Origin of the sequence: Streptomyces sp. NPDC102462 (genome assembly GCF_044765425.1) — a bacterium.
Classification (GTDB): domain Bacteria; phylum Actinomycetota; class Actinomycetes; order Streptomycetales; family Streptomycetaceae; genus Streptomyces.
Genome location: NZ_JBIWKB010000011.1, coordinates 56701 through 172043, shown reverse-complemented (window position 1 = coordinate 172043; position 115343 = coordinate 56701). Strand labels below are relative to the sequence as shown.

The window sequence follows — 115343 nt, the reverse complement described above, 5'->3', positions numbered from 1 at the left end:
GCTGGGCGGAAGCCGTCCGCACCGCTCCGGCCGACCTCCCGCTGCCCGCGGCCCTGGAGCATGCCACCCGGTACGTGCTGACTCCGGGCAGCGGGGTCTCCGCCGCCTCCTGGGAGTGGGTCCGCACCCTCGTCCGCCTCGCCGACACCAGCCCGGCGCTGCGCCGGGTGTGGGCCGAGGTGTGCCAGACGGCGGAGCGGACACTGGCGGACGTCCTCGCGTCCCGCCTGCGCCCGCCGACCACCGCCGCGGGCCCCGACGGACCCGGTGCCGGACCCGCCTCCGGACCTGATGGCCCCGGTGCCGGACCCGCCTCCGGACCTGATGGCCCCGGTGCCGGACCCGACGCCTCCGGCGGCGTTGTCTCTCCGGAACTGCAGTTCGGTGCGGCGGTGGCGAGCGCGGCGGTGCGGGTGGCCGTCGAGTCGTGGGCCGCGGGCTCTGCGGCGGCCACGGGCGAGGAGGGCCCCGCGGCACTCGCCCTGCGCAACCTGGCCGCACTGCACGGCTTCCCGTGGCCGAGCACCTGAGCCGGGCGGACGGGAGCGCGGACCGGGTGCCCGACCGGGTGACCGCGGGGGTCAGCCCGCGGCGCGTGTCAGGCGGGCTGCCAACTTCCGTACGCACTCGATCAGTTGCGGCGGCTCCCGGACGGTGAACTCGTGGCCGACGAGGGCCAGCCGCAGCGCGAGCCAGTCCACGGGCTCGCCACTGGTGCCGCGTACGACACAGCCCCCTCCGTCGGCCGGCTCCGGCGTGCCGAGCCAGGCGGGCAGGCGCGGGGCGACGACGTCCGCCGGCGCGGCGAAGGCCACCACGACCCCGTACGTCTCCTGCCGCCGGTGGATCGACCGCCGCAGATACTCCGCCGCACCGCCCGTCGGCAGCTCCCGCGGAGCGAACCGCGTCCCGGTCGCGAACGGCTCGCCCACCCGGTCGACCCGGAACGTGCGCCAGTCGTCCCGGTCGAGGTCGTAGGCGACGAGGTACCACCGACGCCCGGTCGACACCAGCCGGTACGGCTCCGTCAACCGCCGCGACTCCCTGCTCCAAGCCGTGGGCGCCCGCCGAGTCCGGGGGCCTGCACCAGTCCGGTGTGCCTGCCGGATCTGGTGCGCACGCCGAGGCTGAGGCGTGCGCCACGTCCGGAGCGCCTGTCGAGTCTCGGGCCCGCGCCCAGCCCGGCGCAGCCCGCTGCGACGGGGCGAACTGGTGAACACCGTCCACAGGCATCCCTCCCGAACAGGGTCCGGCGCCATGATGCCCCGGGGCCTCCCCGCGCCAGAAACGCCCCGCCAAGGCCCCGGTCCGTCCACCAGGCCCGGGGCACGCACCACGCCCGGCGCTCGACCACCACCTCCGCGCCTGGAACCCACGCCGGTGCGTCCGCCAGCCCGGCGCGTGGGCTGAGCCCCGCGGGGTCTGGGGCCTGCGCCACGTCTGGTGTGCCTGTCGAGTCCGGGACGGCCGGCGACTCCGGATATCTGACCGGGGTCGGTGGGCCCGTCAAGCTCAGGCCCGTTCACCGAGCCTTGCGTGCGCGCCGGGGCCTGTGCCGGTGCAGAGCCTGTCGGGCCTGTGGGAGTCCGGTTGTGTCTGGTTGGTTTCTGGGTCTGTTTACTTCCCGGAAATTCGGGCGTAGCCTTCAGGAGAAACCACACGTTCGGGCAAGGTTCGGAGGCAAGCGGGCATGTACGCACCGGAGCGGCAGCAGGAGATCCTGCGGCTCGCCCGTGAGGGCGGCCGGGTCGACGTGGTGTCGCTGGCCGAGGAGTTCCAGGTCACCGCGGAGACCATCCGCCGCGACCTGAAGGCCCTCGACCGGGCCGGCCTGCTCCGCCGGGTGCACGGCGGCGCCATTCCGGCCGGGCGCCTCGACTTCGAGCCGGACCTCACCGAGCGCGAGTCCACGGCCGCCGACGAGAAGGACCGCATCGCCAAGGCGGCCCTCGCCGAACTGCCGGCCGAGGGCACGCTGATCCTCGACGCCGGCACCACGGTGGCCCGGCTCGCCGCGGCCATCCCGCTGGAGGCCCAGCTCACGGTCGTCACGCACAGCCTGCCGATCGCGGCGCGGCTCGCCGACCACCCGGGCATCCAGCTCCATCTGGTCGGCGGGCGGGTCCGGCACCGTACCCGGGCCGCCGTGGACGCCTGGGCGCTGCGCGCCTACGGCGAGATCCGCGCCGACCTGCTGTTCGTCGCCGCCAACGGCTTCTCCACCGAGCACGGTCTGACCACCCCCGACCTCGCCGAGGCGGCGGTCAAGCGCGCGGCGGTCACCGCGGCCCGCCGCGTGGTCCTGCTCGCCGACTCCGCCAAGCACGGCCAGGAGCACTTCGCCCGCTTCGGCGACCTGGGCGACGTGGACCTGCTGATCACCGACAGCGGGCTGAGCCCCGAAGACGCCGACGCCATCGAGCGCGGCGGCACGGAAGTGGTGCGCGCATGATCCTCACCGTCACCCCCAACCCGTCCCTCGACCGCACCTACGAGGTCCCCGCGCTGGAGCGCGGTGAGGTCATCCGCGCCACCGGCGAACGCATGGACCCCGGCGGCAAGGGCGTGAACGTCTCCCGCGCCGTGGCCGCCGCCGGCCGCCGCACGGTCGCCGTACTGCCCCTGGGCGGCGCGCCGGGCGCACTCGTCGCCGAACTGCTGGACGCGCAGGGCATCGAGGTCGCCCCGGTCCCGGTCGCCGGGGCCACTCGCTCGAACATCGCACTCGCGGAGGCCGACGGGGTGCTCACGAAGATCAACGCACCCGGTCCCGAGCTGTCCGCGGCCGAGCAGGAACTACTGCTGGAGACCGTGCGCGGGCAGTCCCGGCACGCGGACTGGATCGCCTGCTGCGGCAGCCTGCCGCGCGGACTGGCACCCGCCTGGTACGCCGACCTGGTCGCGCGGGCGCACGCCGTCGGCGCCCGCATCGCGTTGGACACCTCCGGCCCGGCCCTGCTGGCGGCGCTCCGGGAGCGCCCGGACGTCGTGAAGCCGAACGCCGAGGAACTGGCGGAGGCCGTGGGCCGCCCCCTGGCGACGGTCGGCGACGCGGTGAAGGCGGCCGAGGAACTGCGCGAGAGGGGCGCGCGGGCCGTGCTCGCGAGCCTCGGCGCCGACGGGCAGCTGCTCGTGGACGGTACGGGCGCCTGGTTCGGCAGCGCCCGCGTCGACGTCGTACGCAGTAATGTCGGCGCCGGTGACGCGTCCCTGGCCGGCTTCCTGATCGCGGGCGGCAGCGGGCCCGACGCGCTGGCCTCCGCCGTCGCGCACGGCGCGGCGGCCGTCCAACTGCCCGGCAGCGTGATGCCGACACCGGCCGACCTGGACCCGGCGGCGGTGACGGTCACGGAACGGCCCCCGACGGACCGCGAACTCACGGAGCCGGTGTCATGAGCGGCCGTACGACCCCGGCGCCGGCCCGCGCCCGCGAACCGGACCGGAGCCGGCACGGCGCCGCTTCACCGGCCGGCACCACCCTCACCGTCCCCCACACCACCCCCGCCACCACCACCCCTGTCCCCACCTCTCCCGTCCACCCGACTCCCCGGGCGATACGCGAGCGAAGGAGCCCGCGATGAGCGACATGATCACCGCGGACCTGGTCGATCTCGACCTGTCCGCCGACACCAAGGAAGCGGCGGCACGCGCCCTCGCCGAGCGCATGGTGGCCCTGGGCCGGGTGACCGACCTGGAGGGCTTCCTCGCCGACGTGGCCGCCCGTGAGGCGCAGATGCCGACCGGCCTGGACGGCGGCATCGGCATCCCGCACTGCCGCAGCGAGCACGTCACCGAGCCGACGCTGGCCTTCGGGCGCAGCGCCGCCGGGATCGACTTCGGTGCGGCGGACGGTCCGGCCGACCTGATCTTCCTGATCGCGGCCCCGGCCGGTGCCGACGACGCCCACCTCACGATCCTGTCGTCGCTGGCCCGCCATCTGATGAACGCCGAGTTCACGTCCGCGCTGCGGTCGGCGGCCGACCCGCGGGCGGCGGCGGCGCTGATCCGCGGTGACGAGCCGCCGACGGCCGAGCCGACACCGGCCGCGGAGGGTTCCGAGGGGGTTCCCGAGGCCGCTCGCGGCGCCGCCGCCGGTGGCGCGCACGGCTCCGAGGACACCGCCGTGGCGCCGGCGGCGGCCTCCGCCGGCGCCACGGCGGGCAGCGCCGCCGGCGCGGTCGACCAGGACGTTCCCGCGGCGGACGCGGCGGACCGGGCCGCCGCGGCGGAGCAACCGTTCCGCATCGTCGCCGTCACCTCCTGCCCGACCGGTATCGCCCACACCTACATGGCCGCCGAGTCGCTGGAGAACGCGGGCCGTGAGGCGGGCGTCGAGGTCGTCGTCGAGACCCAGGGCTCGGCCGGCTTCACCCGGCTCGACCCGGCCGTGATCGCGGCGGCCGACGCCGTGATCTTCGCGCACGACGTGCCCGTCCGCGACAAGGACCGCTTCGCCGGCAAGCCGACCGTCGACGTCGGTGTGAAGGCGGGCATCAACCGCCCCGGCGAGCTGATCGCCGAGGTCCGCGACAGAGCCGAACGCGGCGAGGTCACGGCCGCCGCCAAGCCGGGCGGCACCCCGGTCGAGCGCTCCGGCGACGCCACCGAGGGCTACGCCACCAGGCTGCGCAAGTGGCTGATGTCCGGCGTCAGTTACATGGTCCCCTTCGTCGCCGCGGGCGGCCTGCTCATCGCCCTCGGCTTCGCGATCGGCGGCTACAAGATCAACAAGGCGCCGTCGGTCATGGACCACTTCGTGTGGACCCAGGCCGACAGCTGGGGCGCGCTGCTGTTCCAGATCGGCGGTGTGGCCTTCGGTTTCCTGGTCCCGGTGCTGGCCGGCTACATCGCCTACGGCATGGCGGACCGCCCAGGGCTCGTCCCCGGCTTCGTCGGCGGCTCGATCTCGCTGACCATCAACGCCGGCTTCCTCGGCGGTCTGGCGGCCGGTCTGATCGCCGGTGGCGTGGTGCTGTCGATCCAGAAGGTCAAGATCCCGACGGCGCTGCGCGGCATCATGCCGGTGGTGGTGATCCCGCTGATCTCCTCGGCGATCGTCGGGTTCCTGATGTTCGTCGTGATCGGCAAGCCCATCGCCTCGGCGCAGAAGGGCATGACGGACTGGCTCAACGGCCTCAGCGGCGCCAACGCCGTCCTGCTGGGCGGCCTGCTCGGCCTGATGATGTGCTTCGACCTCGGCGGCCCGGTCAACAAGGTCGCCTACACCTTCGCCACGGCCGGCATCGCGGTCGCGAGCCCCAGCGACTCCGCGATGAAGATCATGGCCGCGGTGATGGCGGCCGGCATGGTGCCGCCGCTGGCGATGGCCCTGGCCACGACCGTGCGCGGCAGGCTCTTCACCCAGACCGAACGCGAGAACGGCAAGGCCGCCTGGGTGCTGGGCGCCTCCTTCATCTCGGAGGGCGCGATCCCGTTCGCGGCGGCGGACCCGCTGCGCGTCATCCCGTCCTCGATGGTCGGCGGTGCGATCACCGGCGCCCTGTCGATGGCCTTCGGCGCCACCCTGCGCGCCCCGCACGGCGGCATCTTCGTGGTCCCGCTGATCGGCAACCCGCTGCTCTACCTGGTCGCCATCGCGGCCGGCGTGTGCGTCACGACAGCGCTGGTCGTCCTCCTCAAGGGCCTGCGCAGGCCGGCCCCGGAGGGCACCGCGGAACCGGCGGCGAACCCGTCCACCGCACCGGCGCAGGCGAGGCAGGCGGTGGCGGCGTAGGCGCCGACGCGCCTGTCCGTTTGGGGTGTTGTGAGTGATTCACGGCACCTGCGAGATAGCTCACGGTCCGGGCCGTAAGGTCCGGACCGTGGTGTCTACTGGGGCGCATGCCTGATGACGTCTCGATCCTCGCGATGCTGGGCCTGACCCTGCTGGTCCTGGCGGCCGTCGCCTGGGCGGCCGTGCTGGTGCTCCTGCTGCGCCGGGCCCGCTCCGGGGGCGCCGCCGAGCGTTCGGGCCACGACCTGTCCGGGCTTCCGCGCCAGCGTCAGGCGGCGCCCCATCTGGAGGCCGTCGAACTCACCCCGGCGGAACAGGACGCGTTCGCCGGCCTGGTACGGCGGCTCGGCCGACGCTGACGAGCGCCGCGCGGCGCACCGGCCCGCCGGGCCCGGACGCCTCAGGACCGGCGGGCCGCCCGGCGCTCCATGGCGGCGCGGGCCGCGTCCTCCGTGATGTACACCTCGCACATGTGGCGTCCGTCGGGCGTCGCCGTGTGCTCGACCTCCCACAGGGACAGTTCACTGCCGTCATGCAGCAGGAACGCGTGCTCGTACAGCGCGAAGCCGAGCCTCGCCCGGCCGGCCCGCCCCGGGCGGCCGAACGCCTGGGAGATCTGGTGCGCGAACGCCGTCGCGAGCAGCGCCGCCGTCTCCCGGTCCGGCCGGTCCGCGTTCTCCGCGCGGCGCAGCAGCCGGCGCGCGTGGTCCGCGGAGTCGTCCGGTGCGTACGCGTGCCGCGGCGCGGGGACCGGCGGCAACTGCACCAGCACCGGCAGTTCGAAGTCCGGGTCGTGCGACGGCAGCGGCAGCCGGGCGGTGGCGGCCTGCAGTTCCTCTTCGTCCGCGTACACCTCGTGCTGGGGCTCGCTGCCGGGCGCGGTGTTGTGCACCAGCTCCCAGAGCGTGACCGCCGAGCCGTCCGTGAGCAGCCAGGTGTGCCGGTACGTCTCCCGGTGCAGGCCGGCGCTGTGGTGCGCGGAGTGCAGCGAACTGTCGTGCGCCAGCGCGCAGTCGAGCCGCTGTATCGCCTCGTCGGGCAGTTCGAAGGAGTTCAGGGCGCGGCCGAGGAGCCGCGCGAGGTGCTCCTCCGCAGACTCGGGCGACTCGGCGGCTTCGCACGCTGCCGTCTCGTACGGAACGCTCAAGGCTTCTCCCGGCGTTGCTGCATGTCACCTTGTGGGTGCATACCGTAGCCCCTCCATCGGACATCATGTCCGGGAACCGAGAAAACGTACGCCACGAAAACGCGGGGGCCGCCGGGAAAGTTCCCGTGCGGCCCGATGTCCCGTCAAAAACCGCCGGTCGGACCGCACTTCCCCGCGGCCGTGCCGTCTCGCCTACAGGGTGCCGTACAACTCCTCGTACGACGGCCATGTCCCGCCCGGTCCGGCCACCGGCTCCGCGGCCCGCAGGGCCTTCACGATCGCGCGCGTCACCACGTCGGCGCCCGCCGCGAGGATGTCGTTGAGCGCGAGCGGGTTCCCGGCGTCGAGCGGACGGTCTCCCGTGGCCAGCGCGAAGACCGTGTCGCCGTCGTTGAGCAGATGCACCGGTCGCACGGCCCGCGCGATGCCGTCGTGCGCGGTGCCCGCCACCTTCTGCGCCTGCGCCTTCGAGAGGTCCGCGTCGGTGGCGACCACGGCCAGCGTGGTGTTGAGCGGCGGCGCCTGGTTCCGCGCGGCGGCCTCGGAAAGGCGCCGGCCTGCGGCCTCGTGGATGTGCGCCTCCGGATACGTCACCCGTCCCTGGAACAGCTCCCCGTAGAGCACACCCGTCCGCGGATCCAGCGCCGACCCCGCCGCGTTGGCCACCACCAGCGCGGCCACCGTGATCCCCGAGCCGAGGACCGTGCTCGCGGTGCCGACCCCGCCCTTGAGCCGCCCCACCACGGCGCCCGTACCCGCGCCCACACACCCCTCGGCGACCGGCGTGCCCGGGGCGCTCGCCGCGGCGTCCTCGACCGCCGCACGCCCCGTGGCCGCGTCCGGGCGCGCCCGGAAGTCGCCGCCCCGCCCGAGGTCGAAGACACAGGCGGCGGGCACCACCGGCACGACATGCGCGGGGTCCGCCCCGACCCGCACCCCGCGCCCGCGCTCCTCAAGCCAGGCCATCACCCCGGAGGCAGCGTCCAGGCCGTACGCGCTGCCGCCGGTGAGCACGACCGCCTCGACCGTACGCACCAGGTTGCGCGGGTCCAGGGCGTCGGTCTCCTTGGTGCCGGGCCCGCCGCCCCGCACGTCCACGGCGGCCACGGCGCCGCCCTCCGGGGCGAGGACGACCGTGGTCCCGGTGAGCAGCCCACCGCCGGTCCGGGTCGCGTGACCCACCCGAAGCCCGGCGACGTCCGTCAATGCGTCAACTGTCATGCCGGCCAGTCTCCTCCCGGAGACGAGCCCCCGGGAGGCCGAGTTTGTGGACGGGCACGCTCGGCGGTGGTGGAAGGGGTGCGGCTACCGATGGGCGGCCGGGCAGGGGGTGCCGGGCCGGGAGGGGGCGGCTGGGGCTGGCCGACGGCCGTGCCCGGTGCGTGCTGGGCTGCTCGCCGGGCACGGCTGGCCGGCCGACGGGCGTGGCCTGGGCGGGTGCGGGGAGGGTCGGTCGGGGTGCCGGTGCTCGGGGCCGGGGCGGCCGGGCCGGGGAGCCTGGTCCGTGGGACGGGCGGTGGGCGTGGCCCGTGGGGTCGGGCAGTGGAGGTAACCCTGGCGTGGGGCGGTGGACGTGGCCCATGGCGTCGGGCGGTTGACGTACCCCCGGGCGCGGGGCGCGTAGCCCATGGCGTCGGGCAGTGGGCGTGCTCGTGGGGTCAGGTGGGGGAGGTGGCCCGTCTTGCCTTTCTTCCGGTTCCGTGGGGTGTGGCGCGGGCCGTCAGGGTGACCCCTGTCGTCACCGCCAGGGCGGCCACGATGCCCGCCGCGAGCACCGCCCAGTGGCCCAGGAAGGTGCAGCAGATCACCAGCAACGCCGCTGCCGGCAGCACCAGTTGCTGGGCGATGCCCGCCTTGAAGTGGCGCGCGTGCAGGGCCCATACCGTCAGCAGATAGAGCGCCGTGGGCAGGGTGACGGCCGCCGAGGCGGACAGGGTCGACAGGTGCGCCTTGCCCACCGCCTCCTCGACCGCCACTTCGAGTCCGGCACCGATCGCGGCCGCCGAGGCGAGGACCACATAGTGGCCGTAGCCCCACAGGAACGCCTCTCTGCTGGAGCGCAGATGCCCGTGGATGGGTACCGCGAAGTAGATCCACCAGGCCGAGAAGACGATCAGCAGGCCGCCGGCGGCGATCGGCAGGAGCGTGCCGAGAGCGCTGTGCTCGGCCCCGGCGGACTTCACGGCGACCGTGGCCGCGGCGATCGTCTCGCCGAGCACGATGATCGTGAACAGCCCGTACCGCTCGGCGATGTGGTGCGGATGCCAGGCGGTGCTGTGGTGCCGCTCCGCGCACAGCGGCACGCACAGTTCCACGATCACCATCACCAGGAACACCCAGGACCGCGCGGGAGCCGGCAGCACCACCAGGCCGAGCCAGCCGACCTGGCAGAGCAGCACACCGCCGGCGTATCTGAGGGCCGTGGTCCGCTCGGCGCCCTCCGCGGTGCTCGCGGCCCGCAGCCATTGCGCGACCATCGCCAACCGCATGATCGCGTAGCCCAGCCAGACCGCGAGGTAGTCATGGTGCTCGAACGCCCGTGGGATCCCCGAGGCCAGGACCAGGACACCGGCGATCTGGACGAGGGTGACGATGCGGTAGAGCGCGTCGTCGTTGTCGTACGCCGAGGCGAACCAGGAGAAGTTCATCCAGGCCCACCAGATGGCGAAGAACAGCATCGCGTAGTGGAGGATGCCGTTGCCCGCGTGGCCCTCCGCCACCGCGTGCACCAGCTCGACGCCCGCCTGCGCGACGGCCACGACGAAGCACAGGTCGAAGAAGAGTTCGAGCGGCGTGGCGACGCGGTGCGGCTCACCGCGTCCGCGGGCGGTGAGCCGGCGCAGTGGACGGGGTGTCTGGGGCACGCCCGCGGAGGCGGGCGGCGGGGCGGAACTGGGCGTCATGCCTCTCAGCACAGCAGAAAACCTCACTGAAATCTTGTGGGCCGGTTCACATACGGGCACGGATCCGGAGGCCGAAGAGCCGCGGCCGTACCCTTGAGGCATGAGCAGCGCCCCCGCCCCCGAGCCGCGCGACCCCAAGGCCGCGCTCGTCTTCGACGACCCGCTCAGCCAGCAGTCCTCGGACGACACGGACCGCGGCTGGGACGAGGCCGGTGAGGGCGACGGCGCCGCCGACCTGAAGCGCTTCCTCGACGAGAAGCCTCCGCACCACCTGTGACGCGGACCCCGCCGGGTCGCTAGCGCCGGTCGCCGTCCGAGGCGCGCTGCGCGACCAGCGCGTCGCGGATCTCCTTGAGTACCTCAAGCTCGGTCACCTCGATGACCTCCCGCGTGCCCTCCCGGGCCTTTCTGCGGACCTCGACCCGGGCCAGGTACCGCGCCATGGGCAGCACCATCAGGAAGTAGACCACCGCGGCGGTGATCACGAAGCTCAGCGTGGCGCCGAGGACCGAGCCCCACATCAGCTGGATGCCGTCGGTGCCGGTGCACGACGAGCTGAGGCACGAGCTGTAGTGGTCGAGGTTCTGGGTGCCGATCGCCCCGACCAGCGGGTTGATGATGCCCTTCACCACCGAGTTGACGATGTTCGTGAAGGCGGCGCCGATGACCACCGCGACCGCCAGGTCGACGACGTTGCCGCGCATCAAGAAGGCCTTGAAGCCCTGCCAGATGCTCGGTTCCTTCTTCTCGCTCACCTCGGGGACTCTCCTCGTGCGCACAGGGGGTGGAACAAAGCGCTCCGCAACCTACGGCACCATACGGCCATCCTGTCGATTTTCTTCCCTCGAACGAGGGACTTGACAGCGTGTCGTCAAGACAATGTGTGCGCCGGTTCAGCACAGCGTCACCGCCAGCCGTGCGGTCGCGCTCGCCGCCACGAGGCGGGCAGCCGTGTCACGTGGCACCAAGAGCACGACGAGCGCCCCGCTCTCCGTGGCGCCGTCCAGGGGCTCGGGCAGTCTCGTCACCCGCGCACCGCGCGCGAGCACGCGGGCCTCGCCGCCCGTGGTGGGATCCTGTGCGGCGACGACGTCGACCCGGTCGCCGGGCCGCAGCAGCCGGACGGTGGCGGCATCGGCGATCCGTACCGGCGCGGTCACCGCCTCGACCGCGTCGGGCCGCCGTACGGGCTCGGCCGCGGGGTGGCCGCGGGCCCCCTCGGCGCGGTGCGGATCCGTCGTGGCACGCGGTCCGGCCGCCACGAGCGCGGCGGCGGTGACCGCGAGACCGGCCGCGACGGCGCGCCTGCGGTGCCGGACCAGCCGTTGCAGTCCGTACCGCCCGCCGCGCACCCGCACCGGCGGGAACTGAGGGACCTCGCAGGTGGCCGGCGCATCGGTGCCCAGCGGGCGCGGGGCGGGAAGCGGGGGCGGAAAGGACGACGCGGGAAAGGAGGGAGAGGGGGGAGAGGGTGCGGAGGTCTGCGGGGGGAGGTGTGGGGGAGTGGGGGCGGGGGAGGGAGAGGCCGGCTGGGAGAAGTGCGGGGGACGGACGGACATGAGGACCACCACCTGCGGCGCGGAATCGGCTTGCGTGCCACGATGACGCCTCGCGCCGCCGCTCGCCGGAGCCGGTGGAAGACGGCCGCCCTGTGGACAACTCGCCCACCCGAACGTGAGGTTCCGGCTACGGCGACCCGAACCCGCACGCCCTACGGCAGCCCGCCTCCGCGGTCACTTACCGCAGCACGCCCCCGTCATCTACTGCGACCCGAACCCGCACGCCCTACGCCAGCCCGCCCCCGCCGTCACGTACCGCTGCCCGCCCCCGCCGTCACGTACAACGTCTCGCCGCCACCTACGGCAGCTCGAACCCCGGATCCATGCCGCCCAGCGCGCCGGCGCACAGGCAGTCGCGTGCCGCGGTGTCCGGCAGGGCCGCCACCGCGTCGAACAGCACGCCCCTCAGCCGGTCCACATTGGCCGCGAACACCCGCAGCACCTCGTCGTGCGAGACGCCCTCACCGGTCTCCGCGCCCGCGTCGAGATCGGTCACGAGCGTCAACGACGTGTAGCACAGCTCCAGTTCACGGGCGAGCGCCGCTTCGGGGTGGCCGGTCATGCCGACCACCGACCAGCCCTGCGCCTGGTGCCACAGCGACTCGGCGCGGGTGGAGAACCGCGGGCCCTCCACCACGACCAGCGTGCCGCCGTCCACCGGCTCCCAGTCCCGGCCGCGGGCGGCCTTCAGCGCGGCGGCCCGCCCGGTGGGGCAGTAGGGGTCGGCCAGGGAGACGTGCACCACGTTCGGCACGGTGCCGTCGGGCAGCGGCAGCCCGTCGAAGTACGTCTGCGCCCGCGACTTCGTGCGGTCCACGAACTGGTCAGGGACGAGCAGGGTGCCGGGCCCGTACTCGGGCCGCAGGCCGCCCACCGCGCACGGACCGAGGACCTGGCGCACGCCCACCGACCGCAGGGCCCAGAGGTTGGCCCGGTAGTTGATGCGGTGGGGCGGCAGGTGGTGGCCGCGGCCGTGCCGGGGCAGGAAGGCGACGCTCCGGCCGGCGATCTCGCCGAGGAAGAGGGAGTCACTGGGCGCGCCGTAGGGCGTGTCCACCTGGATCTCGGTCACGTCGTCGAGGAACGAGTAGAAGCCCGAGCCGCCTATTACGCCGATCTCTGCGTTCGCCATGACGAGAACACTAGCTGGCGGTGAAAACGCCGGGGAAACGGCGCCGACCGGGGACGCCGAAGACCCCACCGTCGGGTGACGGCGGGGTCTCGTGGCAGGAGTCTCAGGCGGCGGAGCTGCCGGTGGAGCTCGACGACGAGGAGGACGCCGCCGAGGAGGACGCCGACGAAGACGACGACTTCGAGGAAGACGACGCCTTGGTGTCGGACGAGGAGTCCGAGGAGCCGGACGCGGCGGGCTTGGCGGCCGGGCTGCTGCTCGAAGAGGAGCCGCGGCTGTCGTTCCGGTAGAACCCGGAGCCCTTGAAGACAATGCCGACCGCCGAGAAAACCTTCTTCAGGCGGCCACCGCAGTTGGGGCACTCGGTCAGGGCGTCGTCGGTGAACTTCTGCACCGCCTCAAGGCCCTCGCCGCACTCGGTGCACTGATACTGATAGGTCGGCACTGTCTTCCTCCTGGCACTCTCACTCGTTGAGTGCTAACGACGGTCCATAGTGACGTATTCCCGTCGATCAGTCCACCGCGACCGGCGAGCGGTGACCGACACCACGCGCGACGGTACGGCGCCGGGACGGCGGAACCAGCCGGGAACGCAGTGCCAGCAGGGTCACCAGGGCCAGCACTGTGCCGCCCAGCGGCACCAGGAATCCGGCGCCGTCCCACAGCCGGTCCTCCAGCTGACCGGCGACGGTGACCGCGGCCGCCTGGCCGAGCGCGACCGCGCCGGTCAGCCAGGTGAACGCCTCGGTGCGGGCGCCGGCCGCGACCAGGTCCTCCACCAGGGTGTAGCCGGTGATCAGAGCGGGCGCGATGCACATGCCGACCAGCAGGCCGAGCCCGGCGAGCGGGAGCGCCGAGTGGGCGGTCCACAGGGCGGACGCGGTCAGGGCGAGGGCCGTGTAGCCGACCACGAGGCGGCGCTGCGGGGCGGCCTTCCAGGCGATGGCGCCGCACACGACGCCGGAGAGCATGTTGCCCGCCGCGAAGGTGCCGTACAGGACGCCGTTCAGCCCGGGTTCGCCGATCGACTCGCTGAACGCGGCGAGCGAGACCTGCATGCCGCCGAAGACCGAGCCGATGCCCAGGAACGTCACGATCAGTACGCGCACCCCGGGGACGCGCAGTGCGGACGCCTGCCGCACGCGCGCGTGGCCGCCCTCGGACACCGACGGCTGGGTGCCGCGGCGCGCGGCGAACAGCAGACCGCCGAGGAGCGTCAGCGCGGCCTCCGTGACGAGGCCCGCGGCCGGGTCGACCGTCGTGCACAGGGCCGTGGCCAGCAGTGGGCCGACGATGAAGGTCAGCTCGTCCGTGACGGACTCGAAGGCCGCGGCGGTGGCCATCAGCGGGGAGCCCTGGAGCCTCGCGCCCCAGCGGGCGCGCACCATGGGGCCGATCTGCGGCACCGAGGCGCCGGTCGGCACGGCCGCCGCGAACAGGGCCCACAGGGGTGCGTGCGCCAGGGCGAGCGCCGTCAGGGCGAGGCCCGACAGCGCGTGCACGAGGACGCCGGGGATCAGCACGGCGCGCTGGCCGTAGCGGTCGGCGAGGCGCCCGCTGTAGGGGGCGAACAGCGCCATGGAGACGCCGGTGACGGCCGCGGCGGCGCCCGCGGCGCCGTACGAGCCGGTGGTGTGCCGCACGAGCAGCACGATGGAGAGGGTGAGCATCGCGAACGGCTGGCGCGCCGCGAAGCCGGGGAGCAGGAACGTCCATGCGCCGCGCGTGCGCAGCAGTTGTCCGTATCCCGGGCGGGACGGTGCCGCCGGGTCCTCCGACGGCTCGGTGGTGACCGTGGACGCCACGGCCCGTGCCTTTCTGCCGCCTGGTAGCGCGACCCTTGCCGGGCCGTTCACCTCCGGAGCGCGCTCCTTCGGTTCACGCGCCTCGCGGGGCGCCGAGAGCTGTCCTCTTGCGCGGAACTGCGGTAGATGCCGGCGCCCACACCTGAGGGCGTCCGGCCGCCATACGGTCGCGCCAGCTCTGCGTCAGACAGAGTTGGTTCGATCAGGGGTGCCTTCACCCTACAGGGGTCGAGGGCGCGCACACCTGTGAAAGCGGGCACTGCAAGGCGCGTTCGCCTGGGATTGCGGGAGGTGTGAACCGTACGAAACACGCCCTTAACCTCAGCAACCTCAGCGTCCCGCTCCCGCTCCGTCCGTGCCCAGCCACCCGGCCAGCTTGCCGCCCTGGGCGACCGCGCGCAGCCGGCGTTCCGCGGCGTCGCGGACGGGGTCGACGGTGACCACGAGCAGTTCGTCCCCGTGCCGCAGCACGGTCGTCGGCATCGGTACGAACGACTTGCCCTCGCGCACGACCAGGGTGACCCCGGCGCCGGCCGGCAGGCGCAGTTCGCCCACCTCGACGCCGTGCATCCGGGAGCCCTCGGGGATCTCGAAGGACAGCAGATGCCCGCGCAGCCGCTCCAGGGGCGCCGATTCGATGCCGAGGTCGGCCGCCTCCGTGCCGTCGCCGAGCTTCAGCATCCGCGCGAGCCAGGGCAGCGTCGGCCCCTGGACCAGGGTGAAGACGACGACCAGGACGAAGACGATGTTGAAGACGCGGCGGCTGCCCGCGACGCCGTTCACCATGGGGATCGTCGCCAGGATGATGGGCACGGCGCCGCGCAGCCCGGCCCAGGACATCAGGACCTGTTCCCGCCACGGCACCCGGAACGGCACCAGGCTGAGCACCACGCTCAGCGGACGCGCGACCATGGTCAGCGCCAGGCCGATGACCAGGGCCGGCAGGAAGTCGTCGCCCAGGTCGTGCGGTGTGACCAGCAGTCCGAGCAGGACGAACATGCCGATCTGGGCGATCCAGCCGAGCCCTTCGGCGAAGCCGCGCGTGGCGGGCCAGTGGGGCAGCTTGGCGTTGCCGAGCAGCATCGAGGCCAGGTAGACCGCGAGGAAGCCGCTGCCGTGGGCCAGGGCGCCGGCCGCGTAGGCGGTGACCGCGATCGCCATCACGGCGATCGGGTAGAGACCCGAGGCGGGCAGCGCCACATGCCTGAGGCCCCAGGCGCCGAGCCAGCCCACCGCGAGCCCTATGGCCGCGCCGATGGCCAACTCCAGCAGTATCTCGCCCAGCAGCACGTACCAGTGCTCGATCGGTCCCGCGGTGGAGAAGGCGATGACCAGGATGACCACCGGGGCGTCGTTGAAGCCCGACTCCGCCTCCAGGGTGCCCGTCACGCGCGCGGGGAGCGGGATTCTGCGCAGCACCGAGAAGACCGCCGCCGCGTCCGTCGAGGACACCACCGCCCCGATGATGAGGGCCTGCCGCCATTCCAGCCCGACAAGGAAGTGCGCGGCCGACGCCGTCACCCCGACGCTCACCGCGACGCCGCACAGGGCCAGCGTGGAGGCCGCGCTCAGCGAGGGTTTGATCTCCTTCCACTTGGTGCTGAGACCGCCCTCGGCCAGGATCACGACCAGGGCCGCGTACCCGATGACCTGGGTCAGTTCGGTGTCACTGAAGTGGATCTTCGCGATGCCGTCCTGGCCCATGAGGATGCCGATCCCCAGGTAGACGAGCAGGCTCGGCAGCCCGCTGCGCGAGGAGATCCGGACCGCCGCCACGGCGACGAGCAGGACGAGGGAGCAGACGAGCAGGAGCTGGTTGAGGTGGTCGACAGTCAGCAGCGCATCCCTTCACCGGCTCGCGCGCGAGGGGCGCGACGCTCATGTACACGATCGAGGCTGCGGTACACCGCTTGGACCGCACCCAACTACTTCATTACCTTACCTAACTCTTGACGCTTTCTTGACGCTGGACGAGGCAAGATCGAACGTCCGTCCGTGCTGGTTCCCGACTCCGGGTCAAGTGCCCCACGGCCCTGCGCCTATGGTTGCTCCAGCGCTCATTCGAAGTCACAGCCCGACCTGCCGCTCGCGTTAGGACAGCAAGGACAGCGATGCCCCCCAACACCACCGCCACAGCGGCTGCCCGGCCCGGCAAGTCCGGCAGGAAGAAGGGGCGCAGAGCCCGACTGATCGTGCTGGTGCTCGTCCTGGCCATCGTCGGCGGCGTCGCCTACGGGGCGTACTGGTCGATCAGCACCGTGCGCGCGTCCTTCCCGCAGACCACGGGGTCGATCAGGCTCGACGGCCTGTCCGGACAGGTCGATGTGAAGCGGGACGGTTACGGCATCCCGCAGGTCTACGCCTCCTCCGACGAGGACCTGTTCATGGCGCAGGGCTACGTCCAGGCGCAGGACCGGTTCTACGAGATGGACGTGCGCCGCCACATGACGTCCGGGCGGCTGTCCGAGATGTTCGGCAAGGGCCAGGTCAAGAACGACGAGTTCCTGCGCACCCTGGGCTGGGACCGGGTGGCCGAGAAGGAGTACGACACCAAGCTGTCGGACTCCACGAAGAAGTACCTCCAGGCGTACGCCAAGGGTGTCAACGCCTATCTGGAGGGCAGGGACGGCAAGGACATCTCCCTGGAGTACGCGGCGCTCGGGTTCACCAACGACTACAAGCCCGAGAAGTGGACTCCGGTCGACTCCGTCTCCTGGCTCAAGGCGATGGCCTGGGACCTGCGCGGCAACATGCAGGACGAGATCGACCGCGCCCTGATGACCAGCCGCCTCGGCCCGCAGCAGATCAAGGACCTCTACCCGGAGTACCCCTACAGCCGCAACAAGGCGATCGTCCAGGAAGGCCAGTACGACGAGCTGACCCAGGCGTTCCAGCAGAGCGGCGGCACGAGCGGCACACAGGGCTCCACGGGCACCGGAACAGGAACGGGCACGGGAACGGGCACGGGCACGGCGGGCTACACGGGCACGAACGGTTCGACCGGCACCTCCACGGCCGGATCGGGCCTCACGAGCCAGCTGTCGGGCCTCTACGACGTCCTGGACGACCTGCCCACGGCCGTCGGCGTGAACGGCCAGGGCATCGGCTCCAACTCCTGGGTCGTCTCCGGCAAGTACACGATCACCGGCAAGCCGCTGCTCGCCAACGACCCGCACCTGTCGGCCTCGCTGCCGTCGGTCTGGTACCAGATGGGCCTGCACTGCCGCACCGTCTCCGCCAAGTGCCAGTACGACGTGACCGGTTACACCTTCGCCGGCATGCCCGGTGTGATCATCGGCCACAACGGCGACATCGCCTGGGGCATGACGAACTCCGGTGTCGACGTCACCGACCTCTACCTGGAGAAGCTGACCGGCAGCGGCTACCTGTACGACGGCAAGGTCAAGCCCTTCACCACCCGCGAGGAGACCATCAAGGTCGCCGGCGGCGAGTCCAAGAAGATCGTCGTCCGCGAGACCAACAACGGTCCGCTGCTCTCGGACCGCGACGACGAACTGGTCAAGGTCGGCAAGAAGGCCACCGTCGACACCGCCGCCCCCGACCGCGGCGACGGCTATGGCATCGCCCTGAAGTGGACCGCCCTGGAGGCGGGCACCTCCATGGACGCCGTCTTCGCCATGGACCGGGCCGCGGACTGGGACGACTTCCGGGCCGCCGCCGCGCTGTTCGACGTGCCCTCGCAGAACCTGATCTACGCCGACACCCAGGGCCACATCGGCTACACGCTGCCCGGGAAGATCCCCACGCGCGCGGAGGGCGTCGACGGCTCCGTCCCGGCGCCGGGCTGGGACTCCAAGTACGCCTGGACCGGGTACCTCAAGCAGGACCAGCTGCCCTACGAGTTCGAGCCCGCGCGCGGCTACATCGTCACCGCCAACCAGGCGGTCGTCGACCAGGACAAGTACCACTACACGCTGACCGCCGACTGGGGCTACGGCACCCGCAGCCAGCGGATCACCGACCTGATCGAGTCCAAGATCAAGGGCGGCGGCAAGATCTCGACCGACGACATGCGCCAGATGCAGCTCGACAACAGCAGTGAGATCGCCAAGCTGCTCGTGCCCAAGCTGCTGAAGATCCATGTGAAGGACAAGGACGTCCGCGAGGCGCAGCGGCTGCTGGAGGGCTGGGACTACACCCAGGACGCCGATTCCGCGGCGGCGGCCTACTTCAACGCGGTCTGGCGCAACATCATCAAGCTCGCCTTCGGCAACAAGCTGCCCAAGGAACTGCGCGTCAAGGGCCAGTGCCTGTGGGTCGACAAGATCGACAGCACCGGTCCGGTGGACGACGACACCAAGGTGCGCGAGTGCGGCGAGCGGGACGCCGACCAGGCGCAGCCGGACGGCGGCGACCGCTGGTTCGAGGTGGTGCGCACCCTCATGGACAAGCCGGACAGCGACTGGTGGAAGACGCCGGCCTCCAGGACGGGCAACCGGCCCGAGGCGGACAACCGCGACGAGCTGTTCCGCCGCGCCATGATCGACGCGCGCTGGGAGCTGACCTCCAAGCTCGGCAAGGACATCGACAGCTGGAGCTGGGGCCGGCTGCACCGGCTGTTCCTGAAGAACCAGACCCTGGGCACCGAGGGTCCCGGCGTCCTCCAGTACGTCCTCAACCGCGGCCCCTGGAAGCTCAGCGGCGGCGAGGCGACGGTCAACGCGACCGGCTGGAACGCCGCCGGCGGCTACGGGGTGGTGTGGGTGCCGTCGATGCGGATGGTGGTCAACCTCGACGACCTCGACAAGTCGAAGTGGATCAACCTCACGGGCGCGTCGGGCCACGCCTACAGCGCCCACTACACCGACCAGACCGACAAGTGGGCCGACGGCGAGCTGCTGCCCTGGTCGTTCTCCGGGAAGGCGGTCGACAAGAGCACGAGCGACACCCTGGTGCTCAAGCCGTGACCCGCTGACAGCCCGCCGAAAGGGCCCTCCACGCGCGCGTGGAGGGCCCTTGCCCTTTCGGCCCCTGTCCTTCCGGTGTCCTTCCGGGCTGCCGCGGAGTCGTCTGCCCGCTGCCCGGAGGCCGCCGTCAGGCGGCCGTGAACCGGCGCACGCCCGACGGTGTCACGACGGCCTGCACGGGCCGGTCGTGCGGCTGTGCCGGAACGCGCTCGACGACCTCCGTGTCGTACAGGAGCACCACGAGGGCGGGGTGCGCGTCCGCGCGTTCCAGGCGGGCCAGCACGCGGTCGTACGAGCCTCCGCCGCGGCCCAGGCGCGTTCCGCGCGCGTCCACCGCGAGGCCGGGCAGCAGCACCACGTCGGCACGCGTCACGGCGTCCGGGCCCAGCCGGTCACCCGCGGGCTCGAACAGCTCCATCCGCCCGCCGTGCCGCACGCGCGCGAGGGAGCCCTCGCCGGCGTACGCGCCCCAGTCCAGGTCGTGGTCCGGCAGCAGCGCGGGCAGCAGGACGCGGACGCCCCGCGCCCGCAGCGCGTCCAGCAGCGCCGGGGTGCCCGGCTCGCCGCCGACGGAGACGTACGCCGCCACCGTGCGCGCCCGGGCCAGCTCGGGCAGTTCCAGCGCGCGCTCGGCCAGCGCGGCGCCGGCCACCCTGACGTCATCCGCCGTCAACCTGTTCCTTACCGCAAGGAGCTCTCGCCGCAACGTGCGCTTGTCAGGCTCGGCCGGACGTCCTGCGTCATCCACGGGTCGTTCTCGCATCCTTCTCAATACGCTCATATGAGAGCGAGTTAACCGGAGCCACAGTTTTCGCACAAAGGCACCGGATAGGGTTGCGGGCATGACTCAGTCGCACCCCAGGATCAGCAAGGCTGTCATCCCCGCAGCGGGCCTCGGCACCCGGTTCCTGCCGGCCACCAAGGCCACTCCCAAGGAGATGCTGCCGGTCGTGGACAAGCCGGCGATCCAGTACGTGGTCGAGGAGGCCGTGTCGGCGGGGCTCGATGACGTCCTCATGATCACGGGGCGCAACAAGCGCCCCCTGGAAGATCACTTCGACCGCAACTACGAGCTGGAGTCGGCCCTGCAGAAGAAGGGCGACGCCGAACGGCTCGCCAAGGTCCAGGAGTCCAGCGACCTCGCGACGATGCACTACGTGCGCCAGGGCGACCCCAGGGGCCTCGGCCACGCCGTGCTGTGCGCCGCCCCGCACGTCGGCCACGAGCCCTTCGCGGTGCTCCTCGGCGACGACCTGATCGACCCGCGCGACCCGCTGCTGCGGCGCATGATCGAGGTCCAGGAACGGCACGGCGGCAGCGTCATCGCGCTCATGGAGGTCGCGCCCGAGCAGATCCACCTCTACGGGTGCGCGGCCGTGGAGACCACCGTGGACGGCGACGTCGTCAAGGTCACCGGCCTGGTCGAGAAGCCGGACGCGGCGGACGCGCCGTCGCACTACGCGGTCATCGGCCGCTACGTCCTCGACCCGCACGTCTTCGACATACTGCGGAAGACCGAGCCGGGCCGCGGCGGCGAGATCCAGCTGACCGACGCCCTCCAGCAACTCGCCCAGGACGAGAAGGTCGGCGGCCCCGTGCACGGCGTCGTCTTCGAGGGCCGCCGCTACGACACCGGCGACCGTGGCGACTACCTGCGTGCCATTGTCAGACTCGCATGCGAACGTGAAGACCTGGGCCCGGACTTCCGGACCTGGCTTCGCAGTTACGTAGCCGAGGAGATGTAGCGAGTTGAGCAGCACCGCGACCCGCCCCGCCGACCCGGACCACCTGTGGACGGTGGACGAGCACCTGGAGGACGTCCTCACCACCGTCCGCCCCCTCGAGCCCATCGAGCTGCAACTCCTCGACGCCCTGGGCTGTGTCCTCGTCGACGACGTCACGGTGCCCGTCTCGCTGCCGCCGTTCGACAACAGTTCCATGGACGGGTACGCGGTGCGGGTCACGGACGTCGCGGGCGCGAGCGAGGAGTTCCCGGCCGTCCTGGAGGTCGTCGGGGATGTCGCGGCCGGCGCGGCCGATCCGGTCCGGATCGGCCCCGGCCAGGCCGCCCGCATCATGACCGGCGCCCCGCTGCCCCCCGGCGCGGAGGCCGTCGTCCCCGTGGAGTGGACCGACGGTGGCCTCGGCGAGGGCCCGGTGACCGGGATGCGCGCCCGCAGCCTGGCCCCGGAGGGCGCCAGCGGGCAGGTGCGCGTGCACCGCTCCGCCGAGCCACGCGCGCATGTGCGCGCCGAGGGCAGCGACGTACGGGCCGGTGACCGCGCCCTCGCGGCCGGCACGGTCCTCGGCCCGTCGCAGATCGCGCTGCTGGCCGCCATCGGCCGCGGCACCGTACGCGTCCACCCGCGCCCGCGCGTGGTCGTCCTGTCCACCGGCAGCGAACTCGTCCAGCCCGGCGAACCGCTCGGCGGCGGCCAGATCTACGACTCCAACAGCTTCGCCCTGACCGCCGCCGCCCGGGATGCCGGCGCCATCGCCTACCGGGTGGGTGCCGTCGCCGACGACGCCGAGACGCTGCGCTCCGCGATCGAGGACCAGCTGGTCCGCGCCGACCTGCTGGTCACCACGGGCGGCGTCAGCGTCGGGGCGTACGACGTCGTCAAGGAGGCGCTGTCGGACGTCGGCGACGCGGACGAGGCGGGCGGCGGCGTCGAGTTCCGCAAGCTGGCCATGCAGCCCGGCAAGCCCCAGGGCTTCGGCACCGTCGGCCCCGACCACACGCCGCTGCTGGCCCTGCCCGGCAACCCCGTCTCGTCGTACGTCTCCTTCGAGGTGTTCGTCCGCCCCGCCATCCGCACCCTCATGGGGCTGCCGGACGTCCACCGGCCCCGGATCCGGGCGACCCTCACGGCGGATGCGGCGCTCAGCTCCCCCAAGGGCCGCAGACAGTTCCTCCGGGGCACGTACGCCGACGGCAAGGTGACGCCGGTGGGCGGCGCCGGATCCCATCTGGTCGCGGCCCTGGCGCACGCCGACGCGCTGATCGTCGTCCCCGAGGACGCGGAGTCCGTCGAACCCGGCTCCGAGGTCGAGGTGATCCGGCTCGGCTGAGCCGCCCCGGCATCCCGGTACCGCTCGGCCCAGGCGGTCCCGTGACCGGCCCGTCACCGTCCGGCCGGGCGGCCCCGGGAGCCGGTCCTGCTCCGGTGCGCGCCCCGAGTTGGCGGTACCGTGTCGCGCACGACACACCCGTGCGCCGCACCGCGACGGGTCCCGACCGGGAGCGCCACACACCATGAGTACGCAGGACCGACTGACGCACATCGACGACGCGGGCGCGGCCCGCATGGTCGACGTATCCGGGAAGGACGTGACCGCGCGCACCGCCCGCGCCAGCGGCCGCGTCCTCGTCTCGCCCCGGGTGATCGAGCTGCTGCGCGGTGAAGGAGTCCCCAAGGGCGACGCCCTGGCCACCGCGCGCATCGCGGGCATCATGGGCGCCAAACGCACCCCGGACCTGATCCCGCTGTGCCATCCGCTGTCGGTGTCCGGTGTGAAACTGGACCTGTCGGTCGCGGACGACGCCGTCGAGATCGTGGCCACCGTGAAGACGACGGACCGCACGGGCGTCGAGATGGAAGCCCTCACCGCGGTGTCGGTGGCCGCGCTCACCGTGATCGACATGGTCAAGGCGGTCGACAAGGGAGCGGTCATCACGGACGTGCGGGTGGAGGAGAAGACGGGCGGCAAGTCGGGCGACTGGAGCAGGTCGTGACCGCCGGGGCCTATCGCGCGCTGGTCGTCACGGCCTCCAACCGCGCCGCGGCCGGCGTCTACGAGGACAAGAGCGGCCCGCTGCTCGCCGACGCACTGAAGGGCCTCGGCTTCACGGTCGAGGGCCCGCAGGTGGTCCCCGACGGGGACCCGGTGGCCGCCGCCCTGCGCGCCGCGGTCGACGCGGGCTACGACGTCGTCGTCACCACCGGGGGCACCGGCATCTCGCCCACCGACCGCACCCCGGAGGCCACCCGCGCGGTCATCGACTACGAGGTGCCGGGCATCGCGGAGGCCGTGCGGGCGTTCGGCCGCGCGAAGGTGCCGACCGCGGCGCTCTCCCGGGGGCTGGCCGGAGTGGCTGGCCGGACGCTGATCGTCAACCTGCCCGGGTCCAGCGGCGGGGTGAAGGACGGTCTGGCCGTCCTTGAGCCGCTGCTCGTGCACGCCGTCGACCAGATCCGCGGCGGCGACCACCCCCGCAAGGAGGCGGCGCCCCGGCAGGCCGGCCACGGCCGTTCCAGACACGGGGGTGCGAGCTGAACAGCCCATCCTGGCCCGCTGTGCTGGCGGACGGCGATGTCGTCCTCCGGCCGATAAGGCTGCGCGACCAGCGGACCTGGCGCGAGGTGAACCGGCGCAACCGGGACTGGCTGCGCCCCTGGGAGGCGACCATTCCGCCGCCCACGCCCAGCGGGCCGATCACCCACCGGCCGACCTACCGCCAGATGGTCCGGCATCTGCGCTCCGAGGCGAACGCGGGCCGGATGCTGCCCTTCGTCATCGAGTACCAGGGCCGTCTGGTGGGGCAGTTGACGGTCGCCGGGATCACCTGGGGGTCCATGTGCTCGGGACACATCGGTTACTGGGTGGACGAGGCGGTGGCCGGCCGCGGAGTCATGCCGACGGCCGTGGCGCTCGTGGTGGACCACTGTTTCCGCACCGTCGGCCTGCACCGCATCGAGGTCTGCATTCGCCCGGAGAACCGGCCCAGCCGCCGGGTCGTGGAGAAACTCGGATTCCGTGAGGAGGGGCTGCGGCCGCGTTATCTGCACATCGACGGCGCCTGGCGCGACCACCTCGTCTTCGCGCTCACGGCGGAAGAGGTGCCCGAAGGGCTGCTCGGCCGCTGGCAGCGGGCACGAGCCCGGCGCAGGACGGACGACGGGAGCGCGCCGAACGGCCCGGGCGCCCCGCGGAATCCGCAGAACACCCCGGGGAATCCCGGGTAGCCCGGAAATTGAATGCATGTTCGAAATTGATCGGCGGATGACCGACTCAAGGCATTGAATTGGCGGCAACGGCGGTCTGCTGATCGCATCGGTCGCAAAAAAAGCTCGAAATATCAGCTGGATCGTGCGACACACCGGCCCAATTGGCAGATGGCCTCACGCAAACCCCTCTACGGTGTGAGGCGTGAGCAGCAGCGGCCTCATCTACGCAGTCATCGTCGGGGCCTGGGCCGCCTACTTGGTGCCGATGTGGCTCCGTAGGCAGGACGAGCTGAACGAGGCCCGTCCGACGGAACGCTTCAGCACCGCCATCCGGCTGCTGTCCGGACGGGCGGGGATGGAGCGCCGATACGCCAAGGACCTGCGGTCGCGCTCCGCCGGCGAGGGGGAGCCCGACACCGACGCACCCGGCACCGCCACCGACTCGGTGGACGTCCGGGCCCTCGCCATGCCTCCGCTGCGCCGTCAGGCGCGCGCGCAGGCCGAACCGGAGGTGTCCGCCCCCGCGGCCAAGTCGCCGTCCGCACCGGCGGCCACGGCCCCGCCGTCCGCCCCCGCGGCCAACTCCCCTTCCGCACCGGCGGCCCCGCCCTCGTCGGCGCCCGCGCAGCAGGGTGTCCCGGCCGCGCGGCGCGCCCCCTCGGCGCAGGCCGCCGCGGCGCGCGCCCGGCGTTCGAAGGTGCTCGCGCGTCGTCGGCGCACCACGGTGATGCTCTTCCTCGCCTTCACGCTCGGCGCGATCGTCGCCGCCGTCGGCGGGCTCGCCTTCCTGTGGGCGCCCGGCGTGCCCGCCGTGCTGCTCAGCGTGTACATCGCGTATCTGCGCACCCAGGAACGCCGCCGGTTCGCCTATCAGATGGACCGGCGCCGGGCCGAGGCCGCGGCGCAGCGGCTCAGGGAGCGCCAGCCGCGCCGGCGCGCGCCCCTGGACCCGGGCGCCACCGCCGACGAACCGGACGAGGGACCAGAACCGGAGACCGACCCAGGGCTCTCCGCGCTCGCCGCCGACCGGCGTGCCCTCGTCGAGCAGACCGACCACGCCGAGTGGGTCGACCAGCAGCGCGAGCGGCAGCGCCGCCCCGGGCACGGCGACAGCTGGGACCCGGTGCCGGTGCCGCTGCCCACGTATGTGACCGCGCCGGTCGCGCCCCGGGCCACGTCCGATGTGGACCTGGCGGCGCCCGACGCCTGGAGCTCCGCGCGCTCCAGCCCCGTGGTACCCGAGCGGGAGCCGGAGCAGGCCGCGCCCGCGCCCGGCGGCACCGCGGAGGAGGAGGCGCACGCCGGGGAGGACAAGCCGGCGGCTGACGGACGCACGGACGCGCGCCGTGCCGCCTCCGCCCGCCGGGCGCGCGAGCGCGGACGCACCCCGCTGTTCGACCAGTACGAGGACGGCGACCGGCCGCGCGCGGCCAACGAGTGACGGCGGGCCCGCGACGGCCTGGGAAACCGTTCCCGGGCCGCCCGGGAACCCGGCCGCTGACCAGTCGGGGAACGGATTTCCAAGCACCCCGAGGGGGATGCTAAAGTTTCACTCGTTGCAAGGGCCTGTGGCGCAGTCCGGTAGCGCACCTCGTTCGCATCGAGGGGGCCAGGGGTTCAAATCCCCTCAGGTCCACGCAGCATGAAGCCCCAGTCGGCGATGCCGACTGGGGCTTCTGTGCGTCTAGAGGGGCTTCGCGTAGCAGAGGCTCGACTCGTGGTGGCGGTAGTAGCCGAACTTGGTGCACGGCTCGTAGCCGCTGGAGACGTACAGGGCGATGGCCTCCGGCTGCTTGGTGCCCGTCTCCAACACCATGCGGATGCGGCCGGCGGCGCGCGCGTCCTCCTCCAGGGCGGCCAGCAGGCGGCGGGCCAGGCCGCGTCCGCGCATCTGCTCGATCACGAACATGCGCTTGAGTTCGGCGTCGCCGTCCTCGTTGCCCTCGCCGTTCTGGTCCTGGCTGCGCCAGCCGCCGGTGGCCACGGGCCGGTCGCTGTCGTCGTAGGCGATCAGGTACACGCCCCTCGGCGGGGTGAAGTCCGAGGCGTCCAGGGCCGTGGCGTCGCCGCCGTCGCCGTAGCGCAGGTGGTACTCGGCCTGGACCTCGTCGTTGAGCTTGACGGCGTCGGGGTGGTCGAAGGGAACGCGGCGTATATTCATGCTGGGCATCGTACTTCTATGCAGAGGCGGAACAGGATCTCGTCCAGTGTGCCGGTATCGTGCCCTGGTGCTGACAGTGACCTCGGTGAATGTGAACGGGCTGCGGGCCGCGGCGAAGAAGGGTTTCGTGGCGTGGCTCGCCGCAACCTCCGCGGATGTGCTCTGTCTTCAGGAGGTGCGCGCCGAGCCGCCGCAACTGCCCGAGGATGTGCGGCAGCCGGACGGCTGGCACGTCGTGCACGCCCCGGCCGCCGCCAAGGGGCGCGCGGGCGTCTCCCTGTACACCCGGCGCGAACCCGACCGGGTCCAGGTCGGTTTCGGCTCGGCGGAGTTCGACGCGAGCGGGCGGTACGTCGAGGCCGACCTGCCCGGGGTCACCGTCGCCTCCCTCTATCTGCCCTCCGGGGAGGTGGGCACCGAACGGCAGGACGAGAAGGTCCGCTTCATGGGCGAGTTCCTGGCCTACCTGAAGGTGCTGCGCGCCCGTGCCGCCGCCGACGGCCGTGAGGTCGTCGTCTGCGGCGACTGGAACATCGCCCACCGGAACGCCGACCTCAAGAACTGGCGCGGCAACACCAAGAACTCGGGCTTCCTGCCGGAGGAACGGGAGTGGCTGGGCGGGGTCCTCGATCCCGCCGGCGCCGGTTACGTCGATGTCGTCCGCTCCCTGCACCCCGACGCCGAGGGTCCGTACTCCTGGTGGTCCTACCGCGGCCGTGCCTTCGACAACGACAGCGGATGGCGCATCGACTACCACGTCGCCACGCCGGGGCTCGCGGCCAGGGCCGTCAAGGGCTTCGTGGAGCGGGCGGCCACGCACGCCGAGCGCTGGTCGGACCACGCCCCGGTGACGGTCGTCTACGACCTCTAGCCCGGCCCGCTCCAGGGTCAACCCCGTTTGCGCAGGCGTCGGTCCAGGGCCAGGGAGAACTCCGCCGCCAGGACGCTGCGGGCCAGCGGGCGCAGGCGGTCGACGTCGTCCTCGGGGGCGTGGCGCAGGACCAGTTCGGCGAACATGTCGGCGAGCGCGTCGGCGTGTTCGCGTACGCGCCTGCTCGCGGTCAGCACCTCGGCGAGCGGGATGCCCTCGCGGACCAGGGCGGACGACACGTCCAGCAGGCGGCGGCTGATGTGCACGAGTTCGTCGCCGTCGGTGCCCAGGTAGCCCAGTTCCATGGCGGCGGCCAGGTTCTCCGGGGTGACCTCGCCCTCGAAACGCGCGGCCAGTTCCTCCGGGGTGAGCCGGACCGGCTCCTCCTCGCTGGGTCCTTCGACGCCGAGCAGGTCGGCGACGTCCCGGCCGTGGTCGAACGCCTCGGCCAGCTCGGCGATGCCGCTGAGGGTGTGGCCGCGCTCCAGCAGCGCCGAGATGGTGCGCAGCCGGGCCAGATGGTGGTCGTCGTACCAGGCGATGCGGCCCTCGCGGCGGGGCGGCGGGATCAGCTTGCGTTCGCGGTAGAAGCGCAGGGTGCGCACCGTGATGCCGGCCAGCCGGGCCAGCTCCGCCATGCGGTACTCGCGGGGGCCCTGCCGGTCGCCGCCGTGCCCGTCGCCCCGTCCACCGTCTGCTGCCACATGCGCAGCCTAAGTGCTCCGCTGGACATGCCGCGATGTGCCGTCGGTCGTCTGCGGCGCCGTCGTGGCTGGTCGCTCCCCCAAGTTCTCGGCTTCGCTCGAACAGGGGGGACCCCCACCGCGGCGGAGCCGCATATCGATACAGCCCCACGCCCCTTCGGGGCGCTGCCGAACCGCAGCAAGACCGTACCGTCGGTAACTTCCTTCTCGCGCCCCCTACCCAGCGGTACGCGGCTGCTCTACCCTCCCATTGCGCCAGTGTTCACTGGCGTAATCCATTGCGATGCCTGGAGGCTGCGGAATGGCCGAGCACGAGCATGTGCGGGTGGCGGTGATCGGGTCGGGATTCGGCGGTCTTGGCGCCGCCGTGCGGCTGCGCCGCGAGGGGATCACCGACTTCGTCGTCCTGGAACGGGCGGACAGCGTCGGCGGCGCGTGGCGGGACAACAGCTACCCCGGGTGCGCCTGCGACGTACCGTCCCACCTGTACTCCTTCTCCTTCGCGCTCAACCCCGAGTGGCCGCGCACCTTCTCCGGACAGGAACACATCCGCGCCTACCTGGAGCACGTCGCCGACGTCTTCCGGCTGCGCCCGCACCTGCGCTTCGACTCCGAAGTGAAGCGGGCGACCTGGGACACACAGCGGCTGCGCTGGCACATCGAGACCAGCGCCGGGCCGCTCTTCGCCGATGTCGTCGTCTGCGCCACCGGGCCGCTGTCCGACCCGAAGATCCCCACGATCCCGGGCCTCGACTCCTTCCCGGGCAAGGTCTTCCACTCGGCTCGCTGGGACCACGGCCACGACCTGCGCGGCAAGCGCGTCGCCGTGGTCGGCACGGGCGCCTCCGCGATCCAGATCGTGCCGTCCCTCCAGCCGCTCGTCTCCCGGCTCACCCTCTTCCAGCGCACCCCGCCATGGGTGATGCCGCGCGCCGACCGGGCCATCAGCACAGTGGAACGCCTGCTGCACCGGCGGCTGCCGTTCACCACCCAGGTACGCCGCGGACTGCTGTGGGGCATCCGGGAGGCGCAGGTGCAGGCGTTCACCAAGCACCCGGGCGAACTCGGCCTGGTCGAGCGGCTGGCCAAGCGCAACATCGCCCGCGCCGTCAAGGACCCCGCGCTGCGCGCCAAGCTCACCCCCGACTACCGGATCGGCTGCAAACGGATCCTGCTGTCCAACTCCTACTACCCGGCCCTCGCCCGGCCGAATGTCGACGTGGTGGCCGGCGGGCTGAGCGAGGTCAGGGGCGCCACGGTCCTCGGCGCCGACGGCAGTGCGGCCGAGGTCGACGCGATCGTCTTCGCCACGGGATTCCACGTCACCGACATGCCGATCGCCGAACGGGTCGTCGGGGCCGGGGGCAGGACGCTCGCTGAGTCCTGGAAGGACGGCATGCAGGCGCTGCGCGGGGCCTGCGCGCCCGGCTTCCCCAACTGGCTGACGATCATCGGTCCGAACACCGGACTCGCGAACTCCTCCATGGTCCTGATCATCGAGTCCCAGCTGAACTATCTGGCTGACTTCCTGCGGCAGTTGGACGTCCTCGGCGGGCGGGCCGCCCTCGACGCACGCGCGGGCGCCGTGCGCGCCTGGAACGAGCGGATCCAGGAGCGGTTGAAGCGCACGGTGTGGAACACCGGCGGCTGCACCAGCTGGTACCTGGACGCGAGCGGCCGCAACACCACCGTCTGGCCCGGTACGACGACCGAGTTCCGGCGGGCCACCCGGCGGGTGGACCTCGCCGAGTACGAGGTGCTGCGGGTGCCCGCCCGTGCCGGGGCCCCGGCGGGGGTGGGGGCGTGAGCCGGCTGACGCGGCCGACCGCGGGTCCCTACGCGCCGCCCGCGCCCGCCCGGGAGCTGACGGTCGTCTCCGCCGACGGCGCGCGGCTGCACGCCGAGGTGCACGGCCCCAAGGACGCGCCGCCGGTGGTCCTCGTCCACGGCTGGACCTGCTCGACCGCCCTGTGGGCGGCGCAGATCCGGGACCTGGCGGCGGACCACCGGGTCATCGCGTACGACCAGCGGGGCCACGGGCGCAGCCCGGCGCACCCCGTCTGCTCCACGGGGGCGCTGGCGGACGACCTGGAGGCGGTGCTCGCCCACACGCTCGCGCCCGGCGAACGGGCCGTGATCGCGGGCCACTCCATGGGCGGCATGACCGTGCTGGCGGCGTCCGCGCGGCCCCGCTTCCGCGAGCACGCCGCCGCCGTCCTGCTGTGCAGCACGGGCAGTTCGCGGCTGGTCGCCGAGGCCCGGGTGATACCCCTGCGCGCCGGGCGCGGGCGCACCTGGCTCACGGCGCGCGTCCTCGGCTCGCGCGCCCCGCTCGGACCGGTCACGCCGATGGCCCGGCGGATCCTCAAGTACGCCACGATGGGCGCCGGTTCCGCCCCGGCCATGGTGGAGGCGTGCGCACGGATCGTGCACGCCTGCCCGCGCGGCGCCCGGCACGCCTGGTCGCGGGTGCTGGAACGCCTCGATCTCGACGACGGAGTACCGGAGTTGGCGGTGCCCACGGCGGTGGTCGTGGGCAGTGCCGACCGGCTCACCCCGCCGGTGCACGCGCGGGCCGTCGCCGCCGCGCTGCCGCACTGCACCGGTCTGACCGAACTGCCCGGCCTCGGGCACATGACCCCGCTGGAGGCCCCCGGCCTGATCAGCGGGCGGATCCGGGAACTCGCCACGACCTACGTCCGGCAGACACGGGACACGGCGGGCGCCGGGAGCGCGACCGGCGCCGGGAACAGGGCGGATGCTGTACGGACGGCGGGTGCCGTATGGACGGTGGATGCCGTACGGACGGTGGGCGCCGGAGACACGACAGGCCCCGTGGACGGTGCGGGCGCCGAGGACACGCATGCCAAGGAGGACGCATGAGCAGGGTCGCCCTCGAAGGACAGGTCGCGGTCGTCACCGGAGCGGCGCGCGGCGTCGGCGCACTGCTCGCCCGCAAACTCTCCGCGCACGGCGCGACGGTGGCGCTGGTCGGGCTGGAGGCGGACGCGCTGAGGGACGTCGCCGGGCGGCTGCACGGCCCGGGCGGCCACTGGTATGCCGACGTCACCGACCACGAGGCGATGACCCGGGTCGCAGGCGAGGTCAAGGAACGGTTCGGGAAGGCGGACATCGTCGTCGCCAACGCGGGCGTCGCCACCGGCGGCACCTTCGCCGACTCCGACCCGGACGCCTGGCGGCGGGTGATCGAGGTCAATCTGATCGGCTCGGCGGTGACGGCCCGCGCGTTCCTGCCGCTGCTCACCGAGAGCCGCGGGTATCTGCTGCAGATCGCCTCGCTCGCCGCGATCACCCCGGCGCCGATGATGACGGCGTACTGCGCGTCCAAGTCGGGGGTGGAGGCGTACGCGCACAGCCTGCGCGCCGAGGTCGGCCACCAGGGGGTGCGGGTCGGGGTGGCGTATCTGTCCTGGACCGACACGGACATGGTGCGCGGCGCCGACCAGGACGAGGTCATGCGGGAGTTGCGGCAGCGGCTGCCGTGGCCGGCCAACCGAACCTATCCGCCGGGGCCCGCGGTGGACCGGATCGTCGCCGGGATCGAACGCCGGTCGAGCCATGTGTACGGGCAGTGGTGGCTGCGCGGGATGCAGGGCGTACGCGGCTGGCTGCCGGGGCTCGTCGGGACGGTGGGACAGCGCGAGATGCGGCGGTTCGCGCCCCGGCTCCAGGGGAAGCGCACGGGGCTCGTCGGCGCGGGCGGCCGGGCCGACGAGCAGGAACGTGCTACGCACGGTAACTGATCGACATGCGTTCCGTGTCGGGCCGTGTGAATCTGGTCGGGGCCCACTGAGGGCCCCAACCCCCCTCACCCTTACGGGAGTGAACCCACATGGGTATCAAGGACCAGTTCCAGGACAAGGCCAAGAGCATGCGGGACCAGGCCGAGCAGAACATGCGCGAGAAGGCCGGCCAGCGCGGTCAGCAGAAGTCCGGCAAGCCGCAGTCCGAGCGTGGCCGCCAGAACCCGCGGGACAAGCAGGACACCGAGCGCGAGATGCACGACCGCATGGACCAGGACTACGACGCCTGACGCCACGGTCGGCCATCGGCCCGCAAGGGGCGCCCCGGACGCGGGGCGCCCCTCCGCCTGTCCCCCGCCTGTCTCCCGGTGGGGGGAGTGGTCATGGGCGGGGCGGGAGGGGCGGGCGGGAGCGGTCGGGAATGTCGTTGTGGTCGGGTGGGGTCGCCACGGGCCAGGTGTCCAGCAGGTCCATGGCCAGCCGGATCGCCTCGTCCATCTCGACATGGCGGCCCTCGGCCCAGTCCAGGGGCGTGCGCAGGGCCTCCACGTCCGGGGCGACGCCGTGGTTCTCCACGGACCAGCCGTACGCGTCGAACCAGGCCGCGTTCATCGGCACCGTGATCACCGTGCCGTCGCCAAGCCGGTGCCGTCCGGTGATGCCGACCACGCCGCCCCAGGTGCGCTGCCCGACCACCGGCCCCAGCTTCAGCAGCCGGATGGCGGCCGTGATCATGTCGCCGTCGGAGGAGGTCGCCTCGTCGGCGAGCGCCACGATCGGGCCGCGCGGCGCGTTCGACGCGTACGACACCGGCTGGGCGTCGCGGGTCACGTCCCAGCCGAGGATCGTCCGGGTCAGCTTCTCGACGACGAGTTCGCTGATGTGCCCGCCCGCGTTGCCGCGCACGTCCACCAGGAGCGCGGGCCGGGACACCTCCATGCGCACATCGCGGTTGAACTGGGCCCAGCCGGAGCCGCCCATGTCGGGGATGTGCAGATAGCCGCACCGGCCGCCGCTCAACTCCCGTACCACCTCGCGGCGTTTGGCCACCCAGTCCTGGTAGCGCAGCGGCCGTTCGTCGATCAGCGGGACGACGGCCACCCGCCGCGACCGGTCACCGGGGCCCGCCACGGGGCCGCCGGCGCCGGTCAGTTCGTCCCCGGAGGGGCAGTGGGCGAAGGTCAGCTCCACGGTCGTGCCGCCGGCGCCCGCCAGCAGCGGGTACGGGCCCGCCACCGGGTCCACCGGCCGCCCGTCCACATGCGTGAGCACGGCGCCCTCCCGGATGCCGGTGCCGGCCAGCGGCGAGCGCGCCCGGGAGTCGGAGGAGTCGCCGGGCAGGATCCGCTTGACCGTCCAGTGCCCGTCCCGGCAGACGAAGTTGGCGCCGAGCAGGCCCTGGTAGCGCTGGTAGTGGGGCGGTCCCTCGTTGCGGCGGGCCGGGGTGACATAGGCGTGGGAGGTGCCCAGTTCGCCCAGCACCTCGCGCAGCAGGTCCGCGAAGTCGTCCGGGGAGGCGACGCGTTCGACCAGCGGCCGGTACTGGTCGAGGACCGCCTCCCAGTCGATGCCGCACATCCCCGGGTCCCAGAAGTAGGCCCGGATGAGCCGGCCCGCCTCCTCGAAGGACTGGCGCCACTCGGCGGGCGGGTCGACCTCGTGCAGGATGCGGCGCAGATCGATCCAGACCGTCGTGTCGGCGTCGCCCGGCTCGGTGGACGGTACGGCGCGCAGTTCGTCCTCGTCGACCACGACCAGCCGGGTGCCGTCGCCGCTGACCGTGAACCAGTCCAGATGACCGACGAGTTCGGACCGCTTCGCCTTGGTGATGTTGAAGTGCTCCAGGGTCGGGCGCCCGCTGATGTCGGCCGGGTTGACGAAGGTCTCGCCCAGCGCGCCCGAGATCGGCCAGCGCAGCCAGACCAGGCCGCCGCCCGCCACCGGGTGCAGCGCCGAGTACTTGGAGGCGGTCACCGGGAACGGGGTGACCCGGCTCTCCAGGCCCTCGACCTCGACGGTCACCGCGTTGCCGTCGCCGGGTCCGTCCTCGGTGGGGTCCAGGCCGCCGGCCGCCGGGCGTCCCTCCGGGTTCAGCGCGAACGGGGAGGGGGTGGCGGACGACAGGGGCACCAGGTAGGGGCGGCAGCCGAGCGGGAAGGACAGGTCGCCGGTGTGCACGTCGTACACCGGGTCGAAGCCGCGCCAGGACAGGAACGCCAGATAGCGGCCGTCGCGGGTGAACACCGGGTTCTCGTCCTCGAAGCGGCCGTTGGTGACGTCGACGATCAGCCGGTCCGCCTGTCCGGTGCCGGGGACGCGGGCCATCTTGATCTGCCGCAGTGAGCGTCCGATCCCCGGGTGCGACCAGGTCAGCCAGGTCCCGTCCGGGGCGAACGCCAGGTCCTTCACCGGCCCGTTGACGGACCGGATCAACTCGACGACCCCACCACCCCCACCCCCCGTCCGCACCGCGCCCCCGGAGCCCTCCTCGTCCCGTGAACCCCCGGCGTCCCCCAAGTCCCCCGAACCCGCAGCCGAGTTGCCGGAGCCCCCGAGGTCCCCGTCGCCGCCCGTGTCTTCGGTGGTGTCGATGAGGAGCAGCCGGCCGTCGTGCGCGGCGACGGCGAGGCGTTCGCCCGAGGGGTCCGAGGCCAGTTCCAGGACCCGGCCCAGCCCTCGGGGTGCCAGCCGGCGGGGTGCCTGGTCGCCGCTGGCCCTCGGCAGCCGGGCGATCTCGATCCGGTCCTCGCCCTCGGCGTCCGTGACGTAGGCGATCTGCCCGGTCGAGCCCAGCATCTCCGGCAGCCGGACCCGGACGCCCGGGGTGTCCGCGAGGGTACGGGCCGGGCCGTCGCGGTGGGTGAGCCAGTACAGGCTGCCGCGCACGACGACGGCGCTGGCCCGTCCCGTCTCGTCGACCGAGACGCCGTCCACGTGCTGCGCGGCCGGGACCTGGTAGCGGCGGCGGCCGGCCCGCGGGCCGGACAGCCGCACGTCGAGCCGGCGCGGCACGGCGTGCGGCGACAGGTCGTCGACGAGCCACAGATCGCCCCCGCACTGGTACACCACCCGCGTTCCGTCACTGGCGGCGTGCCGGGCGTAGAAGGCGTCGTGGTCGGAGTGGCGGCGCAGGTCGGAGCCGTCGTACGCGCACGAGTAGAGGTTGCCGACGCCCTCGTGGTCGGAGAGGAAGGCGATCCGGCCGGCCACGAACATCGGGGAGTCCAGATGGCCGCCGAGGTCGGCGAGCAGCCGCCGTCCGTGCAGCCACAGCCGGCCCATGGCGCCGCCCCGGTACCGCTTCCAGCCGGCCGGTTCGTGCGGCGGGGTGCCGGTCAGCAGCAAGGTCCTGCGCTCGTCGGCGATGTCGGCGACCTGGATGTCGCTGACCGGGCCCCAGGGGAGCGTGCGGCCCGGGTCGCCGTCGGTGGAGACCTTGTAGGCCCAGGTGAAGTAGGAGAAGGGCTGGCCGTGGGAGGCGACGGCGAGGATGTCGGACACGCCGTCCGGGCCGGGCGGCGTCCAGCCGCACACCCGGGTGTCGGCGCTGCCCCAGTACGTCAGCTGCCGCCCCGGTCCGCCGTCGACGTCGGCCAGGTGGATCTCGGGTACCAGGCTGTGCCAGGTCGTGTAGGCGATCCGGCGGCCGTCGGGGGAGAAGCGCGGGTGGCCGGTCTTGGCGCGGTCGACGGTGAGCCGCCGGGCGTGGCCGGGGGCGTCGAGGGGGGCCAGCCACAGATCGTCCTCGGCCACGAAGCACAGCAGGTCGCCGCTGAGATGCGGCAGGCGCAGATAGCTCACCTCCCCATGCTTTTCCGCCGTCTGCGCGCGGGCAACTTATGCGGAACTGACGGACGTGACCCAGTGCACGTACGAAACAGTTTCGTTTCGATGGTAGGTGCGCTACATTCGTCTCGTACGAAACCGTGTCGTTCGGAGCAGGAGGATGAGAGGCATGGCTGGGACATCCAGAGGCGCGGCGTCAGTCGCTCCGGTGGAGCCGGTGCTTGCACCGGGGCGTCGCAGTCGGATCACTCCTGAGCGCGAGGCCGAGTTGTACGAGGCCGTGCTCGACCTGCTCCGGGAAGTCGGCTACGACGCCCTCACCATGGACGCCGTGGCCGCCCGCACCCGGTCCAGCAAGGCCACCCTCTACCGCCAGTGGGGCGGCAAGGCCGACCTGGTCGTGAAGGCCATCCGGCACGGCAAGCCGGGCAACATCGAGGACATCGACACCGGATCGCTGCGGGGCGATCTGCACGCCCTGATGGCGGCCGAGGACGACTGCGTGATCGAGCGGAACTCCGCCCTGATGCGTGGCGTCGCCATGGCCATGCACAACAACCCGGACCTGCGCGAGGCGTTCCGCAACCAGCTCGTGGACCCCGAGATGAACGGGTTCCACCAGGTGCTGCAGCGCGCCATCGACCGCGGCGAGGTCCGCCCGGACTGCCCGGCGCTGGAATTCCTGGTGCACATGATGGTCGGCGGCTTCGCCACCCGAGCGCTGCTCGACGACCAGCCACCGACCCGGGCCTTCCTCACCTCGTACGTCGACGCCGTGGTCCTCCCCGCCCTCGGCGTGCCCACCCACTGACCACCTCGCACCTCCCCAGCCCCACCTGACGTCACCGCTCACGTCGTCGGGCCGATCAGCCCTGCCCCACGGGCCGATCACCCCTGCCCTGAACACCCCACGACTGACCGGGAGTACGCCCTCGTGGCCACGTTCCTCTATAAACTGGGCCGGCTCGCCTTCAGGCGACGGCACTTCGTCGCCCTGATCTGGGTGGCGCTGCTGACCCTGGCGGGCGTCGGCGCGGCCAGCGCGCCCGCGGCCGGCAACACCTCCTTCTCCATCCCGGGCACGGAGGCACAGAAGGCCTTCGACCTGCTGGAACAGCGCTTCCCCGGCATGAGCGCCGACGGCGCGACCGCCCGCGTCGTCTTCAAGGCGCCGAACGGCGAGAAGATGACGGACAAGGACAACAAGGCCACCGTCGAGAAGACGGTGAAGGAGCTGGGGGACGGCTCCGAGGTCGCCTCCGTCGCCGACCCGTACAAGGGCAAGGCGGTCAGCAAGGACGGCACCATCGCCTACACGTCCGTGAAGTACAAGGTCTCCGGCATGGAGCTGGAGGACTCCTCGCGCGACGCGCTCAACCAGGCCGCCGAGGACGCGCGGGACGCCGGGCTGACCGTCGAGATCGGCGGTGACGCGCTCAGCGCGACACCGGAGACCGGATCCAGCGAGGTCATCGGCATCGCGGTCGCCGCGGTCGTCCTCGTCATCACCTTCGGCTCCCTGCTCGCGGCCGGGCTTCCGCTGCTGACCGCGCTCATCGGCGTGGGCATCGGCGTCTCCGCCATCACCGCGCTGGCCAGCGTCCTCGACCTGGGCTCCACCACCTCCATCCTGGCGATGATGATCGGCCTCGCCGTCGGCATCGACTACGCGCTGTTCATCCTCTCCCGCTACCGCGCCGAACTCGCCGAGGGCCGCGAGCGCGAGGAGGCCGCGGGGCGGGCCGTCGGCACCGCGGGCTCCGCGGTGGTCTTCGCGGGCCTCACCGTGGTGATCGCCCTGGTCGGCCTGTCCGTCGTCAACATCCCGATGCTGACGAAGATGGGCATCGCGGCCGCCGGCACCGTCGCCGTCGCCGTCCTGATCGCCCTCACCATGATCCCGGCGCTGCTCGGCTACGTGGGCCGCAGGGTCAAGCCGGCCGGCGAGAAGAGCAGGCTGTTCGGCGGCCGGCGCAAGGCCGAGCAGTCGCACCAGGCCGGCCGGCCGAACCTGGGCACCCGCTGGGCGAGCTTCGTCGTGCGCCGCCCGGTCGCCGTCCTGCTGTTGGGCATCGTCGGCCTCGGCGCCGCGGCCGTCCCGGCCGGCTCCCTGGAACTGGGCCTGCCCGACGACGGCTCCCAGCCGACGTCCACCACCCAGCGCCGCGCCTACGACCTGCTCTCCGAGGGCTTCGGGCCCGGCTTCAACGGCCCGCTGATGGTCGTCGTCGACGCCCGCGACAGCGACCGCCCGAAGGCCGCGTTCACCGAGGTCGAGGACCGGATCAAGGGCCTTGAGAACGTCGTCACGGTGGCTCCGGCCGCGCCCAACGAGGCCGGTGACACCGCGACCATCACCGTGATCCCGGACTCCAAGCCGTCCTCGACCAGCACCGAGGACCTGGTGCACGCGATCCGGGACACCGGCGCCGACATCGCCCGGAGCACCGACGCCACGGTGCTGGTCACCGGCTCGACGGCGATGAACATTGACGTCTCGCAGAAGCTGAACGACGCGCTGCTGCCCTATCTGACCCTCGTCGTCGGCCTCGCGTTCCTGCTGCTGATCGTGGTCTTCCGCTCCGTCCTCGTGCCGCTGAAGGCGGCCCTCGGCTTCCTGCTGAGCGTGCTGGCCGCCCTGGGCGCGGTCGTCGCCGTCTTCCAGTGGGGCTGGCTGGCCGGCCTGATGGGCGTCGAGGAGACCGGTCCGGTCATGTCGATGATGCCGATCTTCATGGTCGGTGTGGTCTTCGGCCTCGCCATGGACTACGAGGTGTTCCTGGTGACCCGGATGCGGGAGGCGTACGTCCACGGGGAGAAGCCGAGCCAGGCCGTGGTGACCGGCTTCCGGTACGGTGCCCGGGTCGTCACGGCCGCGGCCGTCATCATGATCGCGGTCTTCGCCGGCTTCATCGGCTCCAGCGAGTCGATGGTGAAGATGATCGGCTTCGGTCTCGCGGTCGCCGTGCTCTTCGACGCCTTCATCGTGCGCATGGCGATCGTGCCCGCGGTGCTCGCCCTGCTCGGCAAGCGGGCCTGGTGGCTGCCCGGCTGGCTGGACCGCCTGCTGCCCAACGTGGACGTCGAGGGCGAGGGCCTGCGCGCCCGGGACGACGACCGGCCCCGGGACGAGGACCGGGAGCTGGTACGCGCCTGACGCGCACCGCCTGACACAGGAACCGGCCGGTGAGGGACCGTGGGGACGGGGCTGCCCTCACCGGCCTTCTGTGTCCCGGGCGACGCGACCGAACCCGTTCGCCCGCCCGTCCCGCGACGCGACCGAACCCGTTCGCCCGCCGCCCGCCCGTCCCGCTACGGTGCACCCATGCCACCGACGACGCCGACAGCCACCCCGGACGCCGAGGGCTCCGGAGCCCACCCCCGGTTCGCCGCCGCCCTGGACGAGCTGGGGCTCGACGACCTGCACACGCGCATCCGGCGCTTCCCGGACGCGACCCGCACCGCCGCCGAGGCCGCCGCCGCGATCGGCTGCGAGCTGAGCCAGATCTGCAAGTCGCTGATCTTCGCTGTGGACGGGGTGCCCGTGCTCGTCCTCATGGACGGGGCGTCCCGGGTGGACGTCGAGCGGGTCCGGGCGGAACTGGACGCCGAATCCGTCACCCGGGCCAAGGCCGAGGTCGTGCGGGAGGCCACCGGGTACGCCATCGGCGGCGTGCCGCCCTTCGGGCACCGGACCCGGACCCGGGTGCTCGCCGATCGCTCGCTGCTCGGCCACGACCTCGTGTGGGCCGCCGCCGGCACCCCGCACACCGTGTTCCCGATGGACCCGAAGACGCTGATCGCCCATGCCGGCGGCACCCTGGTGGACGTACGCGAGCGCACCTCCTGACCGCCGCGGCGGCGCGGGCCCGCGGGCGCGGCGAGCGTCAGTCCGGCTGCTCGTCGGGCACCCAGCGCAGCACGTCGCCGGGCTGGCAGCCGAGGGTGCGGCAGATCGCGTCGAGCGTCGTGAACCGCACCGCCTTCGCGCGTCCGTTCTTCAGTACGGCGATGTTGGCGGGGGTGATCCCGACGGCGGCGGCGAACTCGCCCACCGACAGCTTGCGCCTGGCCAGCTGCACATCGAGGTCCACGATGATGGCCATCAGATCACCTCGGCGATCTCGGTCTGCAGGTCCGTCGCCTTGCGCAGCAGGCTCCGCATGATCACGACGAGCATGGCGAACGCCGTCCCGACCCCGACGCACGCCGTGGCGGCGCCCAGCGCGCCGATCAGCTCCATGCCGTCGTCCGGTGAGGGGATGGAGGCCAGCGCCAGATGCCCGGTGACCCCGGCCGCCAGCAGCGTCGCCACGAGTGAGGCACCGATGACGGTGTCGACCCAACGGAAGGCCAGCGGGGTGAAGATCGCACCGCGCCGGACCATGGCGAGCAGCCGCCACACGGCGACCAGCGCGACCTGCACACAGGCGACGCCGGCGATCGCCACCGTCACATAGGGGGCGGCGAACGGGGCGTACGGCGGGAACCGGTCGACCTCGTCGGCCGCCGTCGTGGGGATGACCACGATCTGGGCGAAGAGGCCGCCTAAGATCGCCGCGGCGATACCGGCCCGGAGGGCGGCTATGAACACACGATGCATATGTCGATTGTCGATCGCTATCGATCGACAATCAATCGACTCCCGTGTGGGTCGCACCGGAGCGGGAATCCGCGAGCAGGACATTCCAGAACAGGAGCACGCATGACCGACAAGCTCACCGTGAGCGTCCTGGGCACGGGCATCATGGGCGCCGCGATGGCCCGCAACATCGCCCGCGCCGGACACGCCGTCCGCGCCTGGAACCGCACCCGGGACAAGGCCCAGCCGCTGGCCTCCGAGGGGGTGCACATCGCCGCCGACCCGGCCGAGGCGGTGCACGGGGCCGACATCGTGCTGACCATGCTGTACGACGGCGACACGGTCCTGGAGGCCATGCGCGAGGCGGCACCCGCGCTGCGCACCGGCGCCGTCTGGGCGCAGTCGACCACGGCCGGCCTCGACTCCGTCGCCGAACTCGCCGCGTTCGCCCGCGAACACGGCCTCGTCTTCTACGACGCCCCGGTCCTCGGCACCCGGCAGCCAGCCGAGTCCGGACAGCTCACCGTGCTGGCCGCAGGACCCGAGGAGCACCGCGCGACGGTCGCGCCCGTCTTCGACGCGATCGGCGTGCGGACCCTGTGGACCGGCGACGACGGGGCCGAGGCCGGCGCGACCCGGCTCAAGCTCGTCACCAACAGCTGGGTCCTCGCGGTCACCGCGGCCGGCGGGGAGGTCGTCGCCCTCGCGCAGGCGCTCGGCGTCGACCCGCACAGCTTCTTCGACCTGATCGCCGAGGGACCGCTCGACATGGGGTACCTGCGGGCCAAGGCGGGGATGATCCTCGACGGGCAGCTGACGCCTGCGCAGTTCGCGGTGACCACCGCCGAGAAGGACGCGCGGCTGATCGTGCGGGCGGCAGAGCGCGGTCACGTACGCCTGGACGTCGCCGCCGCCACCGCGGAACGCCTCGCCCGGGCCGCCGCGCAGGGGCACGGCGACGAGGACATGGCCGCCGCGTACTTCGCGAGCTTCGACGGCGAGCCGGAGTCCTGACGCGGTCCGGCGTGACGTGGCGGCGGGCTGGGCGCACCCTGGAATCAGTGGTTCCGGAGGTGGTCCTCATGACGCACAGCACAGTGGGATGGCACGTCGAGATGGAGTTCGAGGAGGACGAACAGCACACGCGGGCGGCGGCCCTGCTACGCCTGCCCGACGGCACGGAGGTGCGGGCGCACGGCCAGGCGAGCCGGCACCGCACCGACAGCAATCAGCCGCGGGTCGGCGAGGAAATAGCGGGCGCCCGCGCCCTCAACGAGCTGGCGATGCAACTACTGACCAAGGCCCACAACGAAATAGACGCAGCCTCCGGCCGCACCTCCCACCCCATCAACGTCTGAACACTGCGCCCCGCAGGAACCTGCAATCCGGGCGAGCCGACAGCGCCCCGAAGGGGCGCGGGGCTGTGTTGAAATATGCGGCTCCGCCGCGTGGGCGCGCCCAGCCACGACGGCGCCGCAGTCGAGGGCCGGCAGGTGCGGCCCCGTAAGGGGCGCGGGGAACTGCGCGCTCAGCCACGACGGCGCCGCAGACGAAGGTCGGCGGTGCGGCCCCGCAGGGGGCGCGGGGCTGTGTTGATATGCGGCTCCGCCGCGTGGGCGCGACCAGCCACGACGGCGCCGCAGACGAACAAGCTAGCTGCGCCCACCGAAGTACGTCGACTCCCCGGCGAGAGCCGCACGCAGGGCCCGTACCAGGGATTGCGCCCGCGGATCCGCGGTCACGGTCTGCCGGAAGCCGTTCGTCACATAGCCGAAGGCGATCCCCGACTCCGGGTCGGCGAAGCCGAGGGCGCCACCGCGGCCGGGGTGCCCGAAGGAGCCGGTGGACAGCAGCGGCGACGCCGCGCCGTGCAGCATGTAGCCGAGCCCGAAGCGAGTGCCCACGACCAGTACGCGGTCCGGCCCGGCGGACCGTTCGCCGCGGGCCAGTTCCATGGTGCGCGGGGTGAACAGCCGCCGGCCGCCGTCCACCTCGCCGATCAGCGCCGCGTAGAACCGGGCCAGCCCGTCCGCGGTGGCGATGCCGTTGGAGCCGGGCAGGGCGGCGGCGCGGTAGCCGGGGTCGTTCTCGTCGGGCAGCGGGGTGATCGCGGCGAAGGCGCGTCGGGTCAGGGAGCCGGGGTCGGCGTACGCCTCGGCGACGGACCGCTTGGGCCGGGTCCGCAGCCCGCCGGCCGCTTCGGGTGCCTCGACGGGCCCGACCAGGCCGACGCGCGCGGCCTGCGCGTCCGGCAGCCCGAGCCACAGGTCCGCGCCGATCGGCCCGGCGATCTCGTCGGCGAGCCAGGCGCCGACGGGCCGGCCGGTGATGCGCCGTGCCAGCTCTCCGGTCAGCCAGCTGTAGGTCTGCGCGTGGTAGCCGTGGTCCGTGCCCGGTTCCCACACGGGCGCCTGGGCCGCGACGGCCGCCGCGCCCAGCTCCGGATCGGCCGCCTGCGCGGGGGTGAGCGGGCGGTCCAGCACGGGCACGCCGGCGCGGTGCGCGAGCAGGTGCCACACCAGCGTGCGCTCCTTGCCCGCGGTCTTGAACTCCGGCCAGTACGCGCCCACCGGCACCTCCAGGTCCAGCTCACCGCGCTGGTGCAGCAGGAGCAGGACGGCCGCGGCGACGCCCTTCGTGGCCGAGCGCACGATCTGCGCGGTGTCGCGTTCCCAGGGCTCGGGCCGGGCGTTCCCGGACAGCCCGGCCGTCTCGTTCACGTCCTTGGTGCCGCCCCACAGGTCGACGACCCGGTGCCCGTCCCGGTACACGGCGACCGCCGCGCCCCGCTCGCCCAGGTGCGCGAAGTTGCGCAGGAACGCCTCCCTGACCGGCTCGAAGCCCTCGGCCACTGTGCCGTTCACGTCCACGCCCGCACGTCCCTTCGGCTCACCTTCGACTGCCGGTGCAACACGCGCGGTCGGCCTGCGATTCCAGGGGTCACCGCCCGGCGGTCGTCACCGATCGGGGGTCGAAGCCGAAGGGCAGTTCGAGGCGGTGGGCGCGCATCAGCGCGTCGTCGGAGAGCAGGTCGCCGGTCGGACCGTCCGCGGCGATCACGCCGTCGCTCAGGATCAGGGCGCGCGGGCACAGCTCCAGCGCGTACGGCAGGTCGTGGGTGACCATCAGGACGGTGACGTCCAGCGCGCGCAGGATGTCGGCGAGTTCCCGGCGGGATGCCGGGTCGAGGTTGGAGGAGGGCTCGTCGAGGACCAGGATCTCCGGCTCCATCGCCAGCACGGTGGCGACGGCGACCCGGCGCCGCTGGCCGAAGGAGAGATGGTGCGGGGGCCGGTCGGCGAAGTCCTGCATGCCCACCCGTTCCAGGGCCGTGCGCACCCGCTCCTGGAGTGCTGTGCCCTTCAGCCCTGCCGCCGCGGGCCCGAACGCCACGTCCTCCCGCACGGTCGGCATGAACAGCTGGTCGTCGGGGTCCTGGAAGACGATGCCGACCTTCTGCCGGATCTCGGCCATGTGCTTGTTGCCGACCGGCAGTCCGGCCACGGTCACCGTCCCGGCCCCGCCGCTCAGGATGCCGTTGAGGTGCAGGACGAGGGTGGTCTTGCCGGCGCCGTTCGGGCCGAGCAGCGCGACCCGTTCGCCGCGGCCGATGCGGAAGTCCACGCCGAACAGGGCCTGGTGGCCGTCGGGGTAGGCGAAGGCGAGGCCGGAGACCTCCAGGGACGCGGGGATCGAGTCAGTGGTCACAGGGTCCATCCCAGCAGACAGACGACGAGCGCGGCGAACGGGAGGGTGAGGGCGTACGACCACTGGGCCCGGGACGCCGTCACCTCGTCGATGACCGGCATCGAGCCGGTGTACCCGCGGCTCACCATGGCCAGGTGGACGCGTTCGCCGCGTTCGTAGGAGCGGATGAACAGCGCCCCGGCGGACTTGGCGAGCACGCCCCAGTGGCGCACGCCCCGAGCCTCGAAGCCGCGTGATGCGCGGGCGATCCGCATGCGGCGCATCTCGTCGGTGATGACGTCGCCGTAACGGATCATGAACGACGCGATCTGGACCAGCAGGGGCGGCAGCTTCAGCCGTTGCAGCCCGAGCAGCAGTTCGCGCAGTTCGGTGGTGGCGGCCAGCAGCACCGAGGCGGCGACGCCCAGCGTGCCCTTGGCGAGCACGTTCCAGGCGCCCCACAGGCCGTGCACGCTCAGCGACAGGCCGAGGACATCCACCCGCTCGCCCTCCGCCACGAACGGCATGAGCACCGCGAACGCGACGAACGGCACCTCGATCAGCAGGCGTTTGAGCAGGAAACCGGCCGGGATCCGGGCGCGGTGGGCCACCGTCGCGAGCAGCACGGCGTACAGCCCGAACGCCCACACGGCCTCGCGCGGGGTGGAGACCACGACCACCACGAAGGCGAAGGCGGCGGCGAGCTTGGTATGCGGCGGCAGTGCGTGCACGGGCGAGTGCCCGTGCCGGTACAGCCGATGTGCGTGCCCGGCCCCCATGTCAGACGTCCGTGCCCGCGGGGGAGACGTCCCGGGTGCGGCGCCTGCGCACCGCCCAGAAGACCGCGCTGCCCGCGACGACGGTGACGCCGACGCCGATCACACCGGCGAGGCCGCCGGAGAGCCGGGCGTCGGAGATGTCCTTGACGCCGTAGTCGGCGAGCGGTGAGTCGGCCGACGCGTGCTCCTCGGTCCTCTTGTCGATGCCGTGGTCGTGGGCGACCTTCTCCAGGCCGTCGGGGTTGGCCGAGGCGTAGAAGCTGACGAACCCGGCGAGCACGAGCGAGGTGACGAGACCGGTGATCCACAGGGTGCGGCGTGAGGTCCGGGCGGCGGCCGGGACCGGGGCGGCCGGGGCGTCGACCAGTTCGCCGTTCACCCGCAGCTTCAGCTCCCGCCGCAGGCCCCGGGCCCCGTGCACCAGGTCCGGCCGTACGGCGATGACGGCGCCGACCGTGAGCGCGGTGATCACGGCCTCGCCGATCCCGATCAGCACATGGACGCCGATCATCGCGGTGGCGACCTTGCCGAGGGCCACGTCGGTGGTGCCGCCGATCGCGTAGATCAGGGTGAAGGCGAAGGCGGCGGCCGGCACCGACACCAGCGCGGCGACGAAGGAGGCGACGGTGACCGAGCGCCGCCCGCCCGGCAGCACCGCGAGCAGGCCGCGGAAGACGGCGTACGCCACCACGGTGGTCACGATCGCCATGTCGGTGATGTTCACGCCGAGCGCGGTCAGGCCGCCGTCGGCGAACAGGATGCCCTGCATGAGCAGGACGACGGACACGCAGAGCACTCCTGTGTAGGGGCCGACGAGTATCGCGGCGAGCGCACCGCCGAGCAGATGGCCGCTGGTCCCTGCGGCCACCGGGAAGTTGAGCATCTGCACCGCGAAGATGAACGCGGCCACGAGACCGGCCAGCGGCGCGGTCTTCTCGTCCAGTTCCCGTCGCGCGCCGCGCAGGCTCACGGCGATGGCGCCGGCGGCGACCACGCCGGTGACGGCGGAGGTGGGCGCGTCGATGAATCCGTCAGGTACATGCACCCGTCGATTCTAGGCGCTTGTTGCGAATGCCTTGCAAGAGCGAGGTTGTCGTTTGTTGCACAGGTGAGATCGTCCGGCTCCCAATGAGCGCATTCTTGGAAATATGCGACATTGGGATGGAGGTGGGTACACGCGAATACAGAGGATTCATCTCGGTAACGCGGCGTTAGGGGCTGTCTGATGTCCGTAGTCGAACAGTACGCACGAGCCCACATCGTCACGGACGAGGACCTCCGCGAGGACGCCCCCGCCGTCCCCGTCATCCTGCGCTACGACCCCGAGGCGGACCCGAGGTCGGTGCGTGTCGGACTGCCCGATCCGCTGCCCGGACCCCATGAGTGGACGTTCGCACGCGCGCTGCTCGAACAGGGCCTGCGGGCGCCCGCCGAGAGCGGAGACGTCCGGGTGTGGCCCTGCGGCCGGGTCCAGGCCGTCGTGGAGTTCCACTCCGCGCACGGGGTCTCCGTGGTGCAGTTCGAGTCGAAGGCCCTGCTCCGGTTCCTGCGGCGCACCTACATGGCCGCCGAACCGATGCCGCACAGAGCACAGAGCATCTGAGCACGGCGATCCCGGCCCCGACGCCGCCTCAGCCGCCCGCCCGCAGCAGCGCCGCCACGATCGGCCCCGCGGTGTCGCCGCCGTGCCCGCCGGCCTGGACCACGCCCGCGGCGGCCAGGTCACCGCGGTACGCCGTGAACCAGCCGTTCGGCTTCTTCTGCCCGTCGACCTCCGCCGACCCCGTCTTCGCGCCGTAGTCGGGGCCGAGACCGGACATCGCCTGCGCCGCCGTGCCGTACGCCGCCGTGTACTGCATCAGCTCGCGCAGCTGGGAGAGGGTGCCCGCGGACATCGTGCGGGACGCGGTGGCCAGCTTGCGGTGGTCGACCGACGGGGAGACCAGGTACGGCTGGCGGAAGACGCCTGCCTTCACCGTCGCGGCCACGGACGCCATGTTGAGCGGGTTCATGCGCACCCCGCCCTGGCCGATCAGCGAGGCCGCCATCTGCGCCGCCGACTGCACCGGCACCGAGCCGTCGAAGGTGGGCACGCCGATCGCCCAGTCGTTCATGGACAGGCCGAACACCTGCTGGGCCTGCTTCGTCAGGTCGTCGTCGGCCAGCTTGCCCGCCTGGCTGATGAAGGCCGTGTTGCAGGAGCGCGCGAAGCTCGCCTTGAACGTGCCGCCCTTGATCTGGAAGTCGTCGTCGTTGTGGAACTTCCAGCCGCCGTACGTGAACGTCTTGGGGCAGGGGTGGGACTCGTCCGCGGCGGCCAGGCCCTTCTCGATGAGCAGCGACGACGTGATGACCTTCATCGTGGAGCCGGGGGCCAGCGAGCCCTGCAGGGCCGTGTTGAAGCCGCGGCTGGTGTTGGCCACCGCGAGGACTTCACCGGTCGAGGGCCGCAGCACCACGACCGAGGCGCGCTGCGACGCGGCGACCTGCCGCTCGGCCGCGGCCTGCAGGCTCGCGCTCAGCGTCGTCCGTACCGTGCCCGGAGTGCCCTTGCTCAGCTCCAGCAGGGTCTTGTCGGACAGCTTCGCCTTCTTCGACTCCTTGCCGCGGACCACGCGCAGTTCGACGCCGGCCTTGCCGCCGGCCAGCTTGCCGTACTTCTCGCGCAGCCCGTCCAGCACCGTGCCGAGGGACGGGTAGGCCGCCGTGGTCAGCTTTCCGCCGTCGCGGTCCAGCGCCGTCACCGGCGGTGTGCCGGACTCGCCGGTGACCAGAGTGTCGCCGTCCTTCAGATCGGGGTGCAGCACGGCGGCGTGCCAGCCGACCACCGGCTCGCCGTCGGAGGCGGCGCGCACCACCGTGAGCGCGCTGTCGTACGCCAGCGGCTTGCTCACGCCCTTGTAGGACACGGTGGCCCGCACGGAGAACGGGACCTCGGCGCCGGTGCCGGTGCCGGGGGTGACCCGGACGTCCTTGAGGTGGGCGTCCTTGGTGTAGCCGGTGAGCAGCGCGGTGGCGGCGCTCGTGTCGTCCGTGGCGGCTGCGGCCCGCGCGACATCGCCGCGCTGCCACGCCGTCAGGAAGGCCGTGGCGGCGGTCCGCACCTCGGCCGCGGTGAGCGGGCCGGTCTTCACCGCCTTGCCGTCCGCCGTCGCCGACGTCGACTGCGTCCGGTCCTCGGCCGCCGCGCCGCCGTCGTAGAGCGTGTAGACGGCGACCCCGGCGCCGATGACGACGGCGGCGCACATCCCGCCGAGCACGGCGGGTCCGGTCTTCCGTCGCTCGGCGACGCGCCTTCTCTTGCCCACTGCCTCAGTTCCTCCGCGATTTCCCCAGGGTCCCCGTCACCCTCGTTGCCCCCATGCTCCTCAACGACGGCCACCACCCTAGAGTCCCGTCCTGTACGGGTGACTTCAGCCACCTGTCCGTAGCACGGCTGCGACGATCGGTCCGGCCGCGTCGACGCCGTGGCCGGCGTCCTGGGCTATCGCCGCTGCCGCGACGTCGCCCCGGTACCCGGTGAACCAGCTGTTGGACCTGCTCTGTCCGTCGACCTCCGCGGACCCGGTCTTCGCGCCGATGTCGCCGCCGAGGCCGGCCATCACACCGGCGGCGGTGCCGCTGGTCGCGGTGCGGTGCATCATCGCGCGCAACTGCTGCACCGTGCCCGCGGGCAGCCCCCGCGCGCGGGCCGGTGCCCGGCCGTCGAGGCCGAGCGGCACGATCACCGGCTGCCGGAAGGTGCCCGTCATCGCGGTCGCCGTCACCGACGCCATGTTCAGCGGACTCATCTGGACCTGGCCCTGTCCGATGAGGGCGGCCGCCATGTCCGGGCCGCCGGTGGCCGGCACCGAGCCGTCGAAGGACGGGACACCGGTCTGCCAGTCGTCCCGGCCGAGGCCGAAGCGGTCCTCGGCCTCCCGGGTGAGCGAGTCGGTCTTCAGATCGTCGGTGTACTTGATGAACGCCGTGTTGCAGGAGCGGGCGAAGCTCTCGGAGAGCGTCGCGCTCTGGTTCGGGGCCAGGCCGTCCAGGTTGTGGAAGGTCTGGCCCTCCCACATCGCGTCCGGGGTGCAGGGCGCGGGGCCGTCGGCCGTGGTGATCCCGTTGTCGATGAGCGTGGCCGCGCTGAGGATCTTCATGGTGGAGCCGGGGGCCAGCTTGCCGAGGAAGGCCGCGTTGAAGCCGTCCTCGCGGTGGTTGGCGACCGCCAGCACCTCGCCGGTGCTCGGCCGCACCGCCACCACCGAGGACTCCGGGTACATGCGCACCGCCGTCTCGGCCGCGGCCTGCGCGCTCGCGCTCAGCGTCGTCCGCAGCCGGCCCGCCCGGCCCTCGGCGAGGGTGAGCAGCGGGGTGTCGGCGGCGCCGTCCGCCTCGTGCCGCACCGCCAGCTCCACCCCGGGTCTGCCGCCGGCCTTCGCGCCGTACTTGTCGCGCAGTTCGTCCAGGATGGGGCCGAGCGACGGATAGGCGTCCTTCGTGAGCACCTTTCCGTTGCGGTCCACCGCCTCGACCGGCGGGCTCGCGGACTCCCCGGTCACCAGGGTGTCGCCGGGCCGCAGCCGGGGGTGCACGACGGAGGGCCGCCAGTCGACCAGCGCGCGGTGCGTGGTCAGGCCGCGCACGATCGTCACCTTGCTCTTGTAGGAGAGCGGTTCGGACGTGCCGTCGTACGACACCGTCGCCTTGACCGTGAAGGGCACGGTGGCGCCTCTCGCCGTGCCGGGCGTGATCCGCACGCGCGTGATGTGCGCGTCCTGCGCGTACGCCGTCAGCAGCGGCTCGGCGGCGGCCGAGTTGTCCGTGTACGAGGCCGCCGTCGCCGCCTCGCCCTTCTCCCAGGCGGCGAAGAACTTCCGCGTGGTCTCCCGCACTTCGGCGCCGGTGGGCGGCCCGGTCCGCACGGCCGCGGGAGCGCCGCCCGTGCCCCCGCCGTCCTGCACGGCGGACACGAAGTTGTACATGCCGTACCCGGCCCCCGCCGCGAGCACGACGAACGCACCGCCCACGATGGCGGCCTTGGCCCCCCTGCGCATACTGCCGATCCCCTCCCCGTGCCCCCACGGCCGTCCCCCGAACTGTAGGCGGGCGCGTGGTGCGAAGGTGAGGGATGTTGTCGGATGGTGTCCGAACGGAGACCGGCCGTCACCCTCCGCGTACGGCTAGACCCACGTGTCCAGCCACATCCTCGATCTCCAGTGGTCGATGGGGATCGCCGTGCCCGTGTACAGGGGCCAGAAATAGATGAAGTTCCAGGCGATCAGGAGGACCAGGACGCCCGCGCCCGAGGCGCCGATCACCCGGCGGGTGTCGGTGGAGCCCGGCGGGCCGACGATCGCGCCGACCAGCATCGCCACCGCCAGGCACAGGAACGGCACGAACACGATGGCGTAGAAGAAGAAGATCGTGCGCTCCTGGTACATGAACCAGGGCAGATAGCCGGCGGCGATGCCGCAGGCGATGGCGCCCGCGCGCCAGTCGCGGCGGAACAGCCAGCGCCACAGGACGTACAGGATCGCGAAGCAGGCCGCCCACCACAGCAGCGGCGTACCGAGCGCCAGGACCTCACGGGCGCACTTCTGGCCCGCGTCGGCCGGGCAGCCGTCCGCGCCGGGCGAGGGGGACTCGTAGAAGTACGAGACCGGGCGGCCCAGCACCAGCCAGCTCCAGGGGTTGGACTGGTAGGTGTGCGGCGAGGACAGGCCGACGTGGAACTCGTACACCTCGTGCTCGTAGTGCCACAGGCTGCGCAGCCAGTCCGGCAGGAACGTCCAGTGGCCGCCCTTGCCGTCGGTCGCGGCCCAGTTGCGGAAGTAGCCGCCCGAGCCGTCGGCCGGGGACAGGATCCAGCCGATCCACGAGGCCAGGTACACGGCGATCGCCACCGGCACCGTGGCCAGGAACGTCAGGCCCGTGTCGTACTTGAGCACCGCCAGATAGGGATGCCGCGCCCCGGCCACCTTGCGGGCGCCGACGTCCCACAGCAGCGCCAGCACACAGAACGCGGCGAGGATGTACAGCCCGTTCCACTTGGTGCCGAAGGCCAGCCCGAGCATCAGGCCCGCCGCCCAGCGCCAGGGGCGCAGGCCCAGGCGGAGCGTGTCGGCGGTGTGCGCGTCCGGGCGGACCCGGCCGTCGGCGTCGGCGGGCAGCGCGGCGGCGAGCCGCGCCCGCGACCGGTCCCGGTCCACGACGAGACAGCCGAAGGCCGCGAGCACGAAGAACATCAGCACACCGTCGAGCAGCGAGGTGCGGCTCATCACGAAGTGCAGGCCGTCCACCGCCATCAGCGCGCCCGCCAGACAGCCGAGGAAGGTCGAGCGGAAGATCCGCCGGCCGATGCGGCACAGCAGCAGCACGCTGAGCGTGCCCAGCAGGGCCGTCATGAACCGCCAGCCGAACGGGTCGAACCCGAAGATCAGCTCGCCGAGACCGATGACGTACTTGCCCACCGGCGGGTGCACCACGTACGCCGCGTCCGTGGGGACGGTCAGATGCCCGCCCGACTGCAGGACCAGGTCGTTGGCGTTCTTGTCCCAGTTGACCTCGAAGCCGCGGTGGACGAGCGCCCAGGCGTCCTTCGCGTAGTACGTCTCGTCGAATATCACCGCCTTCGGGCTGCCCAGGTTCCAGAACCGCATCACGCCCGCCACCAGCGTCACCAGCAGCGGGCCCAGCCAGCCCGACCAGCGGGTGATCCGCCCGGCCAGGGTCGGCGGCACGCCCAGGACGAGCCAGAGGCGCGGGCTGGGCTCGGTGTACGGCGGCACCAGGCGGTCGCGTACGTCGCCGGGGCCGCCGCCGGCCGTGGCCGGGCCCGCCGGATAGCCGAAGCGGCGCAGCCGCTGGAGCCACGACGGCCGCTGGTCGTGCGGGGCCTGGTCCTGCCGGGTGTCCGTGGAGGACGCGGTACTGGTCACCGCGCCATCGTAGGGAACCCTTCTGTGTGAGTCCCGCGCATGGGCGCTACGGGTCCGGATGCGCCCCCATGCGTGCGCCCCTGAAAGGATGGGGGCGTGACTGGAACCCTTGTCTTGGCGGGCACTCCCATCGGCGACGTCGCGGACGCGCCGCCGCGGCTCGCGGCGGAGCTGGCGGCCGCGGACGTCGTGGCCGCCGAGGACACCCGGCGGCTGCGCCGGCTGACGCAGGCGCTCGGTGTCACCACGAAGGGACGCGTGGTCTCCTACTTCGAGGGCAACGAGGCGGCCAGGACGCCCGAGCTGATCGCCGAACTCTCGGGTGGCGCCCGGGTGCTGCTGGTGACGGACGCCGGGATGCCGTCGGTCTCCGACCCCGGGTACCGGCTGGTCGCCGCCGCCGTCGAGCAGGACATCCGGGTCACCGCGGTCCCCGGCCCGTCCGCCGTGCTCACCGCACTCGCGCTGTCCGGGCTGCCCGTCGACCGGTTCTGCTTCGAGGGTTTCCTGCCGCGCAAGGCGGGCGAACGGCTGTCCCGGCTGCGGGAGGTCGCCGGGGAGCGGCGCACGCTCGTGTACTTCGAGGCGCCGCACCGCCTGGACGACACGCTCGCCGCGATGGCCGAGGTGTTCGGCGGGCAGCGGCGGGCCGCGGTCTGCCGGGAGCTGACCAAGACGTACGAGGAGGTGCGCCGCGGCCCGCTCGCCGAGCTGGCCCGGTGGGCGGCGGACGGGGTACGGGGCGAGATCACCGTCGTCGTCCAGGGCGCCCCCGAGCCCGGACCCGAGGACCTGGACGCCGGTGAACTCGTGCGGCGGGTCCGGGTCCGCGAGGAGGCGGGGGAGCGGCGCAAGGAGGCGATTGCCGCGGTGGCGGTCGAGGCGGGGGTGGCTAAGCGGGTGGTGTTCGACGCGGTCGTCTCCGCGAAGCGCTCCGCTGGGTAGGGCGGGTTCTCGGGGCGCGCCGTTTGGGTGGGGGTGCGTTGCGGGGTGCGGGTGGTGTTGGGCTGGTTGCGCAGTTCCCCGCGCCCCTGTCGGGCGCCGAATCGGTTGGGGTGTGTTGTCGGGTGCGGGTTGTGGGGGGTGTTTGCGCAGTTCCCCGCGCCCCTGTCGGGCGCCGTTGGGGTTGGGGTGTGTTGTGGGGTGCGGGTGGTGTTGGGCTGGGCGCGCCGTTCCCCGCGCCCCTGGCGGGGCGGTTTGCGCCCCATGGGGGTGTAAAGGGAGGGGCTGGGTGTCGGGGGGTGGGGCAAAGGACTGCCAAATCGGGTCCAATACTCGGCAGGTGGTGGTGCATTGGGGGTGGTGGGGGCGTCCACTGGACTGGAGGGTCCGGCGGACAAGAGGAGTGGCTGGCATGAGCGAGATCGCAGGGGAGACCGGCCTCCGCGGGGCGGCGACAGCCGTCGTTCACGAGTCGTATTCCTTCGCCTGCATGCGCTGCGGGCACGGCTGGGAGCAGTCGTACGAGATAGAGCACCACACCGACGCCGACGGCGCCGAGTTCGTCATGTATGTGGCGAACGGACGGGTCGTCCCGTCGCCGCTGAGCCGGCCCGTGTGCCAGAACTGCGACGGCCGCGTGGTGCGGATCATGCGGGCGGGACAGGTCTCGTCGGTGCTCGGCGCGGCGCACGGGAACCGGCACCGCACGCCCCCGGCCGGACCGGTCGAGGTACCGGAGGTGCCGGCGGCGCGGACGGCCGAGCCGGAAACGGAGCCGGCGCACCACTGGCACCTGTCCGATCTCCTCCATCCGTTCCAGCGCAAGGCGAGCTGACCGGCCCGGGGCGGGCCGGCCGCGGTGGCATGCCCCTTTCGTAGGATCGGGGCATGCCTTCGAACGCCGACAAGAACGCGGCGCCGCCGCTCCCGGAACCTCTCCGGGTGCCGGTCGCCGACTCCCACACCCATCTCGACATGCAGTCAGGCACGGTCGAGGAGGGCCTTGCCAGGGCCGCGTCGGTGGGGGTGACGACGGTCGTCCAGGTCGGCTGCGACATCAAGGGCTCCCAGTGGGCCGCGGAGACCGCCGCCGCGTACGACGGTGTGCACGCGACCGTCGCCCTGCACCCCAACGAGGCCCCGCGCATCGTGCACGGCGACCCCGAGGGGTGGTCCCGGCAGGGCGCCCGGGAGGCGGGCGGCGACGCCGCCCTGGACGAAGCGCTCGCCGAGATCGACCGGCTGGCCGGGCTGCCGCAGGTGAAGGGCGTCGGCGAGACGGGGCTCGACTACTTCCGCACCGGCCCCGAGGGCAAGGCGGCCCAGGAGCGGTCCTTCCGCGCCCATATCGAGATCGCCAAGCGGCACGGCAAGACCCTGGTCATCCACGACCGTGACGCGCACGCCGACGTGCTGCGCGTCCTCAAGGAGGAGGGCGCCCCCGAGCGCACCGTCTTCCACTGCTACTCGGGCGACGCCGCGATGGCCGACGTGTGCGCCCGCGAGGGCTACTTCATGTCCTTCGCCGGGAACGTCACCTTCAAGAACGCCCAGAATCTGCGTGACGCGCTCGCCGTGGCCCCGCTCGAGCTGGTCCTGGTGGAGACGGACGCCCCGTTCCTCACCCCGGCGCCGTACCGCGGACGGCCCAACGCGCCCTACCTGGTTCCGGTGACGGTGCGGGCGATGGCCGCCGTGCGCGGCATCGACGAGGACACCCTGGCGGCGGCCCTGGGCGCCAACACGGCCCGCGCCTTCGCCTACTGACCGCCGCGTGACCTCTCCTCGCTGTCGGTAGTTGTGTCGTTTTGGAGAGTGACGGGTGCTCCGCTAGGTTCTGGGGGCCTTTTGGACCCCTTTTCGGCCCTCTGGAGCGTGTCGGTGTGAGCAATCCGCAGTACGAGACGTACGGGACTCGTGGGACGTACGGGTACGGGACGCCTGAGATGTACGGGCCCTATGGGGCGTACCTCCAGGGACCCGGCCCGGCCCCGGCCCCGGCGGCGGGGTACGGCACGTGGGAGATGCCCGTCACCGGCGACGCGTACCGGGCCACCCACCGGCCCGCCTACGAACCGCCGCTGCTGCCGCGACAGGCGCCCGGCGGGACCGTGCCGGACCTGCGCGAGCCCGTCCTGCGCCCCCGCTCGGACCGGCGCGCCGCACACCGGCGCCGGGCGCGCTACGCCCGGCGCTCGGAACCCACGATGCGCCGACTGGTGCCGCAGGCCCTGGTCGTCGCCTTCCTGGCCGGCGGCACCAGCGCGTTCGTCGCCAAGGACAAGGCCATCGAGCTGAGCGTCGACGGGAAGACGCGCACCCTGCACACCTTCGCCGACGACGTGACCGAACTGCTCGCCGAGGAAGGCGTCCCGGTGGGGGCGCACGACGTGGTCACGCCCGCCCGCGGCTCGGAGCTGAGCAGCGGAGACGAGATCGCGGTGCACTACGGGCGCCCCCTGCGGCTCACGATCGACGGCGAGCGGCGCCAGGTGTGGACGACGGCGCGCACCGTCGAGGAAGCGCTCACACAGCTCGGGGTGCGCGCGGAGGGCGCCTACCTGTCGGCCGCACGCTCCCAGCCCATCGGCCGCGCCGGGCTCACCCTCGACGTGCGTACCGAACGCGCGGTGACGGTCATCGCGGACGGCCGCGCCCACACCGTCCGCACCAACGCGGCGACCGTCCGCGAGACGGTCGAGCAGGCCGGGATCACGCTGCGCGGCCAGGACACCACGTCCGTGCCGTCCGGCAGCTTCCCGCGGGACGGGCAGACGGTGACCGTGCTGCGGGTGACCGGCACCAAGGAGGTCCGCGAGGAGCCGATCCCGTACCAGGTGCGCCGGACCAACGACCCCGCGCTGTTCCGGGGCATCGAGGTGGTCGACCGTGCCGGACAGCCGGGCGTGCGGCGCGTGACCTATCTGCTGCGGACCGTCAACGGGGTCCGGCAGAAGCCGCGCCGGGAAAAATCCCGGGTGGTCCGCGAGCCGCTCACCCAGCTCGTCCGGGTGGGCATCAAGCCGCCGCCGCCCTCCGTCGCGGGCGCCGAGGGACTGAACTGGCGCGCCCTCGCGGCCTGCGAGTCCAGCGGGCGGCCCGCCGCGGTGGACCCCTCGGGCACCTACGGCGGCCTCTACCAGTTCGACACGCACACCTGGCGCAGCCTGGGCGGCAAGGGACGCCCGCAGGACGCCTCGGCGGCGGAGCAGACGTACCGGGCCAAGAAGCTGTACGTGCGCCGGGGCACAAGCCCCTGGCCCCACTGCGGGTCCCGCCTGTACGGGTGACCACCGAGGGGCCCACGGGGCCGCGGGGCGGCTGGGCCGTGGGGCCGCTGGAGTGCGGCCCCGGTGGACTGCGGTCGCGCCGGAGGGTGGGTTCGACGGACCGTGGCGCCGGTGGACCGCGGTCTCGCCGGACCCCGTGCCCGCCGGGCCGTGGGGGCGTGTGGAGGTCGCCCAACCGGCCGGTGGGGCTAGGGGGTCGTCGCGGGCCCGTACCCTTGTGCCGTGAGCAGCCCCACCCCCGACGCCCTCCTCGGCCCCGCCGACATCCGTGAGCTGGCGGCAGCGCTGGGCGTGCGCCCGACCAAGCAGCGCGGCCAGAACTTCGTGATCGACGCGAACACGGTCCGCCGTATCGTCCGCACCGCCGGGGTCCGCCCGGACGACGTGGTGGTCGAGGTCGGCCCGGGGCTCGGCTCCCTCACCCTGGCCCTGCTGGAGGCCGCCGACCGGGTCACCGCCGTCGAGATCGACGACGTGCTGGCCGCCGCGCTGCCCGCCACGATCGCCGCGCGGATGCCGGAGCGCGCCGACCGGTTCGCGCTGGTCCACTCCGACGCCCTGGACGTCACCGCGCTGCCCGGTCCCGCCCCGACGGCGCTGGTCGCGAACCTGCCGTACAACGTGGCCGTGCCCGTGCTGCTGCACATGCTCGACACCTTCCCCGGGATCGAGCGGACCCTGGTGATGGTGCAGTCGGAGGTCGCGGACCGGCTCGCCGCCGCGCCCGGTTCGAAGGTGTACGGCGTCCCCTCCGTCAAGGCGAACTGGTACGCCGAGGTGAAACGGGCCGGGGCCATCGGGCGCAACGTCTTCTGGCCCGCGCCGAACGTGGACAGCGGGCTGGTCTCCCTGGTCCGGCGGGCCGAACCGGTCAAGACCACGGCGTCGAAGCGGGAGGTCTTCGCGGTCGTGGACGCGGCGTTCGCGCAGCGCCGCAAGACCCTGCGGGCGGCCCTGGCCGGATGGGCCGGTTCCGCGGCGGCGGCCGAGGCGGCCCTGGTCGCGGCCGGTGTCTCGCCGCAGGCACGCGGGGAGTCGCTGACCGTGGAGGAGTTCGCGCGGATCGCGGAGCACAAGGAGAGCAAGTGAGCGTCACGGTACGCGTACCGGCCAAGGTCAACGTCCAGCTCGCCGTGGGTGCCGCCAGGCCCGACGGCTTCCACGACCTGGCCAACGTCTTCCTCGCGGTCGGCCTGTACGACGAGGTCACCGTGGCCCCGGCGGACGAACTGCGGGTCACCTGCGCAGGACCGGACGCCGATCAGGTCCCGCTGGACGGCACCAATCTCGCGGCGCGCGCGGCCGTCGCGCTCGCCGGGCGCCGTGGCATCGAGCCCGCCGTGCACATCCACATCGCCAAGGACATCCCGGTCGCCGGTGGCATGGCGGGCGGCAGCGCGGACGGGGCGGGCGCGCTGCTGGCCTGCGACACGCTGTGGGGTACGGGCTCCTCGCAGGCCGAACTCATCGGTATCTGCGCGGAGTTGGGCAGCGATGTGCCGTTCAGCCTGCTGGGCGGGGCGGCCCTTGGCACCGGGCGCGGTGAGCGGCTGACGGCGCTCGACGTCGGCGGCGCCTTCCACTGGGTGTTCGCGATGGCCGACCGTGGCCTGTCCACGCCGGCCGTCTTCCGCGAGTTCGACCGGCTCGCCGAGGGCCGTGACATCCCCGAGCCGGTGGCCTGCCCTGACCTGTTGGACGCGCTCGCGAAGGGCGACCCGGACCTGCTCGCGGCGGGCATCTCCAACGATCTCCAGCCCGCGGCCCTGTCCCTCTTCCCGGAACTGGCGGACACCCTGGCGGCGGGCCGCGCGGCAGGCGCGCTCACGGCGCTGGTCTCCGGTTCGGGCCCGACCACCGCTTTCCTGGTCCGCGGCCCCGAGTCGGCGGAGCGGGTGGCGCGAGCACTGCGGTCGTCCGGGACGTGCAAGACGGTGCGGACGGCCTCCGGACCGGCGGCGGGCGCGACGGTGCTCTGAGAACGGCCCCCTCAGAGCTCGTCGATCGCCGTCAGATCGATGTCGATGGGGCAGGGCTTGTCGACCTTGATCCGGTCACGGTGCATGCCCATGTGCACATACGCCTTGGTGAGCGGGTCGAGTTCGTAGACGTGGATGACGGGCCTGCCGCTCGTCCCGCTCGCCTCGACGCGCCAGAAGTTCGGGATCCCGGCGGCGGCGTACTTCTGCGGCTTGGTCGTGCGGTCACGGGACTCGGAATCGGGCGAGACGACTTCGACAGCCAGGAGTACGTCCTCGGCTCGGTAGCTCGTCTGTTCCGGCCCGGTGATCGCATCAGCCCGGATCACGCTCACGTCCGGTTCGGGGCCGTTGCGCTTGTCGAGGACCACGGTCATCTCCCGGCTGACCCTGAACTCGGCGGGCAGATCACTGCTGCGCAGGCCGAAGACGAGCAAGTCGACCATGTTGCCGTGGAAGCGGCGCTGCGGACTCACGAAGATCAGGCTCCCGTCGATCAGCTCGGTGTGCGGCGGGAGATCAGGCAGCGTGAACAGGTCGTCCACGGTGTAGCCGTCCTGCGGCGGCACCGGCCACTGGACGTGGTGCTCGACGGACTCGGCGGTCATTGTTCCTCCCATGGACGGGATCCTGCTGCCTGTGCTCCACGGTAGCCGCCGGATCCCGATCGCGTCATCACAAAGAGTGACTGACCCCGCGCGCCCCGCCCCCGCCGCCGCAGGCCCTACGCTTGAAGGCTGATCGATCCCCGCGCACAGGAGTGAAATGGCCGTCAACCTGGTCAATGTCGAGAACGTCAGCAAGGTGTACGGCACGCGTGCGCTGCTGGACGGCGTCTCGCTCGGCGTGTCCGAAGGGGACCGGATCGGGGTCGTCGGACGCAACGGCGACGGCAAGACCACCCTCATCCGGATGCTCGCCAAGCTGGAGGAGGCCGACACCGGGCGCATCACGCACTCCGGCGGGCTGCGGCTCGGCGTGCTCACGCAGCATGACTCGCTCGACCCGGCGGCCACCGTGCGGCACGAGGTCATCGGGGACATGGCCGACCACGAGTGGGCGGGCGACGCCAAGGTCAGGGACGTACTGACCGGCCTGTTCGGCGGCCTCGACCTGCCGGGCTTCCCGGCGGGCCTGGACACCGTCATCGGCCCGCTGTCCGGTGGTGAGCGGCGCCGGATCGCGCTGGCCAAGCTGCTCATCGAGCAGCAGGACCTGCTCGTCCTGGACGAGCCCACCAACCACCTCGACGTGGAGGGCATCGCCTGGCTGGCCGGGCATCTGCGGGAGCGGCGTTCGGCGCTGGTGTGCGTGACCCACGACCGCTGGTTCCTGGACCAGGTGTGCACCCGGATGTGGGACGTGCAGCGCGGCGCGGTCTACGAGTACGAGGGCGGCTACTCCGACTATGTCTTCGCCCGCGCCGAGCGCGAGCGCATCGCCGCCACCGAGGAGGTCAAGCGGCAGAACCTGATCCGCAAGGAGCTGGCCTGGCTGCGGCGCGGCGCGCCCGCCAGGACCTCCAAGCCGCGGTTCCGGGTGGAGGCCGCCAACGAGCTGATCAAGGACGTGCCGCCGCCCCGGGACAGCAGCGAGCTGATGAGGTTCGCCTCCTCGCGGCTCGGCAAGACCGTCTTCGACCTGGAGGACGTGAGCGTCCAGGCCGGTCCGAAGATGCTGCTCAAGCACGTCACCTGGCAGCTCGGCCCCGGCGACCGGATCGCTCTGGTCGGGGTCAACGGCGCCGGGAAGACGTCGCTGCTGCGGGCCATGGCGGACGCGGCGCGCACCGCCGGCGAGGCACAGCCCGTGAGCGGCCGGGTCGCCGTCGGCAAGACGGTCAGGCTCGCCTATCTGTCCCAGGAGGTCGCCGAACTCGACCCGTCCTGGCGGGTCCTGGAGGCCGTGCAGCGGGTGCGCGAGCGGGTCGACCTCGGCAAGGGGCGCGAGCTGACCGCGGGGCAACTGTGCGAGACGTTCGGCTTCACCAAGGAGAAGCAGTGGACGCCGGTGGGCGATCTGTCGGGCGGTGAGCGGCGGCGACTGCAACTGCTGCGGCTGCTCATGGACGAGCCCAACGTCCTCTTCCTGGACGAGCCCACCAACGACCTCGACATCGAGACCCTGACCCAGCTGGAGGACCTGCTCGACGGCTGGCCCGGCTCGATGATCGTCATCTCCCACGACCGGTTCTTCGTCGAGCGCACCACCGACCGGGTGTACGCGCTGCTCGGTGACGCCACGCTGCGGATGCTGCCGCGCGGCATCGACGAGTACCTGGAGCGGCGCCGGCGCATGGAAGAGGCCGTGGCCGCCTCGGCCGCCGCCGCGGCGCCGAAGCCCGCGGCGGCGGAGCGCAGCGCCGCCGACCAGCGGGCCGCGAAGAAGGAACTCCAGCGGATCGAGCGCCAGTTGGACCGCGTCTCGGAGAAGGAGACCGCGCTGCACGGGCAGATCGCCGAGCATGCCACCGACTTCGCGAAGGTGGCCGAACTCGACGCCCGGCTGCGGGACCTGGCGGCCGAACGCGAGGAACTGGAGCTGCGCTGGCTGGAACTGGCGGACGACGCGTAAGCGCTCCGCTGGTTGTGCCGTGATATGGCGTCGGTTGTCTGCGGCGCCGTTGTGGCTGGTCGCGCAGTTCCCCGCGCCCCTTACGGGGCGCGGAGGTGAAGGGGGCGTGAAGGCTCGTAACGGGGGTATCACGGGGTGGTTCTCCCTTGGGAACAGGGGTGGATCCGGCCAGGGTCGCGTCCGGTACCGGGTGATAGAAAGGGCCGTCTGAGTACCGTCTGAGAACGACCTTGGGTCCATCGCGAACCTCAGGGCGTGGCTAAAAATCAGTGAACGAGGGGGAAGAGCGCTGATGACTCAGCCGCCCGACCAGCCGCCGCAGGGCGGTTTCGGAGCACCGCAGGGACAACCGCCGCAGGGCGGAGGATTCGGGGCTCCCGAGACCCCGCCCGCGCAGGGAGGTTTCGGCGCAGCCCAGGGCACCCCGGGCACACCGCCCCCGCCCGCGCAGCCGCCGCAGACGCCGGGTCCGTACGGCCCGCCGCAGCAGCCAGGCCCGTACGCCCAGCCGGGACCCTACGCCCAGCCGGGCCCGTACGGACAGCAGCAGGGCCCCTACGGTCAGCCGCAGCAGCCGGGCCCCTACGGTCAGCAGCCCGGCTACGGCTACCCGCAGCAGCCGCAGTACCCCGGCGCGCCCGGCACCCCGCCGCCCGGCGGCTCCACGAGGAAGAAGACCGCGCTGATCGTCGGCGGGGCGGTGGCGGCGCTGCTCCTCATCGGCGGCACCGTGTACGCGGTCAGCGGTGACGACGGCGGGAAGAAGCCGGTCGCCGAGCGGTCCGACGACGCCAAGCCGTCGGCCTCCGGCTCCGGCGACCCGGTCGACCCCGGTGACGGCAGCGGAAACGGCGGCTCGGACCCGGAGGACCTCAACGAGGGCCGCCAGGCGGGCGAGTCCCGGGTGCTCTGGTACAAGTCGGCGCCCGACGCGCCCGGTTCCGGCGCCGACGCGCCCGGCATGTGGATCACCGGCAAGACGGCGGTGAAGGCCGCGTACAAGCAGGTCTTCGCCTACGACGTCGCCGACGGCAAGCCCTCCTGGGAGCCGATCACCTTCCCGCAGAAGATCTGCGCGGTCACCCCGCGGAAGACCGCCGACGACAAGGTCGTCGTGGCGTACATGAGCGGTTCCAGCGACCGCGCCAAGTGCAACCGGCTCCAGGTGATCGACCTCGGCACCGGCAAGAAGGGCTGGACCGGCACGGTCGCCGACGGCGCCCTGTTCGACAGCACCATCACCATCGAACTGACCCTCAGCGGCAAGACGCTGATGGTGGGTCGCTCGCAGTCCGGCACGGCGTACGACATGGACAGCGGCCGGAAGCTGTACGACAAGACCAAGTACGGCAACGCCTGCTTCCCGACCGCGTTCGCGGGCGGCACGAGCCGGCTGATCTCCGTGGCCTCCTGCGACGCCACCGGCAGCAACGAGCACGACGAGATCCAGGAACTCGACCCGGCCACCGGCAAGGTCAAGTGGACCCAGCCGGTCAAGAAGGGCTGGAAGGTCGCGCGCGCCTACTCCGTGGACCCGCTCGTGGTCTACCTGACCAACGAGGACAAGAAGGCCTGGAACATCTCCACCTTCACCGGCAGCGGCGGCTTCCGCTCGGAGGTCACCGTCGACGAGAAGTTCGCTCCCCGGTGCGGCTGGGCGATCCTCGCGCGTGAGCTGCAGGGCTGCACCGGCGTCGCCGCCGACGCCGACACGCTCTACCTGCCGACCGACGCCGCCAGCGGCGCCAACGAGATCGTCGCGATCGGCCTCGCCGACGGCAAGGAGAAGTGGCGCGTCAAGTCCCCCGCGGACGAGTCGATGGCGCCGCTCAAGGTGGAGGGCGGCCAACTCGTCGCCTACGTCCAGCCGTCGTACGACGCGGGCGGTCAGGTCGTGTCGATCCCGACCGCGGGCGCCGCCCACAAGCCGGTCAAGCTGCTGCAGAACCCGCAGTCCACCGCGACCATCGAGAACAGCTTCTTCGACGGCGCGGTCGACTGGGTCGACGGCAGGTTCTACATCTCCTCCACCCGGCTCACCGGCAACGACGACTCGAAGGAGAAGCTGATGCTCGCCTTCGGCAAGTGAGCCCGGTCGTCTCCGGCGCGCACCGCGGCGCCGGACCGCACCGCATTCCTTCCGCCGTCTCCTTCGTCGTCTTCGTCGTCGCCGTCTTCGAGCGTTCCTCCGAGGTGTCCCCGTCATGACCCAGCCGCCGCCCCCGCCCAACCAGCCGCCCCAGCAGGGTGGTTTCGGCCCGCCCCAGGGCCCGCCGCCGCAACAGCCCGCGGGCCAGCCGCAGCCGCAGCCCGCGCCGGGTGGCTTCGGTGCGCCCCAGCCGCCCGCGGGGCCGCCGACGCCACCGGCCACGCAGGGCCCGCCCGCGACCCCGCCGGGCTTCGGCAAGGCCCCGGAGCAGGGCCCCGGCCATCCGCAGCAGCCGCCGCAGGCTCCCCAGACCCCGCCGCCCCCGCCGCCCGGCTACGGGTATCCGCAGGCACCGCAGCCCCCGCAGGGCGGGCCCCAGACACCCCCCGGCTACGGCTACCCCGGCCAGCAGCCGGGCCCGTACGGCCAGCCCAACCCGTACGGCCAGCCCAACGCGTACGCCCAGCAGCCCGGTTACGGCTATCCGGGCCCGCCGGGCATACCGCAGCAGCCGCAGCCCGGTTCGCCCGGCGGTCCGGCGAAGTCCAAGGCGCCGCTGATCATCATCGTGTCGGCGGTCGTCGCCATCGCGCTGATCGTCGTCGGCGGTCTCGTGTACACGAAGTCGTCCGGCGACGACTCCTCGAAGAAGGACACGGCGCACTCCAGCGGCGGCACCGGCGGCAAGGACGACAAGGGCGGCTCCGGCGGCGCCGGCACCGGCGGCAAGGAGAAGGCGCCCGCCGACACCGCCTCCAAGGTCCTCTTCCAGGTTCCGCTGCCCACGACCGACGACACGGTCGTCACCTCCGGCTCCTGGCTCACCGACAAGGTGTACGCCAAGAGCGGCATCGCCGAGATCGTCGGCTACGACCCCGTCAAGGGCGGCAAGCTGTGGACGGTCAAGCTGCCCGGCCCGGTGTGCGAGGCCACCGACCACATCACCTCGGACAACAAGACCGCCGTCGTCTTCCAGCCGCGGATGCCGAAGAAGGGCTCCAGCGAGGGGTGCAGCCAACTCGCGCTGATCGACCTCGACGCGGGCACCAAGCTCTGGACGAAGACGGTCAACTCCGGTGACCGGCCGATCAACTTCGATAACGTCACGATCGCCCAGAACACGGTCGCGGTCGGCAGCACCAGCGGGGGCGCCGCCTTCGACCTCTCCGGCAGGGTGCTGTGGCAGCCGAAGCCGACCGACACCTGCTACGACGCCGGGTACGGCGGCGGCGCCAAACTGGTCGCGGTCCGCAAGTGCGGCAGCTACGACAACCGTCAGCTGCACATCCAGACCATCGACCCGAAGTCCGGGAAGGTGATCTCCGAGTACAAGATGACCGCGGGCATCGAGTACGCGGCGATCGTCTCCACCGACCCGCTGGTGGTGGCCGCCGACGTCGGCGACAGCGCCGGAGACGGCAGCGGCATCTCCGACTACTTCTCCATCGACAACAAGACCGGAAAGCTGCGCGCCCGGATCTCGGCGCCGGGCGACGACTACGCCGGACGCTGCGACGGCATCTCCCGGATCGAGTACTGCCGGCAGATCGTCGTCGGCGGCGACAAGCTGTATGTGCCGACCGAGGAGCACGACGGCAGCGGCCAGTACAGCAAGACCAACGAGATCGTCGCGTTCGACCTCGCCACCGGCAAGCAGACCGGGCAGCGCGGGGACGCCGGCGACGGCTACACGATCACCCCGCTGCGCATGGACGGCGCCAACCTGATCGCGTACAAGCGCCCGCCCTACGACAAGGGCGGCCAGATCGTCAGCATCGACGGCAACTCCTTCAAGGAGACCAAGCTGCTGGAGAACCCGGCCACCAAGGCGGTGCGCGACGCGGAGACCAGCATGCTGCCGGACTACGCGGAGATCCGCTACGCGCAGGGCCGCCTGTACATGTCGGCGGTGTTCGCCCACAAGACCAACACCGCGTACGGCAAGGAGTATCTGGCGGTCGCCTTCGGCACCGCCGGCTGACCGCCGGCCCGCCCGGCCCCACGGCCCCGTCCCCCGCTCGCCGCGGGGGGCGGGGCCGTGTGCGTACCGCTCACCACCCGCGCATGCCGGGACGGCAGGAGATTCCTTCGATCCGGGGCACTTCTCCTCTCTAGGGGCAGCGCAACGTCGAACAAGCGTGTAGCTTCCGGGGGCAATGAAGGACGAGGTGCCGGGGGGCCCTCTGTCCACGCGGACCGGTGGGCATCCATAGTGGGGGCTCCATGGGGGGGACTGGGGGGTTGCTCTGTGGGAGTGCGGCTCATGGTGGTGGACGACCACCGATTGCTGGCCGAGGCGCTGGCCTCGGCGCTGAAGCTGCGCGGGCACCGGGTGCTCGCCGCGGCGGCGCCGTCCGTGGGCGCGGCCGACCTCGTGATCAGCCGCGCGCCCGAGGTGTGCCTGCTGGGTACGGCCGCGCCTGCCGAGCCGGGCACCTTCGACCCGGTGGTGAAGATCAAGCGGGAGCGGCCGCAGGTCGCGGTCGTGGTCCTCGGGCCCGTGCCGTCGCCGCGCGGGATCGCCGCGGCCTTCGCGTCCGGCGCGTCCGGGTACGTGCGGCACGACGAGCGGATCGAGGGGGTGGAACGGGCGATCATGAAGGCGCGGGCGGGGGAGGCGGCCGTCGCTCCGCAACTGCTCCAGGGCGCCTTCGGTGAACTGCTCAATCCCGCCGCCCAACCCGACGACGAGGGCCGGCGGCTGCTGCAGATGCTCACCCCGCGCGAGGTGGAGGTCCTGGTCCGGGTCGCGGACGGCGAGGACACCCGGCTGATCGCCGCCGGCATGGGCATCGCCCCGTCGACCGCCCGGACGCACGTCCAGCGGGTGCTGATGAAACTGGGCGTGGGCTCCCGCCTGGAAGCAGCGGCCCTGGCAGCCCGAACCGGCCTACTGGACCATGCAAACCGTTCCTAGAGACTGAGCGGGAGTGAGTCCTGTTGCCAGGACTCGTGCTCAGCCGGGCGTCCCGAACGGTGTTGGGCGTCCTGGTTCCGCGCGTTCGCTCCGCGTCCGGCGCGTACGGATCGTGTCCGTGGTCCGGGGATGCGGGGGCGCGGTCCCTCACGCCCCGGGGTCACCGGTTCGGCCTGGACGGTCCGATGCCCCTGCTCATCACTCCGGTGAGCAGGGGGCGGTGCCGTCCGTCGCCGGACCGGGTGTCCCAGGGCGCGCCTGCCGATCGCCACGGCGGCTGCGTCGTGACGGGTCGTTCTGCGTGTTGGGGTGGTGAGGGGTTTCTGCCAGTACCGGGCGCCCCACTTGGAGGTGTAGGCCGGGTCGACGGCGACGATGGTGATGCCGAGCCCGGCCGCCATCGACACCAGCCGGGCCCGCAGCCTGCTGACCGGCATGCCGGAGACCAGCTTGCGGAACCGCTTGTTGCGGCCGTGCTTCTCGCGGGTCTTCTCCGCCTGGAAGTCAAGGTCCTCGACCGCGATCGCAAGGTGGTGGCGTCGGGCCCAGTGCAGCAGGCGGATCAGCGCGTGGCGGACCTGGGCGTCGCGGTGGGCGGCAGTGCCCGTGAGGTCGTAGCCGAACCGGAGGGGTCCGCCGACGGGATTGCCGTGTGCGTCCAGGCGCCAGGCGGCAAGGTGATCGGCGTTGGTGTCCACGCCAGCCATCCCGTTCGCGCGGGCCGTGGCCAGGGGCACGGTCTTGACCGGGGGGATCGTCCACGACGCGGTGACATACCAGCGCCCGCGCAGCACGTCTTCATGGATGCGGTAGGCAACGGCCCGGTTCGCGGTGACACGGTCACGCCACTGCTCACCCCGGTGCGTGAACACCACCCGGGAGGTGAGCACGTACCGGCCGTGCGGGGCGTTGGCCAGATACGCCAGAGGGGCTGGGAGCTTGAGGGACACCTCACCATCGGGCGTGATGCGGATCGTCTCGTTGCCGAAGCGCTTGCCGGACTCCCCGTCGGCCTGTAGGAACCGGCGCGCGGCCTGCCACCGTGTCCGCCACTGGTCCTCGGTGAGCTGGGCAGCGTCGAGGTGGTGGCGGGTGTTCAGCAGCCGCTTCCCGCCCCGCACCACGTGTACGGCACCGGCCTCCCGGTCCGCCCGCGCCGCCTCCAGCCGGTCGGCCAGCACGTGCAGACGCCGGGTCTTGGCGAACCACTCCCGCCGGCTGCGGTAGCCGCCCGGAGCCCGCTTGCCGCCCTTCTCCCCGACCGGCAGCGACAGCCGGTGCGCGATCGTCCTGACCCCGGCTTCGAGACTCTGGATGTGCGCATGCTGTCCACGCCGGGCCAGCGCCCACTGATCATGGCTGGCCTTCGTGATGCTGCCCGCCCACCGCGAGGAGGACTCCCCGGTCAGGGCCCGCTTGCGCTCGGCCCACCGGTCGCTGTCGTGGTCCGGACCGGCCGCGCACCGGGCCTTCAGATCCTGGGACGCGAGCATGCTCAGATGGTCACCGACCAGACGCAGTACCTCCTCGTCCGCGGCCGTCAGGCCCTTGAGCCGGTCACGGACCGCGACCCCCGAAGGACCGGGTGCCACGAACGGCGCCGCCAACTCCCGCAGCTCACCCATCCCCTCACCCTCACACCGACCGAAGAACCCCTCACCACACCAACGACCACCACCGGCAAAGGTCACCCATTCGACAGGGGAACCTCCGTTCTGGCCCACCCGATCACACCCGCCACAACCCAGACACTCACTCATACACACCAGAACACGCCCATGCACAGCCAACCGGCAGCAGTTCGCGACCACCCCTAGCCGTCTTGTCCCGCAGCACCGACCGCTCATCCGGCGCCGGCGGCTGAGAAGCCGACAACAACCGTCCCACCGACGCCGACTGCGGTCCACCTCGGGCTCCCACCGGCGGAGGGCTGCTCCCGACGGCGGACGCCCATCGCCGTGCCGTGCGGCCATGCGCGGGCCTCGGCGTGTGCCGCAGCCGGTTGGTGACGGCGGGGTCACCGGTTGCGGGCGGGGTGGTGGCGGCCGTCGTCCGCCTCGGCTGTCGTCGGCGGAGGGGCTGCCCTGGTGGCGGTCGGTCGCCGCCGTGCGGGGGCTCGTGCGTGGGTCTCGGTGTGTCCCTCAGCCGGTGGTGACGGTGAGGCGCACCGGTTGCGGGCTGGTGGCACTGGCTGTCGCCGCCGGAGGCGTGACGGCGGCGGTCGCCGGTGGGGCCGTGCCAGGAGTGTGGTGGTTGGCGTTCGGGCTCGTCGGACCGTTGGGTCTGGCCCGCTTGAGCGGGTCGTCGGGGGGCTGCGTGCGGCCACGCGGACCAGCGCGCGGTACGCGTAGGTGGCGCCGTGGGGCGGTCGGTCGGGGCGGCGTGCGGTGGCTGCCGTGTGCCGACGGTGGTCGCCGGCACGCTCGCCAGGCCCTTGCAGCGCCCACCGCATGCGTCCCGGCCCCGCCCGTCACCTGCGTCTTCGGCCGCGCCCACCGCCTACGCCCGCCGCCTTCGTCTCCGGCCGCACCCGTCACCTGCGCCCTGGCCCGGCCCGCCGCGCGCATCCCGGCCGTGCCCGCCGCGCGCATCCCCGGCCCCGTCCGCCGCGTGCGTCCTCGGCTGTGCCCAGGAGCGGGTTACTCGGGGTGGGTGGTGTCGTCGGCCGGGGACGGGGGTGGCGGGGGTGGGGTGGGGCGGAGGCTTAGCCAGGCCAGGAAGAACAGGCCCAGGATCAGCATGCCCAGGCCGGTCCACAGGTTGATGTTGACGCCTTCGGCCTTGTCGATGGCGGCCTGCGAGTCGGTGATGCCGACGATCGTGACGATGACGCCGTAGACGATGAACAGGCCGCCGATGATGCGGCGCAGGTCGAAGATGCGGGCGGCGGTCGCGGACTTCTGCTCCAGCTCGGTGACTTCCCGCTGGATGTCGTGCTCGGAGTGCTCGGAGTGCTCGGAGTGTCCGGACTGCCCGGAGTGCTCGGTCATGGTTGTTCAAACTCCCCTTGGGACGGCCGTCAGAACGAGAACGGGATGTAGCAGACGGCGGCCAGCACCACCGCGCCCCAGCCCAGCAGGGCCGGCCTGCGGTACCAGGCGTCGTCACCGGCGGCGGGGGCCTCGGCCATCCCCGGGGACCTGGTGCCGTAGACCAGCCCCTGCAACTCCCCGGCCGGCTTCGGCTTGGTGAACAGCGACACGGCCACCATGACCACCGCACCGGCGACGAAGCCCGCGATCGCGGAGACGAAGTTGGCGCCCTGGTCGGAGGGGATGCTGATGATGTCCTTCTTGTACATCACAAAGTAGTTGACCATCGCGGTCACGGTCCCGGCGAGCAGGCCCCAGAAGCCGGACTTGGCGGACGCCCGCTTCCAGAACATGCCGACGATGAACACGACGAACATCGGCACGTTGAAGAAGGAGAACAGCGTCTGGAGGTAGCTCATGATGTTCGAGAACGAGGACGCCAGGAACGCCGTGCCGACGGAGGCGAGGACACCGATCGCCGTGATCAGCCGGCCGAAGCGGACGTAGTAGGCGTCCTCGCGGTCCTTGACCACGTACTTCGCCCAGATGTCGTTGGTGAACACGGTGTTGAAGGACGACACGTTGGCCGCCATACCGGCCATGAAGGCGGCCAGCAGACCGGTCACCGCGATGCCGAGCACGCCGTTGGGCAGCAGCTCCTGCATCAGATAGGGAATGGCGTCGTTGTACTGCAGCCCCGACGCGGAGGTGCCGATGTTCGGCACGAGCGCGGCGGCCACCAGGCCCGGGATCATCACCAGGAAGACGATGAAGATCTTCGGGAACGCGGCGATCAGCGGGGTGCGCTGCGCGGCGGAGAGGTTCTTCGCGGACAGGGCCCGCTGCACCTCGGCGAAGTTGGTCGTCCAGTAGCCGAAGGACAGCACGAAACCGAGGCCGAGCACGATGGTCAGCCAGTTGGCGCCGAGCGGGTTGCCGTGCCCGATGCCGGTGCCGCCCCACGCGGTGGTGAAGTTGTCCCCGTGGGCCGCGGTGAGCTTGTCGGTCAGCCCGCCCCAGCCGCCGACCTTCTTCAGGCCGAGGATGGTGATCGGGATGAGGGCCGCCAGGATCACGAAGAACTGGAGGACTTCGTTGTAGATCGCGGAGGACAGGCCGCCGAGCGTGATGTACGCCAGCACGAAGAAGCCGGCGACGACGATGGCCACCCACTGCGGCCAGCCCAGCAGCGCCTCGACGACGATCGCGAGCGCGTAGAGGTTCACGCCGGCGATCAGGATCGCGGCGAACGCGAACAGGACCGAACTCAGCAGGTGCGCCCACCGGTCGAAGCGCAGCAGCAGGAACTCGGGGACCGAGCGGACCTTGCTGCCGTAGTAGAAGGGCATCATCACCAGGCCGAGGAAGACCATGGCCGGGATGGCGCCGATCCAGTACCAGTGGACGGTGTAGGCGCCGTACTGGGCGCTGTTGGCCGCCATGCCGAGGATCTCGGTGGCGGCGAGGTTGGCGGAGATGAAGGCGAGACCGGTGATCCAGGCGGGCAGCGAGCGTCCGGAGAGGAAGAAGTCGAGGCTGGTTCTGACCGAGCGCCGTGCGGCGAGACCGATGCCCAGGACGACGACGAAGTAGATCGCCAGGATCGTGTAGTCCAGCCAGTTGGTGGGGAGCCGTAGCTCCGCGGCCAGATATGTGGGGCTTTGGGTGGGGATGTACATGCGTACTCGCTTCGTTGCGCGAACTGGTCCGTAGCGGAACCTACGCCTCTGTGTTCAGATATTGAACAGTTCTGATGGTGTTCTTTGTTTGATTGTGATGGTCGGGGGAGATGTGGACTTGTGATCTGTTATGTTTGGTTGTGTTGAATGATTGGGTGCGGGCACAGAGGAGTCCGGCGTGAAGAAGACCTCGACCCGGCTGGCCGACGGTCGTGAGCTGATCTACTACGACCTGCGGGACGACACGGTGCGCGGCGCGGTGGACCACCGGCCGCTGGAGCGGACCGTGACGACCTCCGAGATCCGCCACGACCCGCTGCTCGGCGACGCCGTCGCGATCGCCTCGCACCGCCAGGGCCGCACCTACCACCCGCCCGCCGACGAGTGCCCGCTGTGCCCCACCCGCGACGGCCGGCTGAGCGAGATCCCCGACTCCTCCTACGACGTCGTCGTCTTCGAGAACCGCTTCCCGTCGCTGGCCCAGGACTCCGGCCGCTGCGAGGTCGTCTGCTTCACCTCGGACCACGACGCCTCCTTCGCGGACCTGAGCGAGGACCAGGCGCGCCTCGTCCTGGAGGCATGGACCGACCGGACCTCGGAACTGTCCCATCTGCCCTCCGTGGAGCAGGTGTTCTGCTTCGAGAACCGCGGCGAGGAGATCGGCGTGACGCTCGGGCACCCGCACGGCCAGATCTACGCCTACCCCTTCACCACCCCGCGCACCGCACTGATGCTGCGCTCACTTGCGACCCACAAGGAGGCGACCGGCGGCGAGAACCTTTTCGACGCCGTCCTGGAGCGTGAACTCGCCGACGAGCGGGTCGTCCTGGAGGGTGAACACTGGGCGGCGTTCGTGCCGTACGCGGCGCACTGGCCCTACGAGGTCCACCTGTACCCGAAGCGCCGGGTCCCCGATCTGCTCGGCCTCGACGAGCCGGCCCGCACAGAGTTCCCCCAGGTCTATCTGGAACTCTTGAAGCGCTTCGACCGGATCTTCGGCGAGGGCGAGCCCCCGACGCCCTACATCGCGGCCTGGCACCAGGCCCCGTTCGGCACGCTGGACGAGTTCGACGGTGTGACGCGCGACGACTTCGCGCTGCACCTGGAGCTTTTCACCATCCGCCGGACATCGGGCAAGCTGAAGTTCCTCGCGGGTTCCGAGTCGGGCATGAGCGTGTTCATCAACGACGTGCCGCCGGAGCGCGCGGCCCGGCGACTGCGAGAGGTAGCGAGTTCATGAGCGGCAAGTATCTGGTCACCGGCGGCGCGGGCTATGTGGGCAGCGTGGTCGCCCAGCACCTGCTGGAGGCCGGTCACGAGGTCACCGTCCTCGACAACCTCTCCACCGGCTTCCGCGAGGGCGTCCCCGCCGGGGCCGCCTTCGTCGAGGGGGACATCCGCGACGCCGCCAAGTGGCTCGACTCCTCCTACGACGGCGTCCTGCACTTCGCCGCCTCCTCCCAGGTCGGCGAGTCGGTGGCGCGGCCCGAGAAGTACTGGGACAACAACGTCGGCGGCACCATGGCGCTGCTCGGCGCCATGCGCGAGACGGGCGTCCGCACGCTGGTCTTCTCCTCCACGGCGGCCACCTACGGCGAGCCGGAGCAGATCCCGATCCCGGAGAGCGCGCCGACGAAGCCGACCAACCCCTACGGCGCCACCAAACTCGCCGTCGACCACATGATCACGGGCGAGGCGGCGGCCCACGGCCTCGGCGCCGTGTCCCTGCGCTACTTCAACGTGGCGGGCGCCTACGGCGCCTACGGCGAACGGCACGACCCCGAGTCGCACCTGATCCCGCTCGTGCTCCAGGTCGCCCAGGGCCGGCGCGACGCCATCTCGGTGTACGGCGACGACTACCCGACCCCGGACGGCACCTGCATCCGCGACTACATCCACGTCGCCGACCTGGCCGAGGCCCATCTGCTGGCGCTCGGGGCCGCCACCCCGGGCGAGCACCTGATCTGCAACCTCGGCAACGGCAACGGCTTCTCGGTGCGCGAGGTCATCGAGACCGTCCGCCGGGTCACCGGCCACCCCGTCCCCGAGGTCACCGCGCCGCGCCGCGGCGGCGACCCGGCGGTGCTGGTGGCGTCGGCGCGCACGGCGCGCGAGAAACTGGGCTGGAACCCGTCCCGCGCGGACCTCGCGGGGATCGTCGCGGACGCATGGGAGTTCGCGCAGAGCATCGTGGAGGAGCGCTAGTGGGGGCACAGCAGGTGCGGGACGGCTTCGTCGCGCTGTACGGAGCCGAACCGGACGGCGTCTGGTCGGCGCCCGGTCGGGTCAATCTGATCGGCGAGCACACCGACTACAACGACGGCTTCGTCATGCCGTTCGCGCTGCCGCACACGACCGTCGCCGCCGTCTCGCGCCGCACCGACGGCGTGCTGCGGCTGCACTCGGCGAACGTAAAGGACACGGCGGGCACCGCGGGCGGGGTCGTGGAACTCCGGCTCGACGCGCTGGCCCCGGAGTCGGACCGCAACTGGACGGCGTACCCCGCGGGCGTGTTCTGGGCCCTGCGTGAGGCGGGCCACCCGGTGACCGGCGCCGACATCCACCTGGCCTCGACGGTCCCCACGGGCGCCGGCCTGTCGTCGTCGGCGGCCCTGGAGGTCGTGGTGGCGCTCGCCCTGAACGACCTGTACGAACTCGGCCTTCAGCGCTGGCAGTTGGCCCGCCTGTGCCAGCGCGCCGAGAACGTCTACGTCGGCGCGCCCACCGGCATCATGGACCAGACCGCCGCCGCCTGCTGCACCGAGGGCCACGCCCTGTTCCTCGACACCCGCGACCTGTCCCAGCGGCAGATCCCCTTCGACCTGGCCGCCGAGGGCATGCGCCTGCTCGTCGTCGACACCCGGGTCAAACACGCCCACAGCGACGGCGAGTACGGCAAGCGGCGGGCCGGCTGCGAGAAGGGCGCTGCCCTGCTCGGCGTGGACGCGCTGCGGGACGTGCCCTACGACGGGCTGGACGCCGCACTGGCCCGGCTCGGCGACGAGGAGGAGGTACGCCGGCTGGTCCGCCATGTCGTCACCGAGGACCACCGGGTGGAGCGGGTCGTGTCCCTGCTGGAGTCCGGTGACACCCGCGCCATCGGCCCGCTCCTGACCGAGGGCCATGCCTCCCTGCGGGACGACTTCCGCATCTCCGGCCCCGAACTGGACCTCGTGGTGGACACGGCGCTGGAGGCGGGCGCGCTGGGCGCGCGGATGACCGGCGGCGGCTTCGGCGGCTCGGCGATCGTCCTGGCCGAGGCGGGCGACGCCGACGCGATCACCAAGGCGGTCGAGGCCGCGTTCGCCGCGGCCGGATTCACGGCACCGCGCACCTTCGAGGCGGTGCCCGCGGCGGGCGCCCGCCGGCTGGTGTGACCCGCGGTCAGCGCAGCCGCCTGGTCAGGGTGTACTCGGTGATCCCCGGCGGATAGTCGGGGATCACGCCCACCACCTCGTAGCCCTGCTTGCGGTAGAACTCCGGGGCCTGGAAGTCCCAGGTCTCCACGCGGGCCGCCCGGCAGCCCCGGTCCCGCCCGGCCAGCCGCTCGGCCTCCGTGAGCAGCCGCGCGCCGAGGCCCGCCCCGCGGTACCGGCCGTCGACCCACAGATAGGTCACATGCAGCCAGGCCGCCCAGGTGTGGCCGACCAGTCCGCCGGCCAGCTCCCCCGCGGCGTCCACCGCCCAGACATGCAGGGGGACTTCGCGTGCGCCGGGCGTGCCGCGCAGGGCGGCAAGCACGGGGGACGCCGCCGTATTGGTGTCCCGCAGCCGGGAACGGAGCAGATCGCGTCGGGCCTTGTCGACTTCTGCCTCAATACGAAACATGCGGCACACCATAAACGCGCCGGGCGGCCAGTTCCGCACATCGCCTTCCGCCGACGGCGCCCGGCCGTACCCTGATGGACGGTACCGGTGGGGGCCGGTGCTGATCAGGGGACGAGACAGGCGGGTACGACGCCCGCGGTGGGGGTAGCAGTGACTGCACGGCGGCGGCCGTGCGGCCGGCCCCGCCCACCACAGCGTCGTACCCGCGAGGTCGTCGTTCTCCGGACCTTGGGGTGTCCCCTGCTCTTCGAGAGCACGGGGAAGGGGGTTTCATGGTTCGCATCCGAGTCCTGGTCGTGGACGACCACCGCATCTTCGCCGAGTCGCTGGCCGCGGCCCTGGCCGCGGAGCCGGACGTGGAGGTCTCCGCGGCCGGCAGCGGTCCGGCGGCGCTGCGCTGCCTGGAGCGGGCGGCCGGTGAGGGCCGCCGCTTCGACGTCCTGCTCGTCGACGCCGACCTGGGCGGTCATGTGCCCGGGGCCCGGCCGGCGGTGCCGGTGCAGGCGAACAACGAAGAGGGGCTGGTGGACGGGATCTCGCTGGTCGCGGGTGTCCGTTCGACGCACCCCGCGGTACGGACCGTGGTCCTCGCCGAGCGGGACGACCCGCGCCGCGCCGCACTCGCGCTCCAGGCCGGCGCGTCCGGCTGGGTCGCCAAGGACTGCTCGCTGTCGCGGCTGCTCACCGTCATCCGGGGCGTCCTGCGCGACGAGACGCATCTGCCGCCCGCGCTGCTCACCGGCGTACTGCGCGAGTTGACCGCCGCCCGCAAGCACCGCACCGAGAGCGAGCGGCTGGTCGAGTCGCTGACCCCGCGGGAGCGGGAGGTGCTGCGCTGCATGGTCGCCGGGCTCGGCCGCAAGGCCGTCGCCGAGCGGCTGTTCCTGTCCCCGCACACGGTGCGCACCCATATGCAGAACGTCCTCGGCAAGCTGGGCGTCCACTCCACCCTCGCCGCCGTGGCCCTGGCCCGCCGAGCCGGCGTCGGCCCGGCCGACCTGGCGCCCACCCCCCAACAGCCCAACACGGCCTGACCGCGCACCGAAGGGCGGGGGGACTGTGTGACTGGGCCTAGCCGGGGATGTTGTCGAAGGGGGCTGTCAACTGGCGTAGCAGCGCGGCCAGTTCGGTGCGTTGGGCGCGGGAGAGTTCCGCGAGGATCGCCCGCTCCTGCTCCAGCAGGCCCGCCAGTGCCTGGTCCGCGCGGTCCTGTCCCTCCGGGGTGAGGCGGACCAGCACGCCGCGCCGGTCGCTGGGGTCGGGCAGCCGCTCGACCAGGCCTTTCTTGGCCAGCCGGTCGATGCGGTTCGTCATCGTGCCCGAGGTGACCAGGGTCTGGGTGAGCAGTTGCCCGGGGGAGAGCTGATACGGCGTGCCCGCCCGCCTCAGCGCGGTCAGCACGTCGAACTCCCAGGGCTCCAGCTGATGCTCGGCGAAGGCCAGCCGGCGCGCCCGGTCCAGGTGCCGGGCCAGCCTGCTCACCCGGCTCAGCACCTCAAGCGGTTCCACGTCGAGGTCCGGGCGCTCCCGGCGCCATGCTGCGACCAGCCGATCGACCTCGTCCTCCATGCCGATCAGTGTAGTGGTTGTGTCGACATGAAGTCTCTTGAGATCAAGTATCTTGACGTCAAGGTGTATGGGGGGCAGAGTGGCGATCACAACGGTGTACGACTCCGAGGAGCCCGCCATGCCCGCCGCGCGCCCCACCTGGGACCCCGCCCAGTACCTCCGTCACGCCGGCCACCGCGCCCGCCCCTTCACCGACCTGCTGGCCCGCGTCCCCGACCCGCCCGCCGCCGCCCCCCGCATCGCCGACCTCGGCTGCGGCCCCGGCAACGTCACCCGCCTGCTCGCCGACCGCTGGCCCACCGCGCACATCACCGGCTACGACAACTCCCCGCAGATGCTCGCCGACGCCCAGGCGCACGCCGGTCGCACGCCCGGCGGCGGACGCCTCGACTTCGCCCACGCGGACGCCACCGACTGGGTGCCCGCCGAGACCTACGACCTGATCGTCTCCAACGCCGCCCTGCAATGGGTCCCCGGCCACCTGGACGCCTTCCCGGCCTGGCTGGACGCCCTCGCCCCCGGCGGCACCCTCGCCTTCCAGGTGCCGCACAACATTGACGCGCCCCTGCACGCCCTGATGCGCGAACTCGCCGCCGCCCCCCGCTGGAAGGCCCGCCTCGCCCACGTCCTGCGCCACGAGGACTCCGTCCACCTCCCCGGCGTCTACCTGGACCGCCTGACCCGCCTCGGCTGCACCGCCGACGTGTGGGAGACGACGTACTTCCACGTCCTGACCGGTGAGGACCCCGTCCTCGACTGGGTCAAGGGCACCGGGCTGCGGCCCGTCCTCACCGCGCTGGCGGACGACCCCGAGGCCCGGGACGCGTTCCTCGACGAGTACCGGGACCTGCTGCGCAGGGCCTACCCGAGCGCCGAGTACGGCACAGTGCTGCCCTTCCGACGCCTGTTCACCGCGGCCACAAAGCACCCCCAAGCCTGACCACCGCACCCTCCGACCCGCGGCCCGCCCACACCCCGTGCCCCCGGAAAACCCCGTGCCCCCCGGCACCTCGGCACGCCGGGCTACCCGCCACGACGGTCATGGCGGGCGGCCAGGGCGGGCCTGCGGGGGCCATCGGCAGCCGCCGGGCGCGGCTCCGCGCCGGCCGGCGCGTACCCTCTCGGGCCCCTGCGCGCACCCGCCAAGGCGTCGGTGACCTTCTGGCCTGCCGCGACGGTGGCCGGATGCCGGATCCGACGGTCCGGTCCGTCGGCCGGGGCACCCGCCAGGCCCCCTCCGCGCCCTGACCCGCCGTGGCGACGGCCGGGGCACCCAGGCCCGGCGGTCCGGCCCGGTTCGCCGGTGAGAGCACCCACCAGCACGACCGGCCCCCACCGCCCCGGGCTGCGCGCCACGAACGTCGGCCCCCTGACGGTCCGCCCGACCCACCCCGCCCTGCGCGGCACGGGCATCGGGGCTCCGGTGGTGCGCCTCGTTCGTCCCGGGCTGCGTTGCCACGGGCATCGGGCTCCGGTGGCTTGGTGGGCTTGCCTCGGGCTGGGTGGCGCGGGCGTCGGAGGGCCGTTCGTCCGCCTTCTCGTCCGTGGGCGGTCCTGCCCGGGGGCAGCAGGGCGCCAGGCCCCCGGTGGGGAACCGCTGGCGTTTCCCGGGGTCGGACGGGCCGTCCGCCGGCGGTTGTCTGCGGCGGCATCGTGGCTGGTCGCGCACGCGCGGCGGAGCCGCATATCGACACAGCCCCGCGCCCCTTGGGGGCGCTGTGGAACCGCAGGGGACTTCGCCGCTCAGGACCTGCGGTGGCCGATCAGGCGGGGTTTCGGTTCCAGGCCGTCCAGGCCGTGCCAGGCCAGGTTCACCAGGTGCGCGGCCACCTCCGACTTCTTCGGGCGGCGCACGTCCAGCCACCACTGCCCGGTCAGCGCGACCATCCCGACCAGGGCCTGCGCATACAGCGGGGCCAGCTTCGGATCAAAACCGCGGCTCTTGAACTCGCGGCCCAGAATGTCCTCCACCTGCGTGGCGATGTCCGAGATGAGAGACGCGAACGAGCCCGTCGACTGAGGGATGGGAGAGTCGCGGACCAGGATCCGGAAGCCGTCCGTGTACTCCTCGATGTAGTCCAGGAGCGCGAACGCGGCCTGCTCGCACAGCTCCCGGGGGTGCCCGGCCGTGAGCGAGCTGGTGACCATGTCCAGCAGGCGCCGCATCTCGCGGTCGACCACCACCGCGTACAGCCCCTCCTTGCCGCCGAAGTGCTCGTAGACCACCGGCTTGGACACCCCGGCCTTCGCCGCGATCTCCTCCACCGAGGTGCCTTCGAAACCCTTCGCCGCGAAGAGGGTGCGACCGATCTCCAGCAGCTGCTGGCGGCGCTCGGCACCGGTCATACGGGTGCGACGCGCTCGCCGCGGCTTGTCGGGACTGGGAGTGCTGGAGTCGGTCGCCACGGCGTCAATCATGCCGTCTTCGCGGCCTCCGTCCCGCGCCGGGAGCCGTCTTCCCCGGTGTTGCGGCGTGAATCGATACGCGAGCGTGACGGCCAGCGCACATCGTGCGCCCAGCCGAGCAGCTCGAACCAGCGGATGATCCGCGCCGAGGAGTCCACCTGGCCGCGCTCCACACCGTGCCGCGCCGACGTCGGATCGGCGTGGTGCAGGTTGTGCCAGGACTCGCCGCACGACAGGACCGCCAGCCACCACACGTTGCCCGAACGGTCCCGCGACTTGAAGGGCCGCTTGCCGACGGCGTGGCAGATCGAGTTGATCGACCAGGTCACGTGGTGCAGCAGCGCCACCCGGACCAGGGACCCCCAGAAGAACGCCGTGCACGCCCCCCACCAGGACATCGTGACCAGGCCGCCGATCAGTGCGGGCAGCAGCAGCGACACCAGCGTCCACAGCACGAACTGGCGGGAGACGGCGCGGATCGCCCCGTCCTTGATCAGATCCGGCGCGTACTTGTCCTGCGGCGTCTGCTCCTCGTCGAACATCCAGCCGACGTGGGCCCACCACAGGCCCTTGATCAGGGCGGGCACGGTCTCCCCGTAGCGCCACGGCGAGTGCGGGTCGCCCTCCGCGTCGGAGAACTTGTGGTGCTTGCGGTGATCGGCCACCCAGCGCACCAGGGGACCCTCGACCGCCAGCGACCCCATGATCGCCAGGGCGATCCGCAGAGGCCGCTTCGCCTTGAACGAACCGTGGGTGAAATAGCGGTGGAAACCGATCGTGATGCCGTGGCAGCCGAGGAAGTAGAAGAACACCAGCAGGCCGAGATCCAGCCAGCTGACCCCCCAGCCCCAGGCCAGCGGCACCGCCGCGAGCAGCGCGAGGAAGGGAACGGTGATGAACAGCAGCAGCGTGATCTGCTCGATCGAGCGCTTCTGCTCGCCACCCAGCGTGGCGGACGGAAGAGACGGGTCGGTGGCCTTCTGGGCGTCGTCGATCACATCGGAACGGGTGGTCATGGGGCGTCCCCTGGGGGGTCGAGGGTCGAGACGGGTACCGGGCCGCCGGAACCGGCGGGACACCGGTTGGGCTTCCCTACGGTTCCGTAACCTACGGCGTCGTAAGTATGGCAGCGCCGCGTGCGGCGGCAAGAGCCCGAGAGCCTGCGCGTCCGCATGGACACCTATCCTTGGAACCGGTCGGACAGCGCGGTCCGCTCTGATTTCTTCCCGGCTGTCCCGCCCGTATGCGGCCCACCCGCCGCGCGGCGGACCACCGGGTTCCCTCCCGGATCAGTTTCCACACTGCAAGGAGCCGCACCTGTGAGCAGTGCCGACGATCAGACCACCACGACCAGCAGCGAGCTGCGCGCCGACATCCGGCGACTGGGTGACCTCCTCGGCGAGACCCTGGTCAGGCAGGAGGGCCCCGAACTGCTCGAACTGGTCGAGAAGGTGCGCCGCCTCACCCGCGAGGACGGCGAAGCCGCCGCCGAGCTGCTGCGCGGCACCGAACTGGAGACGGCCGCCAAGCTGGTGCGCGCCTTCTCCACCTACTTCCACCTCGCCAACGTCACCGAACAGGTCCACCGCGGGCGCGAACTGCGGGCCCGGCGCGCGGCCGAGGGCGGCCTGCTCGCCCGCACCGCCGACCGCCTCAAGGACGCCGACCCCGACCACCTGCGGCAGACCGTCGAGCACCTGAACGTTCGCCCAGTGTTCACGGCGCACCCCACCGAGGCCGCGCGCCGCTCCGTCCTCAACAAGCTCCGGCGCATCGCCGCGCTCCTGGAGACCCCCGTCATCGAGTCCGACCGGCGCCGCCACGACACCCGGCTCGCCGAGAACATCGACCTCGTCTGGCAGACCGACGAACTACGGGTCGTACGGCCCGAACCCGCCGACGAGGCCCGCAACGCGATCTACTACCTCGACGAACTGCACGCCGGCGCCGTCGGCGACGTCCTGGAGGACCTGACGGCCGAACTGGAGCGCGTCGGCGTCCGCCTCCCCGACGACACCCGGCCGCTCACCTTCGGCACCTGGATCGGCGGCGACCGCGACGGCAACCCCAACGTCACCCCCGACGTCACCTGGGACGTCCTCATCCTCCAGCACGAACACGGCATCAACGACGCCCTGGAGATGATCGACGAACTGCGCGGCTTCCTGTCCAACTCCATCCGCTACACCGGCGCCACCGAGGAACTGCTCCAGTCCCTGGCCACCGACCTGGAACTGCTGCCCGAGATCAGCCCCCGCTACAAGCGGCTCAACGCCGAGGAGCCCTACCGGCTCAAGGCCACCTGCGTCCGCCAGAAGCTCGTCAACACCAAGCAACGACTGGCCACCGGCACCCCGCACGAAGCAGGCCGCGACTACCTCGGCACCGCCGAACTCCTCGCCGACCTGCGGCTCATCCAGACCTCCCTGAGGGAACACCGCGGCGGCCTGTTCGCCGACGGCCGCCTCGGCCGCAACATCCGCACCCTGGCCGCCTTCGGCCTCCAGCTCGCCACCATGGACGTACGCGAACACGCCGACGCCCACCACCACGCCCTCGGCCAGCTCTTCGACCGGCTCGGCGAGGAGTCCTGGCGCTACGCCGACATGCCCCGCGAGTACCGGGCCAAGCTGCTCGCCAAGGAACTGCGCTCCCGCCGGCCGCTCGCGCCCACCCCGGCACCTGTGGACGCCGCGGGCGCCAAGACCCTCGGCGTGTTCCAGACCGTCAAGCGCGCCCTGGAGATCTTCGGACCCGAGGTCGTCGAGTCGTACATCATCTCCATGTGCCAGGGCGCCGACGACGTCTTCGCCGCCGCCGTCCTCGCCCGCGAGGCCGGCCTGATCGACCTGCACGCCGGCTGGGCGAAGATCGGGATCGTGCCCCTGCTGGAGACCACCGACGAGCTGAAGGCCGCCGACACCATCCTGGAGGACATGCTCTCCGACCCGTCCTACCGGCGGCTCGTCGCGCTGCGCGGAGACGTCCAGGAGGTCATGCTCGGCTACTCCGACTCCTCCAAGTTCGGCGGCATCACCACCAGCCAGTGGGAGATCCACCGCGCCCAGCGCCGGCTGCGTGACGTCGCCCACCGCTACGGGGTGCGGCTGCGGCTCTTCCACGGCCGCGGCGGCACCGTCGGCCGCGGCGGCGGCCCCTCCCACGACGCCATCCTCGCCCAGCCCTGGGGCACCCTCGAAGGCGAGATCAAGGTCACCGAGCAGGGCGAGGTCATCTCCGACAAGTACCTCGTGCCCGCGCTGGCCCGGGAGAACCTGGAACTGACCGTCGCCGCCACCCTCCAGGCATCCGCCCTGCACACCGCGCCCCGGCAGTCCGTGGAAGCGCTCGCCCGCTGGGACGCCGCCATGGACGTCGTCTCCGACGCCGCGCACTCCGCCTACCGCAGACTCGTCGAGGACCCCGACCTGCCGGCGTACTTCTTCGCCTCCACCCCGGTCGACCAGCTCGCCGACCTGCACCTCGGCTCCCGGCCCTCGCGCCGCCCCGACTCCGGGGCCGGACTCGACGGACTGCGCGCCATCCCCTGGGTGTTCGGCTGGACCCAGTCGCGGCAGATCGTCCCCGGCTGGTTCGGCGTCGGCTCCGGCCTCAAGGCCCTGCGCGAGGCCGGCCTCGACACCGTCCTCGCCGAAATGCACGAACAGTGGCACTTCTTCCGCAACTTCATCTCCAACGTCGAGATGACACTCGCCAAGACCGACCTGCGGATCGCCCGGCACTACGTCGACACCCTGGTGCCCGACGAACTGCGGCACGTCTTCGACACCATCACCGCCGAACACGACCTGACGGTCCACGAGATCCTGCGGATCACCGGCGAGAGCGAACTGCTCGACGCCCAGCCCGTACTGAAGCAGACCTTCGCCATCCGCGACGCCTACCTCGACCCCATCTCCTACCTCCAGGTCACCCTCCTCAAGCGGCAACGCGACGCCGCCACCGCGGGCGACCAGCCCGACCCGCTCCTGGCCCGCGCCCTCCTCCTCACGGTCAACGGCGTGGCAGCGGGCCTACGCAACACAGGCTGACCCCACCCCCCGACAGCGCCCTCAGCACGAGCCGGGGGCGCTGTCGTGCAGCCGGGCTCGGTGACTGGGCGGGGTGGCCGGCGTGGTGGGCAGGTGATCGTCGCGGGGGCCTGCGGTCAGCGGTGGCGTCGCAGCGGGTCTGCGCACCACCGCCGGACATCACCCGCCCGACACGGGCGATGCCTCCGGCACGCTCTCCGAGCGGCGCTGTCGTGTGCGGGGCTCGCGGGCCGGGTGGGGTGGCCGGCGTGGTGGGCAGGACTCCGCTGGTCATCAGGAGTTCTTCCGGGTGAGCGGCGGCCCGCCAGGGCTGGAGCTCGTGGAAGGCGTCGTGGGTCAGCGGGATCTCGCCGAGGCCGAGCCGCCGGAGCAGCCGTGAGGCGTTTCCCGTCCGGCCGCGGCGCATCTCCAGCCAGGCCAGCCCGCTTCTGGGCTTGTCCATAGCCACCAGCAGATCGAACAGCGGGACCAGCGCCAGGCGGCGCGCACGGGAGCGCCGTGAGCGAATGCGCTCGCGGCGGTTTCCGGATTCCGGTGCATGGGCATGCATGCGCCGGCCCCCCGCACATGAGGATGAACACCAGCCACGGCGGCCTGCACACGGCCTCATGGTGCGAGACGATGAGCGATCCCGGCTTCGGACGTGAGCCGGTACCCGCTCGATCCGCTTGGCCGCCAGGTGATCCTTTGCAGTAAACGCGCCACCCGACGGCCCCGCGAGCCGGCGACCTGATCCGTATCGGCGTCAGTAAGGAAGGAACCCATGGCCCCCGAACCCGTCCCCACCGCGAGCGCGGACGACCGTCGTCAGCCGAGCCTCCTGTCGAACGGCAGAGCGGTCACGTTAGCCACGTTAGCCTCCGCGTCGAGCAGTCCACGCAGCCACCTCGCGATCGCCTCCAGCACCGGGTCCGCTCGCTTCACCGAAGCGATCACGCGTCTGCACGCATCCACGTCCACCGCCGATCGCGAAGCGCTGCCGGTGGGCTCGGCGCACGGCCGGTGAGGATCGCGGTGGCCGTCTGCGCGCTCGACGGCATGCAGAGCCTCTACTCCGGCGTCGGAGTCGTGGTCAGATCCTTCGTGCGGCAGGCGGAACACATCTTGACGGAGGCTTTCGCGGACACGGGCCACAGCTGGACTCTGTCGTGTGCGAGCGGGTCGCTGCTCGATGACGCCGTGAGCCTGCGCGCGGATCTGCGCGCAGCTACGCGCAGAGCCTGCGCCCACAGCGGCGGCACCTTCACGCAGTTGCCGTCCCTCACCGACGGGAGCGACGTCGCCAAGCTGTTCGTCGGCCCGGATCCGAGCCGCCCCGTGGACCAGTGGGCGGTTCTGTCCACCGCCGCGGCCGACTGGCTGCTGGACCTCGCGGCGGAACACGATGTGGTTCTGGCGCTGCTCCATGACACGCCCTTCGCGGCAGTTGCCGGAAGGCTTTCCGACCTCGACGCCACAGCCGGGAACCGAACTCGCGCCGCCGACCGGATCATGCCTGTCTGGGTACCGCACAGCCTCGGCGTCGTCTTCCCGGACGAAATGAGTGCGCAGCGGCGCGAGTTCGAGGCCCGCGGCATTGCAGACATCATCGAGCGGGATGGCTGTGTGGGCTACGTCAGCGACTACTACGAGAACATCCTCGCCGGGTGGGACGGGATGCGGCAACGCCACCTGGTCCCCTTCCGCAACGTCATCGACACCGCCGCGTACCAGCGACCGCCTTCGGAACAGGCACGCGCCGTGCTGCGCAAGATCCCCGCTGACGCCCGGCTCACCTTCAGCTGGGGCCGGTGCAAGCCTCAGAAGGGCTTCGACGCGCTGCTGGAGGCGTTCCGCGGCGTGCTGGCGGCGCGCCCGGACGACCGCGACCACTTGCTGCTCGTGGCACCGACGGCCACGACTGAGCCGTCCTACCTGGAGACCGTCAGCGGCCTGATCAGCAGGTTGCCGGTCGAGCGAGTGACCGTCTGCCACGACTTCGATGAGACCCTGCCCTTCGCGGCACTGCGCGACTCCCGACTGGACACGGTCGTACTGGCCTCGCGCTTCGAGGCGTTCGGCCTGGTCGCTGCCGAGGCCCTGGAGTTCGCCCACCCTGCAGCGCGCATCGTGCACTCACCGATCCCGACCTTCGAGACCGTGCTCGGCGGCGATCCACGCGCGGTCCGACTGGCCGGCGTGAACTCGGAATCGATTGCCGCCGCCCTGCTCGACGAGTCGCGGCCGGTCTCCCGGACCACCGTTGCGAAGCAGGGCCCCGAGCGCGATGACCCCGGCGCCGCGTTCGTCCACACCCAGGCCAAGGGCGTGCGAGCATGCCTGGATCTGGCCCTGGACCGGGGTGCGGTCCGATGAGCGACGCCGCACACCCTGATGGCCCTGGCCCAGGCCGCCAAGTACGCCACCACCAACGGAGACTCGCGCACCGCGCACCATGCCATCGACCTCATCTTTGGGCGAGGCCGGATCCGGCCGGCTGCGGTGGGCGATCGTCGCGGGGGTCTGTGATCAGCGGGGGCGTCGCGGCGGACCTGCGCACCACCGGCTGACGTCGGGCGTGCACCGCGGAGACGCCTCCGGCACGGTGGGTCAGAGGGTGAGGAAGGTGGCAGTGAGGAGGATGAGGCCCGAGGCGGCCAGGAGCCAGGCGAGTCGGCTCAGGCGCAGTCCGCCCGCGGCCACCACCGAGGCCAGCAGCAGGGCGCCGCCCAGCGGCACCCACGCGTTCAGGACCCCGGCCGGACCGGACCGTACGACCTCGTCGGTGCCCGGCTTCACCACCACCGCGTACGTCTCGCCCCTGCGCACCGCCACGCCCCGCTCGATGACCACCCGCCCGCGGGCCCTCGCCCCCGCCGAGCCCGGCGTGAACGGCCCGGAACAGGTCTCCCGCGCACAGCCCGTCACCTTGATCGTGCCGCTCTCCCGGCCCTTCGTCAGCATCACGTGCTGCGCGGTCCCCCAGGACCCCCACACACCCGCGATCAGGATCAGCACGGTGACCGCCCCCATCGCCGCGAGCCGGCCGAACCGCAGCGCGGCAACCGAGGTCTGACGGGACGTGGCGGCTGTGGCGGGCATGGCCGGGATCATTGGCCATGGCCCTCCGATCGGTCAACTCGGCGGACGCCGACGGGCGGACAAGTCAGGAGTTGTACGAGCTTTGCGCCCGCTCCAGCCCCTCGATCACCAGACACTCCACCGCGTCCGCCGCACGGTCCACGAAGTAGTCCAACTCCTTGCGCTCCGCCGACGAGAAGTCCTTCAGCACAAAGTCGGCCACCGGCATCCGCCCCGGCGGCCGCCCGATCCCGAACCGCACCCGGTGATAGTCCGCCCCCATCGCCTTGGTGATCGACTTCAACCCGTTGTGCCCGTTGTCCCCGCCACCCAGCTTGAGCCTGAGGACGCCGTAGTCGATGTCCAACTCGTCATGCACCGCAACGACGTTCGCCACCGGCACCTTGAAGAAGTCCCGCAGCCCGTTCACCGGACCACCCGACAGGTTCATGTACGACATCGGCTTGGCGAGGATCACCCGCCGGTTCGCCGGACCGGGCGGCCCGATCCGGCCCTCCACGACCTGCGCCTGCGCCTTCTGGGCCCGCTTGAACTTCCCCCCGATCCGCTCGGCGAGCAGGTCCACCACCATGAAACCGACGTTGTGCCGGTTCATGGCGTACTCCGGCCCGGGATTCCCGAGCCCGACGATCAGCCAGGGGCCACTGGCGGGGCTGGTCACGTCCATGTCTCCTCGCAATGCGATGCAGCCGCTGCTCCCCGGGGAAGCAGCGGCTGCACACCGCTGTGGGCGGCCGTCCCGCACGAGCGGAACGGTGGGCACGGCCGACAGCACCGGACACCCGGCCAACGAGCGCCCGGCCCCGCCGGTGCCGACGGTCCGATCAGGCTCAGGCCTCGGCGGCCTCTTCGCCCTCGGCGCCCTCCTCCGCGGCCTCCTCGGCCTGCGCCGCCAGGACCTGCAGCACCACCGCGTCCTCGTCCACCGCCAGGGTCGAACCCGACGGCAGCACGATGTCCTTGGCGTGGATGGACGCGCCGGCCGCCAGACCCTCGACGGACACGGTGACGGACTCGGGGATGTGCGTGGCCTCGGCCTCGACCGGCAGCGCGGCCAGCACGTGCTCCAGCAGGTTGCCGCCCGGAGCCAGCTCGCCCTCGGTGTGCACGGGAATCTCGACCGTGACCTTCTCACCGCGCTTGACCAGCTGCAGGTCGACGTGCTCCAGGAAACCCTTCAGCGGGTCGCGCTGCACGGCCTTCGGAATCGCCAGCTCGTTGGACTTGCCGTCGATGTCCAGGGAGATCAGAACGTTCGGCGTGCGCAGCGCCAGCAGCAGTTCGTGGCCAGGCAGCGTCAGGTGCAGCGGCTGCGAACCGTGACCGTACAGCACACCGGGAACCTTGTTGTCGCGGCGGACGCGGCGCGCGGCACCCTTGCCGAACTCGGTACGCGTCTGGGCGGCGAGCTTCACCTCGGACATGATCACTCCTCGTAGAGGTAGACAGGAACGTGGTCACCCGGCCACGAACGGCCTGCTACGAAGAGCGCGTCGATAACGGACCGCCGCACCCGCACAGAACGGGACACGGCCTCCCTCGCCGAGCAACCCCAGAAGTGTACTCGGCGAAGAAGGCCGCACCCAAAAGGATCTTCAGCTCGACGGTGCCCCCGCGGGGGCGCGGCACGCCCGCACCCCCGGAACACCCTGAAGAAACCTCACTGCTCGTCGAAGAGACTCGTCACCGAGCCGTCCTCGAACACCTCACGCACCGCACTGGCGATCGTCGGAGCGATCGACAGAACAGTGATCTTGTCCAGATCCCGGCCCAGCTCCCCCGGCGTCGGCAGCGTATTGGTGAACACGAACTCACCCACCCGCGAATTCTTCAACCGGTCCGCCGCCGGACCCGACAGCACACCGTGCGTCGCCGTCACGATGACATCCTCCGCACCATGCGCGAACAACGCGTCCGCCGCCGCACAGATCGTCCCACCGGTGTCGATCATGTCATCGACCAGCACACACACCCGGCCCTTGACCTCACCCACCACCTCGTGCACCGTCACCTGGTTCGCCACGTCCTTGTCACGCCGCTTGTGCACGATCGCAAGCGGCGCACCGAGCCGATCACACCAGCGATCGGCCACCCGGACCCGGCCCGCATCCGGCGACACCACCGTCAGCTTCGCCCGATCCACCTTCGCCCCCACATAGTCCGCAAGAAGCGGCAACGCGAAGAGATGATCGACAGGACCGTCGAAGAAACCCTGGATCTGATCCGTGTGCAGGTCCACCGTCAGGATGCGGTCCGCACCCGCCGTCTTCATCAGATCCGCGATCAACCGCGCCGAGATCGGCTCACGCCCGCGGTGCTTCTTGTCCTGGCGCGCATAGCCGTAGAACGGCACGATCACCGTGATGGAACGGGCCGACGCACGCTTCAACGCATCGATCATGATCAACTGCTCCATGATCCACTTATTGATCGGCGCCGTATGGCTCTGGATCAGGAAACAGTCCGCACCACGCGCCGACTCCTGATACCGCACATAGATCTCGCCATTCGCGAAGTCGAAGGCCTTCGTCGGGACGACCCCGACACCCAGCTGGTGGGCGACCTCCTCGGCAAGCTCGGGGTGGGCGCGGCCGGAGAAGAACATCATCTTCTTCTCGCCGGTCGTCTTGATCCCGGTCACAGCACTGTCTCCTCAGAGGTGTCTCAGCCATCGAGCGACCTCTCGGCAGGACATGAGAGGCCGACTCAGCTGGTGGGTGCGGGTGTGCACTTATCACGGTACGCCGTGTTTCACGTACCCGTTTCCGGTCAGTCCTCGCCTGAGCCCTGCTGCGCCACCGCCTCCGCCGCCTTCGCCGCCGCACTCCCCGGACGCTTACGCGCCACCCAGCCCTCGATATTCCGCTGCTGACCACGGGCCACAGCCAGCGAACCGGGCGGCACATCCTTCGTGATCACCGACCCCGCGGCGGTATAAGCACCGTCCCCGACCGTGACCGGCGCCACAAACATGTTGTCCGCACCGGTACGACAGTGCGAACCGACCGACGTGTGATGCTTGTCCTGACCGTCATAGTTCACAAAGACACTCGCCGCACCGATATTCGTGTACTCACCGATCGTCGCATCCCCCACATACGACAGATGCGGAACCTTCGTACCCTCCCCGAGCGCCGCGTTCTTCGTCTCCACGAACGTGCCCACCTTCGACCTGGCACCAAGACGACTACCAGGACGCAGATACGCGAACGGACCCACACTCGCCCCCGCACCGATCTGCGCCCGGTCCGCGACCGTCGTATCCACCCGGGCACCGGCACCCACCCGGGTATCCGTCAACCGCGTGTTCGGACCGACCTCCGCGCCCTCACCGATCCGGGTCGCACCATGCAACTCCGTACCCGGATGAACCACCGCATCCTGCTCGAACGACACCGTCACATCCACCCACGTCGTCGCCGGATCCACCACGGTGACGCCGGCCAGCATGGCCCGCTCCAGCAGCCGGTCGTTCAGGATCCGACGCGCCTGCGCCAACTGCACACGGTTGTTGATCCCCGCGATCTCCCGGTGATCACCGGCCACCGAAGCACCGACCCGGTGCCCCGCCTCCCGCAGAATCCCGAGCACATCCGTCAGGTACTCCTCGCCCTGACTGTTGTCCGTCCGCAGCTTGCCCAGAGCCTGCGCGAGCAACTGCCCGTCGAACGCGAACACACCCGAATTGATCTCACGGATCGCACGCTGCGACGCGTCGGCGTCCTTGTGCTCCACGATCGCCGTCACCGCACCGGAAGCACCGTCACGGACGATCCGCCCGTACCCCGTCGCATCCGGCACCTCCGCGGTCAGCACCGTGACCGCGTTGCCGTCCGAATGATGCGTGTCGGTGAGCCGGCGCAGCGTCTCACCCGTGAGCAGCGGAGTGTCCCCGCAGACCACGACCACGGTCCCCTCGACGGCGCCGCCCAGCTCCTCCACGGCCATGCGCACCGCGTGCCCCGTGCCGTTCTGCCGGTCCTGCACCGCCGTCCGCGCCTGCGGATCCAGCTCACCGAGGTGCGCGGCGACCTGCTCGCGCGCGTGACCCACGACGACGACCAGGTCCTGCGGCTTCAACTCGCGTGCCGCGGCGAGCACATGGCCGACGAGGGAGCGGCCGCAGATCTGATGCAGCACCTTGGGTGTGGCCGACTTCATACGGGTGCCCTCACCCGCTGCGAGAACGACGACGGCTGCCGGGCGAATGGCGCTCACGGAGTTGCCTTTCGGCTTTGACGGGTGGGGGTGACACCCGCAGGATACCGGGGCGTTTCGCGGACGACATGAGAGCGGGCCCTGACAACACCGGTCAGGGCCCGAACCTGGGTCTTGTGCGCTGTGGGCTCCCCTGCCAGGACTCGAACCTGGAACAAATCATCCAAAGTGACCCGTGTTGCCGATTACACCACAGGGGAGTGCTTAACGACCTAAAACGGACATTTGCCTACTCCGCTGAGGTCGCGACACCTACTATGCCGCACCACCAGCCCTCGATGCGACGGTACAAGTCGGCGCTCTTCAAGACTTTGATCACGAGGCGGCCGTGATAGCCGTCGCCGGTGTTTTTGCGGACCGTCTTGGGGTTGTGCTTCTTCAGCGTCGTCTTGTTGAACAGGGCGCCGTCGGCGCCGATGAGTTCGGCCCAGTACTGCTCGGCAGCCGCCACGTCCGCGCTCTCGTGGATCATGACGGCGTAGCGGTGCCGCTCGCGCTCGACGCCGAGTAGGTCGAGCCAGGCGAGGAAGACCCTGATCATCCCGGGGTCGCTGTTGACGAAGGTGACGTTCTCACGGCGGGCGTACGGCTTGTCCTTGCTGCCCTCGGCCCAGTAGAGGCCGACCCCGACCAGGAACAGCTCGCGGGGTGAGAGGTTGCCGATGGAGTCGCGGGCGGCGTTCTTCGTCTGCTGCCGTTCCTCGTCGCGGAGGCGGAGCCTCGCCTCCCAGCCCTTCTTGGCGATGGCCGCCGCTTCCTGGCGGGGGCGCTTGCGCTCCGGCTTGGGGAGGTCCCGTACTCACAGGGAGACCGAACTCTTCGAGCAGCCCAACTCTGCCTCGATCTGGTCGTACGTCCAGCCCTGGAGGCGGAGTTCTCGTGCCTTTTCGCGTAGGTCGTCCTTGGCGTTCGGGCGTTTCGTCCATTCCGGGGGTGGCTCGCCCTCCAGGAGGCGGTTGAGGAGGTCGTTGTTGCCGATGTGCAGCCGGTCGCGGATCTGACGACGGCTGAGCCCTGTCCGCCGTAGCGCGATCGCCTGTTCGCGTAGGACTTCGAAGTCGGTGTATTTGCCGGGTGGATGTGCCATGGGCATACCGTCCGGCCGGAATGGGTCGTTCCGGAGTCGAACGGGGATGGTTCACCAGTTCGAGGGATACGGGGAGGCTTCGCAACGGTGCGCTCACGGAGTGTGGTGTGAGCGGGTACGCAAAACTCACCCGAAAAGCGGCGCCCGCCGCCCGTAGGCTGGACGCATGACCACGACGGGGGAAGACCACGCGACGGCCGTGACCGGGCAGTGGTGGTGGGCGAGGTGGCGCAGCGCACTGCTCGACGGCGGCCTCGCGGTGGTGTCGGCCGCGGAGTGCGCGGCGGAGGGCGTGCCGTTCGCGCGGGACGCGGGGATCCCGGTGCCGGCCGGGGTGCTGTTCGGTCTGCTGGCCGGTTCGGTGCTGGTGCTGCGCAGGAAGTGGCCGATCGCCGTGGTGCTGGTGGCGATCGCGATCACGCCGGCGCAGATGGGTTTCCTGATGGGTCTCGTCGGCCTGTACACCCTGGCCGCCGCCGAGCTGCCGCGCCGGATCATCGTGGCGCTGGCCGGTATGTCGTTCGTCGGGACGATGATCGTCACGTTTGTGCGGGTGCGGCAGGACATGGCGCGCGGGGATCTGACGCTCGGTGACTGGTTCGAGCCGTTCGCGTCGATCACGACGTCGCTGGGTATGACGGCGCCTCCGGTGCTGCTGGGTCTGTATGTGGGGGCGCGGCGGCGGCTGATGGAGAGCTTGCGGGAGCGGGCGGACAGTCTGGAGCGTGAGCTGCAGTTGCTTGCGGAGCGGGCCGAGGAGCGGGCCGAGTGGGCGCGTAACGAGGAGCGCACGCGGATCGCGCGGGAGATGCATGACGTGGTCGCGCATCGGGTGAGTCTGATGGTGGTGCATGCGGCGGCGTTGCAGGCGGTGGCGCGCAAGGATCCGGAGAAGGTCGTGAAGAACGCGGCTCTGGTCGGGGACATGGGGCGGCAGGCGTTGACGGAACTGCGGGAGATGCTGGGGGTGTTGCGGTCGGGGGACGGTTCGGTGCGGCGTGCGGAGCCGGTGCCGCTTGCGGCTGTGGAGGCGGTTGCCGCGGCGGCTGCGTCGCGGGCGGCGGCCGAGGAGGGTGCGGGGGAGGGGCCGTGTCTGTCGGAGCTGGACGAGTTGATCGGGCAGTCGGCGGCGGCGGGCATGGTGGTGAGTCTGTCGGTGGAGGGTGAGTGGCGGTCGTATGCGCGGGAGGTCGAGCAGACGGCGTACCGGGTGGTGCAGGAGGCGTTGACGAACGTGCACAAGCATGCGGCGGGTGCGAAGACGCATGTGCGGTTGGCGCATCGCGGTGCGGAGGTCGCGATGCAGGTGGAGAACGAGCCGCCGCCGGAGCCGGGGTCGGCGTCGGCGGCGCGGTTGCCGTCCGGTGGCAACGGTCTGCTGGGGATGCGGGAGCGGGTCGTGGCGCTGGGCGGCGTTTTTGTGTCGGGTCCGACGGATGCGGGGGGTTTCCGGGTGTCGGCGGTGATTCCGGCGGTGTGACCTTCGCGGCCCGCGTGTCGCTGGGCGGTCCCTGTGCTTCGGGCGGTGGGCCGCGCCGCGTGCGTCCGGGCGCGGATTCCCCTTATGTCCAGAGTCCCTGAATGTCCGGATTGCGTCGTGTGTCCGGCTGGCCGGTTCGTGCGTCGGGGCTCGTGCGTCCCGGTTCGTGCGTCCGGGCTCGGGCCGGTTCGGGGCGTGCGTCCGGGCTCGGGCCGGTTCGGGGCGTGCGGCCCGGGTGTCGTGGGTCGGGCCGGGTGTCCGTCGTGGGGGCGGTCGGGTGGGTCAGGCCGCTGTCAGGCGGGTGGGTTGTGTGCCCGCGATGAGTGTGGTGAGGGCGCGGTCGATGTCCGGGCCGAGGTACCAGTCGCCGGTGTGGTCGAGGGTGTAGACGCGGCCTTCGGCGTCGATGGCGAGCAGTGCGCCGGTGTCGGTCTCCTCGCCGAGTGGGCACAGTTCGGTGTCCAGGGCGCGGCCGAGGTCGCCGAGGGTGCGGGCGAGGTGCAGGCCGTGCAGCGGTTCGAGGTGCAGTGCGGCGGGTGCGATCTGTCGGCCGGGGCCGGTGGGTGCGATGCGCAGTCCGCCGAATTCGGCCCAGGCTTCGACGGCCGCGGGGAAGACGGCGTGCCGGTGGCCGGCCGGTGAGATATGGGCGCGCAGGGCGTCGGCCCAGACTTCGGCCTGTTTTATGTCCCAGCGTCCGGGCTGCCAGCCGGCGGCGCGCAGGGCGGCGTCGACGGGCACGGCGAAGCGGGTGGAGGTGGTGCGGTCGGTGTGCATCTGCCCTTCGTTCGTCGAGATCTTGCGGTGGTACGGGTGGTTCCGGTCGTGCGGGTGTGCGGTGCTGAGGGTGCTGGTGGCGGGGGTGTCGGGGAGGGGTACGGAGGCCGGCCCTGGGGTGTTCAGCGGTCCGTCGTGGCGGGGTCGACGACGCGGACGCCGAAGTGGGCGCTCAGGGCGGTGCAGGCGCGGCAGGGTGCGGCGAAGCTGCCGTGCAGGGGGTCGCCGTCCTCGCGTATCCAGCGGGTGGTGAGCTTGGCCTGCTTGAGGGCTTTGCGGGCTTCGCCGTTGGTCATCGGTTTGCGGGCGGCGCGCTTGCTGCGTGCGGCGTCGGCGGCGGCGATGTGGCGGGAGATGAGGATGGTCTCGGCGCAGCGGCCGGTGAAGCGGTCCCGCTGGTCGCTGGTGAGGGTGTCGAGGAAGTCCTGGACGAGCGGGTGCAGGGCCGGGGTCTGGTCGCCGCGGGCGGCGGTGCCGGTGAGGGTGGCGCCGCGTACGGACAGGGCGGCGGCGACGGTCGGCAGGATGCCGTCGCGTCGGTGGAGGAGGGCGGGCACCTGGGGCGACTCGGTGTGGCTCCAGCCGATGCGGGGGTCGCCGGAGGGGCTGTCGGTGCCGCCGGCCCGCGCGTCGGCGCGGGCGTTCGCCTGCGGTCCGGTCTGCGTCGAGTTCATGATCGTTTTCCCTCCCGGGCGTCCCCCCGAAGGACACAGAGTGCCAAATGCCGTGGCGGGTGCGGAAGCTGGGGCGGCGCGACACGCCCGGGCTTGGGTGAGCTGTCACGGTGTGGTGACCTCTGGTCACGGAAGCGGAGGCCCGGTGACCGGTGTCCGTGTACCGCATAGGCTGTCGGCACCGCGATGGGCGCGGTCAACGCGTCGGTGACGTTGGAGAGACAGTCGGATACGGGTCGTGGCGCGCCGTGCGTGGTGCGGTCGCGGCTCGTACAGAGTGCCGCAGGGGGCAACCGCCATGACGACAGGTCGGCTCGGGCAACAAGCCGCGCCGCCGAACGCGGCCTATGCCGGGCAGGTCGTGCACTTCCCGGATCCGGTTCGGGCGGCGCGCCACCCGAGAGGGGTACGGGTCGACGAGCGCGGGTATCCCGACTTCTCGCCGTATGCGCGTGCGGCGGCGGAGATCGCCGATCCGCCGGAGGGTTTCGGTGTCGACGAACTGCGGCTGACGGACTATGTGTCGGCGAACGCGGCCCTGTCGGCGGCGGGGCACGAGTTGTGGGACACGGTCCCGGAGGTGGCCACGCCGCACGGCTGGACCTGGCATCACGTGGCGGGTTCGCGGCGGCTCGAACTGGTTCCGGTCGAGGTGAAGGCGCTGCTGCGGCACCACGGTGGGATCGCCACGGCCCGTGTCGACCAGGGCAAGCGGGGCACGCGGCCGTTGCAGGAGACGCGTCCGGCGCATTTCGGGCTGCCGAAGTCGGGGGTGGCGGTGACGGAGCAGCAGGTGCAGGGGGTCGAGGAGGACCTGGGGTACCGGCTGCCCGGCGCGTACCGTTCGTTCCTGAAGGCGGCGGGCGGTTGTGCGCCGGTGGGTACGGCGCTGGACGCGGAGTTGGGGCTGCTGCTGGACCAGCCGTTCTTCACGGTGCGGGACGAGGCGGCGGTCAATGACCTGGTGTACGTGAACAAGTGCCTGCGGGACCATCTGACCAAGGACTATCTGGGTGTGGCCTTTGTGCAGGGCGGGCTGCTCGCGGTGAAGGTCAAGGGTGAGCGGACGGGTTCGGTGTGGTTCTGCGCGTACGACGACGCGCGGGACGTGGACCCGGCGTGGCCGCCGGCGGAGCGGGTGGCGCGGCTGCTGCTGCCGTGCGGTGAGGACTTCGATGCCTTTTTGTCGCGGCTCGCGGGCAGTCCGCCGGAGCTGGATACGGTGGCGAACCTGATGGTGGACGGCGGCTTCGCGCGTGCGGTGCCGGTGGTGTCGGCCGGGTCTGCGGGGGAGTGAGCTTTCGATGGTGACGTTTGCGCAGGCGCAGGAGCGCGCGGAGGAGTGGATCAACGGGGACGTGCCCGCGTATCAGCATCGTGAGGTGCGGGTGCGGGAGTTCGAACTCGGTTTCGTGGTGTGGGGGGAGGACCGGGCGGAGGGTCCGCGTTCGGACGCGGGCGGGCAGCGGCTGGTGATCGCCCGGGACAGTGGTGAGGCCACGCTGTGGCCGGCGCTGCCGGTGGGTGAGGTGATCCGCCGGTACGAGGAGGAGTACGGCCGTGAGGCGGGCGTGGCCGATGCGCCGCCGGCGCCCGCGGCGCGGGTGGATCTCAATCAGACGTCGTTCTTGTTGAGTCCACCGGAGTGGCTTCAGGAGGCGGCGGACAAGCTGGGCATTCCGGATCGGCGGGCGGCGGGTGGCGGCGCGCTGCCCGAGACGCAGGCCGGGGTTCCGGTCGGGCCGTCCGCGTCCGATGCGGCGCCCGGTGCGGGGGACGGTTCCGGTGCTGCGTGGCCGGCCGCCGGGGGCGGTGCCGAGGGTGGTGCCGGGCGAGTGGCGCCCGGCGCGCCGGTGGGCGCGACGCCCTGGGCGGGTACGGACACCAACGCGGACGCGGGTGAGGACCGGTCGGTGCCGCTGCCGGCGACGGTGTTCTCGTCGCCGGTGGGTGACTCGGACGACGACGCCGCGCCGCCCGCCGCCGCGCCGGACGCCAAGACGGCGCTGATGTCGGGCGGCAGCCAGCTGCCGCGCACGACGGTCGCGCCGGCCGTCGACGCCCCGAACCCGCCGGGCCCCCAGGGCAGCACGCCGCCGCCCGCACCGGGGAGCAGGCCTGCGCCTGTGCAGGGCGGGCCGGGGAACATGGCTCCGCCTCCGCCGGGTGCGCCGGGCAACACGCCTCCGTCGCCCGCGCCGGGCAACACGCCGCCTCCGCCGGGCAGCATGCCGCCGCCTGTGCCGGGTGGGCCAGGGAACATGGCTCCGCCTCCGCCGGGTGGGCAGGGCAGCATGCCTCCGTCCGTGCCGGGCGCGTCGGGGACCACGGCTCCGCCACCGCCGGGTGGGCAGGGGAGCATGCCTCCGTCCGTGCCGGGCGCGTCGGGGACCACGGCTCCGCCTCCGCCGAGCGCAGCGGGCAGCACGCCTCCGCATCCGCCCGGTGCGCCCCCGTACGGCTATCCGCAGGGTCCGGGTGGCCCCGGCACCCCGCCGCCTGCGCAGGGCCCCGCCACGCCGCCGCCTCCGGGGTTCCCGCAGGGCAGTCCACCGCCGCAGGGCGGCAGCACTCCGCCGCCGTCGGGGGTCCCGCAGGGCAGTCCCGCGCCTCCGGCCGCCGCGGGGGACATCGCGGACGCCGCCACGAGCAAGGCCGCGCCGCCGCGTCGTGGTGGCGGCATGGGCGCGCCGCCTCCGCCGCCGGGCGCTCCGGGCACCCCGGGCGTACGGCCGGGAAGCACGCCGCCGCCGGGTGGGCCGGCCGCGCCGCCCGGCGGGTACGTACCGACGCAGCTCGTGTCGTCGCTCGGCCCGGACGGACCCGGCGGCACCGGACCCGGCGCCCCGAACCCGCCGGGTGCCCCGGGCGACGCCTCTCCCGGCAGCGTGCACCACGCGGCGACCGTGCTGGCCGACCCGAGCCGGATGGCGGGCGGCGGCACGGGCGGCGGAGCCCCGCAGCGCCCCGGAGCGCCGCAGCCTCCGGGCGCCCCGGGTGCGCCGAACCCGCCCGGCCCTCCGCAGCCTCCGGGAGCCCCGCAGCCTCCCGGAGCGCCGCAGCCCCCTGGCGCGCCGAATCCGCCGGGTGTTCCGGGTGTGCCTCCCGTCGGCGGTGCCCCGCAGCCGACTCCCGTGCACCATGCCGAGACCGTGCTGGCCGCGCCCCCGGTGGGCGGTCCCGGCATGCCTCCGCCGCCCCACGGCGTACCCGGTGCGCCGGGCGCTCCCGGTGTGCCCCCGGGTGCCCCGCCGGCGCCGCCCGGCGCGGTCCCGCCGCCCGCGTACGGCTATCCGCAGCAGGCGCCGCCGACGGTCGGCCCTGGGTATCAGGCCGTGCTGCGCTACCGCGCGCAGGACGGTTCCGAGCAGCAGCTGATCCGGCGCTCGGCGCCGGGCACGCCGCACCCGGAGTGGCAGATCTTCCACGAGCTGCGCGCCATGAGCGTCCCGCCGGACCAGGTGCTTGAGCTGCACACGGAGCTGGAGTCCTGTGAGCTGCCGGGCGCCTACTGCGCGCGGATGATCCGCGAGCAGTGGCCGCAGGCGCGCATCACGAGCATCGCGCCGTACGGCACGGACCATGCGAGCCGGCAGCAGGGCATGCAGCAACTGCTCGCGCACCAGGGCGAGTTGCACCAGGTGGCGGACGGTCCCGCGCGGCCGGCGCCGGTGCGGGCGCCGCTGCCCCCGGTGCAGGCCGCGCCGCCGGTCCCGCCGGAGGGGGTCGCGCAGGAGCTGGCGGCGGCGTTCGGGCCGGGCGTGTTCCACTTCGAGCAGGCCGCGGTGTCCCGGCAGGGCGTGCCGCCGGTGGTGGCGCACACGCTGGTCGTGGCGGGGCTGCCGGTGGACATGGGCCCGTTCTTCTGGGCGCAGGCCCAGCCGGGCCGTCCGGTGCCGACGCTGGCGGAGCTGGCGCAGGAGCGCGGGGTGCAGCCCGCCGCGGACGCGGGTTCCTATCTGGTGATGGGCACCGACTTCGGCCGGGCGGTCTGTGTGCAGTACGGCACGGCGAACATCGTGGCCGTGCCGGTGGAGGCGGGGCCGGGCGGGGCGCCGGTGCCGCCGCAGTTCGTGAACACCGGTCTGCCGGAGTTCGCGCGCTGTCTGGCACTGCTCGGCCGGATGTGGCGGCTGCGGTACGGCCTGAACCAGGAGCAGGCGGGTCGCTGGACCGTCGATTTCCAGGCGCAGCTCGCCTCCCTCGACCCGGCGGCGCTCGGTTCGCCGGAGAGCTGGTGGTCGGTGCTGCTGGAGCAGATGTGGGACGGCCTGTTGTAGCCGCGCGCTGGTGAGCCCGGGGGGCCGGGTCCGGTCGAGTGATCGGACCCGGCCCCCTTTGCGTGTCACGGCGCTTACACCTGATTCATCCTGATCTGCGCGAAATCATCATTTCGTGTGTGTTCGGCGGAGAGAGGTTCCAGGATGAACAGGGCATCGGTGCCATCGCACGGCTTCCTGACCGTCCGCGGGCGCGGCTACCGCCCCGAGCAGGTGGACGCGTACACGGCGGCGCTCTCGGCGGAGCGGGACGCCGCGTGGGAGCGGGCCGCGCGGCTGACCGTACTCGCCAGGGACATGGAGGCGGAGGTGGAGCGGCTGGGCGAGACGGTCGCGCGGCTCGCTCCGCAGACGTACGAGACGCTCGGGGAGAACGCGTGCCGTATCTTCCAGCTGGCGCAGGAGGAGGCGGCGGCCCTGCGGGAGTGCGCTCGGGGTGTGCTGCGGGAGGAGGTGGCCCGGGCCGGGGAGCATGCGCTCGGGGTGCGCCGGGCGGCCCAGGAGGAGGCGGACGCGGTGCGTGCGGAGGCCGAGGAGCGGGTCCGCCGGCGGCTGCTGGCGGCGCAGGCCGAGGCGGACGATGTGCGCGTCGGGGCCCGGCGTGCGGTCAAGGAGTGGCGTGGTGAGGCGCTTGCGGCGCTGCGGGAGGTGCGGCAGCGGACCGCCGCGATGCTCGCCGAGCAGGCCAAGGAGCATGCGGCGCGGTGGGCGGGGGCGGAGCAGGAGGAGCTTGAGCGGGCGGCGGCGCGGGAGAGCGGGGACGCCGAGGCGGTGGTCCGGGCCGAGGCCGCGCTGGCCGTGGCGCAGCGGGAGATCGGCCAGGCGCGGGAGGCGGCCCGGCGGTGTCAGGACGAGGCACACGCGCGTGCCGCCGAGATCCTTGCGCAGGCGCGGGTGCGGCAGGAGCACATCGCGCGGGAGACCGAGCGGGTGCTGCGCGAGCACAGCGAGGTGTGGGACGAGATGCAGGCGCAGATGGACTGTGTGCGCGACAGCCTCACGTCCCTGACCGGGCGTACCGCCTGGGAGTGACCGGGCCGTACGGCGCCGGGGGCCGTCGGGCGCCGGGATCAGTCGTTCAGGACGGGGAAGCGGCGGGGCGCGAGGAGCAGCAGGGCCAGGAAGGCCAGGGCCGCCGCGCAGGCCGCTCCGAGGTACACCGCGTGCACCGCCTCGGCGACGGCGCGCCGGGTGGAGTCCGCGGCGGCGCCGGAGTCCAGGGAGCGGGTCACCGTGTCCAGGTCGCCCGTGCCGCCCAGCCGGGCGGCCAGTACGCCGTTGGCGACCGCGCCGAACACGGCGGCGCCGACGGTCTGGCCGGTCTGGCGGCAGAACAGGACGGAGGCGGTGGCGGTGCCGCGTTCCGCCCAGCCCACCGTGGACTGGACGCCGACGATCAGCGGCAGCTGGAACAGGCCGAGCGCGGCGCCGAGCAGCAGCATCAGCAGCGTCGGCTGCCAGGCGGCGCCCGGGTACGGCAGGAGGGGGAACGCGAACAGGATCAGCGCCGCCGTGCCGATGCCGAGCAGCGCGGTGTCGCGAAAGCCGATGCGCCGGTACACGTGCTGGCTCAGCGCCGCGGACACCGGCCAGGTCAGGGTCCATACGGAGAGCACGAATCCGGCGGCCACCGGGGCCAGGCCGAGTACCGACTGCGCGTACGTCGGCAGGAACACCGTGGGTGCCACCATCAGCAGGCCGAGCGCGCCCAGCGCGACGTTGACCGCGGCGATGGTACGGCGCCGCCACACCCAGCCGGGGATGATCGGCTCCGCCGCCCGGCGCTCCACCCACACCACGACCGCGACCAGGGCGAGGCCCGTGGCGAACAGGGCGAGTGACGGCGCGGACAGCCACGCCCACGCCACCCCGCCCTGCACCAGCGCGGTCAGCAGGGCCCCGCCGCACGCGAACACCGCCAGCGCGCCCGCCCAGTCGATGCGCGGGGGCGTGCGCGGCGCGCGTGCGGGTTCGTGGAGGTGACGGACGATCAGCCACAGGGCCGCCGCGCCGATGGGCAGGTTGACCAGGAAGATCCACCGCCAGTCCGCGTAGGCCGCCAGTACCCCGCCGAGCCCCGGGCCTGCGACCGCCGACACCGCCCACACCGTGGACAGCTTGGACTGGATCTTCGGGCGTTCCTTCAGCGGGTACAGATCGGCCGCGAGGGTCTGCACCGTGCCCTGCAGCGCCCCGCCGCCCAGGCCCTGCACGATGCGGAACGCGATCAGCGCTCCCATGTTCCAGGCGAGCGCGCACAGCAGCGAGCCGGCCAGGAAGACGGCCGCGCCCGCGACCAGGACCGGTTTGCGGCCGAAGGTGTCGGAGAGCTTGCCGTAGACGGGCAGGGTGACGGTGACGGCGAGCAGATAGCCGGAGAACAGCCAGGAGAAGACGGAGAAGCCGCCGAGGTCGCCGACGATCTGCGGGACGGCCGTGGAGACGATGGTGGAGTCGAGCGCCGCCAGTGCCATCGCGAGCATCAGCGCGGCGACCACCGCGCCCCGGCGGCTCGTCCCGGTCTGCTGAGCGGCGTCCCGTGTCACGGGTCTCGTGCTGTCCACCGCGGTCCCCCTGACTGGTTTCCCTGTACATCCGTCCGGCGTACGACAGCTTCCCACTTGACCCTGACGCGACGGCAGGGTGGAGGCTTCCTTGGCCGAAGGGTGGACCCGACCCCGAGAAGGTGTCCACCCGGCGGTGGACGGCCCCTAGGGGTACCTCCGTACTGAGGCCCGGGCAGGGTTCGTCCCGGCGGAGGACGAGAGCCGTACGCCGTCGTCCTTAACCTGGTCCTACGCCGCTGGGGGGCGGCTCGCCGCACGGCAGGGGTGGGGTTTTCCCCAGGAGAAGACGGGGCTGTGCACCAGCGCGCGGACCCCTTGCCGGCCATCAGACTCATCGACGTACCGTTTCGCGCCACCCAAGCGCAAACCGACATAGGAGACTTACCGTGACATCGGCTGTGACCATTCCCAGGCACGGGGGCACTGGAGGGCGTACGGCCGTTGCCGCGCGGGCGCGGCAGGTCGTCAAGGCGTACGGCTCCGGGGAGACCCGGGTCGTCGCCCTCGACCACGTCGACGTGGACATCGCCCGCGGCCAGTTCACCGCGATCATGGGCCCCTCGGGGTCCGGCAAGTCCACCCTGATGCACTGCCTCGCCGGACTCGACACGGTCACCAGCGGGCAGATCCACCTGGACGAGACCGAGATCACCGGCCTGAAGGACAAGAAGCTCACCCAACTGCGCCGGGACCGGATCGGGTTCATCTTCCAGGCGTTCAACCTGCTGCCGACGCTGAACGCGATCGAGAACATCACCCTTCCCATGGACATCGCCGGGCGCAAGCCCGACAAGGCGTGGCTGGACCGGGTGGTGGAGACCGTCGGCCTGGCCGGACGGCTCAAGCACCGGCCCACCCAGCTCTCCGGCGGACAGCAGCAGCGGGTCGCCGTGGCCCGCGCGCTGGCCGCCCGCCCCGAGATCATCTTCGGTGACGAGCCGACCGGAAACCTCGACTCCCGGGCGGGCGCCGAGGTGCTGGGCTTTCTGCGCCGGTCGGTCGACGAACTGGGCCAGACCATCGTGATGGTCACCCACGACCCGGTGGCCGCCTCGTACGCGGACCGGGTCCTCTACCTCGCCGACGGCCGCATCGTCGACGAGATGTACCAGCCGACCGCCGACCAGGTCCTCGACCGCATGAAGGACTTCGACGCCCGGGGGCGCACGTCATGACCGTCCTGAAGACGTCGCTGCGCAACTTCTTCGCGCACAAGGGACGCATGGCGCTGTCGGCGGTCGCCGTCCTGCTGTCGGTCGCGTTCGTGTGCGGCACGCTGGTGTTCACCGACACCATGAACACGACGTTCGACAAGCTGTTCTCGGTGACCGCGTCCGATGTCACCGTCTCGCCCAAGGACGCCAAGAGCGAGGAGACCCCGCAGAACGGCGTGCCGCTGTCGCTGCCCGCCGCCACCCTGGACCGGGTCAAGACCGTCGACGGTGTCAAGTCCGCCGAGGGCGCGGTCAGTTCGATGAGCGTGACCGTGGTCGACGGTGACAACGAGAACATGGGCTCCACCACCGGCGCCCCCACCATCGCGGGCAACTGGACCAGCAGCGACCTGCGTTCCATGGAGATCACCTCCGGGCACGCCCCGCGCGGTCCGACCGAGATGATGGTCGACGCCGACACCGCCGACAAGCACCACCTGGGGCTCGGCGACGAACTGCGCACCATCACCCAGCGGGGCGACTTCACCGCCCGGATCGCCGGCATCGCCACCTTCAAGGTGACCAACCCCGGCGCCGCCATCGTCTACTTCGACACCCCCACCGCCCAGCGCCACCTGCTCGGCAGCACCGGCCGCTACACCCAGTTCAACGTCACCGCCGCGGCCGGCGTCTCCGACGCGCAGCTCAAGCAGAACGTCGCGGGCGCGCTCGGCGGGCCGTACAAGTTCCAGACGGCCAAGGAGAACGCCGACGAGAACCGCAAGGACGTCGGCTCCTTCATGGACGTCATCAAGTACGCCATGCTCGGCTTCGCCGGGATCGCGTTCCTGGTGGGCATCTTCCTGATCATCAACACCTTCTCGATGCTGGTCGCCCAGCGCACCCGCGAGATCGGCCTGATGCGGGCCATCGGCTCCTCCCGCCGGCAGGTCAACCGGTCGGTGCTGGTCGAGGCGCTGCTGCTCGGCTTCGTCGGCTCGGTCCTCGGCGTCGGCGCCGGCGTCGGCATCGCGGTCGGCCTCATGAAGCTCATGGGCGCGGCGGGCATGGAACTGTCCACCCGGGACCTGACCGTCAAGGCCACCACCCCGGTGGTGGGCCTGGTGCTCGGCGTGGTCGTCACCGTGCTGGCCGCCTATCTGCCGGCCCGGCGTGCCGGCAAGGTCTCCCCGATGGCCGCGCTGCGCGACGCCGGCACCCCGGCCGACGGCCGGGCGGGCCTGGTGCGCGGCCTGATCGGCCTGGTGCTGACCGGCGCCGGCGGTGCCGCCCTGTACGCGGCGGCCACCGCCGACAAGGCGAGCGACGGCGCGCTCGTCCTCGGCCTGGGCATCGTGCTGACCCTGATCGGCTTCGTCGTCATCGGTCCGCTGCTGGCCGGCGGTGTGGTCCGGGTGATCAGCGCGGTGCTGCTGCGGGCCTTCGGCCCGGTCGGCCGGATGGCCGAACGCAACGCCCTGCGCAACCCGCGGCGCACCGGAGCCACCGGCGCCGCCCTGATGATCGGCCTCGCGCTGGTCGCCTGCCTGTCGGTGGTCGGCTCCTCCATGGTCGCCTCCGCCACCAGCGAACTGGACAAGTCGGTCGGCGCGGACTTCATCGTCGAGGGCAACCAGCCGATCGTGCCGCAGGCGGAGAAGGCCATGGAGCAGGCCCCGGGCCTGGCCCACGTCACCCGCTACAAGGCCCTCGACGCCACCCTCACCTCGCCCGACGGCAAGGTGGACGACTCCGGCATCACCGCCGCGGATCCGACGTACGCCGACGATCTGCGCCGCCCGACCACCGAGGGCACCCTGAAGGACGCCTACGGCAGCGACGCGATGTCGGTGGGCTCCGACTACGCGAAGAAGCACGACGTGCACGTCGGCGACACCCTCACCGTCGCCTTCAAGGGTGGCCGAACGGCCCGCCTGAAGGTGGCCGCGATCACCGACGACTCCAGCGCGATCGACCAGGGCGCCCGCTACACCAGCATCGCCACGATGGAGAAGTACCTGCCCAAGAGCCAGATCCCGCCGAACGTGATCATGTTCGCGAAGGCGGAGAAGGGCCAGGAGAAGCAGGCGTACGCAGCCCTGAAGAGCGCGCTGAAGAAGTACCCGACGTACCAGGTCAGGGACCAGACCGACTACAAGCAGGAACTGAAGGACCAGGTCGGCCAGCTCCTGAACATGGTCTACGGCCTGCTCGCCCTGGCGATCATCGTCGCGGTGCTGGGCGTGGTGAACACCCTGGCGCTGTCGGTGGTCGAGAGGACCCGGGAGATCGGCCTGATGCGGGCCATCGGTCTCTCCCGCCGCCAGCTGCGTCGCATGATCCGCATGGAGTCCGTGGTCATCGCCCTCTTCGGCGCCCTCCTCGGTCTCGGCCTGGGCATGGGCTGGGGCACCACCGCCCAGAAGCTGCTCGCCCTGGAGGGCCTGGGCGTCCTGGACATCCCCTGGCCGACGATCATCGGCGTCTTCGTCGGCTCCGCCTTCGTGGGCCTGTTCGCCGCGCTGATCCCGGCGTTCCGCGCGGGCCGCATGAACGTACTGAACGCGATCGCCACGGAGTGACGCCGTCAGGACCACCGCAGACGGGGGTTGCGGGGGAAGGGCCCGGCGCCGGGAAACGAGAACTCCCCGGCCCCGGGCCCCTCGTCATCGTCTGGTCACCGGCGGCCCAGCCCGAGGCGGGCGCGTGCCTCGTCCTGCGGGATGCCGACGACCTGGCCGGCGCCAGTTGATCCTCCAGCTGGGCCGGCTCACTGGGGCTTATGAACACGGCGGCGGCGCTGGCCGTGATCCTTCACGCACCGTCACAGCGATCGCACTCGCGGGTGAACGTCACTCGGGCGTCGTAGGCTGGAGACCCCCGGCCCGCGCAGCGTGTCGGGTGATTCGCGTTGCCCCTTCCAGGACGGACACCCCTCCATGAGCCTGCACGGTCTGCTCGACGCCGTCGTCAAGGACGCCGCCCTCGCGGAAGCGATCAAGGCGGCGGCCGACGGCAACCGCACCCACGTCGACCTGGTCGGCCCCCCGGCGGCCCGCCCCTTCGCGATCGCCGCCCTGGCCCGCGAGACCGGCCGCCCCGTGCTCGCCGTGACGGCCACCGGCCGCGAGGCCGAGGACCTGGCCGCCGCGCTCCGCTCGCTGCTGCCGGCGGAGGGCGTCGTGGAGTACCCCTCCTGGGAGACCCTTCCGCACGAGCGGCTCAGCCCGCGCAGCGACACCGTCGGCCGCCGCCTCGCCGTGCTGCGCCGCCTCGCCCACCCCAGCCTGGACGACCCGGAGACCGGCCCGGTCTCCGTCGTCGTCGCCCCCGTGCGCTCCGTGCTGCAACCGCAGGTCAAGGGCCTCGGCGACCTCGAACCGGTGGCCTTGAGGAGCGGCCAGAACGCCGACCTGAACGAGATCGTGGACGCCCTCGGCGCCGCCGCCTACGCGCGCGTGGAACTGGTCGAGAAGCGCGGCGAGTTCGCGGTGCGCGGCGGCATCCTCGATGTGTTCCCGCCCACCGAGGAGCACCCCCTGCGCGTCGAGTTCTGGGGCGACGACGTCGAGGAGATCCGCTACTTCAAGGTCGCCGACCAGCGCTCCCTCGAGGTCGCCGAGCACGGCCTGTGGGCGCCTCCCTGCCGCGAGCTGCTGCTCACGGACGACGTACGCACGCGTGCGCGTACCCTCGCCGAGGAACACCCCGAGCTGGGCGAACTCCTCGGGAAGATCGCCGAGGGCATCGCGGTCGAGGGCATGGAGTCCCTGGCCCCCGTCCTGGTCGACGACATGGAGCTGCTGCTCGACGTCCTGCCCGCCGGCGCCATGAGCCTCGTCTGCGACCCGGAGCGGGTCCGCACGCGTGCCGCCGACCTCGTCGCCACCTCACAGGAGTTCCTTCAGGCGTCCTGGGCGGCCACCGCCGGCGGCGGAGAGGCCCCCATCGACGTCGGCGCGGCCTCCCTGTGGTCCCTCGCGGACATCCGGGACCGGGCCCGCGAGCTGGGCATGATGTGGTGGTCGGTGTCCCCGTTCGCCGCCGACGAGTCGCTGACGTCGGCCGCCGACCCGACGGGCGACGCCGACACCCTCCAGCTGGGCATGCACGCGCCGGACACCTACCGCGGCGACACCGCCAAGGCGCTCGCCGACACCAAGGGCTGGCTCGCCGACGGCTGGCGCACCGTCTTCGTCACCGAAGGCCACGGACCGGCCGCCCGCACGGTCGAAGTGCTCGGCAACGAGGGCGTCGCGGCCCGCCTGGATGTCGACCTCGGGCAGATCGCACCGTCCGTCGTGCACGTGGCCTGCGGCTCCATCGACTACGGCTTCGTGGACCCGGTGCTGCGGCTCGCCGTCCTCACCGAGACCGACCTGTCCGGGCAGAAAGCGGCCGGCAAGGACGGCGCCCGCATGCCCGCCCGCCGCCGCAAGACCATCGACCCGCTGACCCTGGAGACGGGCGACTACATCGTCCACGAGCAGCACGGCGTCGGCCGCTACATCGAGATGGTCCAGCGCACCGTGCAGGGCGCCACCCGCGAGTACCTGGTGGTCGAGTACGCCCCCGCCAAGCGCGGCCAGCCCGGCGACCGCCTCTACATCCCCACCGACCAGCTGGAGCAGATCACCAAGTACGTCGGCGGCGAGGCACCCACCCTGCACCGCCTGGGCGGCGCCGACTGGACGAAGACCAAGGCACGCGCGAAGAAGGCCGTCAAGGAGATCGCCGCCGACCTGATCAAGCTGTACAGCGCGCGGATGGCCGCACCCGGGCACGCCTTCGGCGGGGACACCCCCTGGCAGCGCGAACTGGAGGACGCCTTCCCCTACGCCGAGACCCCCGACCAGCTGACCACGATCTCCGAAGTCAAGGAGGACATGGAGAAGTCGGTCCCGATGGACCGCCTGATCTGCGGCGACGTCGGCTACGGCAAGACTGAGATCGCGGTGCGGGCCGCCTTCAAGGCGGTGCAGGACGGCAAGCAGGTCGCGGTGCTCGTGCCGACCACCCTGCTGGTGCAGCAGCACTTCGGGACGTTCGGCGAACGCTACGCCCAGTTCCCGGTGAACGTGCGCGCCCTGTCCCGCTTCCAGACCGACACCGAGGCCAAGGCCGTCCTGGAGGGCCTGCGGGACGGCTCCGTGGACGTCGTCATCGGCACCCACCGCCTCTTCTCCGCCGAGACCAAGTTCAAGGACCTCGGCCTGGTCATCGTCGACGAGGAGCAGCGCTTCGGCGTCGAGCACAAGGAGCAGCTGAAGAAGCTGCGCGCCAACGTCGACGTCCTGACGATGTCCGCGACCCCGATCCCGCGCACCCTGGAGATGGCGGTCACCGGCATCCGCGAGATGTCCACGATCACCACCCCGCCGGAGGAGCGGCACCCGGTGCTGACCTTCGTCGGGCCCTACGAGCAGAAGCAGATCGGCGCCGCGATCCGCCGCGAACTGCTGCGCGAGGGCCAGGTCTTCTACATCCACAACCGGGTCGAGTCGATCGACCGGGCCGCCGCCCGGCTGCGGGAGATCGTCCCCGAGGCGCGCATCGCCACCGCGCACGGCCAGATGTCGGAGTCGACGCTGGAACAGGTCGTCGTCGACTTCTGGGAGAAGAAGTTCGACGTGCTGGTGTCCACGACGATCGTCGAGTCCGGCATCGACATCTCCAACGCCAACACCCTGATCGTGGAGCGCGGCGACACCTTCGGCCTGTCCCAGCTGCACCAGCTGCGCGGGCGCGTGGGCCGGGGCAGGGAGCGGGGATACGCGTACTTCCTCTACCCGCCGGAGAAGCCGCTGACGGAGACCGCGCACGAACGGCTCGCGACCATCGCCCAGCACACCGAGATGGGCGCCGGCATGTATGTCGCGATGAAGGACCTGGAGATCCGCGGCGCCGGGAACCTGCTCGGCGGCGAGCAGTCCGGCCATATCGCGGGCGTCGGCTTCGACCTGTACGTGCGCATGGTGGGCGAGGCCGTCGCCGACTACCGGCGGCAGCTGGAGACCGGCGCGATCGAGGAGGAGCCGCCGCTGGAGGTCAAGATCGAGCTGCCCGTCGACGCGCACGTCCCGCACGACTACGCGCCCGGCGAGCGGTTGCGTCTCCAGGCGTACCGGTCCATCGCCTCCGCCAACTCGGAGGCCGACATCACGTCCGTACGCGAGGAACTGGTCGACCGCTACGGCAAGTTGCCCGAACCGGTGGAGAACCTACTGCTGGTGGCCGGGCTCAGGATGCTGGCGCGGGCGTGCGGGGTCGGCGAGATCGTTCTGCAGGGCAACAACATCCGTTTCGCGCCGGTGGAGTTGCGCGAGTCGCAGGAGCTGCGGGTCAAGCGGCTGTACCCGGGGACGGTCATCAAGCCGGCCGTCCACCAGATCCTGGTCCCCCGCCCGAAGACGGCGAAGGTGGGCGGCAAGCCACTGGTCGGCCGCGAACTGCTGTCCTGGGTCGGCGAGTTCCTGGCCACCATCCTGGGCTCATAACCCCACCCCACGGGACGCCGTCCGGCGGGCACGGGACCAACGACGCCGGGCGCGGGGCGGTTCCGGGGCGGACGGCGTCGGCGGTGGTTCGGTTCCGGGTCGGGTGGAGCCGGTGGTGGGTCGGTTCCGGGGCGGTGGTTCGGTTCCGGGGCGGTGGGCCGGATGTGGGTCGGCTCCGGGTCGGGTGGCGTCGATGGTGGGCTGGATGGGGGCGGGGTGCCTGGCGGTGAGGTCGGCGGGCCGGGTGTGTGGCGGGGTGCCTGGCGGTGGGGTCTGCGGTGGGCCGGGGGTGGAGTGGGTCGTTGGCGTCGGGGTGGGCTGCGTGCGGGGCGGCTGCCGGGGCGGTGGGGTGTGAGTCGACCCACAAGTCGCCGACGTGCCACCGGCGATACGCCCTGTTCGCCCCCAACGCCCCTTTGAGCCCTCTGCGCTGTCCATCCGTCGGCGGCTACCGTGTCACCAGCAAGGATCCGCTCCACGCCGGGGCGGAGCAGAGGAACCCAAGGGGGACGCGCCGTGGGGCGTCTGAGGGGCGGGGCCGTCACCGCCGCCGTCGTGATGCTTGCCGTGGCCGGCTGCACGGAGCTGCAGACGGACGGATCCTCCGGGGCCGAGGGCACGGGCGGCGGGGGCGCGGCCCTGGCCGCCGCGGAGTCACTGACCGTCAAGGGGCGCGCCCCGAAGACCGGTTACGCCCGCGACCGGTTCGGCTCGGCCTGGGCCGACACCGACTCCAACTCCTGCAACACCCGCGACGACATCCTCAAACGCGACCTGAAGGACGTGAAGTTCACCGACGGCGACTGCAAGGTCTCCTACGGCCTGCTGGAACCCGATCCGTACTCCGGCAAGGACATCACCTACCGGCGCGGTCGCAGCCAGGTGGACATCGACCACGTCGTCGCCCTCTCGGACGCCTGGCAGAAGGGCGCCAAGTACTGGGACGCCGGCAAGCGCATAGCCCTCGCCAACGACCCGCTCAACCTGATCGCCGTCGACGCGAGCACCAACCGCGGCAAGGGCGACGGCGACACGGCGACCTGGCTGCCGCCCAACAAGTCCTACCGGTGCGCGTACGTCGCCGCCCAGGTCGCCGTGAAGCAGAAGTACGAGCTGTGGGTCACCGCCTCGGAACAGGCCGCCATGAAGAAGGTGCTCGCCGCCTGCCCGGACCAGAAACTGCCCTCCGGCGGCAACCCGACCAAGGCACCGGAGCGCTTCCACGCGCGCTGAGCCTCAGCCGCCGAGCGCGTCCAGGTCGAGGATCTTGCCGGCCGGCTTCTTCGCCGGCACGGGCCGGTCGTAGTCGCTGAAGGTGAGGCGCACCGCGTCCTTCGCGGAGCCGCCGTCGACCTTCAGCAGATACGGCTCGCCCTCGGTGGCGACGTACAGCGTGTACCGGTCCTTGCCGTCCTTCTCGTGCAGGACGATCGCGGGCGTGCCCGCGACGGTGGACGTCTTCCCGCGGGTGGCGTCCGAGCGGACGTCGTCCGCGCCCGAGAGCACCGACCCCAGGTCGCAGAAACCGGCGATGTCCTTGGCGTCCTGGCCCTTCGCGGACATCCTGGTCCACTTGCCGGCCAGCATCGCCACGGCCGCGTCGGTGTCGGCCTTGGACTCGCCCTTGCTCTGGGCGCGCAGGAACGCCTCGTCGTACTTCATGTAGACGGTGGCGCCGGTCTTGATCAGATCGGCCTTGCCCTGTCCGTCCAGGCTCAGGGTGCCGGCGCACTCGCCCTTCTTGTCCAGGGCCATGTCGATCCGGATGGTGCCGTCGGAGGCGTCGTCGGCGATGTCGCCCGTCATCCGCAACGACGAGGCACCGGTGGTGGCCTTCATCGCCCGGTCGGCGATCTCCCCTCCGGTCAGTCCGGCGAACGGCTCCTTCGGTTTGCTGTCCGCCTTGTCCTGCCCCGATTGACAGCCGGTGAGCCCCGCGGCGCTCACGGCGGCGAGACAGAGAACGGCGAGTGCGGTGCGACGCATGGAGGTTCCTCGGTGAAGTGAGAAGGGGCGGATGGACGACGAACGGTCCAACGAACGGTCCTGTTCGGTGAGTCAATAAGAGCAGAGCTTGTGAACCGAGTCAACATGATTCACGCAATGCTATTTGTACACGGGCGTGAAGGGGTGGATCATGTAAACATCGCTATGCTCGGCGTCACACACCGACGAGGGAGTTGGGGCGCATGCAGGACAACGCGACGGAAGTGACCGCGGCGGGCATCGCGCGGCTCGCCGGCGTCGGCCGTGCCGCCGTCAGCAACTGGCGTCGCCGGCACGCCGACTTCCCCAAGCCGGTCGGCGGCACCGAGACCAGCCCCTCCTTCGCCCTGGCCGAGGTCGAGGCATGGCTGCGCAAGCAGGGCAAACTCGCCGAGGTCCCGCTGCGCGAACGCGTCTGGCAACAGCTCGCTGGACACCCCGCGGGCCCGGTCACCGCCCTGGTGCACGCGGGGTGCGTACTCCTGCTGATCCATGAACGGCCCGAACTCTGGCGGGACGCGAGCGCCGGCACCGACGAGCGACTGGCCGCGAAACTGCCCGGCGCGCTGGAACAGGTGTTGACCCCGCGCTTCGGCGCGCCGCGCAGAGCAGCACCGCACACGCACTCCGCGGCCGGCGCCCCGACCCGTGTGAACACCGGGCCCACTGTGAACCCGCGGCCTGCCGTGAACACCGGGCGGGCCCTGAACACCCGGCCCGGTGTGAACCCTCAGGCTGCTGTGAACCCGGGCGCTGCTGTGAACCGGGGCGCCGCTGTGAATGCCAGTGGTGGCGTGAACTCCCAGTCCGCTGTGAACGCCCGGCCCGGTGTGAACCCCCAGCCCCCCGTGAACACCCGGCCGCCTGTGAACCCGCAGCCCGCCGTGAACACTCCGGCTGACGTGAACTCCCAGCCCGCTGTGAACCCCCCAGCCGCCGTGAACCTCCAGCCCGCCGTACATGCCGCCCCCGCGGTTCACGCGCCCACCGGGCCTGACCTGTTTCCCTCCACCCCGTTGCTCCGCGGCGTCGCAGAGATGGCGGCCGAGGCGGGCGCCCCGGGGACGTTCGAGTTCCTGCTGGGGCGGCACCTGGATGCCAACCCGCGCCAGTACACGCTCACCCCGGCCGAACTCGCCCGGCTCATGGCCGACCTCGCGGGCCCCGCCCGTACCGTGCTCGACCCGGCCTGCGGCACCGGCGCCCTGCTGTGTGCCGTGACCGCCCGCCCCGATCAGGAGCCGCACGCCCAGGACAGCGCCCCCGACCTCGCCGCGCTCACGGCGATCCGGCTCGCCCTGCACACCCGCGCGACCGTCCGCGGCGCGGCCGGCGACAGCCTGCGCGCCGACGCGTACCCGTGGCTGCGCGCCGACGCCGTCCTGTGCCATCCGCCGTTCAACGAGCGCAACTGGGGCCACGACGAACTCGCCTACGACCCCCGCTGGGAGTACGGCTTCCCGGCGCGCACCGAGTCCGAGCTGGCCTGGGTGCAGCACGCGCTCGCCCGGCTGCGGGACGGCGGCACCGCCGTGCTGCTCATGCCGCCCGCCGCGGCATCCCGCCGCTCCGGCCGCCGGATCCGCGCCGAACTGCTGCGCCGCGGTGCGCTGCGGGCCGTCGTCGCGCTGCCGGTCGGGGCGGCGCCGCCGTACAACATTCCCCTGCACGTGTGGGTGCTGCGCCGCCCCGACCGGGCCGTCGCGCAGCCCGAGGCGCTGCTCGTGGACACCGCGCGGTTCGCCGCGCAGGGGCGTGGCGGGCCGGACTGGCAGGCGGTGCGGGACGCCGTCCTGGAGGCCTGGCGTGCCTTCGAAGGCGCGGGGCGACTGGAGGAGCGGCCGGGGCTCGCGCGTTCCGTGCCGGTGATCGAACTGCTCGACGACGACGTCGACCTCGCCCCCGCCCGGCATCTGCCGCCGCCGGCCGCGGCCGGCGGAGCGGAGCAGCTCACGGACGTACGGGAGCGGCTCGGTGAGAGCCTGCGCCTGGCCGCCACGCTCACCCCGCCGCCCGCCGACCTCGCGCGGCCGGTGCGCAGGCCGCTGACGACGGTCGGCGAACTCGCGCGCGGGGGCGCCCTGTTGATGCGTACGGGCGGCAACGGCGGGCACGCGCGTGTGCCCGTCCTCACCGACCATGACGTCCTCGCCGGAACCGGGCCCTCCGGGACGCTCCCGGAGAGCGACGAGGAAGCCGTGCTGACCGAACCGGGCGACATCGTCGTCCCGGTGCTCGGCGGCGGCTCGGTGGTCCGGGTGATCGACGACGCGACGGCCGGTGCCGCGCTGGGCCGCAACCTCGTGCTGCTGCGTCCCGATCCGGCGGCGCTCGATCCGTGGTTCCTCGCCGGCTTCCTGCGCGGCACCGCCAACAACCGGCAGGCCAGCAGCTACGCCTCCACCGCCACCCGTCTCGACGTGCGCCGCCTGCATCTGCCGCGGCTCCCGCTGGACGAACAGCGGCGCTACGGGGCGCGTTTCCGCGCCCTGGACGAGTTCGAGCGGGCGCTCGCGCGCGCGGGCCGACTCGGCGAGCACCTTGTGCGCGGGATGTACGACGGTCTGACCGACGGCACGGTGGCGCCCGACTGAGACGGGCGGTGCCGGGCGGCGGGCGCGGGCGCCGCGGGTCGACAACGGTTCGGTAGCTCCCTGTCCACAACGTTGGACCGCTTGTCCCTGGTGGGTCATATGCTCGAAGCGACATCGCCCGACCGGCGTCGCCCGCGCTGCGGACCGTGCCGGCGGGCACGTACGCCCACTTCAGGCACCACAGGAGCAGCCATGCAAGGCCACGGCTATGCACAGCCGGTGAAGCAGCCGCCGCACCCCGCGGGGCTGGTCTTCCTGCGTGTGCTGTTCGTGGGGCTCGCCTTCGTCAGCATGGGCTTTCTGAGCTGGGCGATGATGCTGCGCCTGGCCGTCGTGACCCGCAGGGGGCTGGACCGGGGCCTGCTGGTGGCGGTCTTGGCGGCCGATGTGCTCAGCGTGGTGCTGCTGGGCAGCGAGCCGGGTGACGAGATCCACACCCCCGGCGGCTATCTGGGCCTCACCGTGCTGCTCTTCACGCTCGTGGCCTCGACCGCGTACTACCTGGTCGCGGACATACGCCACTTCCAGCGACTCCAGGAGGCCCACGACGGGCCGCGGACACCGGGGTACGGCTACGGGCAGCCGCCGTTCACCGGGACGACCGTACCGATCGTGCCGCACCCCGCGATGCCGCAGCCCCGGATGCCGCACACGCCCGCCCCGCACACGCCCGTACCGCACGCGCCCGCCCCGCACACGCCCGTACCGCACGCGCCCGCCCCGCACACCCCCGCCCCGCACACCCCCGTACCGCCCGCGCCGGCCGCCGGACCGCCGGGGCCGCGGCCGCCGATACCCGCGCCGCCCGCGCGTCCGGCGCCCGCGCGCATCGACCAGGTGCGCGCCGAACTCGACGAGCTGAGCGACTATCTGCGCAGGCACGACGGGCAACCCACGGACGGCAACGGCGGCGACCGCGAAGGCGGAAGGTGAGCGTGGCGGCGGGACGCGTCGTCGCCGGGCGCTACGCACTGTCCACGCTGATCGGGCAGGGCGGCATGGGCCAGGTCTGGACGGCGTACGACCAGCGGCTCGACCGGCGCGTGGCGGTGAAGCTGCTGCGCCCCGACAAGGTGGCCGGACAGGAGGCCGACGAACTGCGCCGCCGGTTCGTACGCGAGTGCCGGGTGACCGCGCAGGTCGACCACCCCGGCCTGGTGACCGTGCACGACGCGGGCAGCGAGGGCGAGGAGCTGTTCCTCGTCATGCAGTACGTCGACGGCGCCGACCTGTCCGACCACCTCGCCGAGCACGATCCGTACCCGTGGCAGTGGGCGGTCGCCGTCGCCGCGCAGCTGTGCGCGGTGCTGAGCGCCGTGCACGCGGTGCCGATCGTGCACCGGGACCTGAAGCCGCGCAACGTGATGGTGAAGCAGGACGGTACGGTCACCGTCCTCGACCTCGGCGTCGCCTCCGTGATGGACACGGACACCACGCGTCTGACCCACACGGGCTCGCCGATCGGCTCGCCCGCGTACATGGCGCCCGAGCAGGCGATGGGCGGTGCCGTCGGCCCGTACACCGACCTGTACGCGCTCGGCGTGCTGCTGCACGAACTGCTCAGCGGCGACGTGCCGTTCGCGGGTTCCACGGCGCTCGGCGTGCTGCACCGGCACCTGTACGAGCCGCCGCTGCCCGTGCGCCGGATCCGCCCCGAGGTGCCGGAGCCCCTGGAGGCGCTGGTGCTGCGTCTGCTCGCCAAGGATCCGCAGCACCGCCCCGGGTCCGCGCAGGAAGTGTACGAACACCTGGCGCCGCTGCTGCCGGGGCGGGGCACGCCGACCGGGCAACCGCTGGATCCCACGCGCCCCTTCCTGCGCCCGCACGCCCCCTGGCCGGACCTCGCGCGCACACCCGTGCCCTCACCCGCCCCGGTGCCGGCCGCCCCCGGCAGGCCCGATGTCGCCGCCGCCGTGGACGAGGTCAAGCGGCTGCTCGGCGAGGGCCGCATCACCCAGGCCGTCGACATCCTCGGCGCGATCCTGCCGACCGCCGCCGAGCAGCACGGCGAGCACTCACCGGTCGTGCGCACGCTGCGCAAGCAGTACGCGGCCACGCTGATGGACGACGGCCAGTACCGGCGCGCGCTGCCCGAACTGCGCCGCCTTGCCGACGAGCGCGCCGCCGAGGCCGGCCCGTCCGATCCGCAGTCCCTGCGCTTCCGCTACGAGGCCGCCCAGTGCCTGGAACAACTCGGCGATGCGGCGGCGGCGCTCGCCGAGTACCGCGCACTGCTGCCGTACTACGAGAACCAGTACGTGTCCGGTGACCCGCGGCTCGGCCACGACGTGCGCCGTCGCATCGGCCATCTGCTGCTCGCGCTCGGCGACCGGCCCGCCGCCCACGACACGCTCGCGCGGCTGCTGATCGATGTGGAGCGGGTGCATGGCCCAGGCCACCCACTGGCCGCCGAGGTCAGACGGAGCCTGCAGTGGCTGGGACAGGTGCGCGGCTAGGCTTTGCCGACTCCTGTGGGAATCTTGTGATCTTCCAGGGGCGGAGTTTTCCGAAGCCAGGGACGCGGCCGGATAGGTTGCGGTTCGTTTTTGCCAGACAGTACGTGCCAGACAGCGCATGCCAGACAGTGCGTGCGGGGCGGGTGCGCGGCGTGTGCCGGACAGCGTGTGCCGGCCCGCGCGCCGTCGCGGGCACCGAGCGATCAGGGGTGGGGTCTTCATGTCCAGCCATCGGCAGTCGAAGAAGCGCCGGTACATCACGTGGGCGGCGGTGGGCGCCGTCGTCGCGGCCGGCGCGGGCATCGCCGCGCAGACCTCCATGGCCGCCACCACCTGGCCCGCGCAGAAGACGTACACCGGCCGCGCCTTCGACACCTGCGCCGCGCCCTCGCTGGCCGCGATGAAGGCATGGCACACCGGCTTCTACGGGGCCGCCGCCGTCTACGTGGGCGGCAAGAACCGCGGCTGCAACCAGCCCAACCTGACCACCTCCTGGGTCAAGTCCGTCAACGCCGTCGGCTGGAAGCTCATCCCGATCTACGTCGGCGCCCAGCCGCCCTGCCAGACCGGTTCCAGCCCGGAGAAGATCACGGCCACCACCGCCGCCTCCCTCGGCGCGCACGACGCCGCCGACGCCGTGGCCAAGGCCGCCGCGCTCGGC

The 115343-nt window shown here is 72.1% G+C and carries 94 protein-coding genes, 2 tRNA genes and 2 pseudogenes (2 of these 98 only partly in view); 56 read left to right on the top strand and 42 right to left on the bottom strand.

What is annotated here, in order from left to right; all coding sequences use genetic code 11:
• Positions 1-530, top strand: partial view of a TetR/AcrR family transcriptional regulator gene (locus ACIRFL_RS13035; RefSeq protein ID WP_404027349.1) — the 3' portion only. It extends 265 nt beyond the left edge of the window; the window shows 530 of its 795 coding nt (coding positions 266-795); the start codon falls outside the window, past its left edge; the stop codon is at positions 528-530.
• A gap of 51 nt (positions 531-581) precedes the next feature.
• Here ACIRFL_RS13035 and ACIRFL_RS13030 read toward each other — a convergent pair.
• Positions 582-1112, bottom strand: a pseudogene (locus tag ACIRFL_RS13030) (WYL domain-containing protein); the annotation flags it as partial.
• Between the two features lie 578 nt (positions 1113-1690).
• Here ACIRFL_RS13030 and ACIRFL_RS13025 point away from each other — a divergent pair.
• The 4 genes from ACIRFL_RS13025 to ACIRFL_RS13010 all read left to right on the top strand — a co-directional run bounded on the left by ACIRFL_RS13025 (position 1691) and on the right by ACIRFL_RS13010 (position 6093).
• Positions 1691-2452, top strand: a complete 762-nt coding sequence (locus ACIRFL_RS13025; protein ID WP_404027294.1) for a DeoR/GlpR family DNA-binding transcription regulator — start codon at positions 1691-1693, stop codon at positions 2450-2452.
• Positions 2449-3396 (top strand): 1-phosphofructokinase, encoded by a 948-nt coding sequence (gene pfkB, locus ACIRFL_RS13020; protein WP_404027291.1) that lies wholly within the window; start codon positions 2449-2451, stop codon positions 3394-3396. Before ACIRFL_RS13025 ends, pfkB begins: the two co-directional genes overlap by 4 nt.
• A 181-nt stretch (positions 3397-3577) precedes the next feature.
• Positions 3578-5734: a fructose-specific PTS transporter subunit EIIC gene (locus tag ACIRFL_RS13015; RefSeq protein WP_404027289.1), complete on the top strand. Its 2157-nt coding sequence runs from the start codon at positions 3578-3580 to the stop codon at positions 5732-5734.
• 107 nt (positions 5735-5841) lie between these two features.
• The gene (locus ACIRFL_RS13010; protein WP_404027286.1) at positions 5842-6093 is read left to right on the top strand and encodes a hypothetical protein; all 252 of its coding nucleotides are present in this window, start codon (positions 5842-5844) and stop codon (positions 6091-6093) included.
• 41 nt (positions 6094-6134) lie between these two features.
• Here the strand turns inward: ACIRFL_RS13010 and ACIRFL_RS13005 are convergent, their stop codons facing one another.
• The 3 genes from ACIRFL_RS13005 to ACIRFL_RS12995 form a co-directional block, all read right to left on the bottom strand.
• Positions 6135-6881: a DUF6227 family protein gene (locus ACIRFL_RS13005; RefSeq protein ID WP_404027284.1), complete on the bottom strand. Its 747-nt coding sequence runs from the start codon at positions 6879-6881 to the stop codon at positions 6135-6137.
• 192 nt (positions 6882-7073) lie between these two features.
• Positions 7074-8102, bottom strand: coding sequence for a P1 family peptidase (locus tag ACIRFL_RS13000; protein ID WP_404027281.1), 1029 nt, complete (start codon positions 8100-8102; stop codon positions 7074-7076).
• Positions 8103-8539: 437 nt separating this feature from the next.
• Positions 8540-9784, bottom strand: a complete 1245-nt coding sequence (locus tag ACIRFL_RS12995) for a low temperature requirement protein A (protein WP_404027280.1) — start codon at positions 9782-9784, stop codon at positions 8540-8542.
• Positions 9785-9884: 100 nt separating this feature from the next.
• On the opposite strand from ACIRFL_RS12995, the gene ACIRFL_RS12990 reads away from it, so the two are divergent.
• Positions 9885-10061: a hypothetical protein gene (locus ACIRFL_RS12990; RefSeq protein WP_404027278.1), complete on the top strand. Its 177-nt coding sequence runs from the start codon at positions 9885-9887 to the stop codon at positions 10059-10061.
• 19 nt (positions 10062-10080) lie between these two features.
• Here the strand turns inward: ACIRFL_RS12990 and mscL are convergent, their stop codons facing one another.
• The 6 genes from mscL to ACIRFL_RS12960 form a co-directional block, all read right to left on the bottom strand.
• Positions 10081-10539: a large conductance mechanosensitive channel protein MscL gene (gene mscL / locus ACIRFL_RS12985; RefSeq protein WP_404027275.1), complete on the bottom strand. Its 459-nt coding sequence runs from the start codon at positions 10537-10539 to the stop codon at positions 10081-10083.
• 138 nt (positions 10540-10677) lie between these two features.
• Positions 10678-11343: a hypothetical protein gene (locus ACIRFL_RS12980; RefSeq protein WP_404027273.1), complete on the bottom strand. Its 666-nt coding sequence runs from the start codon at positions 11341-11343 to the stop codon at positions 10678-10680.
• 298 nt (positions 11344-11641) lie between these two features.
• Positions 11642-12475 carry an S-methyl-5'-thioadenosine phosphorylase gene (locus tag ACIRFL_RS12975; protein ID WP_404027270.1) on the bottom strand — a complete coding sequence of 278 codons (834 nt, stop codon included), beginning with the start codon at positions 12473-12475 and terminating at the stop codon, positions 11642-11644.
• 103 nt (positions 12476-12578) lie between these two features.
• Positions 12579-12920 (bottom strand): FmdB family zinc ribbon protein, encoded by a 342-nt coding sequence (locus ACIRFL_RS12970; protein WP_404027267.1) that lies wholly within the window; start codon positions 12918-12920, stop codon positions 12579-12581.
• A 67-nt stretch (positions 12921-12987) separates the two neighbouring features.
• The gene (locus tag ACIRFL_RS12965; RefSeq protein ID WP_404027265.1) at positions 12988-14280 is read right to left on the bottom strand and encodes an MFS transporter; all 1293 of its coding nucleotides are present in this window, start codon (positions 14278-14280) and stop codon (positions 12988-12990) included.
• A 330-nt stretch (positions 14281-14610) separates the two neighbouring features.
• Positions 14611-16116 carry a potassium/proton antiporter gene (locus tag ACIRFL_RS12960; RefSeq protein ID WP_404027347.1) on the bottom strand — a complete coding sequence of 502 codons (1506 nt, stop codon included), beginning with the start codon at positions 16114-16116 and terminating at the stop codon, positions 14611-14613.
• Between the two features lie 275 nt (positions 16117-16391).
• On the opposite strand from ACIRFL_RS12960, the gene ACIRFL_RS12955 reads away from it, so the two are divergent.
• Positions 16392-19208, top strand: a complete 2817-nt coding sequence (locus ACIRFL_RS12955) for a penicillin acylase family protein (protein ID WP_404027262.1) — start codon at positions 16392-16394, stop codon at positions 19206-19208.
• 127 nt (positions 19209-19335) lie between these two features.
• On the opposite strand, the gene ACIRFL_RS12950 is transcribed toward ACIRFL_RS12955, so the two are convergent.
• On the bottom strand, positions 19336-19971 hold the full coding sequence (locus ACIRFL_RS12950) for a 5-formyltetrahydrofolate cyclo-ligase (protein WP_404027261.1): 636 nt from the start codon (positions 19969-19971) through the stop codon (positions 19336-19338).
• 79 nt (positions 19972-20050) lie between these two features.
• Between ACIRFL_RS12950 and galU the strand changes: the two genes are divergently transcribed.
• From galU to ACIRFL_RS12915, 7 genes are all read left to right on the top strand, one after another.
• The gene (gene galU / locus ACIRFL_RS12945) at positions 20051-20953 is read left to right on the top strand and encodes a UTP--glucose-1-phosphate uridylyltransferase GalU (protein WP_404027258.1); all 903 of its coding nucleotides are present in this window, start codon (positions 20051-20053) and stop codon (positions 20951-20953) included.
• A 4-nt stretch (positions 20954-20957) separates the two neighbouring features.
• Complete coding sequence (gene glp, locus ACIRFL_RS12940) at positions 20958-22280, top strand: gephyrin-like molybdotransferase Glp (RefSeq protein WP_404027255.1); 1323 nt, start codon at positions 20958-20960, stop codon at positions 22278-22280.
• A gap of 184 nt (positions 22281-22464) precedes the next feature.
• A complete protein-coding gene (gene moaC, locus ACIRFL_RS12935; RefSeq protein WP_351734092.1) occupies positions 22465-22944 on the top strand; it encodes a cyclic pyranopterin monophosphate synthase MoaC in 480 nt (159 codons plus the stop codon).
• On the top strand, positions 22941-23486 hold the full coding sequence (locus tag ACIRFL_RS12930; protein WP_404027253.1) for a molybdenum cofactor biosynthesis protein B: 546 nt from the start codon (positions 22941-22943) through the stop codon (positions 23484-23486). Before moaC ends, ACIRFL_RS12930 begins: the two co-directional genes overlap by 4 nt.
• 20 nt (positions 23487-23506) lie before the next feature.
• A complete protein-coding gene (locus ACIRFL_RS12925) occupies positions 23507-24175 on the top strand; it encodes a GNAT family N-acetyltransferase (protein WP_404027251.1) in 669 nt (222 codons plus the stop codon).
• A gap of 184 nt (positions 24176-24359) precedes the next feature.
• Complete coding sequence (gene glpR / locus ACIRFL_RS12920) at positions 24360-25598, top strand: gephyrin-like molybdotransferase receptor GlpR (protein ID WP_404027249.1); 1239 nt, start codon at positions 24360-24362, stop codon at positions 25596-25598.
• A 121-nt stretch (positions 25599-25719) separates the two neighbouring features.
• Positions 25720-25793 (top strand) — tRNA-Ala (locus ACIRFL_RS12915).
• Positions 25794-25841: 48 nt separating this feature from the next.
• On the opposite strand, the gene ACIRFL_RS12910 is transcribed toward ACIRFL_RS12915, so the two are convergent.
• Positions 25842-26318 (bottom strand): GNAT family N-acetyltransferase, encoded by a 477-nt coding sequence (locus ACIRFL_RS12910; protein WP_404027247.1) that lies wholly within the window; start codon positions 26316-26318, stop codon positions 25842-25844.
• A gap of 67 nt (positions 26319-26385) precedes the next feature.
• Here ACIRFL_RS12910 and ACIRFL_RS12905 point away from each other — a divergent pair, with 67 nt between their 5' ends.
• Positions 26386-27189 carry an exodeoxyribonuclease III gene (locus tag ACIRFL_RS12905; protein WP_404027245.1) on the top strand — a complete coding sequence of 268 codons (804 nt, stop codon included), beginning with the start codon at positions 26386-26388 and terminating at the stop codon, positions 27187-27189.
• A 17-nt stretch (positions 27190-27206) separates the two neighbouring features.
• On the opposite strand, the gene ACIRFL_RS12900 is transcribed toward ACIRFL_RS12905, so the two are convergent.
• Positions 27207-27827 carry a MerR family transcriptional regulator gene (locus ACIRFL_RS12900; protein WP_404027345.1) on the bottom strand — a complete coding sequence of 207 codons (621 nt, stop codon included), beginning with the start codon at positions 27825-27827 and terminating at the stop codon, positions 27207-27209.
• A gap of 367 nt (positions 27828-28194) precedes the next feature.
• On the opposite strand from ACIRFL_RS12900, the gene ACIRFL_RS12895 reads away from it, so the two are divergent.
• The 4 genes from ACIRFL_RS12895 (at position 28195) to ACIRFL_RS12880 (ending at position 31947) form a co-directional block, all read left to right on the top strand.
• A complete protein-coding gene (locus tag ACIRFL_RS12895; RefSeq protein ID WP_404027243.1) occupies positions 28195-29700 on the top strand; it encodes a flavin-containing monooxygenase in 1506 nt (501 codons plus the stop codon).
• Positions 29697-30776 (top strand): alpha/beta fold hydrolase, encoded by a 1080-nt coding sequence (locus ACIRFL_RS12890; RefSeq protein WP_404027241.1) that lies wholly within the window; start codon positions 29697-29699, stop codon positions 30774-30776. The genes ACIRFL_RS12895 and ACIRFL_RS12890 overlap by 4 nt, the downstream gene beginning before the upstream one ends.
• A complete protein-coding gene (locus ACIRFL_RS12885) occupies positions 30773-31657 on the top strand; it encodes an SDR family oxidoreductase (protein ID WP_404027239.1) in 885 nt (294 codons plus the stop codon). The genes ACIRFL_RS12890 and ACIRFL_RS12885 overlap by 4 nt, the downstream gene beginning before the upstream one ends.
• An 89-nt stretch (positions 31658-31746) precedes the next feature.
• Complete coding sequence (locus ACIRFL_RS12880; protein ID WP_404027238.1) at positions 31747-31947, top strand: hypothetical protein; 201 nt, start codon at positions 31747-31749, stop codon at positions 31945-31947.
• 91 nt (positions 31948-32038) lie between these two features.
• Here ACIRFL_RS12880 and ACIRFL_RS12875 read toward each other — a convergent pair whose 3' ends face one another.
• Entirely contained in the window at positions 32039-35458 is a 3420-nt protein-coding gene (locus ACIRFL_RS12875; protein WP_404027236.1) for a S41 family peptidase, read from the bottom strand.
• A gap of 202 nt (positions 35459-35660) precedes the next feature.
• On the opposite strand from ACIRFL_RS12875, the gene ACIRFL_RS12870 reads away from it, so the two are divergent.
• The 3 genes from ACIRFL_RS12870 to ACIRFL_RS12860 all read left to right on the top strand — a co-directional run bounded on the left by ACIRFL_RS12870 (position 35661) and on the right by ACIRFL_RS12860 (position 39293).
• Positions 35661-36254: a TetR/AcrR family transcriptional regulator gene (locus ACIRFL_RS12870; protein ID WP_404027235.1), complete on the top strand. Its 594-nt coding sequence runs from the start codon at positions 35661-35663 to the stop codon at positions 36252-36254.
• A gap of 123 nt (positions 36255-36377) precedes the next feature.
• The gene (locus tag ACIRFL_RS12865; protein WP_404027232.1) at positions 36378-38600 is read left to right on the top strand and encodes an MMPL family transporter; all 2223 of its coding nucleotides are present in this window, start codon (positions 36378-36380) and stop codon (positions 38598-38600) included.
• A gap of 168 nt (positions 38601-38768) precedes the next feature.
• Complete coding sequence (locus ACIRFL_RS12860) at positions 38769-39293, top strand: YbaK/EbsC family protein (RefSeq protein WP_404027230.1); 525 nt, start codon at positions 38769-38771, stop codon at positions 39291-39293.
• Between the two features lie 37 nt (positions 39294-39330).
• Here the strand turns inward: ACIRFL_RS12860 and ACIRFL_RS12855 are convergent, their stop codons facing one another.
• Together ACIRFL_RS12855 and ACIRFL_RS12850 are read right to left on the bottom strand one after the other, a co-directional pair.
• Positions 39331-39549: a helix-turn-helix domain-containing protein gene (locus ACIRFL_RS12855; protein WP_404027228.1), complete on the bottom strand. Its 219-nt coding sequence runs from the start codon at positions 39547-39549 to the stop codon at positions 39331-39333.
• Positions 39549-40046, bottom strand: a complete 498-nt coding sequence (locus tag ACIRFL_RS12850) for a DUF2975 domain-containing protein (RefSeq protein ID WP_404027226.1) — start codon at positions 40044-40046, stop codon at positions 39549-39551. The genes ACIRFL_RS12855 and ACIRFL_RS12850 overlap by 1 nt, the downstream gene beginning before the upstream one ends.
• Positions 40047-40148: 102 nt before the next feature.
• Here ACIRFL_RS12850 and ACIRFL_RS12845 point away from each other — a divergent pair, with 102 nt between their 5' ends.
• Together ACIRFL_RS12845 and ACIRFL_RS12840 are read left to right on the top strand one after the other, a co-directional pair.
• A complete protein-coding gene (locus tag ACIRFL_RS12845) occupies positions 40149-41039 on the top strand; it encodes an NAD(P)-dependent oxidoreductase (protein WP_404027223.1) in 891 nt (296 codons plus the stop codon).
• Positions 41040-41107: 68 nt separating this feature from the next.
• Complete coding sequence (locus ACIRFL_RS12840) at positions 41108-41383, top strand: DUF1876 domain-containing protein (protein WP_404027221.1); 276 nt, start codon at positions 41108-41110, stop codon at positions 41381-41383.
• Positions 41384-41677: 294 nt separating this feature from the next.
• Here ACIRFL_RS12840 and ACIRFL_RS12835 read toward each other — a convergent pair whose 3' ends face one another.
• The 4 genes from ACIRFL_RS12835 to ACIRFL_RS12820 form a co-directional block, all read right to left on the bottom strand.
• A complete protein-coding gene (locus ACIRFL_RS12835; RefSeq protein WP_404027219.1) occupies positions 41678-42895 on the bottom strand; it encodes a serine hydrolase domain-containing protein in 1218 nt (405 codons plus the stop codon).
• A gap of 70 nt (positions 42896-42965) precedes the next feature.
• Positions 42966-43742, bottom strand: coding sequence for an energy-coupling factor ABC transporter ATP-binding protein (locus ACIRFL_RS12830; protein ID WP_404027216.1), 777 nt, complete (start codon positions 43740-43742; stop codon positions 42966-42968).
• On the bottom strand, positions 43730-44491 hold the full coding sequence (gene cbiQ / locus ACIRFL_RS12825; RefSeq protein ID WP_404027214.1) for a cobalt ECF transporter T component CbiQ: 762 nt from the start codon (positions 44489-44491) through the stop codon (positions 43730-43732). Before cbiQ ends, ACIRFL_RS12830 begins: the two co-directional genes overlap by 13 nt.
• Position 44492: 1 nt before the next feature.
• On the bottom strand, positions 44493-45536 hold the full coding sequence (locus ACIRFL_RS12820) for an energy-coupling factor ABC transporter permease (RefSeq protein ID WP_404027212.1): 1044 nt from the start codon (positions 45534-45536) through the stop codon (positions 44493-44495).
• A gap of 180 nt (positions 45537-45716) precedes the next feature.
• Here ACIRFL_RS12820 and ACIRFL_RS12815 point away from each other — a divergent pair, with 180 nt between their 5' ends.
• A complete protein-coding gene (locus tag ACIRFL_RS12815; RefSeq protein WP_404027210.1) occupies positions 45717-46094 on the top strand; it encodes an SsgA family sporulation/cell division regulator in 378 nt (125 codons plus the stop codon).
• 28 nt (positions 46095-46122) lie between these two features.
• Here ACIRFL_RS12815 and ACIRFL_RS12810 read toward each other — a convergent pair whose 3' ends face one another.
• The 3 genes from ACIRFL_RS12810 to ACIRFL_RS12800 all read right to left on the bottom strand — a co-directional run bounded on the left by ACIRFL_RS12810 (position 46123) and on the right by ACIRFL_RS12800 (position 51414).
• Entirely contained in the window at positions 46123-47799 is a 1677-nt protein-coding gene (locus ACIRFL_RS12810; RefSeq protein ID WP_404027207.1) for a penicillin-binding transpeptidase domain-containing protein, read from the bottom strand.
• A 105-nt stretch (positions 47800-47904) separates the two neighbouring features.
• Complete coding sequence (locus ACIRFL_RS12805) at positions 47905-49530, bottom strand: penicillin-binding transpeptidase domain-containing protein (RefSeq protein ID WP_404027205.1); 1626 nt, start codon at positions 49528-49530, stop codon at positions 47905-47907.
• A 126-nt stretch (positions 49531-49656) separates the two neighbouring features.
• Complete coding sequence (locus ACIRFL_RS12800; protein ID WP_404027203.1) at positions 49657-51414, bottom strand: dolichyl-phosphate-mannose--protein mannosyltransferase; 1758 nt, start codon at positions 51412-51414, stop codon at positions 49657-49659.
• Positions 51415-51510: 96 nt separating this feature from the next.
• On the opposite strand from ACIRFL_RS12800, the gene rsmI reads away from it, so the two are divergent.
• From rsmI to ACIRFL_RS12770, 6 genes are all read left to right on the top strand, one after another.
• Positions 51511-52359 (top strand): 16S rRNA (cytidine(1402)-2'-O)-methyltransferase, encoded by an 849-nt coding sequence (gene rsmI, locus ACIRFL_RS12795; protein WP_404027202.1) that lies wholly within the window; start codon positions 51511-51513, stop codon positions 52357-52359.
• A gap of 409 nt (positions 52360-52768) precedes the next feature.
• A complete protein-coding gene (locus ACIRFL_RS12790; RefSeq protein ID WP_404027199.1) occupies positions 52769-53191 on the top strand; it encodes a hypothetical protein in 423 nt (140 codons plus the stop codon).
• 53 nt (positions 53192-53244) lie between these two features.
• Entirely contained in the window at positions 53245-54123 is an 879-nt protein-coding gene (locus tag ACIRFL_RS12785; protein ID WP_404027196.1) for a TatD family hydrolase, read from the top strand.
• Positions 54124-54239: 116 nt separating this feature from the next.
• Positions 54240-55646 (top strand): ubiquitin-like domain-containing protein, encoded by a 1407-nt coding sequence (locus tag ACIRFL_RS12780; RefSeq protein ID WP_404027194.1) that lies wholly within the window; start codon positions 54240-54242, stop codon positions 55644-55646.
• A 222-nt stretch (positions 55647-55868) separates the two neighbouring features.
• Positions 55869-56735, top strand: a complete 867-nt coding sequence (gene rsmA / locus ACIRFL_RS12775; RefSeq protein WP_404027191.1) for a 16S rRNA (adenine(1518)-N(6)/adenine(1519)-N(6))-dimethyltransferase RsmA — start codon at positions 55869-55871, stop codon at positions 56733-56735.
• Complete coding sequence (locus ACIRFL_RS12770; protein WP_404027189.1) at positions 56732-57625, top strand: 4-(cytidine 5'-diphospho)-2-C-methyl-D-erythritol kinase; 894 nt, start codon at positions 56732-56734, stop codon at positions 57623-57625. Before rsmA ends, ACIRFL_RS12770 begins: the two co-directional genes overlap by 4 nt.
• Before the next feature lie 11 nt (positions 57626-57636).
• Here the strand turns inward: ACIRFL_RS12770 and ACIRFL_RS12765 are convergent, their stop codons facing one another.
• Positions 57637-58233, bottom strand: coding sequence for a Uma2 family endonuclease (locus ACIRFL_RS12765; RefSeq protein ID WP_404027343.1), 597 nt, complete (start codon positions 58231-58233; stop codon positions 57637-57639).
• Between the two features lie 157 nt (positions 58234-58390).
• On the opposite strand from ACIRFL_RS12765, the gene ACIRFL_RS12760 reads away from it, so the two are divergent.
• The 5 genes from ACIRFL_RS12760 (at position 58391) to ACIRFL_RS12740 (ending at position 65265) form a co-directional block, all read left to right on the top strand.
• Positions 58391-60199 (top strand): ABC-F family ATP-binding cassette domain-containing protein, encoded by a 1809-nt coding sequence (locus ACIRFL_RS12760; protein ID WP_404027186.1) that lies wholly within the window; start codon positions 58391-58393, stop codon positions 60197-60199.
• Between the two features lie 292 nt (positions 60200-60491).
• Entirely contained in the window at positions 60492-62288 is a 1797-nt protein-coding gene (locus tag ACIRFL_RS12755) for a PQQ-binding-like beta-propeller repeat protein (protein ID WP_404027183.1), read from the top strand.
• Positions 62285-62407 (top strand): hypothetical protein, encoded by a 123-nt coding sequence (locus tag ACIRFL_RS12750; protein ID WP_404027180.1) that lies wholly within the window; start codon positions 62285-62287, stop codon positions 62405-62407. Before ACIRFL_RS12755 ends, ACIRFL_RS12750 begins: the two co-directional genes overlap by 4 nt.
• On the top strand, positions 62404-64329 hold the full coding sequence (locus tag ACIRFL_RS12745; RefSeq protein ID WP_404027177.1) for a PQQ-binding-like beta-propeller repeat protein: 1926 nt from the start codon (positions 62404-62406) through the stop codon (positions 64327-64329). Before ACIRFL_RS12750 ends, ACIRFL_RS12745 begins: the two co-directional genes overlap by 4 nt.
• Before the next feature lie 267 nt (positions 64330-64596).
• Positions 64597-65265, top strand: a complete 669-nt coding sequence (locus ACIRFL_RS12740; protein WP_404027175.1) for a LuxR C-terminal-related transcriptional regulator — start codon at positions 64597-64599, stop codon at positions 65263-65265.
• On the opposite strand, the gene ACIRFL_RS12735 is transcribed toward ACIRFL_RS12740, so the two are convergent.
• The 3 genes from ACIRFL_RS12735 to ACIRFL_RS12725 form a co-directional block, all read right to left on the bottom strand.
• On the bottom strand, positions 65262-66890 hold the full coding sequence (locus ACIRFL_RS12735; RefSeq protein WP_404027172.1) for an IS200/IS605 family accessory protein TnpB-related protein: 1629 nt from the start codon (positions 66888-66890) through the stop codon (positions 65262-65264). The two genes, ACIRFL_RS12740 and ACIRFL_RS12735, sit on opposite strands and share 4 nt — an antisense overlap.
• Before the next feature lie 1014 nt (positions 66891-67904).
• Positions 67905-68255, bottom strand: a complete 351-nt coding sequence (locus ACIRFL_RS12730; RefSeq protein WP_404027169.1) for a hypothetical protein — start codon at positions 68253-68255, stop codon at positions 67905-67907.
• A gap of 29 nt (positions 68256-68284) precedes the next feature.
• Positions 68285-69976, bottom strand: coding sequence for a sodium:solute symporter family protein (locus ACIRFL_RS12725; RefSeq protein WP_404027167.1), 1692 nt, complete (start codon positions 69974-69976; stop codon positions 68285-68287).
• Positions 69977-70154: 178 nt separating this feature from the next.
• Between ACIRFL_RS12725 and galT the strand changes: the two genes are divergently transcribed.
• The 3 genes from galT to galK are packed head-to-tail and all read left to right on the top strand — an operon-like array spanning position 70155 to position 73353.
• Positions 70155-71216 (top strand): galactose-1-phosphate uridylyltransferase, encoded by a 1062-nt coding sequence (gene galT, locus ACIRFL_RS12720; protein ID WP_404027165.1) that lies wholly within the window; start codon positions 70155-70157, stop codon positions 71214-71216.
• Entirely contained in the window at positions 71213-72181 is a 969-nt protein-coding gene (gene galE / locus ACIRFL_RS12715; protein ID WP_404027162.1) for a UDP-glucose 4-epimerase GalE, read from the top strand. The genes galT and galE overlap by 4 nt, the downstream gene beginning before the upstream one ends.
• Positions 72181-73353 carry a galactokinase gene (gene galK, locus ACIRFL_RS12710; protein WP_404027160.1) on the top strand — a complete coding sequence of 391 codons (1173 nt, stop codon included), beginning with the start codon at positions 72181-72183 and terminating at the stop codon, positions 73351-73353. Before galE ends, galK begins: the two co-directional genes overlap by 1 nt.
• A gap of 7 nt (positions 73354-73360) precedes the next feature.
• Here galK and ACIRFL_RS12705 read toward each other — a convergent pair whose 3' ends face one another.
• Entirely contained in the window at positions 73361-73816 is a 456-nt protein-coding gene (locus ACIRFL_RS12705) for a GNAT family N-acetyltransferase (protein ID WP_404027340.1), read from the bottom strand.
• A 260-nt stretch (positions 73817-74076) separates the two neighbouring features.
• Between ACIRFL_RS12705 and ACIRFL_RS12700 the strand changes: the two genes are divergently transcribed.
• The gene (locus ACIRFL_RS12700) at positions 74077-74838 is read left to right on the top strand and encodes a LuxR C-terminal-related transcriptional regulator (RefSeq protein WP_404027157.1); all 762 of its coding nucleotides are present in this window, start codon (positions 74077-74079) and stop codon (positions 74836-74838) included.
• Positions 74839-74875: 37 nt separating this feature from the next.
• On the opposite strand, the gene tamR is transcribed toward ACIRFL_RS12700, so the two are convergent.
• Complete coding sequence (tamR, locus tag ACIRFL_RS12695) at positions 74876-75373, bottom strand: MarR family transcriptional regulator TamR (RefSeq protein ID WP_404027154.1); 498 nt, start codon at positions 75371-75373, stop codon at positions 74876-74878.
• Between the two features lie 118 nt (positions 75374-75491).
• On the opposite strand from tamR, the gene ACIRFL_RS12690 reads away from it, so the two are divergent.
• On the top strand, positions 75492-76313 hold the full coding sequence (locus ACIRFL_RS12690; protein WP_404027338.1) for a trans-aconitate 2-methyltransferase: 822 nt from the start codon (positions 75492-75494) through the stop codon (positions 76311-76313).
• A gap of 803 nt (positions 76314-77116) precedes the next feature.
• Here the strand turns inward: ACIRFL_RS12690 and ACIRFL_RS12685 are convergent.
• Together ACIRFL_RS12685 and ACIRFL_RS12680 are read right to left on the bottom strand one after the other, a co-directional pair.
• Positions 77117-77791 (bottom strand): TetR/AcrR family transcriptional regulator, encoded by a 675-nt coding sequence (locus ACIRFL_RS12685; protein WP_404027152.1) that lies wholly within the window; start codon positions 77789-77791, stop codon positions 77117-77119.
• Positions 77788-78795 carry an acyl-CoA desaturase gene (locus tag ACIRFL_RS12680; RefSeq protein ID WP_404027149.1) on the bottom strand — a complete coding sequence of 336 codons (1008 nt, stop codon included), beginning with the start codon at positions 78793-78795 and terminating at the stop codon, positions 77788-77790. The genes ACIRFL_RS12685 and ACIRFL_RS12680 overlap by 4 nt, the downstream gene beginning before the upstream one ends.
• Positions 78796-79098: 303 nt before the next feature.
• On the opposite strand from ACIRFL_RS12680, the gene ppc reads away from it, so the two are divergent.
• From ppc to ACIRFL_RS12665, 3 genes are all read left to right on the top strand, one after another.
• The gene (ppc, locus tag ACIRFL_RS12675) at positions 79099-81831 is read left to right on the top strand and encodes a phosphoenolpyruvate carboxylase (protein ID WP_404027147.1); all 2733 of its coding nucleotides are present in this window, start codon (positions 79099-79101) and stop codon (positions 81829-81831) included.
• A gap of 763 nt (positions 81832-82594) precedes the next feature.
• On the top strand, positions 82595-82837 hold the full coding sequence (locus tag ACIRFL_RS12670; protein ID WP_404027144.1) for a hypothetical protein: 243 nt from the start codon (positions 82595-82597) through the stop codon (positions 82835-82837).
• 8 nt (positions 82838-82845) lie between these two features.
• On the top strand, positions 82846-84186 hold the full coding sequence (locus ACIRFL_RS12665; RefSeq protein ID WP_404027142.1) for a glycosyltransferase: 1341 nt from the start codon (positions 82846-82848) through the stop codon (positions 84184-84186).
• Between the two features lie 234 nt (positions 84187-84420).
• Here the strand turns inward: ACIRFL_RS12665 and ACIRFL_RS12660 are convergent, their stop codons facing one another.
• The 7 genes and pseudogenes from ACIRFL_RS12660 to ACIRFL_RS12630 form a co-directional block, all read right to left on the bottom strand.
• Complete coding sequence (locus tag ACIRFL_RS12660) at positions 84421-84924, bottom strand: hypothetical protein (protein ID WP_404027140.1); 504 nt, start codon at positions 84922-84924, stop codon at positions 84421-84423.
• A gap of 52 nt (positions 84925-84976) precedes the next feature.
• Complete coding sequence (pth, locus tag ACIRFL_RS12655) at positions 84977-85579, bottom strand: aminoacyl-tRNA hydrolase (protein ID WP_404027137.1); 603 nt, start codon at positions 85577-85579, stop codon at positions 84977-84979.
• A 163-nt stretch (positions 85580-85742) separates the two neighbouring features.
• The gene (locus ACIRFL_RS12650; RefSeq protein WP_404027134.1) at positions 85743-86336 is read right to left on the bottom strand and encodes a 50S ribosomal protein L25/general stress protein Ctc; all 594 of its coding nucleotides are present in this window, start codon (positions 86334-86336) and stop codon (positions 85743-85745) included.
• A gap of 236 nt (positions 86337-86572) precedes the next feature.
• Positions 86573-87553 carry a ribose-phosphate diphosphokinase gene (locus tag ACIRFL_RS12645; RefSeq protein WP_404027131.1) on the bottom strand — a complete coding sequence of 327 codons (981 nt, stop codon included), beginning with the start codon at positions 87551-87553 and terminating at the stop codon, positions 86573-86575.
• 128 nt (positions 87554-87681) lie between these two features.
• A complete protein-coding gene (gene glmU, locus ACIRFL_RS12640; protein WP_404027129.1) occupies positions 87682-89130 on the bottom strand; it encodes a bifunctional UDP-N-acetylglucosamine diphosphorylase/glucosamine-1-phosphate N-acetyltransferase GlmU in 1449 nt (482 codons plus the stop codon).
• Positions 89131-89258: 128 nt separating this feature from the next.
• A tRNA-Gln gene (locus tag ACIRFL_RS12635) sits at positions 89259-89330 on the bottom strand.
• A 29-nt stretch (positions 89331-89359) separates the two neighbouring features.
• Positions 89360-90217: pseudogene (locus ACIRFL_RS12630) on the bottom strand (hypothetical protein).
• A gap of 166 nt (positions 90218-90383) precedes the next feature.
• On the opposite strand from ACIRFL_RS12630, the gene ACIRFL_RS12625 reads away from it, so the two are divergent.
• On the top strand, positions 90384-91697 hold the full coding sequence (locus tag ACIRFL_RS12625) for a sensor histidine kinase (protein ID WP_404027126.1): 1314 nt from the start codon (positions 90384-90386) through the stop codon (positions 91695-91697).
• Between the two features lie 282 nt (positions 91698-91979).
• Here ACIRFL_RS12625 and ACIRFL_RS12620 read toward each other — a convergent pair whose 3' ends face one another.
• Positions 91980-92474 carry an SUKH-3 domain-containing protein gene (locus ACIRFL_RS12620; RefSeq protein ID WP_404027123.1) on the bottom strand — a complete coding sequence of 165 codons (495 nt, stop codon included), beginning with the start codon at positions 92472-92474 and terminating at the stop codon, positions 91980-91982.
• A 122-nt stretch (positions 92475-92596) separates the two neighbouring features.
• Entirely contained in the window at positions 92597-93148 is a 552-nt protein-coding gene (locus tag ACIRFL_RS12615; protein WP_404027121.1) for a YwqJ-related putative deaminase, read from the bottom strand.
• A gap of 298 nt (positions 93149-93446) precedes the next feature.
• Between ACIRFL_RS12615 and ACIRFL_RS12610 the strand changes: the two genes are divergently transcribed.
• The 3 genes from ACIRFL_RS12610 (at position 93447) to ACIRFL_RS12600 (ending at position 98460) form a co-directional block, all read left to right on the top strand.
• Positions 93447-94445, top strand: coding sequence for an SMI1/KNR4 family protein (locus ACIRFL_RS12610; RefSeq protein WP_404027119.1), 999 nt, complete (start codon positions 93447-93449; stop codon positions 94443-94445).
• Positions 94446-94452: 7 nt separating this feature from the next.
• A complete protein-coding gene (locus tag ACIRFL_RS12605) occupies positions 94453-97428 on the top strand; it encodes an SUKH-4 family immunity protein (RefSeq protein ID WP_404027117.1) in 2976 nt (991 codons plus the stop codon).
• Between the two features lie 144 nt (positions 97429-97572).
• Positions 97573-98460 carry a cellulose-binding protein gene (locus tag ACIRFL_RS12600; RefSeq protein WP_404027115.1) on the top strand — a complete coding sequence of 296 codons (888 nt, stop codon included), beginning with the start codon at positions 97573-97575 and terminating at the stop codon, positions 98458-98460.
• Positions 98461-98498: 38 nt separating this feature from the next.
• Here ACIRFL_RS12600 and ACIRFL_RS12595 read toward each other — a convergent pair whose 3' ends face one another.
• Complete coding sequence (locus tag ACIRFL_RS12595) at positions 98499-99992, bottom strand: MFS transporter (RefSeq protein ID WP_404027112.1); 1494 nt, start codon at positions 99990-99992, stop codon at positions 98499-98501.
• Between the two features lie 389 nt (positions 99993-100381).
• Here ACIRFL_RS12595 and ACIRFL_RS12590 point away from each other — a divergent pair, with 389 nt between their 5' ends.
• From ACIRFL_RS12590 to ACIRFL_RS12575, 4 genes are all read left to right on the top strand, one after another.
• Positions 100382-101170 (top strand): ABC transporter ATP-binding protein, encoded by a 789-nt coding sequence (locus ACIRFL_RS12590; RefSeq protein ID WP_404027111.1) that lies wholly within the window; start codon positions 100382-100384, stop codon positions 101168-101170.
• On the top strand, positions 101167-103731 hold the full coding sequence (locus ACIRFL_RS12585) for an ABC transporter permease (RefSeq protein WP_404027108.1): 2565 nt from the start codon (positions 101167-101169) through the stop codon (positions 103729-103731). The genes ACIRFL_RS12590 and ACIRFL_RS12585 overlap by 4 nt, the downstream gene beginning before the upstream one ends.
• A gap of 357 nt (positions 103732-104088) precedes the next feature.
• A complete protein-coding gene (mfd, locus tag ACIRFL_RS12580) occupies positions 104089-107646 on the top strand; it encodes a transcription-repair coupling factor (protein WP_404027106.1) in 3558 nt (1185 codons plus the stop codon).
• A 558-nt stretch (positions 107647-108204) separates the two neighbouring features.
• Complete coding sequence (locus ACIRFL_RS12575) at positions 108205-108879, top strand: HNH endonuclease family protein (protein WP_404027335.1); 675 nt, start codon at positions 108205-108207, stop codon at positions 108877-108879.
• A gap of 3 nt (positions 108880-108882) precedes the next feature.
• Here ACIRFL_RS12575 and ACIRFL_RS12570 read toward each other — a convergent pair whose 3' ends face one another.
• A complete protein-coding gene (locus ACIRFL_RS12570; RefSeq protein ID WP_404027103.1) occupies positions 108883-109632 on the bottom strand; it encodes a hypothetical protein in 750 nt (249 codons plus the stop codon).
• A 203-nt stretch (positions 109633-109835) separates the two neighbouring features.
• Here ACIRFL_RS12570 and ACIRFL_RS12565 point away from each other — a divergent pair, with 203 nt between their 5' ends.
• The 4 genes from ACIRFL_RS12565 to ACIRFL_RS12550 all read left to right on the top strand — a co-directional run.
• A complete protein-coding gene (locus ACIRFL_RS12565; RefSeq protein ID WP_404027101.1) occupies positions 109836-112226 on the top strand; it encodes an N-6 DNA methylase in 2391 nt (796 codons plus the stop codon).
• Positions 112227-112418: 192 nt separating this feature from the next.
• On the top strand, positions 112419-113159 hold the full coding sequence (locus tag ACIRFL_RS12560) for a hypothetical protein (RefSeq protein ID WP_404027098.1): 741 nt from the start codon (positions 112419-112421) through the stop codon (positions 113157-113159).
• A 38-nt stretch (positions 113160-113197) separates the two neighbouring features.
• Positions 113198-114682 (top strand): serine/threonine-protein kinase, encoded by a 1485-nt coding sequence (locus tag ACIRFL_RS12555; protein ID WP_404027332.1) that lies wholly within the window; start codon positions 113198-113200, stop codon positions 114680-114682.
• A gap of 220 nt (positions 114683-114902) precedes the next feature.
• On the top strand, positions 114903-115343 hold the 5' portion of the coding sequence (locus ACIRFL_RS12550; RefSeq protein ID WP_404027096.1) for a glycoside hydrolase domain-containing protein. The gene runs 387 nt beyond the window's last position; only the first 441 of its 828 coding nucleotides appear in the window; the start codon lies at positions 114903-114905; the stop codon falls past the right edge of the window.

Coding starts and splice junctions, on each gene's coding strand:
- ACIRFL_RS13025 (WP_404027294.1), top strand. CDS start 1,691: ATGTACGCACCGGAGCGGCAGCAGGAGATCCTGCGGCTCGCCCGTGAG.
- pfkB (WP_404027291.1), top strand. CDS start 2,449: ATGATCCTCACCGTCACCCCCAACCCGTCCCTCGACCGCACCTACGAG.
- ACIRFL_RS13015 (WP_404027289.1), top strand. CDS start 3,578: ATGAGCGACATGATCACCGCGGACCTGGTCGATCTCGACCTGTCCGCC.
- ACIRFL_RS13010 (WP_404027286.1), top strand. CDS start 5,842: ATGCCTGATGACGTCTCGATCCTCGCGATGCTGGGCCTGACCCTGCTG.
- ACIRFL_RS13000 (WP_404027281.1), bottom strand. CDS start 8,102: ATGACAGTTGACGCATTGACGGACGTCGCCGGGCTTCGGGTGGGTCAC.
- ACIRFL_RS12995 (WP_404027280.1), bottom strand. CDS start 9,784: ATGACGCCCAGTTCCGCCCCGCCGCCCGCCTCCGCGGGCGTGCCCCAG.
- ACIRFL_RS12990 (WP_404027278.1), top strand. CDS start 9,885: ATGAGCAGCGCCCCCGCCCCCGAGCCGCGCGACCCCAAGGCCGCGCTC.
- ACIRFL_RS12980 (WP_404027273.1), bottom strand. CDS start 11,343: ATGTCCGTCCGTCCCCCGCACTTCTCCCAGCCGGCCTCTCCCTCCCCC.
- ACIRFL_RS12975 (WP_404027270.1), bottom strand. CDS start 12,475: ATGGCGAACGCAGAGATCGGCGTAATAGGCGGCTCGGGCTTCTACTCG.
- ACIRFL_RS12955 (WP_404027262.1), top strand. CDS start 16,392: ATGCCCCCCAACACCACCGCCACAGCGGCTGCCCGGCCCGGCAAGTCC.
- ACIRFL_RS12950 (WP_404027261.1), bottom strand. CDS start 19,971: ATGCGAGAACGACCCGTGGATGACGCAGGACGTCCGGCCGAGCCTGAC.
- galU (WP_404027258.1), top strand. CDS start 20,051: ATGACTCAGTCGCACCCCAGGATCAGCAAGGCTGTCATCCCCGCAGCG.
- moaC (WP_351734092.1), top strand. CDS start 22,465: ATGAGTACGCAGGACCGACTGACGCACATCGACGACGCGGGCGCGGCC.
- ACIRFL_RS12910 (WP_404027247.1), bottom strand. CDS start 26,318: ATGAATATACGCCGCGTTCCCTTCGACCACCCCGACGCCGTCAAGCTC.
- ACIRFL_RS12900 (WP_404027345.1), bottom strand. CDS start 27,827: ATGGCGGAGCTGGCCCGGCTGGCCGGCATCACGGTGCGCACCCTGCGC.
- ACIRFL_RS12895 (WP_404027243.1), top strand. CDS start 28,195: ATGGCCGAGCACGAGCATGTGCGGGTGGCGGTGATCGGGTCGGGATTC.
- ACIRFL_RS12885 (WP_404027239.1), top strand. CDS start 30,773: ATGAGCAGGGTCGCCCTCGAAGGACAGGTCGCGGTCGTCACCGGAGCG.
- ACIRFL_RS12880 (WP_404027238.1), top strand. CDS start 31,747: ATGGGTATCAAGGACCAGTTCCAGGACAAGGCCAAGAGCATGCGGGAC.
- ACIRFL_RS12860 (WP_404027230.1), top strand. CDS start 38,769: ATGCCACCGACGACGCCGACAGCCACCCCGGACGCCGAGGGCTCCGGA.
- ACIRFL_RS12855 (WP_404027228.1), bottom strand. CDS start 39,549: ATGGCCATCATCGTGGACCTCGATGTGCAGCTGGCCAGGCGCAAGCTG.
- ACIRFL_RS12850 (WP_404027226.1), bottom strand. CDS start 40,046: ATGCATCGTGTGTTCATAGCCGCCCTCCGGGCCGGTATCGCCGCGGCG.
- ACIRFL_RS12845 (WP_404027223.1), top strand. CDS start 40,149: ATGACCGACAAGCTCACCGTGAGCGTCCTGGGCACGGGCATCATGGGC.
- ACIRFL_RS12840 (WP_404027221.1), top strand. CDS start 41,108: ATGACGCACAGCACAGTGGGATGGCACGTCGAGATGGAGTTCGAGGAG.
- ACIRFL_RS12830 (WP_404027216.1), bottom strand. CDS start 43,742: ATGGACCCTGTGACCACTGACTCGATCCCCGCGTCCCTGGAGGTCTCC.
- cbiQ (WP_404027214.1), bottom strand. CDS start 44,491: ATGGGGGCCGGGCACGCACATCGGCTGTACCGGCACGGGCACTCGCCC.
- ACIRFL_RS12815 (WP_404027210.1), top strand. CDS start 45,717: ATGTCCGTAGTCGAACAGTACGCACGAGCCCACATCGTCACGGACGAG.
- ACIRFL_RS12805 (WP_404027205.1), bottom strand. CDS start 49,530: ATGCGCAGGGGGGCCAAGGCCGCCATCGTGGGCGGTGCGTTCGTCGTG.
- ACIRFL_RS12790 (WP_404027199.1), top strand. CDS start 52,769: ATGAGCGAGATCGCAGGGGAGACCGGCCTCCGCGGGGCGGCGACAGCC.
- ACIRFL_RS12785 (WP_404027196.1), top strand. CDS start 53,245: ATGCCTTCGAACGCCGACAAGAACGCGGCGCCGCCGCTCCCGGAACCT.
- ACIRFL_RS12765 (WP_404027343.1), bottom strand. CDS start 58,233: ATGACCGCCGAGTCCGTCGAGCACCACGTCCAGTGGCCGGTGCCGCCG.
- ACIRFL_RS12760 (WP_404027186.1), top strand. CDS start 58,391: ATGGCCGTCAACCTGGTCAATGTCGAGAACGTCAGCAAGGTGTACGGC.
- ACIRFL_RS12755 (WP_404027183.1), top strand. CDS start 60,492: ATGACTCAGCCGCCCGACCAGCCGCCGCAGGGCGGTTTCGGAGCACCG.
- ACIRFL_RS12745 (WP_404027177.1), top strand. CDS start 62,404: ATGACCCAGCCGCCGCCCCCGCCCAACCAGCCGCCCCAGCAGGGTGGT.
- ACIRFL_RS12735 (WP_404027172.1), bottom strand. CDS start 66,890: ATGGGTGAGCTGCGGGAGTTGGCGGCGCCGTTCGTGGCACCCGGTCCT.
- ACIRFL_RS12730 (WP_404027169.1), bottom strand. CDS start 68,255: ATGACCGAGCACTCCGGGCAGTCCGGACACTCCGAGCACTCCGAGCAC.
- ACIRFL_RS12725 (WP_404027167.1), bottom strand. CDS start 69,976: ATGTACATCCCCACCCAAAGCCCCACATATCTGGCCGCGGAGCTACGG.
- galE (WP_404027162.1), top strand. CDS start 71,213: ATGAGCGGCAAGTATCTGGTCACCGGCGGCGCGGGCTATGTGGGCAGC.
- ACIRFL_RS12705 (WP_404027340.1), bottom strand. CDS start 73,816: ATGGTGTGCCGCATGTTTCGTATTGAGGCAGAAGTCGACAAGGCCCGA.
- ACIRFL_RS12700 (WP_404027157.1), top strand. CDS start 74,077: ATGGTTCGCATCCGAGTCCTGGTCGTGGACGACCACCGCATCTTCGCC.
- tamR (WP_404027154.1), bottom strand. CDS start 75,373: ATGGAGGACGAGGTCGATCGGCTGGTCGCAGCATGGCGCCGGGAGCGC.
- ACIRFL_RS12690 (WP_404027338.1), top strand. CDS start 75,492: ATGCCCGCCGCGCGCCCCACCTGGGACCCCGCCCAGTACCTCCGTCAC.
- ACIRFL_RS12685 (WP_404027152.1), bottom strand. CDS start 77,791: ATGATTGACGCCGTGGCGACCGACTCCAGCACTCCCAGTCCCGACAAG.
- ACIRFL_RS12680 (WP_404027149.1), bottom strand. CDS start 78,795: ATGACCACCCGTTCCGATGTGATCGACGACGCCCAGAAGGCCACCGAC.
- ACIRFL_RS12670 (WP_404027144.1), top strand. CDS start 82,595: ATGGCCCCCGAACCCGTCCCCACCGCGAGCGCGGACGACCGTCGTCAG.
- ACIRFL_RS12660 (WP_404027140.1), bottom strand. CDS start 84,924: ATGATCCCGGCCATGCCCGCCACAGCCGCCACGTCCCGTCAGACCTCG.
- pth (WP_404027137.1), bottom strand. CDS start 85,579: ATGGACGTGACCAGCCCCGCCAGTGGCCCCTGGCTGATCGTCGGGCTC.
- ACIRFL_RS12650 (WP_404027134.1), bottom strand. CDS start 86,336: ATGTCCGAGGTGAAGCTCGCCGCCCAGACGCGTACCGAGTTCGGCAAG.
- ACIRFL_RS12625 (WP_404027126.1), top strand. CDS start 90,384: ATGACCACGACGGGGGAAGACCACGCGACGGCCGTGACCGGGCAGTGG.
- ACIRFL_RS12620 (WP_404027123.1), bottom strand. CDS start 92,474: ATGCACACCGACCGCACCACCTCCACCCGCTTCGCCGTGCCCGTCGAC.
- ACIRFL_RS12615 (WP_404027121.1), bottom strand. CDS start 93,148: ATGAACTCGACGCAGACCGGACCGCAGGCGAACGCCCGCGCCGACGCG.
- ACIRFL_RS12610 (WP_404027119.1), top strand. CDS start 93,447: ATGACGACAGGTCGGCTCGGGCAACAAGCCGCGCCGCCGAACGCGGCC.
- ACIRFL_RS12605 (WP_404027117.1), top strand. CDS start 94,453: ATGGTGACGTTTGCGCAGGCGCAGGAGCGCGCGGAGGAGTGGATCAAC.
- ACIRFL_RS12600 (WP_404027115.1), top strand. CDS start 97,573: ATGAACAGGGCATCGGTGCCATCGCACGGCTTCCTGACCGTCCGCGGG.
- ACIRFL_RS12585 (WP_404027108.1), top strand. CDS start 101,167: ATGACCGTCCTGAAGACGTCGCTGCGCAACTTCTTCGCGCACAAGGGA.
- mfd (WP_404027106.1), top strand. CDS start 104,089: ATGAGCCTGCACGGTCTGCTCGACGCCGTCGTCAAGGACGCCGCCCTC.
- ACIRFL_RS12575 (WP_404027335.1), top strand. CDS start 108,205: ATGCTTGCCGTGGCCGGCTGCACGGAGCTGCAGACGGACGGATCCTCC.
- ACIRFL_RS12570 (WP_404027103.1), bottom strand. CDS start 109,632: ATGCGTCGCACCGCACTCGCCGTTCTCTGTCTCGCCGCCGTGAGCGCC.
- ACIRFL_RS12565 (WP_404027101.1), top strand. CDS start 109,836: ATGCAGGACAACGCGACGGAAGTGACCGCGGCGGGCATCGCGCGGCTC.
- ACIRFL_RS12560 (WP_404027098.1), top strand. CDS start 112,419: ATGCAAGGCCACGGCTATGCACAGCCGGTGAAGCAGCCGCCGCACCCC.